The sequence below is a fragment of the Sphingobacterium sp. BN32 genome (genome assembly GCF_030503615.1).
Taxonomy (GTDB): domain Bacteria; phylum Bacteroidota; class Bacteroidia; order Sphingobacteriales; family Sphingobacteriaceae; genus Sphingobacterium.
Genome location: NZ_CP129963.1, coordinates 288,358 through 403,700 on the forward strand (window position 1 = coordinate 288,358; position 115,343 = coordinate 403,700).

Sequence of the window (115,343 nt, forward strand, 5' to 3'; positions counted from 1 at the left end):
GTTGAAATCCGGCAGGTTTTGGCGCTGCTGGCACGTCTTTATTTTCCTCCGCTTCTATAGGCTTTGCTTCTGCCGTAGCGGCGCTTGCCGCTTTAAACTTCGGACGGAATCCTGCAGGCTTCGTTGCTGCCGTCTCGGACTTGCTCGCTGTTTCGCTGGATGCAGGAGCTGCTTTTGCTGCTGAGGGCGTAGGGATAGCTTCCTCCGCAAGAAGATAGCTTTTTCGAAGTCTATTGAACCAGAACTTCTTGCTGTGGTCGAAACTCTTCTCGCCCATCAACTCATAATGTTCCGCAAATTCCTGATACAAAGAGGGCTCTGCTTTCTTTAAAGCTTTGATGTCGATTTTCTTCTTGGCAAAAAAGTCTGCGAATGTCAGCATATACAAATGTACATAATCGGGATTACTTTTCAATTATGCGCAGCGATGTTAATAGGAATGGTAAAAGCATAAAAAAAGAGGGCATAGCCCTCTCAAAATATTTTGTTGTCGGATTAGTCCATATTGTGGTAAACAGCTTGCACATCATCGTCCTCTTCGATCTTATCGATCAATTTAAGAACGTCTGCAGCCTGTTCTTCACTAAGTGTACTATGTGATAGGGAAATGCGTTCTAGCTTCGCAGAGCTTACTTCAATGCCTTTCTCTTCCAATAATCTTTGCATATTACCAAAGTCTTCAAAAGAAGTTTGCACCACGACTACATCGTTTCCTTCTTCATCAGCCTCAACGTATAATTCTTCTAGGCCTCCGTCGATCAGCTCTAATTCTAGTTCTTCTACATCCAATTCCTCTGTAGCAGGGAAACGGAAGATGGATTTACGTTGGAAGATAAAGTCTAATGAACCCGTTTTGCCTAATGAGCCGCCGGACTTGGTAAAGTAGCTGCGGATATTGGCTACTGTTCTGTTGGTATTATCCGTTGCTGTTTCGATCAATACTGGAACGCCATGAGGGCCATAGCCTTCGTATACATATTCTTCATAGCCTTTTGCATCTTTTTCGGAAGCACGCTTGATCGCAGCTTCTACACGGTCCTTCGGCATGTTTACTGCTTTCGCGTTTTGAACAGCAGTACGCAGTCTGGAGTTGTTTTCCGGGTGAGGGCCGCCTTCTTTTACTGCAATAGCAATTTCTTTTCCAAGACGTGTGAACTGGACAGCCATTTTGGCCCAGCGTTTAAATTTTCTTTCTTTTCTAAATTCGAAAGCTCTACCCATTTTATTATAATTTTGATTTCAGATTCGATAACATATCCTCTGTCATCGCTTTCAGATCGAAAGTTGGTTTCCAACCCCAATCTTTTCTGGCTTCGTCATCGTTGATGCTTTTTGGCCATGAGTCTGCAATTGCCTGACGAGGATCATTCTCGGAATACGAGATTTCAAAATTAGGAAGAATTTTTTTAATTTCTTCGGCTATTTGTTTAGGAGTGAAGCTAATTCCTGCTAAATTATAGCTCGAACGGATGGTTAATGCCGATTCAGGTGCGTCCATTAACTCGATTGTTCCTCTTACAGCATCATCCATATAAAGCATAGGGAGTTCGCTGTTTTCGGATAGGAAACTTGCGTACTTTCCTTGACGAATGGCTTCGAAGAAGATATGTACGGCATAGTCTGTTGTGCCGCCTCCCGGTTCTGTACGCCAGGAGATAATGCCAGGGTAGCGAACGCTGCGGATATCTAATCCATAACGGTTATGGTAATACTCGACCAAACGCTCACCAGCAAGCTTACTGATACCATAGATACTGTTAGGATCCATGACACAATACTGCGGTGTATCTATTTTTGGAGAGTGTGGTCCAAACACCGCGATAGAACTTGGCCAGAAGATTTTCTTGATGCCCAACTCAACGGCAAGGTCTAGAACGTTTAATAACCCGTTCATGTTTAAGTCCCAAGCTTTCTGAGGGTATTGTTCGCCGGTGGCTGATAGCATTGCGGCAAGTAAGTAAATCTGTGTAGGTTTGTATTTCTCTAATAAGGAGCGGATTCCTTCTTTATCCAGGACGTTTAATGTTTCAAATATCTCTCCTTCGGCAATTTCTTTGGGAGCTCTAATGTCAGAGGTGATCACATTTTCTTTTCCGAATTTAATTCGTAAAGCTGCTGCTAATTCGGAGCCGATTTGACCGTTGGCTCCAATCATCAATATGCATTCTTTCATTGCTGCAATGATATTTATGTAAGGTATTTTCTGTTATTAACGATGTAAATCGATTACTCCGGCGAAATTAGTAAAATAATGCTGGGTAATCGGCGTCGAGCGCGATTTTACGCAATCGTATGAGTGAGAAAATAAAGGCGTTAAGCCTGTTTTTTCATCATTTTTAAGGATAAAATCCTTTCCTGTACGAAAGTACTAAATCGCGGGATTCTACTACCGCCGCTTGGATTGATATATTGTCAACAAAGTGCTCGCCTTTCTGAATATATTTCAGCGAAATAAGGAATGTCTTGAATATTGTTCCGTGAATGGGCATGTTGCTTATTAATAGCTAAAATTAATTACAAACATTGATGTTTATTTAGTAAGTTTGCTCACTTAGATACAATGAGTTATCATCAATTTTACTAAAAAATTAAAGCAAAAATTTAAACTATGAAAGTTGCAGTAGTAGGCGCGACAGGACTTGTCGGGTCAGAAATGTTGACAGTATTGGCGGAACGTAATTTCCCGGTAACAGAGTTAATTCCCGTAGCTTCGGAGCGTAGCAAGGGTAAGGAAATTGACTTTAAGGGGAAGAAGTATAAGGTTGTGACGCCTACTGAAGCTATTGCACTGAAACCGGATGTTGCTTTATTTTCTGCAGGTGGCAGCACGTCGACTGAGTTTGCGCCCTTGTTCGCCGAAGCTGGAATTACAGTAATCGATAATTCATCCGCATGGCGTATGGACCCGAGCAAGAAGTTGATTGTTCCTGAAGTAAACGGCGATGTGTTGGAAGCGAACGACAAGATCATCGCTAATCCGAATTGCTCAACAATTCAGATGGTGGTTGTTATGAAACCGCTTCATGAGAAATACAAAATCAAACGTGTCGTGGTTTCGACCTATCAGTCGGTGACTGGTACGGGTGTGAAAGCCGTTGATCAGCTGATGAACGAACGCGCAGGTAAGGATGGTGAGAAAGCTTATCCGTATCAGATTGACTTGAACGTTATCCCTCATATCGATGTATTCCAAGATAATGGCTACACGAAAGAGGAAATGAAGATGATTCAGGAAACAAATAAGATTATGGGCGATGATTCGATCAAAGTTACGGCGACTACGGTACGTATTCCGGTAGTTGGTGGACACTCGGAGTCTGTAAATATTGAGTTTGAAAATGATTTCGACCTTGCGGAATTAAGAGCGGCTTTGGAAGCGCAAGAAGGAATTATTGTGGTTGATAATCCGGCGAATCTGGAATACCCAATGCCTAAAGATGCGCACGGTAAAGACGAGGTTTTCGTAGGACGTATCCGTCGTGATGAATCGCAAGCAAATACAGTAAACCTTTGGATCGTGGCAGATAACTTACGTAAAGGTGCTGCAACAAACGCAGTGCAAGTAGCGGAGTTATTGCAGAAGAAGGGATTGATTTAGATTCTAGATTTTAGATATAAGATTTAAGATATAAGATGAATGGCTGCCTAAATAGGGCGGCCATTTTTTTTGCTGATGGGGGTAGAGTTTTGGAAGGGGATGGACCGTATCTCATGGTTTTAATGTTCGGGTTTTATTTGAGGTTTTGCGGCAATGTTACATTACTTTCTCGCCGTTTCATATAGACCATGGTACACATGCTGCACCTGTCACTTCATAAAAATTTAATGCTTGAATCAAGATTCTTTATGCTGGTAAAAGCTTTAGTTTTGAGCCGTTGAATTTGATGAGATGCGGATAAGGTTCAACATCAAGCTGCTGTTTGTCGTTCCGAGAGGAATAGATCTAACTTGCTCTTTGACATTTTGATATGGCATCTCTAGGATGCCTTCGACCTTTAAGAGAAAGCCGTGCATTTTTACACAGATAAAGACCATTGACATGGTCTACATTGTTCAGTCCGAAAGCTGATCTAAAACAGATAAAGCTGTCCTTTTTGGACAGCTTTATTTTAGTTTTCAGAGGTCGTTAAAAGACCTCCACTCTATATTTTGGTTCTGTTAATTATCTAACAGGAACAAATTGCCAGTTATCATCAAGGTAAGTAGAAGCTGAAATACCAGTTGCTACATAACCTTTACCATCGATAGCAAAACCGATTGCTTTTTCACGAGCGATAGATAATGCTTGGTGTTTGCTAGTCCATGAATCGTCTGAAGGCGTATATTTCCAAACGCTAGTTACGACACCTGATGCTGAACGACCGCTCACAACATAACCATTGCTACCAATCGCAAATGCAGAAGCATTAGCACGTCTAACATCGATATCATCCGTTTTTAGGTCGCCTAATTTTTTCCACTCGGTACCATCGAATGAGAAGAACTCTTCAGGGTAAGCGTTGTTTGATGTACCACCACCAACGTATGCAACATTATTGATTACGAATGCAAAAGCATACGCTTTTTTGTACGTAAATTTAGTCGCGATTGCAGTCCAAGTATCGGAAGCAGGGTCATATTTGTAGAAGTCACTGAATGTTTTATCAGTTGGTGTTGCTCCTAATCCTACGTAAGCGTTGTCACCGATAGTGAATGCTACAGCACCAAAGCGAGCCTCACCTGGGAAATCGGCTTTCTTAGTCCAAGTATTTGTGTTTGGGTCGTACTGATAGAAATCTTTCAATGCTTTATCGCCATCATATCCTAAACCAACATATCCTTTTCCACCCACAGCGAAACCTACTGCTGAATGTCTAGCTGAACCTGTAAAATCTGCTTTTTGAGTCCATTCTGTGCCATTGAAAGCATAGTTGTCTTTCAATGTATTACCAGTTTTGATGTAACCACCTACTAAGTAAGCAACTTTATCCAATGTGAAAGTAGCAGCGTTACTACGAGGGTCGCCAGTAAATACAGATGCTCTTGTCCACTCTGTCGGTCCATTGTCTGTTGTATCCGTACTTTCTTCGTCTTTTTTACATGAGTTAAGTGATGTAATAGCAAAAACGCCGACTAAAAGTAATACAAGCCAGTTTCTCTTGTTCATAGATTATTTAAATTTTGTATATACGATGTTTAATTTAATTTTTGGTTTGTTGTTCTCTGTTGCTAAAATACTAGTATTTGCGCTATAGTACAATTCCGATGGAATTGTCAATGGAGGAACTTGTTGTCCTCGGTTTATTGACTCTCCTTGTGGCGAGACAGATAAAAATAAGGATTTATCTTTTGCATTCTCATCATTTGCCGAGCGAATGTATTGGATCATGTTGAAAATATAACGTCCGTTGCGGCCAGTATTGTTTCCTACCTCATAGGTGCCATGCTGTACCGCATTGGCGAAAGGCGTATTTACATAGCCTGTCGGGATATTATCTGTCGCAATCCATAACATAGGTTTTAATGCTGCCGTATAATGTCCGACATCTTTTGAAGCCACTTCGATAATCAATTCAGCTTTGTTGATGGCAATATTCTGTGTTTGCATAAATTCTGCTAAACCAGGGAAAGTAATCTTGGTCACTACGCCTGTTCCACCTTGAATATAGCTTACCCCATTGCTTGCTGAACTAGGAATTTCTTTCGTTGTACTAAGCGTCGCGAAGGCTGTGCCTGATCTATCCGTTTCGAAATTATTGTAATGGAATCGACGATCTCCCATTTGAAGTGTCTTAGCAGTTGACTTTTTAAAGCCATCAGCACCATTATATGAGTAATGTATATTTACAGAAAGGATATTGTGGAAACCGATAATTGCTGTGTTGCTTGCTGCCGGCACTAATACCATACCCTTAAAATACTCTTGAAAGTTCGCGGTCGAATTGAAGACATAGTCTGCGGTGCGGATTTTTTCGAATAACTCCGTACCCCAAGCATCTGCCAATCGAATGCTCACCGAGTCACGTTTGTGCATATGTGGCATAAAGGTCACCGAACCTAAAGGATTCGCGTCGTATGCGAACTTTTGCTGTCCAAAAATGGAAGCTCCTGAAATATATACGGGAATCGGTTGGCCTGTCATCGTGTTATTCAATGTTGTTTGCTCTAACGTTTGAGTTACGCGATGTGCTACAATGGTTTGCAATTTCGTTGTGTCACCATGTGTATATTTGTCAAACGTTGGACGTAGAACCAAAGTGATCGAGTCATAAACTGCATTCTTTGGAATATCATTGCTGACATTTTCTGGCATTAAGCGGAAATAAGCATTTGACGTAACACTTCCAATCGGACCTTGTGAAACTTTTCCCACCAATAAACGCGTTGTTGTATCGCCAGTTCCGGAAGTCGGAATATTTGGCATCAGCACAGTTGAAACGATGGCGCTAAGTGTATCGGATGAAGTTAAGTTTAAGTTATCGATGTTTTCATTTTTCAATGAAATAGACATATCCTTATCGCAACTTACGAAGAATAGGCTCACACAGAAACTTAGGATAATAAGGAAAGTTAATTGTATATTTTTAATCATAAAATCACCAGTCATGCAAAAGTAATTAATGGGAACTGTTAATCAGTGTTATATTTTGTTAAAAGTGGCCCTGAACCTATGCGGTGCAAATCTACTAATTTAAATTTGTTTTAATTATGTTAAAAAAGTATAAAATATTGATACTGGCGATTATCCTGACGGCTGGAGGTATAACGTTGGTGCTCAGCATATGGCTCTACGGCAACTACCAAAACCGCAAAATGTATTTCCTGGGAACCGCCGATCATATACTTTTTGATGTGATTCAGGACTTTTATCAGGAGAACGAACAGGAGCTAGTTAAACAGAATCAATTATTACGTTTTAACCGCGTTGAACGGGTTGTTAAGGCGATCAGCGACCGGTACCCGGATGTGAATAGGGATACAGTGAAGAAACTGGTGGAAGATAATGGCTTCAACAAAGACAATATCCTAGATGAGGTGGCGGTTTCCAAACGTGGTAAGTTTGGTGGCGGTAAGTTTTCCAGACATCTCATTTCTACCATGGCAATCCGCAATATACAATGGGATCAAAGAACCGTTGATACGCTTTCCAAGCGGTTGGAACAGGCTTTGCGCGCCAGAAAGCAATACAGCCCCTTCGAGTTGAAAGTCGTCACGTTGACAGAGGTCGACAGCATGAGTAGAGATGAGATTTACAAGTCGAGGTATAAGCTGTTTAAGACACGCCCCATCTTGATTGATCCCTCGGAAGACAAGTATCTGGAGATTGACTTCCTGGATCCTCGATCTTTCCTATTGTTCTCTATCGGGTGGCAATTGACGATTTCGATATTCTTAGTTTTGGCGCTCGTGGGAACATTTTTCTATTTGCTAGCGACAATCAAAAAGCAGAATCAGCTGGCAATGTTGCGAAAGTCGTTCGTTAATAACATGACGCATGAGTTGAAAACGCCAGTCTCTACGGTGATGGCTGCGGTAGAATCTATACAACGCTTTGGGGCGAAAGACGATAAGGAACGGATGAATCGTTATCTCAATATCTCGAAGCATGAACTTGAGCACCTTTCCAACATGATCGAACGGGTATTGCAGGTGGATATCGCGGAGACGAATGGTGTTTCGCTGAATAAAACATCCTTCGAATTAGCCACTTTGATTGAGGAGTGCGTAGAGAATACACGACTATTTGCAAAAAAACCAATATCCATAACCTTCCAAAACGATAGCCAGAACAGCCTGATACAAGCCGATCATGCACATTTGAAAAATGTATTGACGAATCTTTTCGACAATGCGGTGAAATACTCATCCGATGAGGTGAAAATTGATGTACATTTGAAGGAACAGGACGATCAGTATATTCTTCAAATCCGCGACAACGGCAATGGTATTCCGAAAACTTATCAGAAGTCCGTATTCGATTTGTTCTTCCGCGTGCCTTCTGGAGATATACATGACGTCAAAGGCTTTGGCTTAGGATTGGCCTATGTCAAGCAGATTGTTAATCAACATGGAGGTCATATCGAGCTCGATAGCGAACTCTCGGTTGGCAGCAATTTTGTAATACGCTTACCAAAGTAAGGATTATGACCAATGTGCTTTATGTAGAAGACGAGGAGAGTCTGGCAATGATTGTTTCGGATAGTCTAGAGGCTCATGGCTTTATGGTTCGGCATGTGGCTAATGGTCAACAAGCTCTGTTGTTCCACGGGAAATATAAGCCTGATATCATTGTCCTGGATGTCATGATGCCATTGATGGATGGTTTCACCGTCGCTAAGGAAATTCGCAAAACGGATCTTCATACACCTATTATTTTCCTGACGGCTCTGACGCAAACTGAAGATGTCGTGAAAGGCTTTAAGTTAGGGGCAAACGACTATGTACGCAAGCCTTTCAAGATTGAAGAGCTGATCGTACGCATCGAGGCTGCCTTAAAGAAAACGGGTCAGGGAATGTCGGATACTAAGTTTGTAATCGGCAATTATACGCTGGATACGGTAAAAAATATTTTATCCAATGGCGAAAGCAACGAAAAGCTGTCCTATCGTGAAGCAGAACTGCTGAAGCGCTTGATCGAAAGTAAAGATAAAGTGCTTCCACGCGATGAAATCATTCGTACCTATTGGAGTAATGATACTTATTTTACAGGCCGAAGCCTGGACGTATTCATCAGTAGAATACGCAAATACCTGTCCGCCGATGAGCGAATTAAGATAACGAATATCCGAGGCGTTGGATATATGTTATCTTTGGATTGATTAATTTAAAAATAACCACATGAAAGCACTTATTATCGTCGATGTACAGTACGATTTCCTACCAGAGGGTGCATTAGCCGTTGCCAAGGGAGATGAAATTATCCCAGTTATTAATAGCATCCAAAAAGATTACGACCTGATTGTTGCCACGCAAGATTGGCATCCCCATAACCATAAGAGTTTTGCAAGCCAGCATGTTGATAAACTTACCTTTGATATCATCGAGCTTAATGGCCTGCAGCAGGTCCTGTGGCCTGACCACTGCGTTCAGGGCTCCTATGGTGCTGAATTAGCGGAAGAATTAGAGACCGACCGAGTGGAGGCAATTTTCCGTAAAGGCATGGATCCGGAAATCGACAGCTATAGCGGATTCTATGATAATGGACGCCGTAAGAACACAGGTTTAGCGGGTTATTTGAAGGATCGGCAGGTGAATGAGGTACATGTCTGTGGATTAGCGGCAGACTATTGTGTGTTTTACACCGCCATGGACGCGCTGGATGAAGGTTTCAAAACCAGTATCATCAGCAAAGCGACCAAAGCAATCGATAAGGGAGCTTTTATAGAAAAGAAAAACGAATTTGTACAAAAAGGGGGCTCATTATTGTAGCCCCCTTTTTTTTAATTTCTTCCTCTGCGGTTGCCTCGAGGACGATCTCCTCGACCGCCTTCATCGTCGCCAAAAAACATCTTTCCTCCAAAGTTGCGCAGGTTATACGTGAAACTTAATAAGAAGTAGCGATTCAAGGTATTCGATGTGATGCTGCTAATGGCTGTTTCGGTTGCCGTTCGGCGGATGCTCGATGCATTGTTCAATAGATCGAATGCCTTTAGAGAGAGTTCTGCGTTCTTTTGCTTAAAGACTTTATAACCCAAGGACGCATTTAAAAGCGTGGTCGAAATGCCCTCGGAGCCACCAATACCGGAGTTATATAGATACGCCAAATTATAGGAGAAGGCCATGCGTTTCAAAAATTCTAAGGTCAAAGTATTGCTCACTCGATGGGTTTGAACCGTGTAATGCTGTATGCGTGCTGTAGGGTTGTTCGTGAAATTCACGTTCGCATTATAATTCATGCCAATGATGATGTTTTTGCTGAAGTTCGTGAAGACCCCAATATGTTGACTGAAACCATATCCTTTGCTTGGAATTAGCTTATCGTTCAAGTAAGCAAAGTTCTTATTATAAAATAGGTTGCTGTTGAGGTTGAGGTTAATGCCGAGTTTTTTAATAGGCAAGCCGTAGCTGTTTGTCGCTCGGATCGAGTAGACGCCATCCACATTGACTGGAACAGAGTACTGTCCACCTGCACCAAGGATTACATCGTCAAACAGAACCATCGTCGTATCGGTAATCAAAACCGATCGAACGATCTTATTGTTGGTATAGCTGAAGTTGATATTGCTATTAAAACTTCTGCCGTTCGTTCTGTTGACATCACGATATCGCAACTGTGCGGTATGAATATACTCCTGATTAAGATTCGGATTACCGTTGCGGATATTGAGTTCGTTGGACACATCGACATAGTCCTGCAGATCATTGATGCTGGGCGTATTGGTATTCGTGTTGTAATTGAATTCGATGTTTTTAGTTTTTGTAAAGTAATAAACGGCGGTCATCTCCGGTAATAGGCTAGAGAAGTTGGCTGTCGTTCGAAGGTCTATTGGAAAGGTCCGGTCATTGACCCGCATTCCATGTTCATAATTCAGTCCGACCTGTATACGGAGCGTATCGCGTTTGTTGTAAGCATAAGAGGCCCCAACACTGTGGAAATTAAAGTCGTTTTGGAATTCGTTAGAGAGACGCTCGTTCAGCTCGTCGTACTGTCCGGTCTCCGCAAGAAACTCCATGGTTTTGCGATCAGAATAGTTTCTGGTATTTCGGAAGTTGTAATTTCCCTGCAATCTAGAATACTGCGCGAGGCGATGGGTATAGCTGAGTCGACTGTTGATCCCTGATCCATAGCCATTGGTGATACTCTCCCGGTTGTTGGTATCAATACGGCTTAATAGCGCATCTCTGTAGTATTCGTTAAACGCTAAGGTTTGACCAAAGCCGTCATTGCTGCTCTTGTTTCCATTGATATTTAAGGAGATGGTCTGTCCGGGATGTTTTAGCCTCCGCATATAAGTCATATTCCCCCCAAAGGAGAAATTGCTGTTATTATTCCTGTTAGTACGATCCGATGTGTTTAAAAGCTCGGACGCACCGATTCTGCGAATGCTATTCCCGATGTTGTGGTTATTATTTTTGGTATAGGTAAAGTTTGGCGCGAAGTCCAGCTGATTTAAGCTGTCGATCTTCCATTTTACCCGCGTGCTAAAGTTATGGTTAATGTTGCCCACATTGGACTCTGTCTGCGAATCTTGAAATTGATTTGCTCGCTCCTGCATCAGATATTCCAGCGCAGTAATAGAATTGGTGTAAGCGTCGGAGCGGCGGAAGTTATAGTCGGCATTGAAATCCAACTTATTCTCCAAAAAGGTGTTGCTATAGTTTAAGGCGCCTGCGTAGGTATCTGCAATACCCCGATCTGTATTATTATTGCCGCGGCGCTGTCCTCCATAGCCCTGTTCGGCAAAGTTTGTTTCGTTGATGTTATTGGCCATTAAATTGATCGCAACCTTTTGGTCTCCGTTGAAAGCATTGACATTGCTGCTAAAAGCAAATTTGTCGCTGTCTCCTTTTCCTGCATTTGCTCGGCCGAAATAGCCCTTTCGCTTATCTGGCTTCGTGACGATATTGATGATTTTATTGCGTTTCCCGTCGTCGAAACCTGCAAATCGCGATTGCTCACTGCGCTCATCGATTATCTGAAGTTTATCGATAATGTCTGCTGGAAGGTTTTTTAATGCAATTTTAGGATCGGTACTGAAGAATTCTTTTCCATCGACTAGGATGCGCTTTACTTGTTCGCCATGTGCTGACACATTACCTTCCTCATCGATGGTAACTCCCGGCACTTGGGCAACCATCTCATTTGCTTCTGCATACTCTCTAGTAGCAAAATTACGCGAATTGAATTCTAACGTATCCCCGCGAACAGCAACATTAGGGGCTGCCGTTACGGCAATTTCCTCCAAAACGATTTCGCTGGGTTCCAATTGATAGTTTATGGTTAAATCTTTATCAGCAATCTTCACGGATCGGCTAGCGACCTTATATCCTAATATGGATGTGTTGAGCCGATACTGCCCTGTTGGAACTTTATCTAATGTATACAGCCCTTCAGCATTGGTCCGAGCACGAAGCAGTACGGAGTCTTTATCGTTTAGTAATTGGAGGGTAACATCATTCAGGGGGTTGCTGTTTGTCTTATCAACAACAGTTCCGGTAATCCTTTGCTGCGCAAAAGCGGTCAGGCTTAAGAGGCTCAGAGCGAGGACAACTAGGATGTTTTTCATAAAATAAGTATCCTTGGGGTTTGACGCGTCAATATTAGCTGTTTTTATTCAAAATGTGCATGCAATCACAAAAAAGATACATTTGCGCACTGTGCACGAAAAAGGGTATATTTGTCATGAAGTCTAAATGAAAGAGTCAACAATAAGTAGGAAAGAGAGAATTCTGCAGACAGCCATGCAGTTATTTGCAAACAAGGGGTATCTTGATACCTCTACAAAAGAAATTGCAGCAAATGCTGGCGTGTCGGAAGCATTGATTTTTAAGCATTTTGGAAATAAGGACGCCTTATTATCTCATATTGTAAAGGCAGGATATCGGAAGGTGCTGATGCATCATAAGGGGATGATGAGTTATAAGTCGGCGAAGGATTTCCTAAGAAACATGGTTAAATTGCCCTCGGAACTTGTTGCTGACGATCCACAATTCTGGAAACTGCAAGAAAGACTTTCCCACCACACTTTCTCGAAAACACAGCACGAGCTTTTTATAAAGCCGGTGCAACCTATCGTATTAAAGGCATTCAACGAACTTGGATACAATAATCCGGAGTTGGAAACCCAGTTCCTATTACTCATCATCGACATGCTCTGGAAGAAAGAGGCTTGCGGAGAAATTGCAAATGCAAACGAGCTGGCATCTCTTATCGAAGAGAAATATCAATTGAAATAATTGCGTGTTTATGCGTGTTTCGACGTGAATATGCATAAATATTTCCTAATCTAGCAGAAATTGCCGTATTTCGTAGCAAACTATTTTTATGATGATCAAACGTATATTAAGCTGTGGATTATTGGCTTGTCTTTTTACGACAGCAGTTTTTGCTCAGAAGAAGCCTGACTTTATCCCTTTCATCAATCAAAAACATGCATGGGTAGACTCGGTGTTCAACAGCTTGACGCCAAAACAAAAGATTGGACAGTTATTCCTAGTCCGTGCTCACACTAATTTGGGCGAGAAATATATTGACTCGGTTGCTAAAGTAATCGAGAAAGAACAATTAGGTGGATTGGTGGTGTTTCAAGGCGGACCGGTTCGACATGCTAATATGTTCAACAAATACCAGAAGGCTAGCAAAGTGCCTTTGCTGATTACTTTTGATGGAGAGTGGGGCTTGGGGATGCGTATGCCGGATTCGACTATTTCCTATCCATATCAAATGACATTGGGCGCCATCCAAAACAATAGTTTAATTTATGATATGGGTCGCCAGATTGCTAAAGATTTCCTTCGTATCGGAATGCACTTCAATTTTGCACCGGTCGTGGATATCAATAACAATCCTAAAAACCCGGTAATCAACTTCCGTTCTTTTGGGGATGATAAAAACAATGTGACGCAGAAAGCGAAAGCCTATATGGATGGTATGGTTGCTGGTGGGATTCTAGCATCACTTAAGCATTTCCCTGGTCATGGTGATACGGATGTTGACTCGCATTATGATCTTCCTCAATTAAAATTTGACAAGAAACGTTTAATGGAATTGGAGATATTCCCTTTCAAAGAATTAATCCAAGCAGGAGCTCCATCGGTCATGGTTGCACATATGAATATCCCTGCGTTAGACGCTACACCAAATATCCCATCCTCTATTTCCAAGAAAGTCGTGACAGATCTTCTGCGTAATGAGTTAGGCTTTAAAGGGCTGACCGTAACGGACGCGATGGATATGAAAGGTGTGAAGAAGCATTTTCCAAATGGTGAGGCGGATGTGATGGCGATTGCTGCCGGACATGATCTGTTGGAAGTTTCTGAAAACAGCGGACGCGCAATTGATTTAATTGAGAAGGCAATCAAGAGTGGCAGAATTAGCCAAGCGGATTTGGATGCTCGCGTAAAGAAAGTGTTAGCTGCAAAACTTTGGTTGGGCTTGAACAAATATCAAAAAGTTAATACAAACAACCTGATCAACGATTTGAACAATGCCAGTTCAAAAACATTGGTGCAACGCTTAGCGGATGCCGCTGTAACTGTTGTTAAATCTGACCGCGGACTAAGACGTTTCGATAATAAACGCAAAACCGCTATTGTATCTATTGGTATTGATAAAGCTCAGGATTTCGAAAAGGGTATGGCAAGTCAATTGGCAGACTACACCCAGATCTACGTGAAAGGAAATGAGACAGAAGAGCAATTAGACAGTTTAATGAAACTTGCTCGCGATCATAAGCAAGTTATCCTTGCAATCCATGATAATCGTTCAAGACCGCGTAGCGAATTGGAGTTGAGCAAAGATGTTAAACTGTTTATTGACAAGCTGGCTGGACGCCGTACTATTTCTGTATTGTTCACAAACCCTTATGCGTTAAACTCTGTTGATGTCATGCGTAGTAGTTCAATCGTCTTGACTTATCAAAACGATGATTTTATGCAAAAAGCCGCTATCAAGTTGTTCACAAAACAATTAAAAGCAACAGGAAAATTACCTGTTACAATCAATAAGAATTTAAAATTTGGCGAAGGGATATAGAATCATTTAAATTAATGTGTTTTAGTATATAAAGCACACCGTACGGTGTGCTTTTTTTTTTGCCTTTTCCAGGGGTTAAGTTCGTAGTAAGTATAAGACATGTACCGCTCACTCCCCTTTCATAGCCCTTTCAAACCCAATGTTTAACCCAATCATAGCCAATGCCAATAGGGTATGATTGGGTTGTTAATAGAATTATTTCCGTATTAAATCAGATTAATACCAGAAGAAGATAATTCGGATTTCTTGGAGAAAGGATATTATTCGCATAAACCTTCAAAGGATTATTGAATTTTTTTGCCATTGCTATTTGGAATTTAATGAAATTTTTAAAAACTCGTATATTTTTCGCGGGTCTTTATATTGATAAAAGAAAGGTTATTTTTGCTTTGGATAGATCAATTATATGGCAAAGGAGCAAATTTCAATTTTTGACATGTTTAAAATCGGGATTGGACCGTCCAGTTCCCACACCTTAGGACCTTGGCGTGCTGCTCAGCGGTTTGTGCAAGTGATTAAGGACCAGTCTGTATTGCAAGACGTCGAACAACTTAATATTCTATTGTACGGCTCATTGGCAAAAACAGGCGTAGGGCACGGTACGGACATCGCGGTGTTGTTGGGACTTTCTGGGGATGATCCGGTGACTTTCGATGTGCACGATGTTGTGCCGAAAGTGGACCGTATTAAAGCGAATAAGAAATTGAATGTAGGGGCTGAACAAGAGATTGACTTCTCCTACGAAGATAACCTATTGTTTTTGTTTGATCAAAGCTTACCCTTCCATCCGAATGCAGTAACTTTTCAAGCCTTTTTAAAAGACGGCAAAGCTATCAGCGAAACGTATTACTCGATTGGGGGTGGTTTTGTAGTTCAAGAGAATGACTCGGAAGGAGTGTTGTCCGAAGTGGATCTGCCGTTCCCGGTGGATACGGCGCAGGAGCTGATGGTAGCTTGTATGCGTACGGGCTTGAAAATATCCGAATTGGTTTTGGAGAACGAACTTTCTTGGCGTCCGGAGCAGGAAACAAGAGCGGGGGTTTGGAAGATATTCGAAACGATTCGCGACTGTATCTATAAAGGATGTCATACGGATGGCGTATTGCCAGGAGGTCTACATGTAGAACGTCGAGCATCGAAACTGAACAAGCGTATGTTGAAGGGGCGCAGCTACTCGGACTTTGATACTTGGGTTCAGGCAATTCGGGAAGGTGGGCGTGATTTTGGCTATATCTTAGATTGCGTCAGCTGTTTTGCGCTTGCGGTGAATGAGGAAAATGCTTCCTTTGGACGTGTTGTTACTGCACCAACCAATGGTGCGGCGGGCGTAATTCCAGCAGTGCTGCAATATTATATTGTGTTCCACGATTGTTATAACGAAGATAAAATCATCCAATTTATTGCTACAGCTTCAGAGATTGGGTCTATATTTAAAAAAGGTGCTACCATATCGGCGGCGATGGGTGGTTGCCAGGCTGAAATTGGCGTATCATCGGCAATGGCGGCAGGTGCCTTGACAGAATGTTTGGGTGGTTCTCAACGGCAGGCCTTAATGGCTGCGGAGATCGCTATGGAGCATCACTTAGGATTGACTTGTGACCCGATTGGTGGATTAGTGCAGATACCATGTATCGAGAGAAACACCATGGGTGCTATCAAGGCGATTACTGCGGCTCAGCTGGCATTGCAATCGAATCCAGATAAAGCGAAAGTAAGTTTGGATGCGGTGGTGAGTACGATGTGGGAAACGGCTCAAGATATGAACGTGAAGTATAAGGAGACGGCAGATGGCGGTTTAGCGATCAAGGTACCGTTGAGTTTGCCAGAGTGTTAGTAATCCTTTGATTTTTCTGAAAGTATTTGTCTTAAAGTCCATTAAGAGCTTTTATTTCTGTTGTTTCAATGGAAATATGAAAGGTTTTTTAGGTTTAGGGCTCAAGGATTTTATATCTTTGTAACCATGATTCGGTATTGCGCGCTTGCCTCAGGGAGTAATGGAAATTGTTATTATGTTGCCAAAGACGATACGGCTATCCTAGTCGATGCAGGCATCAATAATAAGCATATACATTTACGAATGAGCAGTTTAGGGATTATGCCGAGCCATATCAAAGCCCTGTTCATCACGCACGAGCACTCGGACCATATCCAAGGTTTGTCGGTTTTTGCCAAGCGCTATCAAATTCCAGTCTATATTACCGCGGGCTCATTAGCCGGCTCTCGTTTAAATCTTCCCGATCATCTGGTGCGAATCATTCTTCCACAGGAAGTGGTGCAGATTGGACCTTTGACAATTTATGGTATTCCCAAATACCACGACGCTAAAGAACCTTGTAGCTTTATGATTTCGGACGGTAGGTTGAATATTGCTGTCCTGACGGATCTAGGGCGCGTTTGTGATAATGTGAAAACAGCGATAAAACATGCGGATGTGTTGTTCTTGGAGTCTAATTATGATGAAGAGATGTTGGATAAAGGGCGTTATTCCTACTACCTCAAAAATAGGATCAGAAGTGGTTGGGGACATATTTCGAATGCTGCCTCTTTGCAAGCTTTTCTAGAGAACAGAAGCTCACGCTTGAAACATTTGATTCTCGGGCATTTGTCGGGAGAAAATAACAGGATTGAGCTCGTTCAAGAAACTTTCGAACCGCATTGCACCGACATTAGGTTATCTATCGCCAATCGATATGAGCACACTGCAATGTTCGAAATCAGTACTGCGGAGATCCATCTTGAGCGTCTTGTTATTGTGGAAGTGACAGCGGAGATGCAGAAGATCGTGGCGAGCGAAAAGATAGAGATAAGGGGGTAGCGAAATAATACCAAGTTCTTCAACTAACCATCAGTAGTTTGATGTCTCGCATAGCTTGTTAAATTTTTATTAATAGTCTATATTTGGGAACTATTTGCCTTAATGACAGTTCCTATTCAGAATACCGATGAAGGATTAGTGGAGTTGATTCACCAAAATCAAACGACTGCTTTTCATGAACTTTATGAAAGATATAAAGCGGCTATGCTAATTTTTGCTTCTCAACGTGTGAGCCGTGATGCTGCGGAAGATTTGGTGCAAGATGTTTTTTTGAGTCTTTGGAAAAACAGGGGACAGTTAGAAATTAAAGAGCGTATAGGAGGTTATCTTTTTAAAGCTTTGAGGACGAAAATTATTGACCACATGTCCAAAGGCGTTCATGCGCAAAAGTATTTAGATTCCATAGACGACTTTGCGAAATCGCATACCGGCACGGATGCAAAAGTCCGCGAAGAAACCTTTCTGAGACGTATCGAGGAATTGCTGCGTCGCTGTGGCCCGCAATATCAAACGATTCTAAAAATGAGACTTGAGGGATATAACAATCAAGAGATTGCTGACTCATTGGGCTTATCTGAAAAAACGGTACGAAATCAATCGTCAAATTTAATGAAGGTGCTGCGATCGAAATTGTCGACCTGGATGCTTTTTATATTTTTTTAGGGACAAATATCCATTTTACTCGTTTTTTTTAAAGACTAAATACATTGGCATAGCAAAGTGGAAACCTTATGAGTTTAGACAAAAACATATTGAAAAGATATAATCAAGGAATCGCGACTGAAGAGGAAAAGTCTACAGTTGAGGCCTGGTTTGATCAATATCATGGCGAAGAAGCGTTGGGCGATCAAGAAGTATTAGCTATGTTGGATTCTCTAGACGAAAAGGTTTATTCAGTTTCAACCAAGAAAGTAATTTCATGGAATTGGATTATTGCTGTTGCTGCAAGCTTGGTATTGGTTGTAGGTATTTCTTTTTATTGGTTGAATTCGAAATCTAACAACGATATAGAAACTCAATTAGCCCAATATGTTGCACCGAAATCCTCCAGTCCTATCATTGTTCTTGACGACAATAAAGAATACAACATAGACAGTCTTCATATTGGCGACACCCTAAATGTAGGCAAGTATTTTATCACGAAATTGGACGATGGCGAAATTAAATATATCATAAACCCTACAACAACAGACATTGTATACAATACGGTGCGTACGAAAGCCGGAAGTACGGCGAGCCTGATGCTGTCTGATGGCAGTAGGGTATGGCTAAATGTGAATTCGGAGATTAAATACCCTATCAATTTTTCTTCCGATATGCGCGAGATACAACTCAAGGGAGAAGGCTATTTTGAAGTTGCACATCAAGAGAATGAATACGGCAAAATCCCTTTTTACGTGAGAGGGAAAACCCATACTATTGCTGTTTTAGGAACAAAGTTCAACGTGGATTTCACGAAATCAAATGTTACGGCATTAATTGACGGTAAGGTTTCTATTGCTAAAGGGGATTTAAATGATCAGGTTAGTAAGTTGGACTTTAACGTCACACTGTTGCCGAAGCAAGTTTATTCAGAGGGTACAGTAAGTTATAGTGATAATATATTTCAGTATCTCGATTGGAAAGATGGTTATTTTAATTTAAGCAACAGGACACTCGATGCGGTTGTACAGAAGATATCGGCTTGGTATGGAATAGAAGTCGTAGTAGATGATTCCATCAAGAATAGTATTTTGTATGGCAGAATTAATAGGAAAAAGAGTCTAAAAGAAGTCTTGAGCCTTATTTCGGACGCTATTCCGTTAACTTATGAACTCGATAAAAATGTACTTTATCTTAAAAAAGCGACGCAGCCCTAAATCCCAGTCTATTAGTTGCTAGTACGCTGAAAATTTCTTTTTTAAAAAACTTAGGGACAAAACTCCAACTGTCTCGTTTTACAATCGAAAGCAAACCAATTCATTGAAGTCGGTCGATAGAAATATCTAATTGAACCTCAAATAGAGATTCTCCATAGATAATCTTTGAGCCGAAATTTTTACGATTGGAATGCGACCTAAAAACAACCATCAATAACTAACAAATTATTATTTATGAAATTCAAAAAGCACCTGAATTTTAAGGAAGGCTTCCGAGAACGAAGTAGCAGATGGCCTTATGTTGCGGCTGCAAAGGGGTTCTGCAGTCTAATCTTTTCATTGACGGTAGGTGTGTTACTTGCACAATCAGTCTCATTAAAAGAAACGAATGCGACGATGGCGACTGTGTTGGACAAATTGAGTAGACAAACCCAAAGCGATTTAGTTGGTGATATTGCATTGCTGAAGCGCACAAACCCGGTAAGTATCGATGTACAGGGCAAGGATATTCAAGTTGTTCTTCAAGAGCTTTCGAAAAATCAGCCAATCAATCTAATCTACCGGAATAATACGATTGTAGTGAGGCCAAAGCAGTCCTCAACCCACTCGAATATTCCATCCAGCTCCTCGGACAACCAAGAAACGTACATTTTAAGGGGACAGGTTAATGACGAACAAGGCCAACCCATATCTGGAGTTAATATACAGGATATGAAATCTGGACGTTCTCTTGGCCGCACCCAAGCACAAGGTCAGTTTAGTGTCGAAGTTTCTGTAAATCAAGAGTTACGGGTTTCCATAGTAGGCTTCGAGTCACAAGTAATCAATGTGGGGAAAAGAAGAGAAATTCTCGTTACGATGAAAGCAACAAATACGGAAATCGAAGAGACGGTTGTAACGGGGTATACGAAAGCGCGTCGAGAGAATTTTACCGGAGCGGCAACAACGGTGACTCGTAAGGAGATTGAAAAGTTTAACACAGGAAACATCTTCAGCATGCTGCAGGCATTGGATCCATCGTTTAAAGTCGATGAGCGCGTAAATGCGGGTTCAAATCCTAATGCACTTCCCGAGATCAATATTCGAGGGATATCTAGCGTCGGTGAATACGCAGTGAATGCGCCATTAGTGATCTTAGATGGCTTCGAGGTGGCACTGTCGACTCTATACGATTTAGATGTCAATCGGGTGGAATCCATATCAATTTTAAAAGATGCAAGTTCTACAAGTTTATACGGATCGCGAGGAGGAAATGGAGTAATTGTAATTGAAACGAGAATGCCGAAGGATGGGAAATTTACTGTTACCTACGACGTAAAACCAACAAGTTCGATTGTTGACCTTTCGGATTACAACGTAATGAATGCTGCGGAGAAGCTTGAGTACGAGCGTTTAGCGGGTATATACATAGCGAACTCAACAGATCCTGTTTGGAATAATATGCAGCAGGAAATGTATAATAACCTTTATAACGCCCGACTACGAAATGTACAATCGGGAGTGGATACCTATTGGCTTAAGCAGCCTGTAAGGAATACATTCTCCTTGGGGCATAGTATACGAATGGAAGGTGGAGGAAATGACGTCCGTTATAGTTTAGAGGGACATTACAACGATTACAAAGGCGTTATGAAGGAATCTGGCCGTACAAGAGGCGGGGCTTCTTTTAATCTAATCTATCGAATTCCTAACGTGATTACCTTTCGAAACGTAGCCTCATATCAATATACTAAGGCTTACAACAGTCCTTATGGGAGCTTTGAGCAATATACTTTATTGAACCCATACGAACGTATGAAGGATGATAACGGCAACTATATCGTTCGTTTTGGGGAACTCGGACAGTTTTATGAATTTGGCGAAAAAATGCTTTTTAATCCGTTATATAATGCTCAGCAAGGACATATTGACGAGAATAAAATTCACTATATCAGTAATAACCTTTCCTTAGAATGGTTTATCAATGCCAACCTTATCCTACGTGGAAAGGCAGCTATTTCTCGGGAAATGCATAATTTTGATGAATATACCTCTCCGTTCAACACAAAATTTTACAACGTAACAGACCCCAAACTTAAAGGAAGCTATGCTTTAGGCGACTCTTCTAAGGTTGCATACGAAGGTCGTTTGGAGCTTCAATACAGTAAGTCATTCGATAAACATCAAATAAATGCTGCAGCGATTTCTGAAATCAGATCATCTGATATAACAGGGAATTCGCATTTGTTGAGTGGATATATTGATGATCGTTTCATGACGCCTCAAATGGCATTAACCTACTCGCCAAATAGTCTTCCGAAATCAAACTCTACTCCTGTAAGAGAATTGGGATTCATAGGCAATTTTTATTATACCTATGATAACAAGTATAATTTTAGTTTGACAGGAAGGTCGGATGGAGCGTCCATTTATGGAAAAGAGAATAGATTTGCTTCGTTCTGGAGTACAGGTCTTTCCTATAACGTTCATAACGAACCTTGGTTTAAAAACGAATATGTGAATCGCCTTCGCTTATTCGCCAATGTCGGAACAAATAGTACAGTAAGCAATTTTAACGCAGGCATGGTGAGCTCAGCATTCAACTTTTTGAGTGGGATGTTTTACAATAACCAATATGCAGCAGTAGCCGTAAGCCAGGGAAACCCTAATGTACGCTGGCCAGAGCAAATGCAATGGAGCTTTGGAACGGATATTTCATTGTTCAATAACCTCGTAACGATGAACCTTTCCTACTATGATCGAATTACCAATAGAATGATTTCAAAGGTTACTGTCGCTCCTTCTTTCGGTTTCCCGGGAGGTACTTACTTTGCGAATTTGGGTAAAGCAAGCAATAAAGGCTTCGAAGCGATGGCAAATATACGGTTGTTAGAACGTTCTGATAACGCTATTCTATGGTATTTGAACGTGGGTGCAGTACAAAATAGAAGCAAACTACTTTCTATCTCCAATGAACTTAGAGAGCTGAATGAGTCCCTAGTGTCAACAGATGCATCGGGTAATGTTATCAAACCTTCAACTTATTATGAGGAAGGACAGTCTTTGACGATTCTGCGCGCTATTCCATCTTTAGGAATTGATCCGGCTAACGGTCGTGAAATGTACAGAGCGCTAAATGGCGATGTGACTTATACCTGGGATGCGAGGAATCAGGTAGTCGTAGGCAATAAAGAAGCGGACCTCTATGGAAATATTGGAACTTCATTCAATTACCGCGGATTATCTGTTCAAGTAATCGGCAATTATTCAATCGGCGGAGATATCTTCAACGAGACCTTGATGAACAAGATTGAAAATAATAAACCTTATGTGAATGGTGATAAAAGAATATTAGAGGAACGCTGGAGAGAGCCTGGAGATATTGCTAAATATAAATCAATCTCAGACCAATCGACCACGCAGATTTCTAATCGTTTTGTTCAGAATGAAAGCTTCCTTCGCTTGTCCGCCATCAATGTAAACTATGACTTTAGATCTGCTGTCTTAGAGCGGTTAAAGCTGCAGCGTTTAAAGCTTAATTTTTCCATGAACGACGCGTTGAGGTTAAGTACAGTCAGAATGGAACGTGGGATTACATATCCCTACGCCAGAGAGTATAATTTAGGTGTAATGATTCAATTCTAAAAAATGAAGAAAATAATACTAAGTGTTATCACGATATTACTTTTTGCCAGTTGTGAAAAGTTTTTAGATGTAAACCCGGTTAACAAAGCATACGAAGATGATCTATTAACTGACCGTTCAGGTTTCGAATCTGTTCTAGCCGGAGCTTACTTGGGCATGACGACCAAAGCGATGTTCGGAAAGGAAATGAAGTACGGCTTCTTAGAAACTCTAGGAGCGACATATAATAATTTAGGAACTACCCACTATTACTATCGGGGTTCGAGACATGAATACGGTTATCCCAACCCTGTTAAGAATATTGAAGATATTTGGGGAGTAACCTATCAGATTATTAATCAGCTGAATACGGTCATGAAGAATATCGATGCAATTAAAGCAGACCCATTTCATGATATCGTAAGAGGAGAGACCATTGGAACACGAGCGTTCTTACATTTTCAATTATTAAAACTTTTTGGGCCTGTAATCAGTCAAGAAGGCCTTAATGCAACAGCGATACCCTACGTTGACAAAACTGGGTATAAAGGCGTGAAATTTTCGACGGCAGGTCAAGTTATCGACAAATTGAATGCGGAACTCGCAGAGGCTAAAAAGCTGCTGGAGGGAGATCCAATTCGTACGACAACACGAAATGCTAACCTTAATCAATATGGTTATGAGAAGTACAATAGTTTAATTGATCACCGGGGCGCTCGAATGAACTATTATGCTATTGTGGCGATGCAAAGTATGGTCGCTCAATGGGCCGGCGACAGTAAGACTGCAGCGACCTACGCTGAAGAATTAATTCAGGAATTGGAGTCTCGAAGTAATTCTATTCATTTAGCGACTTCCGGCGAATTGGCACAGGCGATAGAACGCAGAATGCCAATGGAGTCAATTTTCACACTGATGAATCCTGAATTGTTAAATTTTAATATTGAGGTGAATCCATTGATTGAAAATCCTTCCTCTTCTACGACTTCCCCATTATTGTTTCCCAACTATACGCTACTGTTGAACGGCTTGTATAATGCGGCGGATCACGGTTCGTTGAATGACGTGCGATTGGTCAACTGGTTTGCCCTGTCAAGCAATTCATCAACCGTTCGAAAAGTTGTCAAATACCATTTCCCACAATCTTACTTATATACCGATTTAAACTATCGTAAATACTTCGAAAGTAAGTTGATCGGATTACATCAGATTTATATGATCGCAGCGGAGGAGTATGCTAAATCGAATCCCGCCAAGGCCATGCTTTATTTAAACAAAGTGCGAGCAGCGCGCGGCCTGACGATCAACTTGTCATTCGATGCTTCTAGGACTGAGGGAAATATTAAGAACTTAATTTTTGAAGAGGTGAGGAAAGAGAATATTAGCGAAGGGACGATGTTCGCAGAATATAAAAGATTATTTAGAGCAATCCCTCGATCGACTCCGGTAGCTCCATCACTAGCGATATTTAAGCTTCCGATTCCAGCTGACGAGAATTTATATAACCCGCAAAATTAAGGATATGAAAAAGTTATTTATCATCATCATAGCCAGCATCTTTTTTTGCGGCTGTAAAGAAAATGATTTAGTTGAGTTCTCCGCAGATGACTCCTATATAAGTTTCGCGCTGCCAGATTTGTCAAATCGACCTAAAGAGCGCTTTTTAGACAGTGTTTACTATAGTTTCGCTACTGATACGGCAATAGGTAGGCAGGAAAAGACAATTGCAATTCCAATCGCCATTGGAGGTGTAGCAAAACATGAAGCGCGAAACTATTCCTACGAGATCAATCCCAATTCAGACTATGATAGCGCGTTGATTGAGATTTCTGAACCAACTATTGCTGCCGACCGCTATATCGATACGTTATATATTAAGATCAAAAGAGGCAAACAGTTAGCAGCGAAGGAAATGTTCGTGATTCTTAACCTCAAGGATAACGAAAACTTCCGCGTTGGTCATCAGTATAACAGCGAAATGAAGATCGTTTTTAGCGATATCATGATTCAGCCTACTTGGTGGAATGCTTGGTCGAGAGTAATGGGTCCATTTTATAAGGAAGTGATGCAAAAATGGATGCAAATTTATTATCTGGGGGCCGATATGTCTCCCCACCTTACAACAAATGAACCCGGCCCCATATACTATTGGAATAATATGCCGAGCTCTGCAAACCCGGGGTGGTATCCTATCACCTTTATGTATATACAGGTGCTGAAAAATTACTTTCAAGAGCATGTTGTTTATCCCGATGCTGATACCAGCAAAGAACGTATTCTTTTACCATAAATTAACAAAAATGAAAATTGCTAATATATTTATATACAGCTTATTGTCATCGGTTTTGTTAATCTCTTGCTCCAAGGATTTGGGGAATTATGATTACCATGAAGTCAATAAGATCAGCATTGCCGGAGTGCTCGAAGGCGATCACAACGCTCAGCGAATTTACGATTTGCCTTTCTCGGACACATTGAGGATAACTCCGACGATTACCGGAACTTTAAGTGGAACCGACCTTAGTAATGTCAGTTTCCGTTGGAGGGTAGACGGTGAGGAAATTTCAAATACCAATAAATTTGAATACATAGCTAATAAAGGCTATGGTAAAATGAACGCAGATTTAACCGTCACAGATAATAAAACCGGCATAGAAACTTCCTATAGTTTCTTCGTAAATGTAATTAATCCCTACAAGTTAGGCTATTATGTCTTGTCAAAAAAACCTAACGGAGAATCAATTTTATACTGTAAATCGACTATCCGCGAAAAAAATCAATTTGAAGAAGTTTTGATTCCAAATATATCACTAGGTAGTAATCCTATTAGTATTAGTGGTAATCGTCAATATGGAAATTCATCTAGGGATTACTATAATCGATTAGCATTAGGAATGAAAAATGCGCCCTATCCTGTTATTATGGTCGACTCAAGAGAGTTTTTACCAAACTTGCTTTATAGCAAAGATAGCTATGTCGGTGAAAAGGAAAACTTTGTTTTCGAACCAACAGATGTGGTATTGGATCCCTATAACCCGATTATTTACATGGTAAATCAAGGGAAGCTGCATATTTTGCAAAAGGGCGGTATCAGCCTTCCGGCATTAAATTCGGACAAATTAGATTATTCAATTAGTAAAGGAGGGATGGCAGGAGCTTCTTTCTACACACCTTATTTCTTCAGTTTCTACGATGCAAAAAATAAGATGATTCGACTATTGGATAACGGAGTCAGTTCCGGCGTCTCTTATACCTATATCAATGTGTTCGATGAGATTACGAATACGAGTATTTACAAAGATCAGGAATTCGTAATCAGCCAACTTACATACTTCAATGACGACCCCAAATTCGTCTATCTAATGAAAAAAGATAGCAGATTGTTTGCCTATTGGGTTTCCTATAATGGAGATTTAAAACCGGTTAGTTTTCAAAAGATAGCAGAAGGAAACATTCCTGGAGAGGGAATACTAAGGTTTGCGAGTTACGATTTTGACGCTAATTATTGGTATTTGGCAACCGATAAAACGATCCATAGAGCATCTTACCTGGGTTTAGAATTCCAGCCATTTGTCACACTCCCCGCTAATGCTCCTGGTTACATCACTAAATATAAAATGACTGAAGGGAAATTAATGATTACGACTTATGACCCCAATTATGCAGGCGAGAAGAAGTCTTCCGTATATATTTACGATATCAACAGAATGACATTAGAAGTTGCTATGCCACATTCTGTCGCAGAGGCAGTTGATTTACACATTGGAATTTAATACTATGAGAAAATATATCATTAACCTATTGTTCCTTTCGCCCTTGTTCGCCGTAGGGCAACATAACGCTTCCTTCGAGCTTGAAGGCCGAAATATTAAGGATACTAAGAAAGTCTATATTCTGCATTATTCTTTTGATGATAATACTCAGGTTATCGATTCTGCCATGGTCAGGAATGGTCGCTTTTCACTGAAGAAAGAATTTACAGGTACGGCATATACCGGGATTTTATTTAGAGAGCGTTTTGAAGCTCAACAACGAAATCCGAAAGACTTTTGGTTTTACCTTTCACCAGGGAAGACTGTCGTTGACCTTTCTTCAAAACCAAAAGTAATCGATGGAGGTGAGCAAACACAAACATACATGGAATACGTGAAGGATATGGAAGCGAGCAAAGCGGTATTCAGCTCGACCGCTTATTTATCGGAAAAGGCAAAAGCAGACTCCTTAACGGCCGAGGCGGAGAAAAGACAAATTGAATTACTTACAAAATTTGGAACTCCACAGGAAGGCAGTATAAACACAAAAATTCAGTTCATCAAGGATAATCCCAACAATCAGCTAAGCGTATTATTCCTAGAGTCCCTCGCGGGTGGAAAGCCTGACGTAGCGATGATTAAACCTTTGTTAGCGGGCTTATCCGCAGAGCTAAAGGCAACGAATAGGATGAAGCGTTTGCAGGGTTTGTTGAAGGGGATGGAGCTGGTCGTAGGCGCAAAAGCCGTGGATTTCGAACAACCTGATCTTAACGGCAATCCTGTTAGTTTAAGTGATTTTAGAGGGAAATATCTGTTGGTCGATTTCTGGGCTTCATGGTGCGTGCCATGCCGTCAGGAGAACCCGAACCTCGTTGCAGCTTACCATAAGTATAAATCGAAAAACCTAGAAATATTAGGGGTATCGCTTGATAATAAAAAAGAAAGCTGGGAACGGGCAATCATGGCAGATAACCTGACTTGGATACAGGTCTCAGATTTGAAGGGATGGGCGAATGCTGCAGCTGAAATATATGCTATACGCGCAGTACCTTCCAATATATTGATCGATCCGAACGGTATAATTATCGCCAAAAATCTTCGAGGCGAAGCGCTAGATGCAGCGTTATCGAAATTGATAAAATAATTTCTCCGAGGAAAACGGAAGGTTAACATAAAAAAATCCCCAAGCAATCTGCTTGGGGATTTTTATGTCTACATCACCCTAACTCCATCTCAAAAAGTTTTCCCAAATTCCCTTTCAGTTTCCCTTTCACTTCTTCCATATCGAGCTTTCTACCCAGCTCGCGTTCCATCGACGTGACATCCTTATCATCAATTCCGCAAGGAACGATATTCCCAAAATAATTCAAATCCGCATTCACATTAAATGCAAATCCGTGCATTGTCACCCATCTTGATGCTCTCACGCCCATCGCACAAATCTTTCTCGCCTTCTCATTATCCGGATCCAACCAAACCCCGGTATAGCCAGGATATCTTCCGGCTTCGATTCCATATTCCGCAAGCGTCATAATGATCGCCTCTTCCAGCGTCCTTAAATACAGATGAATATCGGTAAAGAAGTTGTCCAGATCCAAAATAGGGTATCCTACAATCTGTCCTGGCCCATGATAGGTAATATCGCCACCTCTATTGATCTTATAGAAGGTCGCGTTCTTTTCTTTAAGCCCCTCTTCATCCAGCAGTAAGTACTCCATGTGTCCACTTTTCCCAAGCGTATACACATGGGGGTGCTCGGTAAAGATGAGGTAATTTGGAGTCTCCAATGTCGTATTGTTGACCCTGTTATCGTGTTTTATTGCCAGCGTCTTGGCGAAGATCTCCTCTTGTCTGTCCCACGCTTCCTGATAATCTACCAAGCCCCAGTCAATAAACTGCACTTTTTTATTCTGCATGCTACTCTTTTCGAACTCCTGATTCGATTAATATAATAAGTTGTTATATGGATATCGTGCGTTATGCATCTTGACGATAATCTCATATAACTTCTCTTTAAATTCTTCCACGTTGATCTTATCGGTTGCCGAGATAAATATCGCCGGATCCGAATTCTTTGCCATCCATGAATTTCTGAAATCATCTAATGTCACTTTGATCTCTTCGCCTTCTTCATCAACTTCTACTGGCGGCTTGTATGCGTCAATTTTATTGAATACCGTAATAATCGGTTTATCCACCGCGCCGATATCCTTCAAGGTCTCGTTTACCGCGTGAATATGATCTTCAAAGTAAGGGTGCGAAATATCCACCACATGAATCAGTACATCCGCCTCGCGAACCTCATCCAATGTCGACTTAAAACACTCTACCAAATGGTGAGGCAACTTACGAATGAAACCAACCGTGTCCGAAAGCAAGAATGGTAAATTGTCGATTACGACCTTTCTCACTGTCGTATCCAAAGTCGCAAACAACTTATTCTCGATCAATACATCCGACTTTGAAATCATATTCATGATGGTCGACTTACCAACGTTGGTATAACCCACCAATGCCACACGGATCATCTCGCCACGGTTCTTACGCTGTGTCTCGTTTTGTTTATCGATATTGCGCAAGCGCTCTTTCAATAAGGAAATCTTGTTCAAGATCATCCGTCTATCACTCTCAATCTGACTCTCCCCAGGACCACGCATACCAATACCACCGCGCTGACGCTCTAAGTGAGTCCACATACGCGTCAATCGTGGCAATAAATATTGCAGCTGCGCCAACTCCACCTGCGTCTTCGCTTGCGCTGTTTTCGCATGCTTCGCGAAGATGTCTAAAATTAGGTTGGAGCGGTCCAGTACTTTGATCTCAAAGTATTTCTCGATATTTCTTAGCTGCGAAGGCGATAGTTCATCATCAAAAACTACGATATCAATTTCTTCAGCTTTGATAAACTCTTTAATCTCTTCCAACTTTCCGCTACCAACGAATGTTGCGCGGTCCGGAAAGTGAAGCTTCTGCGTGAATATGCCTTTGGTAATCCCGCCGGCAGTCGTCACTAAAAACTCCAATTCCTCTAAATATTCCTTTGCAGTCTGATCTGAAACATCTGGAGTGATCACACTGACCAATACCGCCGTCTCAGGCTTTACTGCTGTATCATATATTTTTATTCTCGCCATGTATTATATTTAATGTTTATTGCATAGGAGTGTTTCAACGCATTCCCTTGTTACTAAGTATAGAACAAGGATACAAAGGTAAGGTTTTTAAGATATTTTGTCCCAAGAAATCGCCGAGCCTCTTTGGTTCAGGATCTGTACTAAAGGCTGGTTCTTCTCCGCCGTAAGGTTAGGGTCTTCTTTGAAGATCTGTATCACCGAATTTCTGGCTTCTGAAAGGATCGCTTGATCTTTCGCTAAATCGGCAATCTTCATCTCCAAAACACCAGACTGCTGGGTACCAGAGATGTCGCCCGGCCCGCGAAGCTGCAAGTCAACCTCTGCAATTTCGAAGCCGTCGTTCGTACGCACCATGGTTTCCAATCGAGTTCTTCCTTCTTTGCTTAGTTTATTGCTCGACATCAAGATACAATAAGATTGTTCGGCACCACGACCTACGCGACCACGTAACTGGTGCAATTGTGAAAGCCCAAAGCGTTCCGAGTTTTCAATAACCATCACTGACGCATTTGGCACATTGACCCCAACCTCAATGACCGTCGTTGCTACCATAATTTGCGTCTGATGTTTTACAAAACGTTGCATCTCAAAGTCTTTATCCTTTACACTCATCTTGCCATGCACTATGCTGATTTGGTATTGCGGCATCGGAAACTCACGCAATAAGCCTTCTAAACCTGCCTCCAAATAAAGCAGATCCATCTTCTCAGACTCCTTGATCAAAGGGTAAACAATGTAGATCTGTCGCCCTTTTGCTATCTCTTCGCGCATAAATCCAAACACGCGCAGTCGTTTATTCTCAAAAAAATGAACCGTTTTAATCGGTTTTCTGCCTGCCGGCAACTCATCGATTACCGAGATATCCAAATCGCCGTACATGGTCATGGCCAGGGTACGCGGTATAGGCGTCGCTGTCATCACCAGCATATGCGGTGGAATGGTATTTTTTCGCCATAGCTTGGCACGCTGTTCCACACCGAAGCGATGTTGCTCATCGATAACAACAAAACCGATGTTCTTAAACCTGACCTTATCCTCGATTAGCGCATGCGTACCGATCAGAATATCCAACGTGCCATCTTCCAGCTCTTGATGAATGATCCTTCGCGCCTTGCTAGGCGTCGAACCGGTAAGCAATTTGATATTACAAATATCATCGCCCAGAAGTTCTTTAAGCCCGTTATAATGCTGTGTCGCCAATATTTCTGTCGGTGCCATCATACAGGCTTGGAAGCCATTGTCAATGGCCAAGAGCATGCTCATCAGAGCCACCACCGTCTTGCCCGAACCAACATCCCCCTGCACCAACCTATTCATCTGTGCACCGGTATTCGTATCAACCCGTATCTCTTTGATTACCCGCTTTTGCGCATTGGTCAATGGGAAAGGAAGTCGCTCGCTAAAGAAGCTGTTGAATTTCTCGCCAACCTCCGTAAAACGATGCCCCCGGTATTTCTGCGTATTCAACTGCTTGTTTCGAAGCAAGCGCAATTGTATGATAAAAAGCTCTTCAAACTTTAAACGCCGGATTGCAGCAGCCATCAACTGTTCATTCTGTGGAAAATGAATGGATAGTAAGGCCTGAGCATAAGGCATCAACTGATGTTGCTCTAGGATATAGGGTGGCAGAGGCTCAACTAAGGTTCGGAACACAGTCGCTAAGGCGGCCTCTTGCAATTTCTGTATTCCTTTGCTATCCAAGTTGAATTTCTTCAGCTTTTCGGTAGAAGAATAAACTGGTTGCATGCTCATATTACCTATGCGCTTCTCTTTTTGCTGATAAAGCTCCATCTCGGGATGGGTAACCGACAATGTCCCATTGAACTCCGTAGGTTTACCATACATCACATAAGCCGCTCCCACCTTTAGACTTTTCTTCAGCCAGGAAAGACTTTGAAACCAAACCAGCTCCATGACACCCGTATCGTCTCTAAATTGAGCAAGCAGGCGCTTCCCTTTCTTTTCGCCAACCTCCTGCAACGAAACTAAGCGCCCCAGAACCTGTGCACCAACCATATCAGGATGCAATTCACGGATTTTATGAAACTTGGTCTTGTCGATATACCGAAAAGGGTAGCATTCAAGCAGATCGCCAATAGTAAATATCTGCAACTCTTTCTTGAGTACATCGGCCTTCTGCGGGCCAACGCCTTTCAAATATTCAATAGGGGTGATTAACGATAATTCTGCCATCTTGGAATCCCACTAAATTAATGAAAAATCTTTGCTATTTCTGTTGAATAGTATTTAGTAGTTAGTATTTAGTAGTTAGACCTTGGGCTGGAATGAGATATTAGACATAAGATTTCAGACATTTGACACGTTTTGTTTTGAAGCAGGAAAGGAAGGATGCTCGGATGGGCAGGATGTAGCGTCATTGGTCTTTATACTAATTACTAACTACTAAATACTTTTTTTCTTGGTTTAAAACCAACCGCCATAAAAAAGTATTCAACCTAGTAGCCGTCATTGGTCTTTATACTAAATACTAACTACTAAATACTAAAAAGCAAAAAAGCTAAACATTGTTCAGGTTGTCTAGCTTTTTTAGGTTGTGTTTCAACAATTATGCTGCGCTGTAGGGCTACATGCAGACTTTTATAGTATAAAAAAAGTGTCCAAATTTAAATAGTAAGCGTTGTGAATTGCTTAATACAAACATCCCGCTTTTTATGCGTTTAAAAAGTGACACCCATTATAAAATAAAAGGATTGTTTGCACTTATGCCTTCCACGCAATTACGGAAATCTCCACATTTACCTCTTTCGGAAGTGTCTTAACAGCAACACATTCTCTTGCGGGCTGAATTTCTTTGAAGTATTCCGAATACACTTCGTTTACTGTAGCAAAGTAATCCATGCTGCTCAAGAATATGCTGGTCTTTACCACATCCTTAAAATCATAACCTGCATTTTTTAAGATGGCACCAACGTTCTTCAAAACCTGATGTGCCTCATCAGCAACGCCTGTGCTGATCAATTCCATCGTTTCCGGAATCAAGGGGATTTGCCCTGAAACGTATAAAGTCTTGTCAGCTTTAATGGCTTGATTGTATGGACCGATAGCTGCAGGGGCTTTGTCGGTATTTAAGATTTCTTTTTGTGACATAATCGTATAGATTTATTCTTTTCTGTTACATGCTAATAAGGACTAAGATACAATTAGAGCGTTGAATATTTAGAAAAAAATGAAAACTGCCTATATTGCAGGATGAATCAAAACCTAGCCTTAAGCAATGGCCGGATCTTTACGGAATATCAGGTCTTAGATAACCATGCTGTACTTGTTAACAGAGATCGAATCCTAGCAATCGTGCCAGTGAGCGAGATTCCCGGTGATTTTGAGGTAATCGATGTGCAAGGAGGCAATATCTGTCCGGGGCTAATCGACCTGCAAATTTATGGTACGGGCAATGACCTGTTTTCTGCCGAGTTGACCGTGGAGTCCCTCTCTAGAATAGATAATAACTTACTGAAGCAGGGCTGTACATCGTATATGCCCACCTTGGCGACAAACACCTTAGCGGTTTTCAAAACGGCCATCAATGTGTTTCGCAAAGCGCAGTCCAAAGTAGCTTTAGGCTTGCATCTGGAAGGTCCTTTCCTAAATCCTGCAAAACGAGGAGCACATCCCGAAGAACTCATTATCAAAGCAACGAAGCCTTTGTTGGAAGATTTATTACAGGGTCAAGATGTGGTTAGAATAATGACCATTGCTGCAGAGTTAATGGATCAGGAATGCATCGACTATCTGCAGGAGCAGGGTATCCGCTTAACGCTTGGACATAGTACTGCCAGCTATCAACAAGCAACGTCTGCCTTTAATAAGGGGATAGGTATGGTAACACACTTGTGGAATGCCATGTCGCCATTCCATCATCGGGAAGTTGGAATACCGGGTGCAGCATTTTCGCATGCTTCCGTGGCAGCCTCTATTATCGTTGATGGTATACATGTGGATTATCAAGCGGTGCGACTCAGCAAAGAATTGATGGGCGAGCGTCTGTTTTTAATAACGGATGCGGTTGCTGCATGCAACAAGGGCGTCTATCAACATGTGTTGAACGGCGATCATTACGTCATGCCGGACGGTACACTTTCCGGTTCTGCGTTGTCTTTATTGCAGGCGGTGAAAAACTGCGTGCAGCAGGTCGGTATAGACCTGTCCGAAGCGCTACGCATGGCCACGCTTTATCCTGCACGCCAAATTGCGCGCGATGACATCGGGAATTTGAGATCCCAAAGTCTGGCGAATATCCTCGTTTTTGATTCGGAATATCGCGTGCAACAAGTTGTTTTTGAGGGGCAATTGATTATTTAACGTATAACTTATAGGTTACAATTTGACATAAACGTGCAAAAAGATGTAGTTTTGTAAGTTAAGAAACTGTATATGATGAGAAGATTTATTAGTCTTTGCGCGTTATCTGCGGTATTGTTTACTGGCGTTTCCTGCGGTTCAAAGAACAAGCAGAGCAAAGCCGCTAAACAAAATCCAACGGAAATAGCGAAGGAATCACAGGTTGCCAATCAGGTTCCTGAAACAAAAGACGCGGAGAAACCTGCAGAAACAAAACCTGTACAACAGGCGTCGAAAGTAGAAAAAAAAGAAAAGGCTAAGCCCGCTTTTACGGCGAAATTGCCGCAGGTTCCACGTGAATTCCGTGCTGCTTGGATCGCAACAGTCGCGAATATCAATTGGCCAAGTAAAAATAACCTATCAACGGAGCAACAAAAAGCAGAAGCGATCCGCTTGTTGGATATGTTGAAAGAAAACAACTTCAACGCGGTGATCTTTCAGGTTCGCCCTTCGGCAGATGCCTTATACAACTCCCCTTATGAACCTTGGTCGTACTTCTTGACCGGACAAATTGGTAAAGCACCTTCACCATACTATGATCCTTTGGAGTTTTGGGTAGAAGAAGCGCATAAAAGAGGGTTGGAGCTTCATGTATGGTTAAATCCTTACCGTGCCCACCATTCAAATGGCGGTTCGGTTACCAGCGAATCCATGGTAAGAAAAGCGGCAGACCATGTCGTGCGCCTTAGAAACGGTATGTATTGGTTTGATCCATCGAGCCAAAAAACGCAAGACCATGCTGCTGCGGTGGTACATGATATCGTCAAACGTTACGATATCGACGGGGTACATTTTGATGATTATTTCTATCCCTATGCGACCTACAACGGAGGCGCTGACTTCCCGGATGATGCGACATGGAACGCTTATAGACAATCTGGAGGAAAATTAAGTCGTGCTGATTTCCGCAGAGATAATGTTAATAAATTTATCAAACGCGTCTATACTGAAATTAAAGCAGAGAAACCGCATGTGAAGTTCGGTCTTAGTCCTTTTGGTATTTGGAAGCCCGGCTATCCTGCAGGCGTGACGGGTTCTTCACAATACGACGAGCTTTATGCCGACGCAAAATTATGGTTGAATGAAGGCTGGATCGATTATTTTACGCCTCAGCTTTACTGGCCGATTGACCCTCCAAGGCAAAGTTTTACAAGCCTGTTGAAGTGGTGGCAATCTGAAAACACCCATAATAGACATTTATGGCCAGGCTTAAATACGGTTGAAGTGAGGTCGCCAAACCGTGTGGAAGAGATCAAAAGACAAATCGAAGTGACGCGTCAAGTCGTTCCTAATTCGGTCGGTGCAGTGCACTGGAGTATCGCAGGATTGACGAAAAATCCTTCCATGCTTAAAGCATTGCACGAAGGACCTTATAGCCAACGTGCTTTAGTGCCCGCATCACCATGGCTTTCTGCAAATCCTATATTGAAACCTACGTTGATGTTGACAAAACAACCAAGTAGCATATTTGCAAAATGGTTACACAAGCAGCCGGAGCAGGTATTTAAATGGGTGGCTTATGCCCGTTATGGCGACACATGGAGCGTGGAGATACTAGATGCACCACAAACAGAAATTAGTTTCCCGAAATCCAAGAACGGACAAAAACTGAACGCAATTGCCGTGAAGCCAATTGACCGCCTCGGGAATGAAGGTGATTATATCGGAGAGAATATCGAAGATTAATAATATTAAGTAAAGAAGAAAGGCTGTCTTATATTTTAAGACAGCCTTTTTTTTTCTGAATATGTCTGTTTTCAATGATCAACAAGAGCACGTATCTTTATTATTAGTTTAATGGAAACGCGACAGATTTTATTTTAGTCATACCCCAACTATACCCCAACTATATCCCAACTATACCCCTATCAAACCCCTTTCGGAGCGGTTATGATTGGGGTTTGTATTGGGTTTGTATTGGGTTTGTATTGGGTTTGAAAGGGCTTTAACCTGAGCGAGGTCAGACCGAAGCATGGAGGAGCATAATCGCATGAGCTATGTTTCCTCATTCTGTATAATTTCCATTAGCTACAATTTCTGCAGTTCAGCTATAACCGTTTCGTAATATTTCCACCCTGCATAGGAGCTGTAAACTGCATAAAAATTGGGTAGGCTACGCTTATCAACAAAGAATGTTTTGTGTTTTTCGCGAGCGTTGCGTTACAAAATGCTCAATTGTCACCTTATTGTTACTTAAACGTGTTAATTGTACACTATGTATTCAGTCAACTATGTGGGGTAAAAGCGCTAAATCTTTCGGAAACTGATGTTTTTGCAGGGTTTTCAGGAAACGCTCGCAAACATGCGTTTTCGTTTTTATGCGTGTTTACTGCGTTATTTTGCTTAAAGTTGTAGGATTTACGCTATCGATTGCTTTTATATGCGGTATTTGTTTTAATTTTACGAGGTAAAGTACAGAATACCTGTTTATTTGGGCCAAATCAATACTTATGAAACTATTTTTGCTGCATACTGCACTACTCGGAGTTCTCTTAACAAACAGCTGTGGAATCACGTCAAAAACAGTGGTGAAACAAGAAGTTGCACAAGAGAAACCGCAAAACAACGCAAATCTTATTGTTCCGGGAGCTGATCAGCTTCAAGCTTACTTGCCTTTGCTTAAAGGTAAAAAAGTGGGCATCATGGGAAATCAAACATCGGTTGTAGGTGAGCAGAAAGAGCATTTATTGGATGTTTTGTTGCGTGAGAAAGTTGATTTGAAGTTCGGATTCGCGCCAGAGCATGGTTTCCGTGGCGACATTGAGCGTGGCGAAAAGGTAGACAATGCTGTGGATTCGAAAACGGGTTTGCCGCTTTTTACGCTTTACGGCGGAAACGAAAAGCAAGATTCTATCGTTAAGTCGATCGATGTTATGATTTTCGATCTGCAAGATGTAGGTGCTCGTTTCTATACTTATATCACCTCTTTACATCGTGTGATGGAATTATGTGCAAAGCATAATAAGGAATTGATCGTTTTGGATCGCCCTAATCCATGTGGCGATCAGGTGGATGGACCTGTTCGTAAAGACGACAAATTTAAATCTAACGTTTCCTTTCATAAGATCGCGATGGTACACGGTTTGACTGTGGGTGAGCTTGCGAAGATGATTAATGGGGAGAAATGGTTAGAAGGTGGAAAACAGTGTAAGGTAACGGTGATTCCTGTAGAAAACTGGGATCACAGCAAAATGTATGAACTTCCTGTTATTCCTTCACCGAGCTTACCGAACCACCTTTCTGTACGCCTATATTCATCCTTATGCTTGTTCGAAGGAACAGAGATCTCTGTAGGTCGCGGGACAGACTGGCCTTTCCAGGTTGTAGGGTATAACAACCCTGTTTATGGCGATTTCACTTATACGCCAGGCGAGAAAGCGGGAATGGTGAAGCATGTAGAAGGTAAAGGCGAAAAATTGTATGGACTTGATCTTCGTAGCTTAAATGCAGATGATCAGAAGTTCACGTTAAAGTATATTTTACATTTTTATAATAAGATGCCAGACAAGTCCAAGTTCTTCAGCCGCGCTGAATTCTTTGATAAACTTGCAGGTACCGACCAATTACGTAAAGATATTATTGCTGGAAAGTCCGAAGATGAAATTCGCAAGAGTTGGGAGCCGGAGTTGAAAGAATATAAAGAAATGCGTAAAAAATATTTAATCTACCCTGATATTAATTGAAAAACATGCGAAAGGCTCAAATAACATTTGGGCCTCTTTGCTTTTCTTTTTGCGCAAACACTTACAAAAACGCATAAAGAATTATAAAATCAGGTAAATATCTGTAAATTAGTTACGGTTTATTCATTATCTACAAATGAAAACGCCGAATTATGATAAAACAAACTTTTTAATTTTAATCGATAAGCAATGCGAAGACTTCTACTCTTTTCTCTCGCTCTAGGCTTAACTATGCCGTCCTACGCTTCATTTGCTGAGGCCTCGACTGCAAGTAACCTTAGAAAAAATGCAAGCTGGACGAATGCTTCTTCAGTTCTACAAAATACGGTGCAAGGAACCGTATCCGGTGCTGAAGGACCAATCGCTGGTGCAACAGTAACAGTTATCGGTACATCAACGACAACTGCTACAGATGGCAACGGTAAATTTACGATCACAGCTCCGGTAGGCTCCAAATTGAGGATCTCTTTCGTGGGTTATGACTCTAAAGAGGTTACAGTTGCTGGAAACACAGTAAACGTGACTTTGGAAGGCGCAGCTGATGTGTTGGATGAAGTTGTGGTAGTAGGTTATGGTACTCAGAAAAAGGAACACCTTACAGGTGCCGTTTCTTCCATCAATGTGGAAGAAGTGATGGGTAGCCGTCCGATTCCAGATGCAGGTCGTGGTATGCAAGGTACGATACCAGGGCTTTCGGTCGTTATCCCCTCTGGTGAGGTTGGTTCTGATCCGGTAATGAAGATTCGTGGTCAGGTAGCTTCCATCAAAGGGTCTTCTAATCCATTGATCTTAGTAGACAACGTAGAGATTCCAAGTATCAATATGGTAAATCCTAATGATATTGAATCGATCTCTGTATTAAAAGATGCGGCATCTTCATCTATTTATGGAGCGAAAGCAGCATTCGGAGTTATTTTGATTACGACGAAGAAAGGCGCAAAAGGCGATTCGCACAATGTGACTTACTCGAATAATCTTTCCTTGCAATCCCCAATGAAACCTATTGAGATTGCAGGTATCGATGGTTTAGAGTACACCTTAGAGGCGCATGAAAATATGAAAGCTGCCGGTCCTGCTGGTGGTTTCTGGCGTGTTAACCGGGAGAGCTTCGAAAAGATTAAAGAATGGCAACAGAAATGGGGCGGAGTTGTGAAGGATCATGATCCTGTTCTTTATGGCCGTGACTGGTATTTCGAAGGTGGTGAGAAGTACGGTTTGCGCTTATATGATCCGGCAAGTGTGATGATTAAAGACAATGCATTTTCGCATTTACATAATCTAGGATTGAACGGAAAAAGCGGAAATACAACTTATAACATGAGTGTGGGTTATCTAGGTCAACAAGGGATGATGAAGCCTGCAAAGGATGATGATTTCACTAGATATAATGCAACTGCAAATATTTCTACAAAAGTAAATAGCATCCTGACACTTCGTGGGGGGGCAATGTATTCTGATGGGACCAAACGTTATCCGAACTCAGCAACGGGTTTTGGTTCTGACCCTTGGTTGTATTTATACCGTTGGTCGAGATTATTCCCTATTGGAGCACAAGAGCATGATACCGATGTTCGCGACCCGTATTTCGATACTAAAAATGCACACACAGCAGAGAAAATCAATCGCTACTTAAACTTAAACTTAGGTACAACCATTGATATCATGGACGGTTGGGATTTGAAGATGGACTATGCTTACAGCACGCAGAATAACGGTGATAGAACTTCTATGCCAACTTTCAGAGGTGCTTGGCACTGGTATGCGCCTGTTGCATGGATTGAAAACGGAAATCCGGTTTATGTAGATGAGAATGGTATTCCTACAGACAATGGTGGAATTCCAGCCTACCGTTTCCCAGTGGAAACATATATTACGAAAGAGCAATCGAATATTTATCGTCGCTCATATTTTTCTAAAAAACATACCTTCAACGCTTTCACCACCTATAACAAAGTTATTGCTGATAAGCATGAAGTTAAATTCATGTTAGGTACCAATATGGTCGCTAACAAGTGGGAGGACTCTTGGGCGAGACGTACGAATTTAATCAATGAAGAAAATCCACAATTCCCATTTGCTACCGGTGTTCAAGAAAGTGGCGGTGATACCGATTGGGATTCTCAAGTTGGTTTCTTCGGACGTGCGAACTACACTTTCGCTAATAAATATTTGTTAGAGGCGAACCTTCGTTATGATGGTACTTCGAAATTCCCTACGCACTTACAGTGGAAATGGTATCCTTCTTTCTCAGCAGGATGGATTTTATCGAACGAGCGTTTTATGGAAAGCCTAAACCCTGTATTAAGTTTTGCGAAATTACGCGGTTCATGGGGTAGTATCGGTGACCAATCGGTGTCAAACAGCCTTTACATCCCTACCATGTCGATTACTCAGAACAACTGGTTGAATGGTGAAGGTCTCAAATATTATCAGTTAGGCACCCCTGCTGCAGTTCAAAGAAGCTTATCATGGCAAAATATTGAGCACTCGAATATTGGTGCTGACTTGCGTTTCTTCAATAAGTTGGGTGTTACTTTCGAATGGTTCCAACGCTATACCAAAGATATGATCATTCCAGGGGAAGTACCTCCGGCAACATTTGGTCAAAGCGCAGCTCCTGAAGGAAACTATGGTAACTTAAGAACTAGAGGATGGGAAATTGCATTAGACTATTCGCACAGATTTGATAATGGTCTAAGACTTTCTGCAAATGCGAATTTAGCAGATGCGATTACCGTAATTACGAAAGGTGCAGACTGGGCAACTCCATGGGAAAACCGCTTGGTGAATAGTGCCTATTCGACCGGAAGACGTTATGGTGATATCTATGGTTATGTAACGGATCGTTTATACCAAAAAGAAGACTTCTTGTACGACGCTGATGGCAATCATCAGAAAGTTACGATTGTTCACGAAGGTGTATCGAAAGTAACGAATCAATTAGCTGGGAATAATCCGGTGTACCAAACATTCTTTGAGGATGGTAATGGTATTATGATCATGAGCCCTGGTGATGTAAAATTTGTCGACGTGAATGGCGATGGTTATATCACAAACGGTGATAATACGAATGGTAATCCTGGTGACCGTGTCGTAATCGGTAACTCAACGCCACGTTACGAATATGGTTTCCGTTTAGGTGCAGACTGGAAAGGATTCGATTTATCCGTATTCCTACAAGGAGTTGGAAAACGTGAGATTTGGGGTTCTGGTCAGTTAGCTATTCCTGGTTATCATGTGAAGGATGGTGCAATGCCACAAGCTATTGCGGAAGATTTCTGGAAAGCGGATCGTACAGATGCTTTCTATCCTCGCGCTTGGAACTTAGGTGGTGTAGACGAAGGCTATGTAATGCGCCCTCAAACTCGTTACCTATTGGATATGTCTTACTTCAAAATCAAGAATATCACCTTTGGTTATGCGGTTTCAGAAAATGTGTTAAATAGAATTCACTTAAAAAATGCGCGTATCTACGTGTCATTAGAGAACTTCTTCACATTTGACAACCTACGTGGTTTACCGATCGATCCGGAAACTATCTCTGGAAATAGTATGCTACGTACAGATGGCAACTATAATTTGGGTAGAACAGGTACTGGTACACCGTCGTTCAAGTCCGCTTCTTTAGGTATTCAGATTGGCTTATAAACTTTAGGAGGAAATTATTATGAAAATTAAATATAGCATATTCGTCGCGGCAGCATTGGCACTAAGCAGTTTGAGCAGTTGTGAAAAATTCTTAGACAGACCGATGCTTACCAAAGCAGACGACGATAACGCATGGACGACAGAAGAAAATGTTCGTTTGTATGCAAATAAATATTACACCGACTTCTTCGTTGGTTATGGAAAAGGATTTGATAATGGTGATGCCCTTTTAGCCGGTTATACGTTTAGCGATGACTTATTGTTTCAAGGTAATCAGTCGCAGTTCACAAGAGCGGTACCTGTAAGTCAAATTTGGAGCTATAGCAACATCCGTTCGATCAACATCATGATTGACCGTGTGCAGAACAGAATGAACTCTGTTCTTAGTGCAGAAGCTTTTAATCACTGGATGGGTATAGGTCGTTTCTTTAGAGCGTTCCGTTATTCTCAATTGGTACAATCGTATGGAGATGTTCCTTACTACGATAGACCGGTAGATATTGATGAAACCGATGAGCTTTACAAAAAACGTACACCACGTGACGAAGTAATGGATCATGTGTATGACGATCTAAGCTTTGCTCTAGAGAATGTACGTTTGAACGATGGTGTTCAAAATGTAAACCGTTATGTGGTGGCTGGTTTCGTGTCTCGTCTTGCCATGAACGAAGGCTCTTGGCAAAAATATTATGATAAAAATAATGAACGCGCGAAGAAGTTTTTCGAATTAGCATTGAGAGCAGGCGAGATGGTTATCGCAAGTGGGAAATATGATATTGTTACTGATTACCGTTCGCAATTTACTTCCGAGAATTTAGCTGGCAACAAAGACATGGTTCTTTATAGACAGTATGACGACGCGGTTGATGTTAAACACACGATCCTTTCTCTACATAACTTAGCAGAGAATATAACGTATGGTCCAACGACCGATCTAATTAAATCATACATCTGTATTGATGGTAAAGTTTGGCAAAATTCGGATTTAGCGCCAGCGAGCGATTTTACACTAGATTCTTTGGTTAAGACAAGGGATTCTCGTTTTGAAGCTACGTTCCACACAGATCCTTCGATCAGAAATAGAGCGTCGTATTTATATATCACGAAATTCTTACCAAGAGATGTTCAAAACCGCGTCGCGTCTGGCGGAGCGCCAGGAGTTCCATATTCAGGAGCAAACAATACCACTGACGCGCCAGTATTGCGTTATGCCGAAGTATTGTTGAACTGGATCGAAACCAAGGCTGAATTAGCGACCCTTGGTGGTGTAGCAGTTTCGCAGGCGGATATTGACCGTTCAATCAACAAAATCAGACAACGTCCGTTGGCGGCAGAGGCTATTGAAAAAGGGGTGAAAAAGACAGCACCGATGAAGTTAGGCGACTTACCTCAGGATTCAGAGCGCGATGTTCAGGTTTCCAGTTTGATTTGGGAGATTCGTAGAGAGCGCCGTATGGAAATGACGTTTGAACATTCTCGCTTAGCAGATCTTAAGCGTTGGTCGAAATTGCAATACATGGATACACAGCAAAATCCAGACTTACTATCTGGCGGTTGGGTAAATTTCTTAAAAGAGCTACCTGGCGATTTGAAAACAGGTGTATCCGTTGTGAAGCTGAATGGACAGATTGAAGTTTTCAACGCTGCGGATCCAAGTAGTCCTGCGAAAATGAATGGTTTCTATCGTTATATACAAAATGCAGATCGATTACCGTTCCTGAATCAGGTGAATATAAACCCATACTTGTCGCCGGTTGGTAGAAACCAAATCGCTGAGTATGAAGCGAAGGGTTATGTCTTGGATCAAACACAAGGATGGCCGCAAAACTAATAATGAATTCATAATAGATTAACCATATGAAAATGAAATTAAACCGCTTTATTGGTGCTGTGATTATCGCGCTAATTGGCCTTGCAGGTTTTAGTTCTTGTTCGGAGGATTTTCCAGGTAATGTGGAATCCGATAAATATACAGATCTAAAAGCTATTCGCATTGTTAATGCGGGTAAAAGTGGAACGGAGGTTTTAGAAGGAAAGATAGATGAGAATAAAAAAACAATCTCCTTTCCGCGCATCGATACCTTATCGGATTTTTCAAACCTAAAATTTGAGGTGGAAACATCGGAGGGAGCGAGCATAGAAAATGCTGTTTATAATATTCCATATAAATCAGGCGATGCTGAAAAAGAGATTATTATCAAAGTGTTGAACGCTCCTCGATTTAAAGAATATAAGGCATTGATCCGTTTCAAAGTGCCTGTATATGGGGCAGACTTCACGAAGCCAACTGTTTTCGACTATTCGAGCAATCCGATTGGAAATCCTACTTATATTGGTTGGGGCGGACAGTTGACGAGAGGATCAGGATTTGATGGTAAATATGTATTAGTGGTTAGTAGAGGTGCTACAGGAATACATTTACTTCCAGTGGAAGATTTGAAAGCGAATCGTCTGAACCCAATAAAACTGAATGTAACAGGTGTTACCGGTGGTACTTACACGCATAATATGGGTGCTCAAATAAATGGACATAGCTATGTAGCCAATTTATCAACCGCTGCATCGTCGCCATTAAAAATCTATCACTGGGCAACCCCTACATCCGCTCCGGAAGTTATTGCCAACATCAATGTAGGTTCTATTGTAGGTGCTGGCGCTCGTCACGGAGATAATTTCTCGTTAGACTTGGATGCAAACGGAAATGGTTATGCGTTCTTCATCTCTGCGGGTGTTCAGGTTATGCGCGTGAAAATTGAGAATTATAATAAGGTTACAGAGACGATCTCTTTCGATACACGTACAACCTACGGACAATGGTCTTCATACAATCATATTGCCGGTACAGAGTCGTACCTAGTTACGGGTCATGATAAACCTATCGCTGTATTAAACAATGCGGGTAGTGTGGCCTATACCATGGGTGTTACTTCGATTCCAGTACACTCTGGGGATCCTCGTATCGTTAACTTCAATGGTCAACGTTATTTATTGGTGGTAACCATTCCAAGAACAGCAAATACAGCGCCTGATGCGGTAATGAGAATTTATAATATCACTGCAGGAGCAAACGTCGTTGATGCATTAACAGCATTTGAGCAAGGTGATAAGAAACCTGTGTATGAGTTCTCTATTTCAGCGGCGACCAATACTGCGCCTGGTACGCAATCAGGATTTTATGTGGTAAAAGATGCTGCTGGGAAAGACCAGAAATTAATGGTTTACGGAGCGACTACGGATGCCGGATTTGCAATCGTTGAGTTTCCTGTAAACGTGGCAACAGATTAATGAGATCTTTTGATTAATATAAGGAGAGAGGACGTCTAGCGCTGATTGTTGATCGGTGTTTGGGCGTCCTTTCTTTCTTTTAAAACCAATTATAGATGAAAAGAATATCAATTTATTTTAGCTTATTTTTTGTGCTTGCGCTATTGCTGAATAGCTGTAGCAAGAGTTCCGATGGACCAGGGACTACGCCAGAGCCTGAGCCTCCTGCAACGACTTTGAAATTTCCTACTAAGGAGATGCGAGGCGCTTGGATTGCGACCGTATGGGAGCTTGACTGGCCAGGAGTGCGTGGCGAAGCTGCGCAGAAACAAAAGTATATACAGATCCTGGATCGATTGAAAGCATTAAAATTTAACGCTGTGTTTTTTCAGGTCAAAGGGATGGGCGATGCGTTCTATAATTCGCCTTACGAACCTTGGTCTGCCGCACTGTCGGGAACACGCGGTGTGGATCCTGGCTACGATGTCATGAACTTCTTAATCGAAGAAACGCATGCTCGCGGCATGGAATTTCACGCTTGGATGAACCCTTACCGTATCTCTACGCGCGCATCAGCAACTGCAGCCTATCCGGCGCTACATCCGTCGGTTAATGCAAGCTGGGTAATCGACTATCCGACGATACGTATTTACAACCCGGCATTGCCAGAAGTGCGCCAGCGTCTAAATGATATTGTCAAAGATTTTATCACGAAATATAATGTCGATGGAATTCATTTTGACGACTATTTCTACCCTTCAGGTGAAACACATCCTGATGATGCCGATTACCAAAAATATGGGGCTGGTTATAGCAACAAAGCGGATTTCAGAAGAGGGAATGTAGACAAGGCGATTGAAGGGGTCTTCAATACAGTCAAAACAACGAAACCCCAAATGGTATTTTCCGTTTCACCGGGCGCCAATAAAGACAATAACTACAATGGGCTTTTTGCTGATGTAGCGAAATGGACTTCATCAGGCTGGGTTGACATTTTGATTCCTCAGCTTTATCAAGAAATCGGCAACTCTTTCAATCCTTTTGAGCGCAACTTAGCAACATGGTCTCAATTCCGTGGAAAAGCAGGTTTGGTGATTGGACATGGTTTTTATAAATTCGGGGCAGCCGATGGAGGTGCAGCGTTTCAAAATACAGCTGAGTTGGTTAAACAGTTTGATTTAGCTCGTAAAAATCAGTATGTAAGAGGGAGCGTGATGTATAGTTCGCGCGATATTTTAGCGAATCGCATTGGTATTACTGATAAATTAGCGGAGCTTTATTCGAAGGATGTCCTTATGCCTTTCTTTGGCCGAGCAGTTGCTCCACCGCCGGTTACACCGACGAATGTGAAGCTTACTGGAAATGAATTAACTTGGTCAACAACGGGCGATGTTAAATCGGCAGTTTATTATTTTGCGAGTTTGACAGCAGAAGGCGAGTTATTGGCTTTTACGAAAGAAACTAAATTAAGCGTTTCTAAATCTGGTTATTACGTGGTTACCACGGTAAATTCGGATCATGTAGAAAGTCAAGAATCAACACCTTTACAAAAATAACAAGAGGCTTCCTTAACCATAGGAAGCCTTATTAACGACCTAAACTTTTATTGTTTTCATGTATTTGCCGAGACTTTTTGTTTTCATCTTTTTGCTATGTGGGCAAATTTCTTTTGCCCAATCCTTTCGTTTCGCTCAGGTTACAGATACGCATGTCGGTGGCTCAACTGGCGCGGATGATCTACGTCGTACCGTTCGGGACATTAATGAGCTTAAGAATATCGACTTTGTGATCTTCTCGGGCGATATTACCGAGTTTGGATCCGATGAAGAGTTACTTTTAGCGAAGCGTATTTTAGATAGTATTCAACGGCCTTGGTTTGTCATCCCGGGAAACCACGACAGCAATTGGTCGGAAAGTGGTGCGAATAGCTTCCGTCGTGTTTTTGGAAGGGAAACATTCTTTTTGAAGCACAAGGGTTATGATATCATTGGCACGGCCTCAGGTCCGAATATGCGGATGAGTCCGGGTCAGATTCCTAGAGAGAATCTCGTCTGGATGGACTCGATTTTTCAGGAATATCCAAATAAGGAAACACCACTGATCGCAATCAATCATTATCCATTAGACGAGTCCTTGAACAACTGGTTTGAATCGATTGATCGATTGAAGACGCGTAATGTACAGTTGGCTTTATGTGGGCATGGCCATCAAAATCGTTTATACGATTGGGAGGGGATTCCGGGAGTTATGTTGCGGTCGAACCTCCGAGCAAAAGAAGCTGTTGGTGGATACAACTTAATCACGATTCGTAACGATTCAGCAATTTTTCAAGTGCGTCGACCGTTAATCAATACGGAGGATCCATGGTTGAAAGTAGCGCTTCGTCCTGTGCAGAAAGGAACAGAAGGGCAATATGCACGTCCGGACTATAATGTCAATAAATCAACGACTGCAAGATTGGTTTGGGCGTATCAAGATCATGGAGATATAGGCGCAGGCATGAGTACAGACGGGAAGCTGTTGTTTACAGCAAATACCGTTGGTGAAGTCTTTGCGTTGGATTTACAAGATGGGAAACGAGCGTGGACATTCAAAACAGGCGGGAAAGTATATGCGACGCCGGCATTTCATGAAGGAACGCTGGTTGTGGGCTCTACGGATCATTTCATTTATGGTCTGGACTCGAAGTCAGGTGCGCTAAAGTGGAAGCTTGAAGCAAAGAAAGCTGTGTTAGGATCAGCAGCCGTAGCAAACGGGAAAGCGTTTATCGGTGCTTCTGACGGTATTTTTAGATGTATTCGGATCGCAGACGGGAAGCTATTATGGCAGTTTGATCAAGTCAAGGGCTATGTTTCCACATTGCCCACTTTGGCAGATGGCAAAGTGATCTTTGGATCTTGGGGAAATGGTTTTTATGCGCTCGATCAAAACAGTGGAGCACTACAGTGGGAGTGGTGGAATGGACATCAGAACAGGATGTTTTCAGCGGCGGCATGTTATCCCGTTGTGCATAAGAACAGGGTCTTTATTGTTGCTCCCGACCGATACATGACGGCTATAGATTTGAAAACCGGCAAAACAATATGGCGCGAGAAAAAGGATACGGAAAAGGTGCGGGAGTCGATGGGACTTTCATCAAATAAAAAGCTGGTTTATGCAAAGACGATGGATGGCGAGCTGATTGGCGTTCCGGTCATGGCGGACAGTATGCAAATCACCTGGAAATCTAATCTGAAATTACCCTATGAATTAGCACCCACCGCTATACAGAGTAAAGGTCGAATGGTGTTTGTGCCTAGTGATAAGGGATTATTTAGTGCGATCGATGCAAAGTCAGGAAAAGTAAAGTGGCAGTATAAGGTATCCAATGCGATGATCAATCCACTGCTTCTATGGAAAAATAAGGTCGTTGTCAGTACAATGGATGGAAAGATAAGCATGTTATCTTATTAGTTCGTTTCATTTCTCACAATAACCCATGAATTCGCGAGGAATTCGTACGGGAATTATTGCTAAGCTTGTTACACGTGCTGCTTATTCGGAGGAAATACTCGGCTTTTTGAAAAAAACAGGAGGTAAAACGCGCATAAAATTGCACGTTTATCATCGTTGGAAATATTAAAACTGAGCTTGTCCCGAATCGGCAGAATAGAAGTTTGCTTAATATTTTAAATTGATGATGTCAACTTAACGTTAGGAAATTGTTGATTTATCAATTATAACCTCGAATACGGGGTAATTTTTTAATCGATAGTGTGAATTATTTGATTTATTAAAATGGAAAAGTGATAAATTCGCCTATCAAAAGTTTATAAAAAACGAGAGTGCATGTTGTTGCGGTTTTTAATAAAAAATCGCATATTTACGAAAAGTTATATATAGGTATTTCAAAATGCTACATAGTATGATCAACACAACGGAAAAGGATTCCCATTATCAGGACTTGGACAAGATGTCTGTTCACGAAATTCTGACAAATATTAATAACGAAGATAAAACCGTTCCGTTGGCGGTGGAGAGGGAGATTGCTCATATTGAATCCTTGGTTAAGGTGATTGTGGAGCGTATGAAAAAAGGCGGTCGTCTTTTTTACATTGGTGCTGGTACAAGCGGACGTCTAGGTATTTTGGATGCTTCGGAATGCCCGCCGACTTATGGTGTTCCTTTTGATTGGGTTATCGGCCTGATCGCTGGTGGCGATACGGCCATCCGTAAAGCTGTTGAATTTGCAGAAGATGACGAGCAACAAGCATGGAAAGACCTTGAGGAGTATGCAATCAATACTAACGATGTTGTAATCGGTATTGCTGCTTCAGGGACGACTCCTTACGTTATCGGCGGATTGGAGAAAGCGAATGAGATGGGCATTGCTACAGGATGTATTGTATGTAATGGCAACTCGCCAATTGCTGCCATCGCACAGTACCCGGTAGAACTGATCGTAGGCCCTGAGTTTGTGACAGGTTCTACTCGTATGAAAGCTGGAACAGCGCAAAAACTAGCTTTAAACATGATCAGTACGGCTGTTATGATTCAGTTAGGACGTGTTAAGGGAAATAAAATGGTGGACATGCAGCTATCGAACCATAAATTGGTGGGGAGAGGTGTTCGTATGGTGATGGCAGAGACCGGAACCGACGAGCAAACAGCTACCGCTTTGATCGAGAAATTCGGTAATGTGCGCAAGGCGATCGATAACTTCAACCTAGAAAAGAATAGCTAAACAAACATATGTCACCTATTATATTATTATCCTTTCTTGTTGTTTATTTTGGAGTCTTGCTGGCGGTTTCTTATTTCACGTCAAAGGATTCTTCAGATAACTCAACATTCTTCGTTGCCAACCGTAATGCCAAATGGTACATGGTTGCCTTCGGAATGATTGGTACGGCATTATCCGGTGTTACGTTCATTTCCGTTCCTGGAGACGTCGGTAATACGCCCGGTGGGATGTCGGATCCCAATAACTTCAGTTATTTCCAATTTGTAATCGGGAATGCGATTGGCTTTGTCATCATCGCCTACGTGTTATTGCCGCTTTACTATCGCATGAACCTAACCTCTATTTATACGTATTTGGAAGAACGGTTAGGTCATAAGAGCTATAAATCCGGAGCGATGATATTCTTGATTTCCAGAACGATCGGTTCTGCATTTCGCTTATATCTTGTCGCCATCGTATTACAACGCTATATCTTCGATGCCTGGAATGTACCTTTTATCTTAACGGTAGCAGTCTGCTTATTATTGATCTGGTTGTATACCAATAAAGGTGGGCTCAAGACGATTATCATTACGGATACCCTACAGACAACCTTCCTGTTATTAGCAGTTATATTGTCGATCTATTTTATGGCGGACGGGCTTGGGTTAACCGTGTTCGAAGCTTTTGAAAAGGTTAAAGAGAGTTCTTATTCGAAGATCTTTATTTGGGAAAATCTGCTTGGCGATACGAGACACTTTTTGAAGCATATTATCGGTGGTGCCTTTGTCACGATTGCAATGACGGGCTTAGACCAAGATTTGATGCAAAAGAACCTGAGTATGAAAACAATTGGTGAAGCGCAAAAGAACATGATGACCTTTACTAGTATTTTTATCGTCATCAACTTATTTTTCTTAGCGGTAGGTGCATTATTGTATTTCTATGCAGATGCGAACGGCATTAAATTAGCTGATTTAGGGAAGTCAGATTATTTGTATCCGGAGATTGCTTTACGTCATTTGACGCTATTGCCGGGTATTATTTTCATGATGGGTCTAACAGCTGCGACCTTCGCAACAACGGATTCTGCACTAACAGCATTGACGACATCTTACTGTGTCGACTTTTTGAACTTCAATAAGAAAGAGAATCCGAACGATCCTAAATTGGTCAAGCAACGTAACTTCGTTCATTTAGGATTTTCTATTGTTATGCTATTAGTGATTCTTCTTTTCCATTGGATAAATGATGAATCTGTCGTATCCGCGATTTTTAAAATTGCCGGATATACTTATGGACCATTATTGGGCTTGTTCTCTTTCGGAATTTTAACCAAGCGAAGAGTCAATGATAATTTAGTGCCTTTTGTATGTGTGATTTCTCCATTATTGATATTCTTACTGAATCAATATGTGTTGCCTCATACGGCCTATAAAATTGGATTCGAACTGATTGTTTATAATGGTTTGATTACTTACTTGTTGTTATTAATTACTTCTCCTGGCAAGGTTGAAGGTAAAATTGCGGGCAGTAAATAATGCCTGCTTGAATGATTTGTGTGTGCAAAAAAAATCCAGTAGTTTTGACTACTAAGTATATTTTGCACACATGTATCATTTAATCGACGAATCTATCCACTCTATACGCCGCAAGATCGGCGACTTCGCTCCAGAATTTGGAATTATATTAGGCACCGGACTTGGCAAACTTGTCAATGAGATCGAGGTTGAACATCAGATGATGTATGCTAATATTCCCAACTTCCCCATATCAACAGTTGAATTTCATACCGGCAAGCTAATCTTTGGTAAGCTCAATGGACGTCGCGTTGTAGCGATGCAGGGTCGCTTGCATTATTATGAAGGTTACAACATGCAGGAGATCACTTTTCCGGTACGTGTTATGAAGGCTTTGGGCATCAGCAAGTTGTTTGTGTCGAATGCTTCAGGCTCGTTGAATCCAGCGATTAAGAAGGGCGATATTGGTATTATCGAAGATCATATCAACCTATTGCCGGATAATCCGTTACGAGGGTCGAACGATGATGATTTGGGACCTCGTTTTCCGGATATGAGTCAGCCTTACGACAAAGGGATGATCAAGCAAGGTATGGAAATCGCCAATAAACTCGGTGTGACTGCGCATGAGGTTGTTTATGTTTCTGCACCGGGTCCAAACTTGGAAACCAGGGCAGAATATCGTTACATGCGTATCATAGGTGGTGATATTGTAGGGATGAGTACTGTTCCGGAGGTTATTGTTGCTAATCATATGAGCCTGCCAGTCTTTGCTATTTCGGTGATAACAGACGAGGGCTTTCATAGCGATTTGAAACCAGTTTCGCTAAAAGAGATTGTTGAAGTCGCGACGGAGGCCGAGCCGAAGATGACAAGTATTTTAAAAGAATTGATTGCATTGCAATAATCTTGGATTTTTGCCCTATTTTTGAGGGCGTTTATTTAGAGATCGTTACATGAGTGTACTGAGTAGGTTGTTATTAATATTGGTCTTGTTTGCACTTTCCCCAAAGCTATATGCGCAGGTGGAAGATGAATTCAGTTCGGCGCTCGATTCAGCGCGAGCCAAAGAAGATAACAAGAAAGATTCCGTGGTTTTTACCGCAAAATACGTCCGCTATACAAATCTGGCGACGATGAAGCGTTTCACGAAAACCTATCAGTTAGATACATCACACGTTAATTTTCAATATTATAATAAGCAAAACTTGCCCTGGAACCCGAGTATCAACTTGGGCTCTTATGGTTTAGCGACACGGGATCTATTGTTCAATGCGAATAAGAATATAGGTTTCCAGTCTGGATATCGTGCGTTAGAACGCTATATCCTACACCCTGATTCTGTGGAGTATTTTCGCGCGAGAGCGCGGTTTTCCGAACTCTATGCAGTAGGTTTTTTCTTTGACGATCAGGTCTTCAAGGCCCGCATTGCGCAGAATATTAATCCAAACCTCAATATCGGTGCGGAATACCATGCGAGCAATACGGATGGCTATTACAAAAATCAGGAATATAGCGATCGTAAAGGGGCTATCTTTTCTTGGTACGAGTCGCCAAACAAACGTTATAACTTATTGACAAACTTTACGTTCAATACCGTTGATGCGACGGAGAACGGCTCGGTATTGAACGATACTTTGTTTCGGGATGATACGGAAAGCTCGGGAAATCCGGCTCGGTACCCCGTCCGGTTGAATGGTCAGCAGAAAAACCGTCCATATAATAAATGGAAAGATTTTGGATTATTCTTGCGACAGTCCTACTATATGGGACGCTTGGACACGGTGAACAAGGGTGCTCCGGATGCGGAAATTCACCCGACAAATGTCATCGCGCATAACTCGAGTATCAGGCAACAAAAATTCTTATTCTTCAAGAATGAGGCGGACGCAAATAATGCTTTTCCGCTAGCTAGTTTTGTAGAGGTACATGATACAACAAAAATTACGACAATCTCTAATGATTTTACCTATAGCTTCTTTCTGCGCGGCAAAACGTTGAAAAACGAAGCCCGGGTGGAGTTGGGCTTCCAGAACGATTTGATCTGGTATACTGATAGTGTGCTGAGTCAGATGTATCAAAACAGCATGGTGAAAGGTAACATTGGCTATAAGTTTAGCGACAAGGTGGATGTCAATTTCTCGGCAAAACAGATTCTTCTGGGTCGAAATTTTGGCGACTTCCTATACGAGGCCTATGCGGATGTACACTTGAATGATGTAATCGGAAATTTGCGAATTGGCGCTTATACGCAAAATCAGTCGCCAGCAATGATTTATGAAACGGCTAACCTGACCTACCACAGCTGGGCAGATCTTGGCTTAGATAAGATAAAAACACAGAACCTAAATTTCTCCTACGCGAATAAGAAGATTGGCTTCAGCGGTAAATTAGAGTACTTCCTAATTAATAACTACACCTACTTCACGGAAAGTATGGATCCAGCAACCAATCAAGTGATCTCGCGTGCGATTACACCTACGCAGGCTGGTAATTTAAACTTACTGAAATTGACAGTGGGGCAGAATTTTAAATTCCGCAGATTCCACCTAGACAATATGGTGGTTTATCAGAAGTCGGATGCAATGGATATCTTGGCAACGCCAGAATTGTATACCTTCCATAGCCTCTATTACGCAAATATTCTGTACAAGGTGATGGACTTCCGGATCGGTGCGGATGTTCGCTTTAATACGCCTTTCCGTACGCCATCTTACGCGATCAACGCCGGACAGTTTTACAATGATCAAGTAGGGATCAATTTCTCGACTTATCCTATTGTCGATTTTTGGCTTACCGCCAATATCGATCGGGTAAACTTATTCTTGAGTTATAATTTCGCGAATCAGCATGTGTATCCGAAGGGATATTATACGGTTCGCCGCTATCCAATGAATCCGGCATTCCTTCGTTTCGGAGTTTCCTGGAAGTTTTATGATTAGATAATTAGTTTCTTGTTCTTTGTTCGAATGCATGATAGCCCTTCGGAATGCTATCGCATGTACATTAAATATTAGTGGCAGATTCAAGCTATTTTTTTCTTAGCCAATTTTGCTGGTTATAGATGAGTGTAACGTAAGTGGAATTTGTGAAGATCTAGTTTATCATCGATATAAGGGGTGCTGTATAGGGCTCAATTTTGTGGAGATGGCCTCTCGTCGAGTTCTTAGATGCAGAATCATGTAATTTTATCTATTTGGGTTTGAATAAATTGCTGTTTTTTTAATAAAAATCTTCTCAAATAATTTTGCAAATCAATTTTTAGACCTATATTTGCACACCGCAAGACGGAAAAGGAGAATTAGCTCAGCTGGTTCAGAGCATCTGCCTTACAAGCAGAGGGTCACTGGTTCGAATCCAGTATTCTCCACCAAAAATAAAAGGAGGCTTAGCTCAGCTGGTTCAGAGCATCTGCCTTACAAGCAGAGGGTCACTGGTTCGAATCCAGTAGCCTCCACAAAAAAGCATCAAGAAATTGATGCTTTTTTTGTATGTGGAAATTTGGTATTAATCGTTCATGTAGGAGTAAATCATCCGCATGTAGTATGCTTCATCCAGCGTGCTGGCGAGTTGGTTCAGCTCTACGTGGTTAAACGAGAAATTTAACCCCTCGTAGGGTGTGTTCAACAGTACCCGCATGGTTCCGTCGGGGAATGGAATTCGACAATCTTCCTGAAGCAAATCTTTTACAATCCTTCGGAATGCAATAAATTCATCGGCGGAGAAGTTTATGTGAAGATTATTAAAGCAGAGGTGGATTAAATTGGAGCCATCAGGCATGCTAATAAATCCTAGTTCGTTTCGGGCAAGTATAGTTGGTCTGTTGCAGGCCATAGAGTTTTCGAATTTATATCTACAGGATTCTACTTGTGCCTGGTTTACCCGCATACCTATCTTATGCGGGTAAACAGGACTTTGTATGAAAATGAAGTTTTCGTCCTTCGTGGATATAAATATACAGCTTATTTAGAATCGTTATAAATAAATATGACAAGGATTCTATTTATGACATTTCGATTATAATCTACTAAACATGCCGTAATTTCTTAACCTAACTGTAGAACGTTACGAATGTGCTTGTAGTATGTGCTTTTAAAATTTGTCTACAATACTCCATGAAGTGGAGAGGTCAGATAATGGTTTAAAGCCGCTTCATTCGGATATTTCTGAAGCCTACAGAGTCGGTATGATTCTGAAACGCAATTTTCCCGCTTTTGAAGGTGTTAAATGCTGGATAATTTTTCATGTTGCTTTTTGCAACCTTTTCTATAAAGGAGGTGCTATTGATATCATCCTGAAAAGTAAGTTTTTCATTAAGCCAGAAGCTCACTATGCCTTTGTTCTGAATGATCTTTGCTGTATTCCATTGGCCATAAGGTTTCGGTTTGGAGTTTTGAGCATTGCATGCAACGCTGTACAAACATCCTGCCCAGTGTGTGGAGTCGATTTGATGTCGATGTTCAGCATTGGCGTTATCAAGAAGTTGCATCTCCAGTCCTGTCGCAAATGTGGCAGCAAATGCGGTATCTTCCTTTACATTGATGAAGACCCCGCTGTTTCCGCTCTTTTTTACCCACCATTCAAAGCTGAGTTCGAAGTCTTCAAATTCCTGGTCAGTCACGAGGTCTCCGAAGATTCCGTCGGATTTAGGGTCGCAAAGTAATGTTCCATCGCTGACCTTCCATTTGGAGTTTGTTTTTGTTTGATTATAAATATGGAAGCCATCGAGATTTTTGCCGTTAAAAATGCGCTCATCGGTATTGTGAGTTGAGCAAGCGGAAATAATCAATAGAAGCGCGGGTATGCTTAATAGTTTGTACATAGGAATTGTTGATGTGACTGCGAATTCTAAAATAGGCAATTACATCAACAATAGAAAAACGTAATCGAATAGATTTAGAATTTTGCTATTTCGTCCATCTGTTCGTCGATGAACTTTAACGTAAGGGGATCATTGATGTTACCCTCTTCGTTTAATTCGTTTTGTACTAATGGAATATGAATTTTTAAAGGAAGCACATGCATTCTTAAATAATTGCAGACGCCGGTAAAATGGTCGACGCCGCGAATGTTTCCGTATTTGCCGGTAGAGAGTCCGACCAGTACTGCTTTCTTGTGGTAGAAAGAACTTGGAAAGGAACAGGCATCAACGAATAGTTTCAGTATTCCCGGATAGCTGCCGTTATATTCAGGGATAATAAAAATGAATTTTCGTGCCGTCGACACTTTCTCTTGAATCGATGCGAATTCATCGCTACGCTGGCCATAAAGATCTGTTACAGAAAGGTTGTCAGGCAAGTCCTCTAAGGACAAAATTTCGAACTGCTCACCGCGTCTCATAAGCTCTTGTTGATAGAATTTTGCGACTCTTAAGGAGTTAGAACGTTTGCGGTTTGTGCCTGAGATAATTAAATTCATTGTTTATATGTTACTTATAAAAAGCATGTTAGATGGTTGTCGATACCTAATTCAATTTTTTGTATCTTAGCATCCTGAGTATACTGTGCTTTAGAATAGCTTCAAAATTAAGAAATTTAACATCATTTAAGTGTCTTATATCACAAAGGTATGTTAATTTGCAGATTGAAACTTATATAGGCACAGTAGACGAAGTTTCAAAATCTGAGGAATCATCATGGGAAAAATTATTGCCATAGCCAATCAAAAAGGAGGAGTTGGGAAAACCACTACCTCAATCAATCTTGCAGCGAGCTTATCCGTTTTAGAATATAAAACACTTTTAGTTGATGCAGATCCACAAGCGAATTCTACTTCTGGTATTGGTTTCGATCCTCGTGCAATTAAAGCTAGTATTTACGAATGTTTGGTTAACGATTTAGACCCTAGAGAGGCTATTCAACATACAGATACTCCAAATTTAGATTTATTACCAGCTCATATAGACTTGGTAGGTGCCGAGATTGAAATGATCAATTTAGAGGAGCGTGAATTTAAAATGAAGCGTATTTTGGATGAAGTGAAAGACGATTATGACTTCATCATCATCGATTGTTCACCATCCTTGGGACTTATCACCATCAATGCATTAACAGCGTCAAATTCAGTAATCATCCCTGTTCAATGTGAATATTTCGCGTTAGAGGGATTGGGTAAATTATTAAATACGATCAAAATTGTACAAAATAGATTGAATACAGCGTTAGAAATCGAAGGTATCTTATTGACGATGTATGACGTTCGCTTAAGATTGTCAAATCAAGTTGTAGAAGAAGTAAGAACGCATTTCCATGACTTGGTATTTGATACCATTATCCAACGTAATACGCGTCTTAGCGAAGCACCAAGCTTCGGTATATCAGTGATTATGCACGATGCTTCATGTAAAGGAGCTATCAACTACCTGAATTTAGCGCGTGAGATATTAGAGAAGAACGGATTGTTAAAAGAAAATACGCAAACAGTAACAGTATAGTATGGCAGCACAACAGCGTAAAACGGGCTTGGGTAAGGGATTAGGTGCTTTATTACAGCAAGAAAATATTGGAGTTAGCAATACTTCAGGCAATAATACACCTGCTCCTAAAACACCAAACCCTCCTGCGGGCAGCATCAATTTTATTCAAATTGCCCAAATTGCTATAAATCCTTTTCAACCACGGACTGATTTTGATGAGCAAGCATTGCGCGAACTTTCAGAGTCGATCGAAGTTCAAGGCTTAATTCAGCCGATCACGGTTCGCCAGGTAGGTAAAAACGAATACCAACTTATTTCCGGTGAGCGTCGATTAAGAGCATCGAAAATGGCGGGTATCACAGAGATTCCTGCATATGTCCGTACAGCCAATGACCAACAGATGTTGGAAATGGCGTTGATTGAGAATATTCAACGTGAAAATTTAAATGCGATCGAAATTGCATTGAGTTTCCAACGGATGATTGAAGAGTGTAGTTTGAAACAGGAAGAACTCGGAGATCGCGTTTCTAAGAACAGATCTACAGTAACCAACTACCTTCGTTTATTAAAATTACCTCCCGTAATTCAAGCTTCTATTCGTGATGGCGATTTATCCATGGGACATGCGCGCGCTTTAATCAATGTCGGGGAAGTTGACAAACAATTGTTTGTCTTCCAAGAGATATTGGAAAAAGGACTCTCAGTTCGTAAAACAGAACAATTAGTTCGTGAAATTCAGCAAGCTGATGAGAAAAGACGTCGCAAACCGAAGAAGACAGATCAACTAGACTTTCAATACCAAAAAATTGAAGATGATTTAGCTTCTAAATTCGCTACTCGTGTTAAACTAGATCTAAAAGCTACTAAAGGAAAAGGATCCATTGTTATCCCTTTCTCTTCTGAAGATGATTTAAGCCGAATTTTAGAACTACTAGATTGGTAATGAGATTTACATTGCTACTTGCTTTTCTATTTTCCTTTTCGCTCAGCATCGCGCAAGTTAAGGACAGCATTCCGGAGACTAAGAAAACGGTGAAACTCCAGGATTCGGTGGATATGAAAGCCATCCAGGATTCCACAAAACTTAAGGAAGCACAAGATTCCACTAAAAAAGAGACACGTGCGGAACGGAAAGCTCGGGAAAAAGCAGAGAAGGAAAGAGCAAAATATTACTATAAGAATATCAAGAAAGACTCTGCTAGGTTAGAGATTGAGCACTTATCCCGCGTTGCGTGGAAGCGTTCATTGATCCTACCTGGGTGGGGCCAATATACCAATAAAGGATTGTGGTGGATTAAAGTCCCAATAATCTATGGGGGCTTTGTAACCTCTTATGTCGTATTCGATTATTGGCAATGGTACTATAAGGAGTTCCTTGCAGAGTTGAGATACAGACAGGAGTTCGGAACAGGTACGGACTCTGCGCTTGGTCAATGGGATGAAGCAGGGTTAATCAAGCAGAAAGATTACACGCGCAGAAATCGTGATTTGACCATCTTGGTAACAGTTGGATGGTATGGGCTCAATATTGTTGAAGCCTACGTGGATTCGATGTTGAAGAATCGGTGGAATGTAAGCAACGACTTGAGTCTAAAAATATCTCCCACGTTCTTGCCAACTTACGCTTCTATGCCTGGCATGGGTATGGGGCCAATTAACGGTAGAAGCTTGCTGACACCGGGAATGAAAATGACATTTACCATCAAATAATAAATTAACCAATTAACCACATATGAAAATTGTTTTATTGGGATACGGCAAAATGGGACAGTTGATTGAGCGCTTTGCTATGAAACGCGGTCATGAAGTTGTTCTTATCGTCGATGAAAGCAATAGGGATAGCATAGAAATCGAAGACTTGCAGGATGCAGATCTAGCAATCGATTTCAGCACTCCGCATGCAGCATTAGAAAATATCAGTCTTTGTTTTGAGGCAAACTTACCCTTGGTGGTGGGAACTACCGGTTGGTATGACCATTTAGACGAAGTTCGTGAAACTTGTATTGAAGCAGATCAGGCTTTATTGTATGGCTCCAACTTTAGTATAGGTGTCAATATATTCTTTCATATCAACAAGATGCTTGCGAAAGCGATAAATCCCTATAAACAATATGACGTACAGGTCGAGGAGATTCATCATATCCATAAATTGGACGCTCCAAGTGGTACTGCGATTACGATTGCAGAGGGAATTCTAGATAATAATGACGCGAAGAAGACTTGGGTAAATTCTGTAGAAGGATCAGGAGAAGAGGTTATTCCGAAACCTGATGAACTATTAATTGAGAGCTTACGCATCGAGGAAGTTCCTGGTACACATACGGTATTGTACAGCTCAGAGGTTGATCAGATAGAATTTAAGCATACAGCACACAGCCGCGAAGGCTTTGCATTGGGCGCGGTTATTGCAGCCGAATGGCTTTTAGGTAAGAAGGGGTTCTTTCAGGTAACTGAAATGTTTGATTTTAATAATTAGAAATATATGTGGTATATCATTTTTGCCATAGCAACAATCGGCGCACTTTATGGGCTATGGTTGTTATATAGAAAAGCTGGAAAGCAGGGTTGGGAAGCTGTAGTTCCTATTTACGGACAATATGTGATGGCGCAGCTAGTTGGTCGTCCAACATGGTGGATCATTTGGCTGTTTGTGCCTATTGTCAATATTTTCATCTTTTACGATCTATACTTGAACTTCATCAAGGCATTTGGAAAGCGTCGCTTTTGGGAAAATGCCGCAGCGGTGTTAGTTCCGTTTATCGTATTGCCGATGTGGGGAAAGGATCCTAATGTCAAGTACTTAGGGCTTTCTACTACCGACGAGTTCAAGCAAAAATATCCCTATAAGAAATCTACTGCGCGTGAGTGGGCTGATGCCATCATATTCGCTACTGTAGCAGCTTCCTTGATTCGCGGCTTTTTAATTGAGGCCTATATGATTCCGACTGGCTCCATGGAGCGTAGTTTACTCGTTGGGGATTTCCTGTTCGTAAGTAAATTAAACTATGGACCTCGTGTTCCGATGACGCCATTGGCATTTCCATTTGCACACCATACCATGCCGATTACTGGCGGTAAAGCCTATTCAGAACTCATTAAGGTGCCGTATAAGCGACTCCCAGGATTCCAGGATATCAAACGCTATGACGTGGTGGTATTCAACTTTCCAGAGGAGATTGAAAGACCGATCGACAAGCGCGAGAATTACATCAAACGCTGTGTGGGATTACCGGGCGATGTTGTATCAATGGAGCGTGCTAGACTTTTCGTCAATGGCGAACCTGCATTTACGGATCCGGACTTCCAAACAAACTATATCGTAGAAACTGAACCAAATGGCTTAAATATGCAGCGTCTTTTAGATATGCGTATCGAAGTAGATCAAGTGAACACAGAGCCCGGAATTGGATTTTATGTACTCCACATGACGAAAGAAGAAGCTGATCAAGTGAAGTCTTGGGAAAGTGTTAAAAGCTTTCGAGAGCAAATCTTCGAGCCGCAAGATGCAAGCCCTGGTGCTTCTGCATTCCCGCATTATAAAGGCGGTGTAGTTTGGAATTATGACAACTTCGGACCTATCCATGTTCCTGCAAAGGGATGGACCGTTAAATTAGATAGCCTGACTGTGCCGTTATACGAAAGAGCGATTCAGATTTACGAAGGCAATACCTTTGAAAAACGTGGCGACGGTTATTATATTAACAATGTCAAAGCAGATTCGTATACCTTCAAGATGAACTACTATTGGATGATGGGTGATAACAGACATAACTCATTAGACTCTAGAGGATGGGGCTTCGTGCCGGAAGATCACATCGTAGGTAAAGCATTATTTACCTGGATGAGCTGGGATAAAGATGGAACCTTCCTGTCCAAGATCAGATGGAATAGAATATTTAAAGGTATTGAATAATAATACCAAAGTATTATAAAAAAGAGCGGGCTATTGAATCAATAGCCCGCTCTTTTTTTATGATATTATTTCTATTTCAACGCTGCCAGATAGCGTTTGATAGTTTCCTCCAAACCTAAGTATAGCGCATCTGCAATTAATGCATGCCCGATGCTCACCTCTAATAATTCTGGAATATGCTGATTGAAATATTGCAAGTTATTTAAATCCAAATCATGACCGGCGTTCAAACCTAGTCCTACTTCGCGCGCTTTCAGTGCCGCTTTAAAATAAGGTGCGATAGCCTCTTCCTTGTTAAAGCCATATTCCGCAGCAAAAGCTTCGGTATATAGCTCGATACGGTCGGTGCCGGTTTCTGCTGCCGCCTCCACCATATCCTCAATCGGATCGACAAAAATAGATACGCGAATACCCTTGTCTTTAAATAGCTTCACCATATCCGAAAGATAATCTTTGTATTTAATGGTATCCCATCCATGATTTGATGTAATCTGACCTAATGCGTCCGGTACTAAGGTTACTTGCGTCGGCGTATTGGCCAACACCAAGTCAATAAACTTTTGCTCCTGACAGTTCCCTTCGATATTGAACTCGGTCTGAATATTTGCCTTCAGATCATACACATCCTGATAACGGATATGGCGCTCGTCGGGTCTAGGATGAACGGTAATTCCTTCGGCTCCGAAGCGTTCGCACGCAAGTGCAGCTGCTAATACATTCGGGACATTGCCACCTCTCGAATTACGTAATGTCGCTATTTTGTTAATATTTACGGATAGTTTAGTCATGCTGATCGTCTTTTTACAAATTTACACTTTTAAGCAGGGATGTTCGGTCAATTTATGAATTATTATACCTGCTTCAATGGATAAAATTTTTTAAATTGCATGCTATATGGATGGACTGGATTTCAATCTCTTAAGTGGCTTTCGTCTGCTTGACTTTATCGATATCATTCTCGTAGCTATCATTATTTACTATGTGTATAGCCTGATCAAAGGAACTATTGCCGTTAATATTTTAATCGGGGTGGGGCTTTTCTATGGTATCTATCTTGTTGTGAAGCAGATGGAAATGCGCTTACTGACGGAAATATTCGGAGGATTCATATCCGTAGGGTCCATTGCACTGATCGTTGTATTCCAGCAGGAGATACGACGCTTCTTGCTGCACATCGGAAAGAACATCTCGTTGCGCCGTAAGAAGTTCTTTTGGTCGGTATTTGGAACGAAAAAGACAACGCACGCAGATAATACGGAATTCATAAAGCCTATTGTCGAAGCCTGCCAGAACATGTCAAAATCGAAAACTGGTGCTTTGCTAGTCTTCTCGCGTTATTTTGATGAAGAATACTACCAAACCAGCGGTACGATCATCGATGCTCCCGTGTCGAAGCGTCTTCTGGAGAGTATATTCTTTAAGAACTCCCCTTTGCACGATGGGGCTGTGATCATCGTTGATAACCGAATTATGACGGCGAGCTCGGTATTGCCGCTTTCAGATTCTGATGATCTGCCGCCACAGTTCGGACTTCGACATCGTGCTGCAATCGGCGTAACGGAAGTTTCTGAAGCCTTCGCGGTCATCGTCTCAGAAGAAACAGGGGAGATCTCCTTTGCCAAAGATGGTAATATAAATATGAACCTAACAGCACAAGAGTTAGAGAAGATTCTTGCGGAAGAACTCTAGTTTGCTGAATAAAATTTATCAACAAGCATTATTTATTGAATAATTGTTGTTATTTATCGATTTTTCGATAACTTTATTCATTATGTAAATCTAAATTTTATTGCTATGCATTTCGAGGAAAAAAAGCCTGTCGACGTGGTGTTAAACGATCTATTCGAACACTACCGTAAAAATGTCGCTGATGTAGATAAAATTACCCAAGCTTTGTTGGAACGCGGAGTTGTACAATCGCAAGATGATATTGTGAATGACCATATCGCATTCCGCACTTTGGGCGTCCCTAATCTAGGGATTAAATCCTTCGAGAAAATCTTCCTTTCCTTTGGTTATCAAAAGAAAGATTACTTCTATTTCGAAGGCAAGAAATTAGATGCTTATTGGTTTGCTCCACCTTCACCGGAATATCCTAGAATATTTGTCTCTGAACTACGTGTTTCAGAATTGAGTAAACCGGTTCAGGACATCATTTATAAATACACCAAAGATATTACCTCCGATCCTGTTGATCGTTTAGATCTTAACAACGGTGAAGAAGCGGCTGCATTCTTGCAGAAGCCATTATGGGATCTGCCAACTTCCGAAGAGTATCAGACATTGCTTGCTGAAAGCGAATATGCGGCATGGGTAATCTACAACCGATACTACCTTAATCATTATACCATCAGTATACACGAATTGAAAGATGGTTATAATACATTGGAAGAATTCAATGCTTTTTTAGAAAGCATAGGTGTGAAGCTGAATACCTCAGGTGGAAAGATAAAGACCAGCGAAGACGGCTTACTTCGTCAAAGCAGTACAGTTTCCGCACTTTATGATGCAACTTTTGCCGACGGGAAGACTATACAAATTGCAGGCAGCTACGTTGAATTTGCTGAACGCTCCGTACTGCCGGAATTTAAAGATGTTCCAAAAGAACAGCTTGAAGCAAAACATCGTCGCGATGGTTTTGAGACCAACAACGCCGATAAGATTTTCGAAAGTACATATACAACGCAAATAAAAGGTTAGAAGATGATAGAAGAGGAGTTGGCTCTGCTTGCACCTCAGTTAGGCGGTGAACTTTATTGGGATGAGAAAATGCGTCTGTTGTATGCAACAGATGCCTCAGCTTATCGCGAGATTCCATTGGCAGTCGCTTATCCGAAAGATAAGCAGGACATTGCTTTGCTTATCCAATTTGCAAATCAGCATCAGGTTTCTTTGATTCCACGTACTGCCGGGACCTCCCTTGCAGGGCAGGTCGTAGGAGCTGGGATTGTAGTCGATGTATCGAAATATTTTACCTCCATTATCGAGGTAAATGCAGAAGAACATTGGGTAAGCGTACAACCCGGGGTCATTCGGGATGAGTTGAATATGTTCCTCAGACCTTATCAATTGTACTTCGGGCCCGAAACGTCGACCGCAAACCGCGCGATGATCGGTGGGATGGTGGGCAACAATTCATGCGGATCCAATTCCCTGATCTATGGTAGTGCCCGCGAGCATACCTTAGCAATAAAAGCCTTGCTAAGCGACGGTTCAGAAGTCGAATTCAAAGCCTTGTCTTTCGAAGAATTTAGTGAAAAATGTAATTTGGATAGTCTGGAGGGTAAAATCTACAAGCATATCCGAAGCATGTTGAGCAATTATCAGAATCAACAGGAAATACGCGCAAACTTTCCAAAAGCATCGATCATGCGCCGAAATACCGGCTATGCCGTCGATATGTTATTGGAAACCGATCCATTCACGGCAGGAAAAGAGCCTTTTAGCTTCTGTAAGCTGATATGTGGCTCCGAGGGTACACTTGCATTCATCACGGAGATTAAACTCCATGTAGATCCTTTAAATACAAACCCCACCGGACTGCTTTGTGTGCACTTTGCGAGCCTGCAGGATGCCCTGCATGCTAATCTCATCGCACTGAAGCACAAGCCGCTCGTGAGTGAACTGATGGACAGCTATATCCTCGAGCGAACGAAAGATAATTTAGAACAGTCAAACAACCGCTTCTTTGTGGATGGGAACCCTGCGGCCGTCTTGATCGTCGAGTACGATGGCAAAGATCAGGACGAAATATTCCGCAAGGTCGAAGCCGTCGAAGCCGATATGAGAGCGCATGGGCTAGGCTATCATTTTCCCTTAGTTCTCGGAGCCGATAAAAAACGGGTTTGGGATTTGCGAAAGGCTGGTCTAGGCTTGTTGAGCAATGTTCCGGGCGATGATAAACCTGTGGCGGTGATCGAAGATACGGCCGTCGCTGTCGAGGATTTGCCGGCCTATATTGCAGATTTCAACGACATACTAGAAAAGTATAAGCTTTATGCAGTGCATTACGCGCATGCGGCGACGGGCGAACTACACCTACGTCCCATTATCAACCTAAAGACAGCAGCGGGCAACCAGCTCTTTAGAGAAATTGCGTTAGAGATTGCACACCTCGTCAAGAAATATAAGGGTTCCCTTAGCGGAGAGCATGGCGACGGCCGATTAAGAGGCGAGTTTATCCCTTTAATGATTGGTGATCATAACTACCAGTTATTAAAAGATATCAAACATACCTGGGACCCAAAAGGAATTTTTAACCCTGGAAAAATAGTCAATACGCCATCCATGAATAGCTTCCTGCGCTATGAGCCAGGGCAACAAAATCGTGAAATAAAAACCGTATTTCGCTATCCTAATCAAACCTACATACAGCATGTAGAGCAGTGTAACGGATCTGGAGACTGTCGAAAATCGCATTTGTCGGGCGGAACGATGTGCCCATCTTACATGGCGAGCAAGAACGAGAAAGATACAACCAGAGCCCGGGCAAATATCCTGCGCGAAATGATTACGCATTCGAGTAAGGAAAATCCCTTTGACCATGAAGAAATCAAAGAGATCATGGATCTTTGTCTAAGCTGCAAGGCCTGCAAATCCGAATGCCCTTCAAGCGTCGATATGGCTAAACTCAAGGCCGAATTCCTACAGGGCTATTATGATGCCAATGGTATTCCGATGCGCTCCAGGATGATTGGCCATGTAGACAGCCTTACACAGTTCATGCAGCCCGTAGCGGGCTTATACAATGCTGTTGTCGGGAATAAACTGACCGGCGGAATCGTAAAGAATATTCTGGGGTTTGCACCGCAGCGTCATATCCCGAAGATTGCTGCCAAAACCTTAAGAAAATGGTATGCCGAACGAGATAAAAAGTATATCGCCGGCAGGCAACCCCTTAAATCCGTCTACTTTTTCTGCGACGAGTTTACCAACTTCAACGACGTTGATTTAGGAAAGAAAGCCATTATACTTCTGGAAAAATTAGGATATCAGGTGCTGATGGTGCCGCACGCATTTTCCGGACGCGCACTACTGTCTAAAGGACTCCTTCGGGAAGCGAAGAAGCTGGCGAATAAAAACGTCGCTATTTTTGCCGACCGACTAAATTCCAACAGTAAGATGGTGGCGGTAGAGCCATCAACTATTTTGACCTTCCGGGATGAATACGTAGATCTTGTCGATGATCATCTTATAGAAGCTGCAGAAAGAATTGCGCCCTTTGCATTGACCATTGAGGAATTTATATGGGAGGAATTTCAAGCCGGCAATATTTCTTCCTCCCAGTTTACAGGGCAAGAGAAGGAAATCTTATTGCATGGCCATTGTCAGCAGAAAGCCTGGGGATTGTTAGCCACAGTAAACCAGATATTAGCTATTCCGGCGAATTATAAAGTGAAAAATATCCCCTCGGGCTGCTGTGGTATGGCGGGTTCCTTTGGATATGAGAAAGAACATTATGAGATGTCTATGCAGATCGGGGAACTGGTGTTATTTCCAGCCGTTCGCGCAAAGGCTAAAGAAACAATCATTGCCGCACCGGGCGCCAGTTGCCGTCATCAAATAAAAGATGGAACATCCGAAACTGCCTTGCATCCCGTCGAAATATTGTTGGAAGCATTAAAGAATTAACATAAAGACTTTCCTGTTTCCATGGAACAACAACCGGAATGAAAGTGCTTGATGGCCATGGAAAGTGGACAGGATCAGAAAAATAAAGAGCGCCCTTGAAATTCTAAGGGCGCTCTTTATTTTATATTCAATCGCTACTCTATTTCTTAGCAGCTTCTAATGCTTGCGTATTCAACTTCACGTATTCGCCGTTGTTCTGCGATTTCGCCATTTTCAAGCCTTCTTCAGCAGCTTTTATCGCGCCTTTCTTGTCACCAGCTTTCGCTAAGATCAAGGATTTCCAGTATTTGATATGTGGAGCCTTGCTGTTGCCTTTATCTGCTTCTACCATCCATTCTGCAGCTTTTTTGATGTCTAAGCCATGCGTATAGTAATATTGAGCCGCTTGAAAATAAGGTTTTTTCTCGCCTCGCATCGCTTCATCAATACTTGCTAGGATCTCTGCTTTCTGATCCACTTCGATTAGAAACGAAACCTTCGTTTTTTCCCATAAAAGGCAAGCTTTTAAGTTCTGATCGTTGACCTCTTCAAAAGCAATCGTAAATGTTTCGATGGGATTAGTTAATGCGCGAGGTTTTACTTTTACGCGCAGAACGTCATCTGCTTTATCGTAGGTATATGCACCCCATTGCTTTGCGTTTTTATTGAAAATAATAGTCCATTCCTCTTTTCCTGGAAGTGTGAACAATGCATATGTGCCCGCTTCTAGCGCCTGTCCTTCGATTTTTACATCACTTTGGAAGGTAATGTTGGTTGCGTTGTTTGCACCGGTACGCCAAATTTGATCGTAGGGAACGAGATCGCCAAAAATTTTTCTGCCCTTCATGTTCGGACGCTGGTAGACTACGCTAACCTGGCTGATCCCTAAATCTTGAAGTATAAATTGGGTACTACTCGCAGGAGGCAATTTAATCTGCGCATCAGCTTGTTGTGCGCTGAAGATCAGTCCTGATGCTAGCAGGAGTGTTAATGCAATTTTTTTCATATTTTCAAAACTAGAATTCTCGAAGATACGAAGCCTAGCGCAAAAAACAAACGGAGATAGTCACCTATCTCCGTTTGCAATATGTTTAAACGTCTTATTTTCGAACTTTGTGTCCCGCTACTGCATAATAAAGAATATACAGGTAACAAGGCAATGCAATCCAATATGCTTGGTGTGAACCAACCGAGTGCGCAAGCTGTCCATATAATAATGGAATAACGGCACCACCGGCGATACCCATAACTAAGATGCCGGAAGCCGCGCTCGTAAATTTACCAACTCCTTTTAGTGCCAATGGCCAAATCGCAGGCCACACTAAAGAGTTTGCTAAACCTAATAAACCTACTAAAGTCAAGGAAACCATACCATCAGTGAAGACAATACCTACGGTTAAAATTGCACCTAGAATAGCACATAATTTTAAAGCCGTTTCTTGAGAAAGGTATTTTGGGATCGCAACAATACCGATGATATAACCAATAACCATGGAAACCATCGTGAATGAGGTAAAGAATTTAGCCGTATCTAACGGAATTCCTAAGTAAGTACCGTAGGCAATGATCGTATCACCTGCCAACACTTCAACACCAACGTATAAGAATAAACAGATGAATCCTAAGATTACATGTGGGAAATCAAAAATACTTTGTTTGCTCTCAGATGCGAGGTGATGTGTTGCATCTTCCTCTTCGTCACCTTTTACTTCAGGAAGGTTAGCACGGGAAATCCATACGGCCAAAATAATCAATACGACAACAATTCCGATATATGGATTAACCACTTGTAATGCAATTTTATCCAAAGCCTGCGCAGACTCTTCAGGACTCATCGTCGCTAATGATTGTTGTACCTTATCTGCCTCACTTAAGTTTAAGAAGTAACCTAGGATAATCGGAGCAAGCGCACCAGCAAACTTATTACAGATACCCATGATACTGATACGCTTCGCAGCAGTCTTTACAGGACCTAAGATCGTGATGTAGGGATTGGAAGCGGTCTGTAAGATGGCTAATCCACCACCCATCACGAATAATCCAGTCAGGAATAATAAATAAGTACGAGAGTAGGCTGCAGGTATAAATAATAGTGCACCAACCGCCATGATACCGAGTGATATCGCCATACCATTCTTAAAACCGAATCTGTTCAACACCCATGTCGAAACCGGCGCCATTACTAAATATGCAATGTAAAATGCGAAAGTAACAAAGTAAGATTGTACTTCTGTCAATTCACAAGCAATTCTTAAGTAAGGAATTAATAAGGAGTTGAGCCAAGTGGCGAATCCAAAAATAAAGAACAGGGCACCAATTATAATCATTGGTCCGACGGTTGATTGATTATTCTGAGTGGTCATAAAATTGATTTAATCGATTATGAATTTTTTGATAGTCACAAGGCTAATAAAATAAATCCATATTTAAAAACACTATTTGTTAGACAATCGATTGCATTTGTAACAAATTGTTGATGATTCTCTATTTATATTAGGGAATGTTTTTTGCCTTAAGTGCTGTAAATCTTGCCTATAAACCTGTCATATTTACACGGAAACACTAAAAGGAATGAAAGTTCCTGCGTGCCTTTGTCAGACAGGCAGCTCCGAAAAAAGGTAGAGAGACATCGAATGGGCGACGTCTCTCTAAAAACCTAAACCGTATCATAAAACCAAAAAATGGTAGTATATATGGTTGAACAAGCATTCAAGATGATTGTTTTATGAATTTTATATTTTTTTTAAAATTTTTAAGGCTTTTTAATAATAGCCATTGTCAAGCGGGAAATACAAACAGGTTTTCCGCGTTCGTCGGCAATGCGAATATCCCATACATGGGTCGTTTTTCCAATATGAAGGGGCTTACAAGTTGCGAAAACCTTGCCTTTTGTCACGGGGCGAAGATGGTTTGCATTAATATCTAAACCTACCGCCGCATATTTGTCCATATCGATGATTAATGCAGACGCAATACTACCAACGGATTCGGCAAGAACAACGGATGCTCCGCCATGTAGAATGCCGAAGGGTTGTTTTACCTTTTCTGTAACAGGCATCTCAGCAACTAAGGAATCATCTGTAATCGATGTTGCTTTGATATCGAGAAAACCAGTCATATTAATGGCGAAGTAGGAGTTGATTTCCTCCAATGAATATGCTCTAAACCACATCGTTGCTTAAGTTTTGATTCTTCAAATAGCGAGCCTTCAAGATGATTACATGATGGTTAAGGTGACCAGCAATCACATATAATAAAGCCCTGACACTGATTAAGCGATCGGAAGCCATGCCCTTTCTAATCAGTTCGTTTTCATCAAACGAGTTGAACAAATAAAGGTTTGCCTTTCTGAGGTGAATAAACTCCTGCGCGATATCAGCCAATTCGCGTTCGTTATGGCGTCCATTGGATACAAACTCGTCTTGCTCAAAAGACGCTAATGCAGTCATGTCGTTTCTCCCGAAGCGTAGCGCCCGATAGGCCATCACCCGTTCGCAATCTAGGATATGGCATAAAACCTCCTTAATTGTCCACTTATCCTCGGCATATGCATAGGACCCCATACGCTCTGGAATGCTCGCAATAAATTCGGGAAATGTCTCGACTTGACTCGTCAGTTCCTCCATCACGTCCCCAGTTACGGTTTCAATATAGTCACTGAATATCGCCGGGTATTCGTCAGATTTGAGTTGGTTCATAGCGTAAATTACTTTTTAAGATAATTCTAAATGTGGTTCCTTTTCCTATTTCGGATTCTTTAACAAAAATTTGTCCCTGATGGTAGTAGACCATACGTTTCGTCAAACTTAGCCCTAAGCCCCAGCCACGTTTGCGCGTCGTATATCCTGGTTGAAAAATAGTCTCCCAATTTGCCCTAGGGATCCCTTTTCCGGTGTCGCTAATGTCAATAAAAATTTCTTCTTTTGCAATGTTTTCCGAAATGTTAATGCTAATCTTACCTTCAGCTTCGATAGCATTCACCGCATTTTTTAGCAGGTTTTCGATGATCCAATCGAAGACTTGCACATTCAATTTTGCTGCGACCTGCTGGTCGCCCTCGAGCTCAAATGTAATACGTTGACTCGTTCTAACTTTAAAATAATTCACATACTCTTCCACCACCGGGTACACCGCATGATTGGATAGGGAAGGTGTCGAGCCGATTTTAGAAAAACGATCGGCAACAATTTCCAATCGTTTGATGTCTCGCTCCATCTCATTGAATACGCTGTCATCTTCCGCATCATACGTAACACGGGCGAGCTCAAGCCAGCCCATCATCGACGAAATAGGCGTCCCTAATTGGTGGGCAGCCTCTTTGGCCATCCCCACCCAAACCAGGTTCTGTTCCGAATCACGAATGGAATTAAATACCGTATAAGCGATTACTAGAAAGATTGCAATCAATGATAATTGAAGGTATGGAAATATGCGCAGTTGCGCCAGCGCATCTGAGTCGCGGTAATAAACGCGCCATTCCTGCCCGCTATCCAATGAAATATGAATAGGCGGATGAGCCTTCTTCATCTTATTCAATTGCTTTTGGAAATAATCCGGGTCATACTGCTTATTTGAGTCAGGGTCTGCACGATTGTCCGTCTTGGTGCTGTCTAGATCGCGCCAGGCAACGATTGCTTCATTCTCATCAGTAATGATGGCAGGCAAGCTCAAACTATCGCGTACTGCAGAAATAAAACTGATGAACTCGTCGTTCACATCCGGCATCGTCACGATACTCTTGGTCGACATCGCCCAGACTTCCGCCTTTGTACGCTCGGATTTAGAAAGGTTTTTAACAAGATAATTGCTGTATAACAGTGAGGCCGTAGCAATCAAGGCAGCAAATAAAAACAATAAAAACTTCCATTGTTGCTTATTATATCGATACGGATGTTGCTTCATAGACCCAATTATTATCAGCAAATTAATGATTTTCCAATAGCTTCAACAAACAAAATAAAGAAATGCTTAATTTTGCGGTTATGAGTTCACAAAACAAAGTAAGGGTTCGTTTCGCGCCAAGTCCTACAGGCGGGTTACATTTAGGCGGCGTAAGAACCGCATTGTTCAACTACCTTTTTGCAAAACATCATAACGGTGATTTTATCCTTCGTATCGAGGATACCGATCAAACGCGTTTTGTACCTGGTGCTGAAGAATATATCAAAGAATGTTTAACATGGTGCGGATTAACACCAGATGAAAGCCCCTGGAATGAAGGTGCTTTCGGTCCTTACCGTCAAAGTGAGCGCAAGCCCTCTTACCGCCAATTTGCGGAAGAATTAGTAAAGAATGGAAATGCCTACTACGCATTTGACACCGCAGAGGAATTAGATGAGCAGCGTAAATTGCAACCAAACTTCCGCTATGCACACGACAACCGCATGGATCTTCGTAACTCCCTGAGCTTAGGTGAAGAGGAAACACAACGTTTATTGGCTGCAGGAACGCCGCATACAATCCGCATCAAGATGCCGGAAGACGAAGTTGTTTCTTTTGATGATATGATACGTGGACGCGTAAGTTTTGAAACAAAATTAGTAGATGATAAAGTGCTTTTGAAAGCCGACGGTATGCCAACCTACCATTTGGCAGTAGTTGTGGATGATAAAGCAATGGAAATATCCCATGTCTTCCGTGGCGAAGAATGGCTGCCTTCCGCACCGGTACACCTACTCTTATGGGAGTATTTGGGCTGGAAGAACGAGATGCCGCAATGGGCACATATGCCGCTTATCCTTAAACCTGACGGGAAAGGAAAGTTGAGCAAGCGCGATGGCGATCGCTTAGGCTTCCCTGTTTACGCAATGAACTGGACCGATCCGAAGACCGGTGAACTGACTGTCGGTTACCGCGAGCGTGGATTCTTACCGGAGTCTTTTATCAACTTACTAGCAATGTTAGGCTGGAACGATGGAACGGAGCAGGAGATCTTCACGATGGAGGAGCTTATTGCTAAATTCTCCGTTGAGCGCATCAGTAAAGCCGGAGCGAAATTCGACTTCGAGAAAGCAAAGTGGTTCAATCAAGAATGGATAAAAATCACCGACAACAGCGAACTTCTGCCACAGGTGAAAGCCATCATGACTAAACATGAACTAAATACGGACGGAATAGCGGATAATTTTATCAATTCTATCTTGGATTTAGTGAAAGAAAGACTAACTTACGTTGAAGATTTTTGGGAGCAAGCCTCTTTCTTCTTCCAAAAGCCTGCACAATATGATGTTGATGCCGTTAAACCGAAATGGAACACTGACAAAACAGCCTTCTTCAAACAAATCGCAACAGACTTTGCAACGCAGCCCCTTTGGGAAGCAGCGAGTTTAGAATCCTTCTTTAAAGGAAAGATTGCAGATTCAGGCATGAAGATCGGCGAGTTAATGATGCCTTTCCGTATTATGTTAGTTGGCGGTAAGTTTGGACCAGACGTATTTAAGATTGCAGAGCTTTTAGGAAAAGAGGAAGTGATTGCGCGCATCGCGTCGGCATTGCCTCATTTTGAAGCATAATCAATCAACTAAACGAATACGAATGAATTTATTTAAGAAGTTACTCTTCGGATGTGCTGCTTCGGCTATGTTGCTGGCAACATCCTGCGCAACCAACGGGAAAGCGCAACAAGTGAACACACAGCAGTCTTTTCCGGAAGAAAAATTGGGCTGGAAATTAGGCGCACAAGCTTATACCTTCCGCTTGTTCTCCTTTGCTGACGCATTGAACAAAATTGATAGCGCTGGCTTACGCTATGTGGAGGCCTTCCCTGGCCAAACAATTGGTGCAGGAAGCGCGGAGAAGATGACCTATGAACTTTCTAAGGAAGGAAGAGAGCTGGTGAAGAAGCTTCTTAAAGATAAAAAGATCACATTGCATGCTTACGGCGTAGTAGGAGCCAAAGATGCAGATGAATGGGAGAAGGTATTTGCCTTTGCCAAAGATATGGGCGTCAAAGTTATCAACTGCGAACCAAAAGAAGATATGCTTGACGTGGTCTCCAATCTCGCAGACAAATACGATATCCTTGTCGGTATCCATAATCACCCAACCCCATCCATATATTGGAATCCTGACGTTGTCTTAAAAGCCTTAAACGGCCGCAGCAAGCGAATGGGCGCAACAGCAGATGTGGGCCACTGGATGCGCTCGGGCTTGAACCCGATCGACTGCCTAAAGAAATTAGAAGGCAGAATCATTCACCTTCACTTCAAGGACTTGAACGAATTCGGCAACAAAAAGGCGCATGATGTGCCTTGGGGAACCGGAAAATTAGGACTGAAGGAAGTACAAGCGGAATTAAAACGCCAAAACTTTAAAGGCATGTTCTCCGCAGAATACGAATACAACTGGGAGAATAATATGCCGGAAGTAAAAGAAAGTGCTCAAAACTTTAGAAATGCCCTGTAAAGGCTACGTTTAAAATAATAGAAGAAGCGCTAGGAGAAATTCTAGCGCTTTTTTTATCCCGCTACACTGATTCTATACTGCAATAAGTCGCTTCCCTTCTCCACCCAATGCATAACCCTTTAATACCCGTTCCGAATCGGGTTTGAAAGGGTTATACATTGGGTTTGAAAGGGCTTTATAATGGATCTATCTAGTACTTGGTATTTAGATATGAGATTTTAGATGTCAGACATTAGAGTGTTGCGGTCTTTTAGGTATTTGTCTTGAACCAAGAAAAAAAGGATTTTAGGATATACAGGATCCTGCCAATCCTTCCATCCTTCCTTTCCTGGTTCAGAAATAGTATTTAGTACTTAGTAGTTAGTAGTTAGACTCGATCCTGCCAATCCTTCCACCCTCCTTTCGTTTATTCGCAAAAAGAAAGGCACCTAAACGGCGCCCTGCTTTAAAATCTAAAATCTAATGTCTGAAATCTAAAGTCTAATATCTCACCTCTTATCTACCCGCCATAGGTCTAAATACTAACTACTAAATACTAACTACTAACTAAACAACTCACTAATATCTGCTTTGCTTAGTGATTTTACGAAGCTTTCTTCGGTGGTAATGAGGGAGCTTGCAAGGGATTTTTTCATGCCTTGCAAGGCGAGGATTTTTTCTTCGATGCTGTCTTTGCTGATGAATTTATAGATAAATACATTTTTTACTTGGCCGATGCGGTGGCTACGGTCGATGGCTTGCTGTTCGACGGCAGGGTTCCACCAAGGGTCGAGGATAAAAACATAGTCAGCTTCGGTGAGGTTGAGTCCTACACCGCCGGCTTTGATCGATATGAGGAAGACCTGTATGTCATCGGCTTCTTTAAATGCTTTGACGGCCGCATTGCGGTCGGATGTTGATCCGTCGAGGTAGGCATAGCGAATCTTCTCCTTCTCGAAGTGGTCGCGGAATAGTTGCAGGTGTTTTACGAACTGGGAGAAGATCAAGACCTTGTTTCCTTCTTTGATGATGGACTCCATCAGTTCGATCGCGGCATCAAATTTACCGGATCCGCCGTCGTAACCTTGGTCGATCATAGCAGGGTGGTTGGCGAGCTGTCGAAGCTTCGTCAACCCTTGTAGCAGGGCGATCTGCGTTGCCTTGCCTGAGAAGGCGCCATCCAGCAAAGCGTTTCTGTATTCGGATTTGACACGTTCGTAATATTCGAGTTGCTCGTCAGACATGCTGCAATAGAATATCTGTTCCGATTTCGGGGGCAGTTCTGTTGCTACCTGCGATTTCGTACGTCGGAGCACGAAAGGCTTGATAATCGCCTGCAATCGGCGGGCTTTCTCCTCATCCTTTTTCTTTTCGATCGCTTGAACAAACTCTTTTTGGAAATAGGTGAAAGAGCCCAATAAACCTGGATTGGCAAAATGCATTTGCGACCAGATGTCTAGCACGCTATTTTCAATAGGCGTACCACTAAGAGCAAGCTTATGTTTGCTCTTGAGCTGTTTTATCGAACTGAAGGACTTAGAACGCGGATTTTTGATGTTCTGACTTTCGTCCAGAATAATATAATTGAAGAAGAATCCGGAAAGAAGATCCTCATCGATTCGGGCAATCCCATAGGTGGTGATGATCAGATCGAAATGGCTGAATGCAAAGTTGTCCTTGCTGCGGTTGCCACCAGTATGTAGATGGACACGAAGATCCGGGACAAAGCGCTCGGCTTCCTTTTGCCAGTTGAAAATCAGCGAGGTAGGAACTATCAATAGCGATGTCCTGGCATCATTGGCGCCAAGGAGTTCTTTTTGGTGCTGTAAAAGTGCCAGGGTCTGTACAGTCTTTCCCAATCCCATATCGTCGGCAAGCAGCCCGCCGAAGCGATATTCCTGAAGGAAATGGAACCAGTTGTAACCAGCCTTCTGATAGGGGCGCAATGAGCCCTTAAACTTCTTTGGAGCTTCAATATCGGCTATCTCATCAAATTCGCCCAGCTTGTTCAGCTTGCGTTGCATCGTGACCTCGGTATGTTCGCTGACATCATTTAGCAGACCGATATGAACACGGTTAAGGCGAATTTCATCTTTCTTGGATGAGAACTGGAAGAGATGCTCATATTGTGAGAACCACTCTTGGGGAATAATTGCTATTTCGCCATTGGGCAGTTCGAACTCTTGTTGTTTATTGATGATATGTTGGCGCAGCGAGGTAAAAGGAATCTCGTAGGGGCCGAAGCGGACGATGGCTTTGACATCAAACCAGTCATTCTCCTCGGCGATCTCTATACTGATACTGGTCTTGCCGATCAGGAAGCGTTTTTCCTTATGGCTTTGCGTGATGTGAAAGCCCTCTTTTTCCAGTTCTGCCAAATGCTCATTGACCCATTCGATTGCTGATGGATTAAAGCCTAGCCCGATATCTTTTGGCTTAAAGGTGCTAAAGAGCGCATCAGCCTTCTGTAGTCCCATCTGCGCAAGCAGCGCTTCTCTTTTTTCTTCCCATGCTGTCGATCGTTTTATTCGGTAAAACTTATGCTGATCGGCTTCCGATTCATGGACATATTTAACGGTAATGGCGTGGTTTCCTCCCGCCGGGAAGGTATAGTTGCCGTATTGAAAATATAGCTGCAGTTGTGCTTCGCCCTCCGGGCTATAGATAATCCGCAATTCGGGGCTTGCATTTTCCTTATAGCTGATGATATCCAAGCCTTCTGCATAAACATGATGCTTTTCAATAAGCCCGGTCACGAAGGTTTCAAAATACTTCTTCTCGGTATTGCGTGGAATGGATATAAATCGCTTGTTCAGGAATGGAGTTAGTTTTTTGCCTTCCAATTCTTCGTCGAAGTGATACAAGGTATTATCCAAAAGTAGCCAGGCCTGCTGGTTCACGATGACTTCGGCATCCTTATACATAAACTCCATGCGATGCCCGTCGTATTTCAAGGTTGGGAAATATCGCGTTTCTATGTCGTTTCGGCGGAAATGGAACAGAATGGAGGTTGTCTTTGGCGCGATCTGTAATTCTTGTTCCGCCGGATATCCGTCTTTGCTCATCAGGAATAAGGGTTTATCGCCTACCTGATTTAAGAAGCTGAGCATGCGTTGCTCTATTTTGGGCCGGATATAATCGTAAATGTTTTGATCGAATATTTTGCTGAAGTAATCTGCCGGTCGGATGGGTTTTTTATGAAATTGCTTGATGATATGGGTTTGTTCAATTTCATCAAGCAGCTTGATCAATTTATAATCCAGGTCATCCAGCGCAGCGGCAAATTCATCGACCGTATTGCTGAATACCCGTTTATACGACAAGGAATAAGAACCATTTTGATTTAAGTGAACAATGTGCGGTTCTATTAGAAATCCTAGGTAAGGATGTCTTCCCAATGAATACACTAATCGATAAGGCAATGAAGTAGATCGTTGCTGCATGCTGGATATTGTTCGCTAGAAAAAGCTACTAATATACATCAAATATTAGGTTGGGTAAAAATGTATGCGGTTAATTTAATGTTATATCACAGAATGCGGTATATAATTTTAACAAACGTACTGTTAGTTGATATCAAAATTTAATAAGGATAAAGAACTTTGTTACAAATTTGAAAAAATTGAGCAATCGATTGCTTTGATTAAAATAATATTTCGCAAACGTTTGCGAACTGCGTAGCGATATTCTGACAGCGATTCGCAAGTTGTAAGTGTTATTCTACTGATTAATTTTATCCTCATAATTATTAACAAAACCTTAACATTTAACAAGCCTTTTTATGATTCAAGATTTACGCAGATCTTTTCTGGAGTTTAAGGGGATTTTTGTAGCCTTTTTGCTCATCTTATGTTGCAGTTTCGCTGCAACAGGTCAAATTAAAGTTACGGGTGTTGTATCAGATCAGAATGGAGCCTTAACAGGTGTTTCTGTTCGTCTGAAAAAAGGTAACAAAGCTTTGGTCGCTACCGATAATAACGGTGCCTATGAAGTAAATGTTGCTGGCAACGACGTTCTTATTTTTGATCTTGTGGGTTATCAACGCAGGGAAGTTCCTGTGGAGAACCGTAGCAGAATTAACGTCACAATGGAGGAAGCTTCGAATGCCCTGGAAGAAACAATCGTTACGGGGTATACGACGATTGATCGTAGAAAAACTACGGGATCTATTTCCAGTGTAACCGCAAAGGATATTGAAAACCTTCCTGCAGCGAGTATTGACGTTTTACTTCAGGGTAAATTACCGGGGGTGAACGTTCAGAACTTTACGGGTATGCCTGGGGTAAAGACCTCTTTAGTTATCCGCGGTAACTCAACGATTCCGCGTTCGAGTAGCCAATTTGATTCGGAGAACATTACGAGCAATCCGCTTTACGTCATTGATGGGGTGCCGATTGCCGATGATGAGGTTCGTGCTTACAACGTAACGGGAACCAACTTCTTGTCGAGCTTGAACCCGAACGATATCGAATCGGTCGACGTATTAAAAGATGCCTCGGCGGCAGCGCTATACGGTGCGCGCGCAAATAACGGGGTTATCCTTGTTAAAACTAAGCGTGGTCGTATCGGAACACCAAGAATTAGCTTAAACGTTTACCAAGGTTACATTACGAAGCCTGAGAAATTAAATACGCTGCTAGGTGTTGCTGAGCGCGATCAAAAGCTTGCTCTTTTATACCGTTATGGCACCTATGCACAACAAGGGAACTTACCGATCATGTTGACGGATAGTTTGAATCCAGCTTTTAACGGCAATACCGATTATCAAGAGTTATTCTTCCGTCCGGGAGGAATCCAAAACTACGACCTGTCGGTATCTGGTGGTACAGAAAATATCAATTACCGTGTTTCAGGTGGTTTATACAACGAAAAAGGGGTCGTAATCAATACCGGATTTAAACGATACTCGTTTACCAGTAACGTGAATTTCAACTTCACGAAGAATTTAGAGTTGTTGACTAACTTCAAGGTGTCGACCATGAATAGAAAAGAGGGTAGAGGCACGACGGAATACATTCGCGAGGGATCTTACAGAAATGTCTACGGCATTAATCCTATCGATATGTATTCATCGCTATACCAACTGTCAGATGAAACATTAGATGGAATCCTGAACCCTTACGAACATCAACGCAATGAAAATATCAACGTAGATTTAACAGGGGTTGGAGAATTGCGTTACACTTTTTTGAAGGATTTCCGCATCAGTACACGTAGCATCATCAACTATTCGACGGCTAAGAATGATTTCTTCTCGCCATCTTACATGAACGGCGATGGCTTAGCGGCTGGTAAGGCGACTTCCACACAATACAGAAAATATTTATTGACGAACAACTTGTTGTGGACAAAAACTTTAGGAGAGGTTCACAACTTTACAGCCAATTTAATTCAAGAGTTTGAAACCCGCACGAACAATGGTATGTACCTTTTAGGTTCGGGTATTCCTAATGATAATATTCAAGTTATCAAGGGGATTAAAACAGGTGGTTTAGCAGGTTATACCGACCTTTCCACTTATTCTAAGCTATCTTTCTTAGGAGCCATTCACTACGATTATGATAATCGCTATCTATTAGATGCGGTTTGGAGAAGGGACGCTTCCTCTCGTTTCGGAAAGAACAATAAATGGGGTGATTTCCCTTCATTAGCTTTGGGTTGGATCATCTCTAACGAGGAGTTTGCTTCGGAATTGGGTTGGATCAACGAGCTGAAGTTGAGAGGTAGTTGGGGTAAAACGGGGGATGAGTCCAGTATCACGGATTATGACCGTTACAATGCTTACCTAGCGGGTGAGGCATCTTATCCGGGTTCAGGTACTGTGCCAACCTATGGTGGTCAAACGGCGGTTATTCCAAACTACGCGGGTATCACGAATGATAACATCACTTGGCAGGAAACGGCTACTTGGAACTTAGGTTTGGATGGTAGCTTATTCAACAATCGTTTATTCTTCAACATCGATGCCTATACACGTGAAACATCAGGTCAGATGTTGAGCATCAGTATTCCGGAATATACGGGGTACTTAAGTACGTTCACCAATGCAGCATCCGTACGTAATAGTGGGGTCGAATTGAATGTAGGCGGTCGAGTATTCAATAAAGAAGACGGATTCCAATGGACGCCATCGATCAACTTAGCATTCAACAAGAATATGGTAACGGCATTGCCAAATGGCAACCGTGATATCTACTACGGCGAGGCTGTTTATGTGGTTGGAAAACCCTTGAACATGTTCTATGGTTTCTTGGTGGACGGCGCAATCAGCTCAGAAAGCAGCTTGATCAGCAATCCTTACACAGGAGCAGTTGGAAGTACAAAATGGGGAACATTGAAGCCAGGTTATGCAAACTGGGTGGACGTGAATGGCGATTACAAAATCTCTGATGGCGTGGGCGAGGATGACCGTACCTTCTTTGGTGATCCAAATCCGAAAGTTGTAGGAGGTTTTACCAACTTATTCAGCTACAAAGATTTCTCGGTACAAATCCTGACCACATTCACCTTTGGTAGAGACATCATGAACCAATCTTTCGCTCGACGCATGTCTAACAGTTTCTTCTATGGTAATCCTTTTGACTTAGCGAGACGTTCGATCGGCGATATGGAGCAATACAGCTACTGGAAGCAAAATGGCGATGTGGCACAATATCCTGCATTTAACCCTTATTTGGGTCTTTATACCTGGAGAACAGGGCAATCTATGTTTATGGAGCCGGGATGGTATATCCGCATTAAAAACGTGAACCTGACTTACCGTTTCAACCCTTCAAAACATGAATGGATGCAAAGAGCGAAACTAAATACGCTTCGTTTATACGGTTCGATGGACAATGTGTTGATGATTCAGAAATTCTCAGGAATCGATGCAGAGCGTGTAGACGGTCGCGGATATGATATGGCCGATGGTTATCCATTGCCTTCGAAATTCACATTAGGTATTCAGTTTGATTTTTAACGGAGAAATAATGAAAACAAGAAATATAATACGATCAATTGCAGGTATCTGTTTGTTAACAACGAGCAGCATGTTCGTTTCCTGTGAGAAAGAGCTCGACAACGTTTTAAAGAACGATACATACGGTAATGTGTACTGGAAAAGTGCGAGTGATGTTGAAGGAGCGTTAAATGGTGCCTATGGACTTTTCCGTAATGCGATTAATACCAATCAAGCGTTCTTCATTTGGGGCGATGCACCAATAGGTAAATTCGTAACAAATGATGGGACTAACCACTCGGAGATATTCAATAGCGGAAGTTTTGTGACACCATATCGTGAGACGGGCATTCATAATTGGACCAACTGGTATCGAATTATTGACGTTGCCAATTTGGTGATTACTAAGACACCGGAAATTCCGGATGCAAGTTTTGCGGAAGGACAGAAAAACACTTTACTAGGGCAAGCCTATTACATGCGTGCGCTGGCCTATTTTTACATGACGCGTGTTTGGGGCGATGTGCCTTTGCAAACAAAGCCTACGCAAACGGCTGATGATGCGGAACGTAAAGGAGCGACGTCAAGCGACGAGATTTTAAAATTAGTTGTTTCGGATGCACAGAAAGCATCCTCATTGATGAGCTGGAAGTCCGTGGAGGAGTCGGGAAGAAGAAGAGGAAACAAAGGCGCGGCATTAGCATTATTAGCGCATGCAACGGCTTTCCAAAACGACTATGCAAAGAGCTTGGTTTATGCGGATTCGGTAATCAATCAAACAGCAGACTATGCACTGTTGGCGGGAGGAAATGTTCGTGATGTGTTTAAAAATGCGACAGCTAGAGAGAATATATTTGTCATAACGCAGAAGGATAGCGAATCGGAGTCCTCAGGTTACAATGCAAACATAGGCGTATTCGGATCCAATTTGACGTTTACAACAACAAGCAATATCACGTTTCCAGGATTTCCTTTTATGGTTCCGAACTATTACGTGGATCAATCACGCTTAAACCGCCTGTATAGCAATGCCGCGGATTTACGTCGTGATGATTTCTTTGTGAAATTTGATGATGGTCCTGTTACAGTGGATAACAATGCAATTACTGCTCGCTACGCCATGCGTAAATACAGCAATTTCGTATTCAAAAATACATCGGGTTCAGGAAATCTGCGTGCTGAAAGTAATATTGTTATTTTTCGTCTAGCAGACCTTATCTTGCTCAAATCTGAAGCACTGATGAATTTAAAGCGCTCTGCTGAAGCACGTAACGCTTTAAACCTGATTAGAACTCGTGCAGGTATCGGTCCGCTTACAACCGCAATGGATGATCGTAGTTTATATACGGAGATTCTTATGGAAAGACAACGTGAGTTGATCGGAGAAGGGCATAGCTATTTTGACCTTGTTCGCAATATTTGGAAAAAGAAGAGCGAAGCAGAATTCCCTTTCAGTTCTAGCACTTTAATCTCTTGGAGCTTAGCGCGTGGAGCAAACGGTTCTGATCGTTTAGCCTTGAAAGGTTTTTACTTCCCTATTCACAACAGTAACTTGAATTCTAATAAAGATCTAACGCAGATTCCTTATTGGATGGGTAAATATTAATCTAAAAAAGAAAGAAATGAAAAATATAAATATGTTGTTTATTATCCCGTTTGTAGCGATACTTTTCTTCTCTTGTAAGAAAGATAGCGTTATTGACGGTGGAGTAAGTAATCCTAAGGTTAACATGACGACCTATGATTATTTGAAATCACATCCTCGTGGGCTGTTTGATACTGTGCTGATGATTATCGATAAAGGCGAGATGAAAGATTTAATCAATAGCAAGGGGACTATGTTTGCTCCCACGAATTACAGCATCAAGAACTTTCTGAGCTTACGCCAAGCGCAGGTAAGAGCGGTCGATGAGCGTCGTAACTACACCTTGGACACCTTGTTCAAATACTTTACGCCAAAGATGTTGCGCGATTCGATGTCGGTTTACTTATTTCCTGAAACGATCGTAAGAGATGGTTTGGATGCGAATGGGAAGGAATTTGCGAGTAAATTAGACAATTATAAATTCTGGATTTCATTAGAACCGCATTCAAATGATGATTATAGTGCGGGAGGGTTGATTCCTGAGCGTCCAAAGTTCATGTATTATACGCGAATCATCGGCGCTCGTGATGTGCTTGTCGCTGGTCAGATTAAAGATCCTTCGGGGAATGCGAACTTGTTAGACCAGAAGTTTATTTGTCAAACGAGCGGTATAGAAACGACAACGGGTGTGCTTCATGTACTGACAAACAACCACACTTGGCTTAGAGGTTTAAAGTTGAATATTAAATAAGAAGACGATGAAAAGAATATATAAAGCGGCCTTATCCTGCGTTCTGCTGGCTATGCTGGTTTTTGCCGGCTGTAAGAAGGTGGATGTAGGCTATTTGAGCGACAATATCCGTTATGGGTCCAACCCGGTTGTAGCGGAGCGAGGAGTTTTTAAAATAGTAACGGGTATTATTCCGGACAACTCGACTCCTCCCTTTAAGATTACCATACTGGATGTTCGAAATAAGGCAACCGGACAGCGTGAAGAATCCTTCTTCAAACCATCGGAAATTACCGTATGGAAAGAGAAGTATGATCCGAAAACCGATACGACCTTAGCATTGATTGACGCGAAGCGCACAAAAGAGATGCGCCTTCCTTTGCAAGTAATCGAGAAGAGTGGTCAATTGATGTTTACTCAAGCGACAGAGGGTGTCCCTGTTGGTGAATATTTATTGGATTTGAAGATTGAGAATCCGAATGGTACGAAAGAATATAAAGGTATCACGACGATAAAAGTCAATGATCCTTTATTGTATGAACATACAACAGCGCCATATTTCATTCTTGTAGATCCTAAGGATGGTTCAAGCAAACGTTATAATCATGATGTGGATTGGTTCGATATTTCGAAACAACAGAGTGCGAACATGACGTTTAAGGTTACTAGAGATGCAAATGGCCCTAACCAGGTTATTCTGAAAGTGTATGATAAGAATGGTGCAGTATTCCCTGGAAAAGCTTTAGAGCGTAGACCTAACGGTGATTCGTTCTTAAATACCATGGCAACTTTTGCGTATAAGACAACTGTAACGGAGAATTCTGTTATCCACGACTATGCACAGGCGCGTTTCCCTGATGTATACTGGGATTCTCAAACGAATAATATTTTGTGTTACTACCGTATCTATGATAAGTACATTGAGTCTGTTGATTATGTAGATACCTGGGATCCTCCGTATAAGATTACTTATAAGACTGATCCTAAATCATACATCCTACAGATGAGATTTGGAATGAAGTTTAATTTGCCGGGAACTTATTTGGTAGAGATGCATTTGACAGCGACCAAGAAAGCTGGAGTAAACTAAAAGAACGTGTTTAAATAAAGTAGACCTTTTGGTCTAGCAAAATGGGGGAGAGATCCCCCATTTGTATTTTTAGATGCTGATACTGCCTTGGAAAACCTGAACGGCAGGTCCTGTTAAGAACACCTTGCTGAATGAAGTATCCTCCTTATGAAAGGAGACATACAGCTGTCCGCCGAGCACACGAATAGGGATATTGAAATCGCCGTCCTTTCCCTCCTTCAATGCTACGCTCATCGCTGAAGCTACGGCTCCCGTACCGCAGGCATAGGTCTCGTCTTCTACACCACGTTCGAACGTACGCACGAAATATCCTTCGCCCTCTTTTTCGATAAAATTGACATTAATACCCTTTTCTGCATAGGTTGCATTGTTGCGGATAGCATAGCCTTCTTTGAACATATTGATTTGGCTTAAGTCTTCTACAAACTGAACGTAATGCGGTGAGCCTGTATTAAGCACATAAGCCTCGCCATCCATTTGGTATTCCGTCACGGGAATCATTCCCAGATTGACCTGGTTGTCATGTATTTCTGCTTCGTGCGGCCCGTCTACTGCCAAAAAGGCAGTTTTGCTTTGGATGATATGAAGGTCCCTTGCGAAAGCCACTAAACAACGTCCTCCGTTGCCACACATCGTGCCTTCTCTCCCGTCTGCATTGTAATAAAGCATTTCGAAGTCGAAATTTTTTGTATCTTGAAGCAGCATTAGCCCGTCGCCTCCAATTCCGAACCGACGATCACATAAGCGTTTTATTAAATCGTTGTCAGCGGCATCAAAAGCGAGATTTCGGTTATCAATTAAGACAAAGTCATTCCCTGCACCTTGATATTTATAAAATTTGATTTCTTTGTTCATTAGGGTTGAAAATATGCGGTAATTTTAATATTCTTGTTACAATTCGAGTTCTTTTTGTTAAAAGCTGTTAAAACTCGGATTTTGAACCTTTTTGTTAACATTTTTTAACTGACAAAAGCTATTTGTTAAAATCTAATGGTATTACATTTGAACTAAGCAATACGAAACATGATTTTTTTAGATTATTCAGTAAATATATGAAAAAGATAGGAGCAACATTATTAACGGCCATCGTCGGAGGAGCTATTGCGGTAGGAGGGTATAAGCTCTTTGAAAATAAACAGATGGACAACATGACGTTTGAAGAGCGTCAGAAAGTGTATTATGCAAACAATCCTGGCGAGGAGGCTTTAATGTCTTCAACAGGAAACCCGGACTTTACGCAGGCTGCGGCAGCAGTTACTCCTGGCGTTGTCCATATTAATGTCACGATGAGTGGTCGTGGTTCACGTGGCGGTGGCGAAGGGATGCCTTTTGATCTTTTTGAAGAATTCTTTGGTGTACCACAGCAACGTCGCGGACAAGCTCGCCCACAAACGGCTTCCGGTTCTGGTGTGATTATTTCCCCAGATGGATATATTGTAACGAATAACCACGTGGTAGAAGATGCGGATAAGATTGAAGTGGTTTTAACGGATAAGAGAACTTATGAAGCAAAAGTAATTGGTCGGGATGCGAACTTTGACTTGGCTTTGATTAAAGTAAATGCGAATAACTTACCTATTGTTAAGTTAGGTAACTCTGATAATGTACAGATTGGCGAGTGGGTATTGGCTGTAGGTTATCCTCTAGGATTGCAATCGACAGTTACTGCGGGTATTATCTCTGCGAAAGGACGTCAGATTGGTATTTTAGGTGAGTCGCAACAGCAACAACAGCGCGGTTATGGTTATGGCCCGCAAGAGCAGGTAATCAATACCGCTGTGGAATCATTTTTGCAAACTGATGCGGTTATTAACAAAGGAAATAGCGGTGGTGCATTAGTAAATGCTCGTGGTGAGTTAATTGGTATTAACTCGGCAATCGCATCGCCAACAGGTACCTACGCTGGTTACGGGTTTGCTATTCCGATCAACCTTGCGAAAAAGATTTTAGATGATTTCAAAGAGTTCGGAAGTGTGAAACGTGGCTATGTGGGAGTAACATTTGCGGAGATCAATGACGCCTTGCGTAAAGAAGTTGGTATTACTGATGTGAATGGTCTGTATGTTCGCGATGTGGTGAAAGGTGGAGCAGCGGAAGCAGCGGGAATTAAACCAGGCGACGTGTTGACGAAGATTGAAGGCAGAACAATTTATGGTTCGCCTGATTTGCAAGAGCATGTAGCAAGATTGCGTCCGGGTGATAAAGTGAAGTTAACTTATAAACGCGATGGTAAAGAGAAGGATGTGACGATTACATTGAAAGGTGAAGAAACCAAAGCGAAGTCAGAAAGCGGAGATGAGTCCAGCGCATCGGCAACAGAGATCTTCAATAAATTAGGTGCTAGTTTTGTTCCTGCAACAGATGCGCGTAAGAAAGAATTAGGTATTAGTTCCGGTGTTGTGGTTTCACAAGTTCACCGAGGTGGTGTTTTTGATTACTTCGGCGTAGAAAGAGGATTGGTGATCACGAAGATTAACGGTAAGCCAGTGAATTCTGTTGATGAAGTAGAGTCGGCTCTATCGGGTACTAAGAGAAATATCGTACGTGTAACCGGTGTTCCGGAAAGAGGAAGCACGGTGGAATTTAATGTACCATTGAAATACTAAGAATAGCATAGTATACCGTATAATTGAAAGGGATGGTTCTCACGAAAGCCATCCCTTTCTTGTTGAAACTGTCTTTTTTTCAGGGCCATGAAGAACTAGCGTATATTAGTTGAAGCTAAATAGAATCATTAAAGTTTTTACAAAGCTTTGATGGGTTGCGACCTCGTTGAATGCGTCAAATAATGTTATATTTGGAACCATGAAAATATTGATGGTGTGTTTAGGGAATATATGTCGTTCGCCATTGGCGCATGGCATCATGGCGCATATGGTTCGTGAGGCGGGCTTGGATTGGGAGATTGACTCTGCAGGTACCGGTGATTGGCATGTAGGACACGCGCCAGACCATAGATCAATAGCAGTAGCGAAAAACAACGGCATAGATATATCGGGACAGAGAGCACAATTCTTTATACCTGACTTGTTTGATAAATACGATCGCATCTTTGTGATGGATCGTAATAATTATCAGGATGTTTTAGCCTTATCTACTTCGGAAGAACATAGCGGAAAAGTAAGCTTGTTTTTGGATGATGATATCGTTCCGGATCCATATTACGATTCAGATCAGTTCGAGCCGGTATTTCTTATGATTGAAGCGCGCTGTAAAATATTGATCGACGAATTGAATCGATAAATATTAAAAAGAGAAATCATGCAAGCAGCAGAGATAAATAAGAAGTGGTCGCATTTGCAAGAGGTAATTGCGAAGACATTTGACACCGATATTCCCGACATCAAGGTGATGTTGTTTTTGATCGGCGTTCAAGAGTTGGGGAAAGGAGCGAGAGAGTTTTCAAAGCGTGAGAAGGAAGAGCTGATGCATATCGCAACTTGTCGACTGTTCAGCAGTCTGGGTTTTTATGAACTCTCCGGATTAGATGAGCAGGGCTGGCCCCATTGGAAGTTAATAAACCCTATTCCAAACTACACTTTGATGGAGCAGGAAATGATTATCAAATCTTTGATAATCGATTATTTTGAAGACGTAAATGTAATTTAATATGAAAAGACTTAGTTTAATGTTTGCTTTTATGCTGGCATTCGTGATGTTGCATGCGCAAACTCCTAAGCATTATTATGTAAAAATATCTACTCCAAAGGGGGAGAGCACTTTGAAGCTTTATAATGAGACGAGAAAGCATAGGGACAACTTTGTGAAGTTGGTTAAAGAGGGTTATTACGACTCGTTAATGTTCCATCGTGTTATTCATCATTTTATGATTCAAGGTGGCGATCCTGATTCCCGTTATGCGGCAAGCAGACAGGAGTTGGGCAACGGTGGGCCAAGCTATCGTATTCCTGCGGAAATCCACCCGGCTATCATTCATAAAAAAGGGGCGATCGGTGCGGCACGCGATAATAACCCAGCGAAGGAGTCGTCAGGCTCGCAGTTTTACCTAGTTCAAGGTCGAGTGTTCAGTCAGGCAGCGTTGGATTCTTTGGAGCAATTTCGTTTGAAAGGTGTGAAGCTGAGTCCGCTTCAACGAGAGACTTACTCAACCATTGGAGGTACGCCTCACCTGGATGGCAACTATACGGTATTTGGCGAGTTGGTGAAAGGTCTGGAGATGGTCGACGCTATTGCTGCGGTGAAAACTGATGATAATGACCGCCCATATAATGACGAGCGCTTTAGCATGCGTGTTTTAACGAGAGCGGAAGCTAGAGATCTGGAGCGCGAGCTGCAGGGGTTGGGCCCAAAAAAGGGGCTTTCAAAATTGTTTGATTCGATGAAATCGAGAGAATATAAATTACCATAAGATGAAGATCATCACCTATAACGTTAATGGAATCCGTGCAGCTTTAAAAAAGGGATGGATTGATTGGTTGAAGATTGCAAATCCTGATGTTATCTGTTTACAGGAAATCAAAGCTAATCTAGACCAGGTTCCTGAAATTCTTCTTATTGAAGATTTAGGCTATGAGCACTATTGGTATCCGGCGCAGAAGAAAGGCTATAGCGGGACTGCGATTTTTACCAAGAAGACACCTAAACATGTAGAATACGGTTGCGGTTTTGAAGATTACGATTTTGAAGGTAGAGCGATTCGATTAGATTTTGATGAAGCCTCAATCATGAGCGTGTATTTCCCTTCAGGAACGACGGGGGATATTCGTCAGGATTTTAAATACAAGTTTCTTGACGATTTCCAGAACTATAGCAACGAGTTATTAAAGGAGAAAGATAAGCTGGTTATCTGTGGTGATTATAACATCTGTCATCGTCCGATCGATATTCATAATCCGAAGTCCAATGCAAACAGTTCTGGCTTCTTACCTGCTGAGCGTGAATGGATGGAGCAGTTTATCAACTCAGGCTATGTAGATTCGTTTAGACATTTGAATGCGGACCCACACCATTATACCTGGTGGAGTTATAGAGCCGGCGCACGCGCAAGAAACTTGGGTTGGCGCATTGACTACAATATGGTGTCCAATGCTTTGAAAGATAATATTAAAGGTGCGAAGATATGGTCAGATGCTGTGCATTCGGACCATTGTCCAGTTGAGTTAATTCTGGATTAATCGTTCCTATTAAATTTTTAGCAAGCGAGCTGCCCAATCCGGTAGCTCGCTTTTTTTGTTCAGTTTCACCTGATATGTGCTTTTTACCCTGTTTTGTTTAAAATATTATAAGTAGATTTGGATTTTGTTGATAAAATCTAACCTATTATCACTATTTATTATTATTGTTTAAAATGAAAAAGCCGGTACTTGTGGTAAAGTTTGGTTCTGCATCGATTACCCGTGATGGGGAAATTGATGAGCAGATCGTGTTGGAAATTGCGAGACAATGTGCCCAGTTGCAACCCAAGTACAACATTGTTTTGGTGTCTTCGGGAGCTGTCGCAGCTGGCAAGCGCTTTATTCCCAAATATACAGGTACGCTAGCGCAGCGTAAGGCTGCTGCAGCAATCGGGAATCCTTTATTGGTTAGAACCTATGGTACCTACTTTAGGCCGTTTAAGATTGCGCTGGCGCAAAGTTTATGCGAGCGGCAACACTTTGCTAACCGAAGTCAGTTTCTTCAATTGAAGAGCACCTATGAGACGTTGTGGAAGAATAATATCATCCCGATTGCAAATGAGAACGACGTGGTTAGCAATAAGGAGCTCAAGTTTTCCGATAATGATGAATTGGCAACATTGATTGCTGTTGGATTTGGCGCGGAACAGGTGCTATTTGGTACTTCGGTACCAGGGGTATTGGATAGTCAGGGCCATGTGATTCCTGAAATAAAGATCATTGATAAAGAGGCTTTATCGCTGGCGCGCAAGGAGAAGTCGTCGGTAGGCTTGGGCGGTATGACCTCCAAGTTGAATTTCGCACGACTTGCTAATCAGTTGGGGATCAAGGCTGTGATCTTTAGCATGCAGACTGAAAATGCCATTTTAAAAGCTGTGAAAGGGGAGACGGGCACCGTATGCCATCCTCAGAAGACCCGCGTTTCTTCGAGAAATAAGTGGCTGGCAAGCGGAAGCTTAATTGCAGGGATGGTGCAGGTAGATAAGGGGGCAATTGAAGCCTTGTTGAACAGAAAGAGTTTGCTGGCGGTAGGAATTAAGCAAGTTGTGCAAGATTTCGAAGCTGGGGAAGTTTTTCAAATCGCTGATGAAGAAGGGGTTGTCCAGGCGGTTGCAAAGTCGAAGATTGACTCGGTTAGTTTAACATCGGGGAGCAAAAAGAACTTGGAAATCGCGCATGCGAATGATATAGTACTGTTATGATCGAAGATATGAAAGGGACGATTCAGCCGCAGCTACAGGCTGCGAGAAAAGCGAAACAAGTGATGTTGAAACTTGGAATAGCACAGAAGAAGGCAGTTCTCCATGGAATTGCTGCTACGCTGAGAAGCCATATGCAAGAGATCATTGTTGAGAACAAGCGCGACTTGGATCGCATGGATCCTTTGGATTCAAAGTATGATCGTTTATTGCTGGATGAAGCTAGGATCGAGGGCTTGGCGAAGAGCGTTCTTGATGTTGCTGAATTGGCGGATCCTACGGGTCAAGTACTTAGTGCGCGGAAAGTTTCGAATGGTTTGTATATCGAAAAGAAGTCGGTTCCGTTAGGTGTTGTCGGGGTGATTTATGAGTCAAGACCGAACGTGACTATTGATGTGGCATGTCTATGTATTCAGTCGGGAAATGTTTGTTTGTTACGGGGTGGATCTGACGCCTGGTATACCAACTCATACCTTGTTCGTTTGATCCAAGAAGTATTGTTTCAACAGCAATTGGATAAGCATATCGTGCAGCTGTTGCCTACGGAACGTGAATTGGTGACCGAACTCTTGGAAGCTACCGCGTTCGTTGATATTATTATCCCGAGAGGATCACAATCTTTAATTGATTTTGTAAGACAAAATGCGAAGGTTCCAGTTATCGAAACGGGGGCTGGTGTTTGCCATACATTTGTAGACAATACTGCTGATCTGGATATGGCGGCAAAGATTGTTGCAAACGCAAAGATTTCTAGACCCTCGGTTTGTAATTCACTAGATACTGTTTTGCTGCATAGGGCGGTTGTTTCGGAGTTTTTAGGGAAGTTGGTACCTTATTTTGTGGAAAGTAAGGTTACTGTTTTTGCCGACTCGGAGAGCTATGACCTATTGAAATCACTGAATTTTTCTTATTTGGAGCTGGCGGAAGAATCTGACTTTGGCAGGGAGTTCTTAGATTTGATGTGCTCTTTGAAAGTTGTGGCGGGTCTTGAAGAAGCGCTGGAGCATATTGCGAATTATTCGTCCAAACATTCAGAATGTATTGTGTCGGAAAATCAACAAAATATTACGACATTTATGGAGTTGGTGGATGCGGCAGCAGTTTATGCGAATGCTTCGACGCGTTTTACCGATGGTGCTGAATTTGGACTCGGTGCAGAGATCGGAATCTCCACGCAAAAGCTGCATGCTCGAGGTCCATTCGCATTGGAAAAATTAGTTACGGAGAAATGGTTCGTAACTGGACAAGGACAAATAAGATAATATGGGTATTCGATACGAAAAAGATACGATTCTGAACTGGATTAACGAAATGGGGAAATTTTTACGCCTCCTAGTTGATAAATATGATGCTTTTGAGAAAGTTGATGAAGCAGATTTGGACCAAGATGGCTATCATTCTTTTTTCGGAAAATCCCGACAATATTTTTCCGAGCTCTCGGAAAATGAACTTAAAGACTTTGTTTCCACCATACAAATGGAGCAAATCAGACCATTAGCCCAACTAATGATGTATGATGGCCTGCTATTGAAAGATAAAGTCATGCTTCAAAAAGCTAAATTCCTTTTTAATCATCACATGTCGGCGAGCAGCTCATTTTCTTTCGAGGATTATGCTTATTTAGATAAGATTGAAAAGGGATTGGTTGACTAAATAAACAATCCGTATTTCCCCTTCTTGGCAAATAGCCGTAGAACTTGCGAAGCTGTTTATAGCTATTCGATGAGTAAATAATTGTGTTTTCTTTATGATCCGCTAATTTTAAGCGACTTGCATGCGTGTGGGGAAAAACGTATCTGATATTTTCCCTTGATTCGCTGTTTCTTTAGTTCTCTTTATGCAAACGGTTGCATGTTACAATTGAATTGTCCTATATGGACTGAATGCATGTTTATTAAGAAATTTATAATTTATAGAGTTAATTAATTATTCTTTCTGTTCTAAATCGGGTTAAATATTTAAAATCTAAGAGAAGTTGTGTTAATGATTTAAATTTTTTCTAAAATTTAATTATGTTTGGCGGCTGATTATTCCTAAAAAAGGGATTGACGAGTTCTCGAATATCCTTGAATTGAGGCAATTATTACAAACAACAAACAACACTTATGAAACACAAATTACTTAGCTTTTTTCTGCTATGTCTACTAACGATTGGGGTAGCATATGCGCAGAATCATCAAGTGAGCGGAAAAGTAACATCAGTAACGGATGGTAGCCCCATTAGTGGCGTATCGGTTCGTTTAGTTGATGGTTCGATTTCCACTCAGACCGATCAAAACGGGAATTACTCCCTTTCAAACTTACCTTCAAACGGATCTTTGTCATTCACTTTCATTGGTTACACAAGCCAAGTGAGATCCATTGGCGGAAACTCAACCATTAATGTGCAGTTATCTGCTGATGGCGAAACTTTAGATGAAGTTGTTGTCGTTGCATACGGAACAGCTAAGAAATCGGAGGTAACTGGTTCCATGGCGACAATGAGCGCTGAGGACCTGGATAAACGTGTGGTTACCAACGTAACGAATGCGTTAGCAGGTATGGCGCCTGGTATTTCGGTTAGTTCAGGAAATGGACAGCCAGGATCTGGAGCAAGCGTTCGCTTAAGAGGTATTGGATCGATGAGTGCATCTAGCGCGCCATTATATGTGGTAGACGGTGCTGTATTCGATGGCAATATCGGGGATCTTAATGCAGATGATATCGAAAGTATTTCGGTATTGAAGGATGCGACATCCGCAGCATTATACGGTTCGCGTGCGGGTAATGGTGTAATCATCATTACAACGAAAAAAGGACGCGGAGCGACTAAATTAAATGCTAGTATTTCACAAGGTATCACACAACGCGGTATTCAAGAATACGAAACGGTGGGTACTTTTGATTACTATCCAACAGCTTTTCAAGCAATCAAGAACTCTTTGATGTTCCCTACGGATCCAAAAAAAGCATTAACTGAAGAAGCTGCAACGCAATCTGCATTGAAATCAATCTTCAATAGCTTAAAGTACAATCCTTTCAATGTTGCTAATGATCAGATTTTAGGAGCTGACGGAAAAATGAATCCGAATGCAGGTTTAAAATACGATGATTTCAACTGGTATGATGCAATGCAACGCGTTGGAAAGCGCACAGATGCGAATGTAAACATGAGCGGAAGTGATGAGAAAACAGATTACTACGTATCATTAGGATACTTGAATGATGAAGGTTATATCTTAAACTCTGATTTCGAGCGTTTCAATGGACGTATCAATGTGAACTCTCAAATCAAAGATTGGTTGAAAGCTGGGGTGAACATCTCAGGAGCTACATCTCAAGGATCTTTGGCAACGGATGCTTCTACTGGAAATAGTTCATCTTATGTAAACCCGTTCCTATTTATTCGTGGAATTGGTTCTATTTACCCTGTACATGCTTACGATGCATCTACTGGTGCTCCTGTTCTTGATCCAATTACTGGAGAACACCTTTATGATTACGGGTTGCAACCGGGTGTTGTGGCAAGACCTAGTGGAGCAAGCCCAGGTAGACACGTAATTTATGAGACAATCTTAAACAATCGTGTAAATAAAAGAACGCTTCTTGGTGGTAGAGCTTATTTGGAAATCAAATTCTTAAAAGACTTTACATTTACGCCTTCGGTGAGTATTGACCAGTCAAATAGAAACTTTGACTACACTTGGAATAATACGGTTGGTGACGGTGTTTCATACGCTGGTTTAGGAAATGCTACGAATGACGTAGTGAAATCTTACACTTTCAACCAAGTATTACAATATAGAAAATCGTTCAACCTACATAATGTTTCAGCATTACTAGGTCACGAGAATTACGATTATAAGTTTAGCTACAGATCGTCTACCAAAACAGGTCAGATTGTTTCCGGTAATTCTGAATTGGATAACTACGTAACGCCACTATCTTCTGGTGGATATACGAACGTAAATCGTTTAGAGTCTTATTTCGCAAAAGCATCTTACAACTACGATGAGAAGTATTATTTTGATGCCTCAGTAAGACGTGATGGATCTTCAATTTTCGCTAAAGATAAACGTTGGGGAACATTCTTCTCGATTGGTGGTGCATGGGCATTAAACAAAGAAGCGTTTATGCAAGATGTAGAATGGGTTAATGACCTTCGTCTGAAAGCATCATACGGTCAAGTAGGTAATAATAGTCTTTTAGATGTTAATGGAAATAGAATCTATTACGGATACCAAGCATTATACAATTTAGGATATAACAATGGTTCTGCACCAGGTGTATTATTGAGCACATTGCCTAACCCTAATTTAACTTGGGAATCATCAAATACATTCAATGCCGGAGTTAACTTTAGCTTATTCTCTAACAGATTACGTGGTGAGGTTGAATTCTACAAACGTGGTTCTGATCGTTTATTGTTAGACCTTCCTCGTCCACTATCATCGGCTGTTCCTTCGCAGTTTATCAACGTAGGTGCAATGTATAACACAGGTTTGGAGGTATCCATCTCAGGTGATGTCGTACGTAACGATGATTTCAGATGGACGATTACAAAGAACATCTCTACCTTCAAGAACAAGATCACGAAGATGCCTGTTGATAACCCAGTTATCACATCAGGAACAAAAAGACGTGAAGTGGGTAAAGACTACTATGCGTTTTGGTTGAGAGAATACCGTGGTGTTGATGCATCAGATGGTTCTTCTTTATACACACCGGCAGAGAATGCGAAACCTGATCAAATCCGTACCGTGAATGGCGAACAGTTTGTCGTAGATCAGAGTGTTGCAAAATTCGTATATGCAGGTTCAGCGATTCCTGATATGATCGGATCTATCCAAAACACTTTTGACTATAAAAACTTCACTTTATCGTTCTTGTTCAATTACCAAATTGGCGGTAAGATTTATGATAGTCAATATGCTGGTTTGATGGGAACAGCGGCTTTCGGAAAATCGTATCACATAGATGCATTAGACGCTTGGAGTACAACTAACAAAACTAGCAGTATCCCTAGATTAGATCAGTCAAACAGTGCGAACATCAACGCAGCATCTACGAGATGGTTGACAAGTGCTTCTTACTTTAGTATTCAGAACGTGAACCTTCAGTACCGCCTTCCAACGAGTTTAGTAGAAAAAATTGACTTGTCTTCAGCAAGAGTATTCTTCTCAGCAGAGAACTTAGGAATATATGCTAAGCGCTTAGGTCTTAACCCGACTGAAGGTTTCGATGGAACGAACGGTACTACTTACTTGCCGACGCGTGTATTTAGCTTAGGTGTTAATGTTGGCTTTTAATCTTAAACGATTAGTAAAATGAAAAAAAGAAATTTAACAATATATGGTACTGCATTGCTTTTATTATTGAGCGGATGTAGTAAAGATTATCTAGAGACAACTCCAACGGATAAGGTTTCTCAAGAGGTGGTGTTCAGCTCCATTGCGAATGCGAATACAGCATTGAACGGTATCTACAGGTTTATGTTTGAACGTACGAATGTTGTAGACTGGAATGTGCAGAATAAACCGGGCGTTGGTGGTATCATGCTTGGATTGGATTTTATGGGTGAAGATTTGGGAATCAGTGCTGCGAACTGGTATACTTCTACTGGAGAAGGAAACTGGGTTGGTGGAAGAACGGATAACCACAAATTGACAGAATACTATTACCGCACGTTCTATAAGATTATTGGTGATGCCAATGGTATCTTAGATCAAGTTGACGGCTTAACAGGTTCTGATGAGGATAAAAATAAATTAAAGGCACAAGCCTTGACTTTACGAGCTTATGCGTATTCTAATTTAGTACAACTTTATGGAAAGCGCTATGACAAAAACACAGATAATAGTCAATTAGGCGTTCCTCTTGTTTTAAAATTCTCAGATAACGCTCTTCCTCGCGCAACAGTGAAAGAAGTTTATGACGCAATCATTAAGGATTTAGATGATGTGTTTGCTCTAAATATCGCATCACGTTCGAATAAATCGCAAATTAACGTACAGGTTGCTTGGGGTATTCGCGCAAGAGTTGCTCTAACAATGCAGGATTACGCAAATGCAATCACCTATGCAAAGAAAGTAGTGGATGCGAAAGCTTTCCCTTTGATGAACAAAGACGATTATGCTAAAGGATTTAATGACGCGACTTTATCGGAATTCATGTGGGCATCAATGCCTTCGACCGATCAAATGGACGCTTTCGGATCTTACTTCGCGCAGATAGCATACAATGCAAATACATCGTTCATGCGTGCGAATCCAAAACGTATCAATTCAGCTCTATATAATAAGATTTCTGCTACGGATGTACGTAAGAAAATGTGGGAGCCTGCGCCTACTGCAGCGAACTTCCCATTACCGCTTGCTTCATTTGTGCGTGAGCCTTATATGTCTAGAAAATTCTCTGTAAAAGCTGCTGGTGGTGCATTGGGAGATGTTCCATTGATGCGTTCTTCGGAAATGTATTTGATCCTAGCTGAAGCTTATGCAAGCAGCAATCAGACCGCCTTAGCACAAGATATTCTATTCGAATATGCAAAAGTGAGAGATGCTGAAGCTGTAAAATCTACGAATACAGGAAATGCATTGCTGGAGGAGATTTGGGTGCACAGAAGAACAGAGCTTTGGGGCGAAGGATTTAGATTTTACGATCTAAAAAGATTGAACAAAGGCTTAGATAGGACCGTAGTTCCAAACTATGTTCAATCATCTGTTGGTCTAAGTGCAATGGAAATTCCTGCCGGAGATAATAGATGGCAGTTCTTAATCCCACTTGCAGAGATAAATGCAAACAAGGAAGTCATTCAAAATGACTAAGAAATAGTTTAAAGTAAATAAAAAGCGGTCTCCATTTTGGAGGCCGCTTTTATTTTATTTTAAGTTCGTAATTAATCACGCAAGATCTCACGAGCAATCACCAGTCGCTGGATTTCAGAAGTCCCTTCATAAATTTGGGTAATCTTCGCATCCCGCATAAGACGTTCGACGTGGTATTCTTTAACATAGCCGTATCCACCGTGAATCTGTACGGCTTCTACGGTGTGCTGCATAGCAACCTCTGAAGTCTTCAACTTAGCCATTGCTGCAATCTTTCCATAGGGTAGCCCTTGATCTTTCGTCCATGCCGCCTTGTAGGTTAGCAATCGTGCGCCCTCAATATCGACTTCCATATCCGCTAGTTTAAACTGGATAGCTTGATGATTGTTGATCGGTTTGCCGAAGGTCTTTCGTTCTTTGGAATAAACTAGAGCAAGGTCATATGCGCCGGAAGCAATACCAAGTGCTTGGGCTGCTATACCGATACGGCCTCCGTCTAAGGTTTTCATCGCAAATTTAAATCCGAAACCATCTTCGCCAATTCTATTTTCTTTCGGAATTTTGACGTCGGAGAACATCAGAGAATGAGTGTCTGAACTCCGGATACCCAATTTGTTCTCTTTAGGTCCTATTGTAAATCCTGGCGTACCTTTTTCAACAATCAATACGTTGATTCCGCGATGCCCTAATTCCGGATGGGTTTGTGCTATGACGAGGTAGATATCAGCATTTCCGCCGTTTGTAATCCAATTCTTTGTGCCATTTAATAAATAGTGGTCGCCCATATCTTCCGCCGTTGTATGTTGAGATGAAGCATCAGAGCCCGCCTCCGGCTCAGACAATGCGAAAGCACCAAGTTTTTCGCCCTTAGCTAATGGAATCAAATATTTCTGCTTTTGCTCTTCAGTGCCATATTCGTTGAGGCCGTACAATACAAGGGAATTGTGTGCAGACATGATGACTGCTGCCGATGCGTCAATCTTTGCGATTTCTTCAAGCGCCAAAACATACGCCAGTGTATCCATTCCAGCACCTCCATATTGCTCCGGCACCATAATGCCCATGAAACCAAGTTCCCCCATTTTCTTAACAAAATCCGTTGGAAACTTCGCATGTTCATCTCGTTCTATCACTCCTGGTTTTAATTCTTGAGCAAACTCTCGTGCTGCTTCCTGAATCATTTTATGTTCTTCTGATAATTCGAATTGCATGATATGTTTATATGGTATATATCAAATATAATTAAAAATACTATGCAAGCATAATAAATAAAACAAAATATCCGGAGATACTCAGGCTAATTTACATTTGTCAAAACCATACCTCATGTTCAGTGGTTTTTATTTTAGTTTGAATATCAGGGGAGTATCAGTTTTTTATATTACTAATTGTATATTCTAATAAAATCTACTATATTGGTAGAGTATTTTAAATCGTTCATTATAAACAACAGCAATATGAGTTTAAGACTAGGTGATTTGGCACCAAATTTTCAAGCGAAAACAACAGTAGGAGATATTGATTTCTACGAATATATCGATGGTTCATGGGCAGTTTTATACTCTCACCCGTCAGATTACACCCCTGTTTGCACAACAGAATTAGGGCGGACAGCTAAATTAAAATCCGAATTCGATAAAAGAAATGTGAAGGTTTTAGCATTGAGTGTAGATTCAGTAGAAGACCACCATGGCTGGATTAAGGATATCAACGATACGCAACAGACAGAGGTTAATTTCCCTATTATCGCAGATGAGGATAAGCATATCGCAGAATTGTATGATATGATTCATCCAAACGCATCAGCTACGGCTACCGTTCGTTCTGTATTTGTCATCGGCCCGGACAAGAAAGTGAAACTAACTTTAACATATCCTGCATCTACAGGACGTAATTTCCAGGAGATCCTAAGAGTAATCGACTCCCTGCAATTAACTGATCAATATCAGGTGGCCACGCCAGCTGATTGGAATGATGGGGAGGATGTTATTGTTGTTCCAGCAATTAAAACGGAAGAAATCCCTGCTAAGTTTCCAAAAGGCTATACCGAGATACGTCCGTATTTAAGAACGACACCTCAACCAAACAAGTAAATCGTGTAACAATAAAATAGAAAGCCAGCTCTTAGCTGGCTTTTTCATTATATACCTTTTTCTTCTTTCTGCGGTCCAGAAACGACGTAATGGTCGCAATCAAGAATACGATAATGATTTGCTTGAAGAATGTTAGGAAATCAAATTCATCATGCACGTCGGCACTGAAATAGCCGAAAGCTTGTATTGCTGCCACAATGATAGAAAAGATAATGAAGTAGGTCCAGAAGGTCCGCATATGCGTTTGTTTGTTCCTTAAATATACGCATCAAAGTGATTAGTTCGCTATTACTTATTCCGAAAAGTGCTCGATGGGTCTCCAGTTAACATTAGTGCAAAGAAAAAGGTGCTACTTTTGTAACACCTCATTTCATACAAGTCCGATTTATGACTAATATACCTTCACCATATAGATAAAATCTTGCAGCTTCTTAATCTGCTCGGTTCTCGGTAAATTTGATAGGCTATTTTTATTGCTAAGCACGATGTTCCCGCGCAATGATTCTTCTGGAATTCTATTCAATGTTTCTACTAATGCCTTAGTTTTGATGGCAAATGCTGCGCCATCGATACCCTTTTGCTTACCTGAAATAATACCGATGATATTACCGAATTTGTCTAGAACCGGTCCACCACTGTTTCCCGGGTTAACAGGTACAGAGATTTGGTAGGCGGTCGTATCTCCGCTATAGCCAGTTTCCGAACTTAAATATCCCTCGCCATACACAGCTTCATCTCTTGGATAACCAATCGTATAAATTCCCTCACCTAGATCTAAATTCTGACGCTTAAAGGTATACGGGATATAGGAAGGCTTCGTAAAACTCGTATCTGAAATATGTAGGATTGCGATATCCTTCTCTGGATCTGTATGAATGATGGAAGCTCTAAACGACTCTCCCTTATTATTTTGAAGATGTATCGAATCCGCACCATTGACAACGTGATAATTGGTTACAACATATCCATCCTTGGTCAGCATAAAGCCCGTCGCTCCGTATTGAAGAGCCGCTTGATTGACAGTTTCCTTGTTGATATTACGGATCGCATTGTGATGCGCATTGACATTGCGTTTCACATTGTTCACCTCTCTACGTAGTGCGCTGTATTCTGAAGTCGTCTTCCTGATCGTCGAGAAATAGCCCGTCAAGTAAAGCGTCGCTAAGGAGGAAATCACAGCTACAACTGCAGCAGCGACAGCATTAATCTTCAATTTCTTCCACATGCGGTAAATCACAGCCTCTTTAGGCTGAGCAACCACTTGTGTTGCTAATTTATTTTTGAACTCGGCACGCGCAGCTTGGCGTTTCATGATGTCGACGAAGTCCTGATGAGACTGGAAGACCTCATTCAACGCAGGATCCTCATTTAGAAGCGCGTCAAATGCCATGCGTTCTTGCGCATTCATTTCACCGTTTAAATAACGATCAGCTTGTTCTATAAATTCTTGTTGTCTCATTAAAATATCATCCTTCTACTTTTGATCAAAGAACAGTTTCTTCAATCGTTGTAAGCATTTATACTTTTGATTTTTTGCGTTGTCAGCGTTCGTATAACCGAGTTTATCGCAGATATACTGCATTGACTTGTTCTTGATGTAAAACTCTCTTAGAATCGTGCTACAGGGCTCGCCGAGTGATTCCAGCGCGTATTCCATCTTGTCAAATTTGGTTTCCAACTCCATATGCTGTTGTAAATCATCCTCAACATCGGGAATCTCAAAATTCTCATGATCCGTAATACTAAACGAATTCCCTTTTTTGCTCAAACTCTTTAGCCAGAGTCGTCTACAAATCGCATATAAGAACGTACTTAGTTTGCTGCTTAAGGCAAAATCATCATGAGTAACTTTGTCGTATAATACCATCACCCCTTCCTGAAAGATGTCCTGTGCCTCTTCTTCCGTCCCATTGTTGTTCACAATCAAATGGGAAATTGATGGGTAAAATGACTTGTAGATATACGATATCGCATCATTATCGCCATTTCGCATCCCCTCGACTATCTCTGCATCTTCCCGCGATTTTGGTAATATCTTTCTTATTTTACTCACTTATTAATACGCTAATTCTCAAATAGTAACCCAAGGTAGATGAAATAATTTTTTTCTCTATTCAATCTCTCAAACGTAATAGAAATTTTTGAAAAATCAATAAAATTTCACGCATCCAAATGTATGCGCGAAAAAAAAGGACTTTCGTTTTCAAAAGTCCCTCATGCTTAATATTTTATGAAACTGTTAAATTCCAGCGAACAGACTATTATATTGTTCGCCTAGGATCGGAACAACTTTCTGCTTGCCATTTGCTGCATTCATGATCCCAATTATCCACATGATGACGCCGACAAGGACCCCAACAATGGAAATAATCCAGCCAATATAGGGGATGTAGGAAAGTATGCTTACAGCGAATAACGTAATAATGATTCCTAACGATTGGCGGATGTGAAATCTCGCAAACTCATTTTTCTTCTCATTATTCAAGACGAATGCAATAATTAACCCAATTAATGTTAGATAAGCAATGATAGCGATGTTCTTGCCATCATCAATGCTGTTTTGGGGCTGATTGTCCATGGGATTTAGGGGTGTCTCCATAAGTTATAGTGTTATAGTTTCTATTAAATGTAAGATAAATATTTGATAATGATGGACATAAAAACCTTATATTTTAGCGATCTTTACGCATATAAAGAACGGAAACAAACTCTACAAGTTACTTGTTGATAAAGCAAGATGAACAAACTATGGAAGAAAAAACAATACAATACCCGCATCCGAATGGAGAGATCACGGTATTATGGAAGCCGGAGCGATGCGAACATGCGGCAATCTGTGTGAAGATGTTGCCTCAAGTTTATAACCCCAAAGATCGTCCCTGGTTGAAGCCCGAAAATGCTCAAACCGAAGACTTGATCGAACAGATTAATCAATGTCCTTCGGGGGCTCTGTCGTATATTGATAACCGCAGTTAGCATTTAAAGAAAAGTCTACAAAATAAAAAAGGTGTTAAACATTACGTTTAACACCTTTTTACTTTAGCGGTCTGGACGGGACTCGAACCCGCGACCCCATGCGTGACAGGCATGTATTCTAACCAGCTGAACTACCAGACCTAACGTTTAAAAAGATTTTAATGACCCAATCGTGATTGGGTATTTTGGCGGTCTGGACGGGACTCGAACCCGCGACCCCATGCGTGACAGGCATGTATTCTAACCAGCTGAACTACCAGACCTTAAATCTTTTTAATTGTTGTTAAAGAACGTTGTCGAAGGTTGCCCTTCATTAAAAAAGAGTATCGCACTCTCTTTATTTTTAGCGGTCTGGACGGGACTCGAACCCGCGACCCCATGCGTGACAGGCATGTATTCTAACCAGCTGAACTACCAGACCATTGCCCTTCTTTTGAGAAGGTGTGCAAATATAGTGTTTATTTCTATATTCGCTAATAAAATTTTGAAAAATCTTACTCTACAGCGCCTTCTTTCATCTTTTCTGCATTCTCAGCAAACTGTAGCGCATCGATAATATCCTGAATATCACCATCCATAATGCTCGGAAGATTATACATCGTCAAACCAATACGATGTTCTGTAACACGGCCTTGTGGATAGTTATAAGTTCTGATTTTTGCAGATCTGTCACCGGTAGAAACCATTGTCTTACGTTTCGCCGCAACATCCCCATGCTTTTTCTGAACCTCAAGCTCGTAAAGCTTATTACGTAACATCTCCATCGCCAATTCCCGGTTGGCTAATTGCGAACGCTCAACCTGGCAAACAACAACAATACCACTTGGTTTGTGGGTCAATTGTACTTTCGTCTCTACTTTATTGACGTTCTGACCACCAGCACCCCCTGAACGTGAAGTCTGCATCTCAATATCGCCAGGGTTGATTTCCACATCCACCTCTTCAGCCTCCGGTAAAACCGCTACTGATGCTGCTGATGTATGCACGCGACCTTGCGTCTCAGTATCCGGAACACGTTGAACGCGGTGAACGCCAGACTCATATTTAAGCTGACCATATACATCATCGCCGATTACTTTCAGAATCACCTCTTTGTAACCACCAGAAGTACCTTCAGTAACATCCATCACCTCGTTTCTCCAGCCTTTCGTCTCAAAATAACGAGTGTACATACGGTAAAGATCGCCCGCAAATAAAGCAGCCTCATCACCACCCGTACCACCACGGATCTCGATAATCGCATTCTTAGCATCCTCAGGATCTTTCGGAATCAACATCAAGCGGATTTCCTCCTCCTTCTCTTCCTTATCCGTCCAAAGAATATCCAATTCCTCTTTTGCCATCTCACGCAGCTCCTGATCTTTCTCGTTCGCTAAAATATCCTTGTTCGTGTCGATGTTGCTAACTATATTTTTATAGATATGGTATTGCTCTACGATCTTAGACAAGTCCTTATATTCCTTGTTTAGTTTCGCAAAACGTTTCATATCGCTAATGGTATCCGGATTGCTTAATTCAGCTTCAACCTCTTCCCATCTTTCTTTTATCGCTTGTAATTTCTCTAACATATCTGTGTAATTCGTTTCCCATAGTGCCCTAATCCATTGATTAGGCGAACTAATCGACAAAAATAACTAAATTTTATCTTTTTTTTCTTCTTTTCTAGTGTGAAGAAACTGCTTTAAGTCCGACAATCGATGCAATCAAGGTCACGATAAAGAATATGCGCCAAAACTCAGCAGGCTCCTTGAAGATGAAAATACCCATCAAAACCGTCCCTACAGCGCCAATTCCGGTCCAAACCGCATAGGCAGTACCCAGAGGCAGTGTGCTGGTCGCTTTGATCAATAGCCCCATACTGATAGAAACAGAAACTAGAAAACCTAAATACCATAACCATTTTTCCGATCCAACGGCGTCATTTGCTTTACCGATACAAAAGGTAAACATGACCTCAAACAGGCCACCGATGATAAGTAATATCCAATTCATTCTTAAACTATTATGTGTTGTATGTTATTCCCAGGTTTTCAGCTGTAATTCTTTTCCATCCCAAACTGCATAGCTGTGGAAATTGATCCACTCACCCAAATTGATGATCCTACTCTTGTCTGATAAGCTGATGTCATACGGAAGATGTCGATGGCCAAAGATGAGATAGTCGTACGATTTGCTTTTCAGCAGCTCCTTAGCATAAATAATAAGCCATTCACGATCCTCTCCTAAAAATTGCTCATCCTCGTTATTCGAGATACGGCTATGTTTCGACCAACGCTGGGCAATACCAATCCCAAGATTCGGATGTAGACGAGCGAAAAGCCACTGACAAAAGGGACTACGGAAAAACTTCTTCAGGAATTTATATTTTTTGTCGCCTGGACCTAAGCCATCCCCATGATGTATATAGAATTTCTTACCATCTAAGGTAACTTCCAATTCATCCGAAATAATTTTCGCCCCGAGTTCATTCTTAAAATAATCAAACATCCACATGTCGTGGTTGCCCTTGAAAAGCGTAATCTTAACGCCCAAGTCGGCTAGTTCTGCCAGTTTGCCTAAAAAACGAATGTAGCCTCGAGGGACCACCGTACTGTATTCAAACCAAAAATCGAAAATATCGCCTACCAGGTAAAGTTCTTTCGCATCCTGCTTGATAGCATCTAACCAACGGATGATTGTTTTTTCTCGCGTAATATTCGCTTCTTTGGGATAGGAACCCAAATGAAAATCCGAAGCAAAATATATTTTATCGCGAGCGCTCATGAACGCCAAAACTACCATAATTAATATTTATTATCAAATAATGCTTTTTTGAACCGTCGATTATTTCATTAGTTTTGTTTTTGAACTAATGCAAATAATTATGAAGAAAATCTTAGGTTATGGTGCCCTTGTTCTCAGCATTACCGCCTGCCAACAGGAAAAAACCATTGATTCAAAAACTGATATTAGCGTGAAACCCTATCCAACAAGCCAAAAAGGAACCCAACAAGACAATTATTTCGGAACACTGGTCGACGACCCTTATCGTTGGTTGGAAGACGATCTCTCTGCAGATACCAAGAACTGGATCAAAGCCCAAAATGAAGTTACCGACGACTATCTCTCGCAGATTCCCTATCGCGAACAGATTCGGAAGCGCCTCGAAAACCTTTGGAACTATGAAAAGGAGGGAGCTCCATTTAAAGAAGGCGAATACATTTACTACTATAAAAACAATGGGTTGCAAAACCAACATGTGCTTTATAGAAAGAAAGGAGAGAAAGGAACCGAGGAAGTATTCTTAGATCCAAATAAATTTTCTGATGATGGCACAACTTCCTTAGCCGGTGTAGACTTCAGTAAAGATGGTTCGCTTGTCGCATATCAGATTTCCGAAGGGGGCTCTGACTGGCGCAAGGTTATCATCATGAAGGCTGAAGATAAATCCGTAGTCGGTGATACCTTGGTCGATGTGAAATTTAGTGGCCTTGCATGGAAAGGAAATGAAGGAATTTATTATAGTTCTTATGATAAACCTAAAGAAGGCTCTGCGTTATCCGCAATGACCGATCAGCATAAGTTATATTTCCACAAGTTGAATACGCCTCAGAATACCGATGAGCTTATATTTGGCGGCCCCACTAAACCCAGACGTTATGTGGGTGGATATTTAACAGAGGATGAACGCTTTTTAGTCGTTACAGCGGCGAATACCACTTCAGGCAATGAGCTTTATGTAAAAGATTTAACAAATCCTACGTCTGCTTTTATCACGGTTGTAGATAATATGGAGAAAAACCACGCAATCTTAGATAACGAGGGTTCCAAACTCCTGATTTATACCGAACTCAATGCGCCGAATGGTCGCGTCGTACAAACTGAAATAACAAACCCTAGCCCTGCGTCCTGGAAAGATCTGATACCCGAAACTGAAAATGTACTCAGCGCTTCGCTTGCTGGCGATAAAATCTTCGCTACTTATCTTAAGGATGCGATTTCACAGGTTAAACAATTTGACAAATCCGGTAAATTAGAGCGAGAAATTGAACTTCCAGGAATTGGAACGGCTTCAGGTTTCGGCGGGAAAAAAACTGACAAGGAATTATATTATTCTTTCACGAATTATGTAAACCCGGGAACAATCTATAAGTACGATATTGCTTCTGGCAAATCAGAAGTGTACAAAACGCCGGCCATCAAATTCGACTTAGCCAATTATGAATCGAAGCAAGTGTTTTACACATCGAAAGATGGCACTAAAGTTCCGATGATCATCACCTATAAAAAAGGAATTAAGCTGGACGGAACAAATCCAACCATGCTTTACGCCTATGGTGGATTCAATATCAGCCTGACCCCATCCTTCAGCACTAGCACGCTCATCTTATTAGAACAAGGCGGTGTTTATGCAGTGGCAAACTTACGTGGTGGTGGTGAATATGGTGAAACCTGGCATGTGGCAGGGACGAAGCTGAATAAACAAAACGTATTCGATGACTTTATAGCCGCTGCCGAATATTTGATTGCTGAAAAATATACTTCTTCAGATCATCTTGCTATTTCCGGAGCATCCAACGGCGGTTTATTAGTCGGTGCATGTATGACACAGCGCCCGGAACTCTATAAAGTAGCTTTCCCGGCAGTAGGCGTACTGGATATGCTACGCTATCATAAATTTACCGCTGGAGCCGGTTGGGCATTTGACTACGGTACAGCCGATGATAGCGCTGAAATGTTTAATTACCTTCAAAAATACTCGCCTTATCACGCGCTGAAACCGAATACGGCATATCCGGCGACCATGGTAACAACTGCAGATCATGATGACCGTGTCGTACCGGCACACTCCTTCAAATTTGCCGCACGACTGCAAGAATACAATACCGGTAAGAATCCAACCTTGATTCGTATCGACACAAAAGCAGGTCACGGAGCAGGTAAATCAACCGAAATGGTTATTGCTGAGCAAACTGATAAGTGGGCTTTCATGTTCCAAAACATGAATCTCAAATACAGGGATATTAAATAAACAAATCTGTTTAAAGAGCCAATTAAATGAGAAGAGGTGAACGCTATGTTCACCTCTTCTCATTTAATTGGATAATTTATTTTTTACTTTTTTAGTTAATCAGAAGTTCCTCTTCTTTAACCCAAGTAGGCTCTCCCTTTTTCATTTTCTCCAAAGTTGCCTGGTAGTCTACCTTTGAATCAGCGTCAGCTTTTGCGATAGCCTTTTCTTGCCACTCAATCGCTTCTTTTGTTTTACCAGCCTTATGCAATAGATTCGCATAAGTGTCTAATAATGCCGGATCCTCATTGTTCTCAATAGATTTCTTGCTCCAGCTTAATGCAGCTTCTACGCAAGCAGGATCATCGCAGTTCTCAAAAATCGACCAAGCAAAACTATTCAGAACAGAAGGGTCTACTTTCCCGTTTTCAGACGCAATATAACTTTCTACCGCCTCTTTGAAAGCAGGGTAGTTTTTCTTCTTCAAATAATACTGAGTCTTAAAACCTGCGATATTTTCTTTAATATTGATATCGCTGTATTTTTTTTCAACCTCTGCTAAAACACTTGCTAAGTTGTCTTCTTCCGCATTCCAAACAACAGGCGCAATCTCTGTATTGATGATGGCATTCGCTAAAATGGTATTTGCCTTTCCAGCACCTAAAGCGGCATCAACCTTCTCTTTATGTTCACGGATAATGCTGAATGCTTTTGATTGTGTGTTTGAAGCACTTTTTAATAGAAATGCCGCATTTTCCTTCGACAACAACTCTTCTGTGCTCGAGTTAGCAATCACAGCGTCCTGCGCTCTCTTTTGAAGATTCTTGTCATAAGCTTTCTCTGCTGCCGCTGCAGTTGCTTTTGCAAGCGCGACATCATTAGGATTCGCTTCGAATTTTTTTACAACAGTCACAAATTGCGTTTCCGGATTTAAGCCTTCACCCGCCTTAGCGATAAAGTCGTCAGCTTCTGCACCCCCTACAATGCGGTGAACTAATTCACCATTAGGATCGAAAATTAAAAACGTCGGATAAGCGTTAATTGAATAATCTTTAGAGAAACGCTTCGCCTCCTCGTACCAGGATTTAACATCTGCATTGTCCTCTTTGGTTTGATCCATCTGGATTTTTAGGTTGACAAACTTCTCGTTAAAGAATGTCCCCACTTTTTCTTGCGGGAAAACCTCACTCGCCATCCACTTACATGGTCCACACCAAGTTGTGAAGGCATCGACGAAAATATACTTATTCTCAGCCTTAGCCTTTTCCTTAACTTTGGCCCAAGTCGTATTGTGCTCAAAGTGAATCCCTTTGTCTTGTCCTATCGCCAGAAAGGGAATCGTAAATAACAATAATAGTAGCTTTTTCATAATCAACGTTTATACTAAAAATTTATAGTTTGGGTAAAGATAACAATTAGAAATAAAAAAAGCCCTTGAGAAATCAAGGACTTTTATGTACTTATTGTTAAATTTGGTTAAATACCAAGTTGTTTTTGCATATTCTTAGTTAAAGCTTTCTTGTGAAGCAATAAAGAGATTGTTTTATAACGAACAAATTCTTTTGTTGCATACATATAACCTTTATAATCGTTTGATACACCCCATGAGTTCTTAACGATATAATATTCCTTACCTGTTTGATCTTTAACTAGACCCACGATGTGCATGCCATGGTCATCTGTGGTCGTATAATTGTCAAATGCTTCCTGGCGTTGAGCCGCTGTAATTGACGCTTCTGGTTTCGGACCGTTGAACATGTTGTCAACCTCCTCTTTGCTCATTTGCTCGATTGGTTTCTCAGGAACAAACGCAACACCATTTTTCCAGCTAAAGCTCTTCTCAGATACGTCGGTCGCCCAAGCAACAGTGTATCCATTTTCCAATGCATTGTCAATGATATCCGTTAGGTCATTGATCTTTACATTATAGAAGCTCTCAAAAGACCAGTTGTCAGGAATCAATAGTACAAATGGCTTGTAATAAGCATGCTCTTCAAAGGAAGAGATACCTACATAGTCATCCGGGTTGATGCCGATAACCTGATCAGCGAAAGTTCTTGGAGTGTAGGTTTTACCATTATATTGGAATGATTCAGGAACTTCACCTAAGTAAGAATCCATAGCCGCAGTGAATGCTTTTAACCAATCCTTACTTGGTTTTTTGCTCTTTGCTACATTCTCTGTGATACCTTGCAATAATGGACTCATCTCACCGAAGTTATTACGAGTCTGTCCATCAGGCAATCCCGTATAGACTTCACGGGGAACAGCACCATATTTTCTGAAGATTGTTAGAACATCATGTAATTGACCACCATCACCTTGTGCCTGTTCGCCATGTAGGCGCACGAAGTTCTTCGCTTTTTCAATATAGGTGTTGCGGGCAGTATAGATTTGAGAAATCTCAACAGGTTGTTTGCCCATACGAATCATCTCCGACTCCAAAAAAGAGTTCCCTGAGTATGACCAACAAGTACCCGATGAGCCTTGATCTTTAATCGATGTATTGCCAAGGTTGATGACTTCAGTAAACTTGAAACCCTCTTTGCTATTGTCGCTAGCATTCCCTTTTAGCGCATTGATGAGGTTATCTTGAGCTTGCGTTTGTGTTACGGCAAATAAGGCTGCCGCAAATAATATAGATTTGCTCCAATTCATTTGTATGTAATTTTTATTAAAGTTCACGAATATATAAAATAGTAAAGATTGTGCTTAATCAAATGTGTAAAATTATTAGCACAATGCTGGGGTACTTTTATTAGAAAGCAAATGCCATTCGACGTACAAAGAAAAACGCCCTCTATCTAGAGGGCGTTGATATTATGAGTTTTCAAACTCCTTTTTCTTAGGGAACATCAGCGAGGCGATGACGCTTAATGCTAAAATTCCGACGATGACGATCAAGGAGTGCGTCGTTGTAAAGCCCCAATCTTTCAACCAGCCATGAAGCAACATCTTCAATCCAATGAAGATTAGCAAGAAGGCTAAACCGACTTTCAAGTAGTGGAACTTGTGGATAATATTGATCAATAAGAAGAACATTGAACGTAATCCAAGAATCGCGAAGATGTTTGAGAAGAACACAATGTATGGATCTTTAGTTACCGAGAAGATCGCAGGGATAGAATCCACAGCAAAGATTAAGTCGGTAAATTCGATTACCAATAAAACCAAGAACAATGGTGTCATGTATTTTACTCCATTCTCCACATGGAAGAAGTTGCCTTGATCTAGCTTGTGCGTAACTTTGAAGTGCTTCGACGCAAATTTGACTACCGGGTGGTTTTCCGGATCGACTTCTTCTTCTTTGTTTCTATTGATGTACATGTTGAAACCAGTGTACACTAAGAATGCGCCGAATACATATAAAATCCAACCAAACTTAGTAATCAATGCTGCACCCACGAAGATAAAAATACAACGCATGATAATCGCGCCTAAGATACCCCATACTAAAACCTTATGGTAATACTTCTCCGGAATACCGAAAGAGCTGAATAACAATACCATCACGAAGATATTATCAACGGATAACGCGTACTCAACAACATAACCCGTTAAATACTCTAAGGTTAAGTTCTTATTGTAGAGCTGCAGACTGGCAGCTAAGTCATTCTCGTTGATCCTAATGTTATGGAAGTGCTTGGCGACGATCTCCTTGAGCCTAACCATATCATGAACATTATGTAGCTCATTACCCCATTTATAAAGCAATAAGCCAAAAAGCAAAGCAAAGGCAACCCAAATAGCACTCATAATGGCTGCCACTTTCAAGGATACTGGTTTGTCGCTCTTGGAAAACAGTCCTAAATCTATTGCTAACATCAGAATTATAAAAACTATAAATCCGATCATAAATAATGCTTCGTGGCTCATCTTATTTCTTTCTTTCTGTCGTAAATCTTACTAATTGTTCCAATCCTGTTTTATATTCGCCCCCATTAGGGATTGTTGCTAATATGTCGAAGGCTTCTTGCTGATATTGCATCATACGCTCCGTCGCGTATTCCATTCCTCCGTTTGTTTTTACGAATTCAATGACTTCCGCAACTTTCTCTGAATCCTCATTATGGTTCTTTACCAGGTTGATGATCTTTCTTCTTTCCGATTTCGCAACAGTATTTAGCGCGTAAATTAAAGGAAGTGTCATTTTTTTCTCTTTGATGTCATTCCCAACCGGTTTACCCACATCATCCAATCCAAAGTCAAATAAATCATCCTTGATCTGGAAAGCAATACCTACCTTCTCGCCAAACAAACGCAATTTCTCAACCGTCTCTTCATCTGCTCCAGCGGAAGATGCACCACAGGCACAGCATGAAGCAATCAATGAGGCGGTCTTCTTGCGGATAATTTCATAGTAAATCGATTCCTCAATGTCCAGGTGCCTCGCTTTCTCGATCTGTAACAATTCTCCCTCGCTCATATGCTCAACGGCTTCCGAAACGATACGCAACAGTTCAAATTCTTTATGTTTCACCGAAAGGAGCAAACCCTTCGATAATAAGAAGTCTCCTACTAAAACAGCGACTTTATTCTTCCATAAGGCATTGATTGAAAAGAAACCCCGGCGTTCATTCGAATTATCCACCACATCGTCATGAACTAAAGACGCGGTATGCAATAATTCCACTAATGAAGCGCCATGATAGGTAGATTCGGTTATCCCTCCGCAAACACCTGCTGAAAAGAAAACAAACATCGGACGCATCTGTTTTCCCTTTTGTTTAATCAGGTAGCCCGTAATACGGTCTAATAAGGGTGCTGAACTTTGCATCGACGCTTTGAATGTTTTTTCAAAGCGTTTCAGGTGTTCTTTTATAGGAAGTTGTATTTCGTCTAATGTTAACATGAAAATGGTTTAATACCATCAGTAATCACTGAAATTGACCATAAAAATAATAAAATTATGGTTGAGAAGCTAACGTATTTTCAAGCTCTTTATACCATTCTTCGCCGTATTCTCGAATCAAAGGGTCTTTCAAGAATTTATAGACTGGAATTTTAAGTTCCTGACCAAAAGTACAGGCATCTTTGCAGATGTACCAACGGTCATAATGCAATACATCAAATTCAGGGTAATGGGTCGCGCGGATAGGGTAGAGGTGACAAGAAATTGGTTTCTTCCAACTAACCTCGCCCATTTCATAAGCTTTCTCAATGGCACATTTCGTAATACCATTCTCCCAGGTTACATAAGCACACTCTTTATTGCCATCGACGCAGGTGGTCGTTAAATCGCCGTCCGCATCAATAACATGCGTGCCTTGTTCCTCGATCGCTTGAATTCCTTTTTCAGTAAGGTATGGCTTGACAATAGGGTAGATCTCTGCTAATATATGCGTCTCCGCCTCCGTTAATGGTGCGCCCGCATCACCTTCAATACAACAAACCCCTTTACATTTGCTTAGGTTGCAAACAAAATCATTGTTCACGATATCCTCGTGAACAAGCACATTACCTACTTCTATCATTTCTACTTTGAATAACTTACTCGTTTTCCCAACGGATATTTTAAGCCATCGGCACTGACCAATTCCATCGTCACAGAGCCGATAAGGATATCGACCTGAGCCTTCACAGGAATCCGGTTGCCATCGTTGGTGACCCAAAGATACAAACGACTATTCTTTTTAAAAATTCTTCCTGGACTTATTTCCGGACTCAGCTTGATACACTCCAATTCCCCAAGTACAGATTTTACTTTCTCGATTCCTACATATTCTACGCCAAGCTGAGCAATTTCATCGTTTAAGAAATACGTAATCTTAAACTTGTCGCCTTTGCTCAAACTCGAAAAATCGAGGTTGCGCGAGAAATAATACGCAGATACTAAGTCAAATGTCTGCATAGTCGGACTGCTGAATGTCCCTTTCTTCCCACTAACCTTACGCGTCGTATGATCAAATGTAGCATACTCTACCCGGCGGTAATTGTTCTCGCGAATATTCTCGGTATACAGAATAGGTAAGTAGTTATCCTTGTTGATATAAGAGTCATATTGATTCTTTACCGTGTAAAATGCAGAGAACGCGCCAGAAGTCTGGCCAAATGCATGTAAATGTATAGGATCCTGCACACCAAAGCTATGCTTTGATTTCTGAACAGACAACGTTCCTGTCGCTGCCGACATAATCCCATATTTTAGTTTATATTTCAAGACCTCGCCAGCTTGAAAAGTAGGGCTGGAGAGATAGGGTAAAGTTTGCGCAAAAGAAGCGGTTCCTAAACAAATAAACAGGGCTAGTAGCGTAAAAATTCTTTTCATACAAATATGACGACGTAAAATATCAATAGTTTAAGATTTCCGCTTAAACACCGGTACGGTCGAGCAGGGCTCACCATACATAATGCTTTTTGCGCGCGTACTCAAGGCAGCAGTAAAAGTAACAAAGGCGCTTTCCGGAATAGCAATATCCCCGCAGCCTTTAACAACAATCCGTTGATCTTGATATTGCTCGAAGTCAATACCCGCCAAGGACTTCTCAAATAAGGCGCCCCGTACAGATTCTTCATCTCCAAAATGCACCGAGATGGCATGTTCCATCATCTTCGTGGTCAGCAACATATAAGCCCAGGTCGGCACAATCGCATCGGTAGAGCAAATAATGCCCACATGTTGTCCAGCATATTGCGACCAGTCATGTCCTTTGATAAATTCTCTAAAATCCTTCTCCTTCAAAATCAATCCATGGAAAAGGTTATCCTTGATGTCATAGATAACAATAGGTTCCTTCGGCGCGTAATTCGCCAAATCAACTGTAATCAAACCACTCTGTGCTACCTTATTGACAATGTTCTCTTGAATATCCATTTCTTAAAAATAAAAAAAGCTGGATAACATATTGCTATCCAGCTACAAATTTAACTATTCTATGTTAATAGAATTTAATACGATTGTCAACAATCTTAGCATTGTCTTGTAGAGCTTTGAAAATTACGCTCCATGAACGTTGTGCTTTCGCTGCTGTGATTTGCTTTTGCTGTGCCGCTAATTCTTCCGCTGCAATAGCTTTCGGATTAACAAAGCCATTTACCTGAACAGCATAAACCCCTTGTTTACCTTCGATAGCTTTAGATGGCTTGTTAGGCTGCAATCCGAAAACTGTACCTACAACCGCATTTTCCACCGCTACCCCAGGAATTACTGGATTCGCTAATACAATATTTTCTACTGTTAATGCATTCTTGCCTAATTTCTGTGCAACCTGATCAATAGAGCTCGCTCCATTTAATGCGTTGTTCACTTTTTCTTTCAGCATTCTTGCCTTAACTAAGTTTTTCACTACAGGCTCAATTAATGTCTTAACAGCTTCTAACGACTGTTGCCCTTTGGACTGTACGCCAGTAACGCGAGCGACGATAAAGTCAGTCTCTGTTTCATAGATTTTGTCTGTTACATCGCCAACTTTCGCTTCGTATGCCCAACGTACTAATTCACGTGGAACCTCTACAGCACCTAACA

91 protein-coding genes, 5 tRNA genes and 1 pseudogene (2 of these 97 only partly in view) are annotated in these 115,343 nt (G+C 41.6%); 57 read left to right on the forward strand and 40 right to left on the reverse strand.

All coding sequences use genetic code 11. The annotated features are described in order from the left end of the window. The 3 genes from QYC40_RS01260 to QYC40_RS01270 all read right to left on the reverse strand — a co-directional run. On the reverse strand, positions 1-382 hold the 5' portion of the coding sequence (locus QYC40_RS01260) for a hypothetical protein (RefSeq protein WP_301991953.1). It extends 602 nt beyond the left edge of the window; 382 of the gene's 984 nt are visible here — the first part of the coding sequence; it begins with the start codon at positions 380-382; the stop codon falls past the left edge of the window. Between the two features lie 113 nt (positions 383-495). Further along, positions 496-1,221: a YebC/PmpR family DNA-binding transcriptional regulator gene (locus QYC40_RS01265; protein ID WP_149527320.1), complete on the reverse strand. Its 726-nt coding sequence runs from the start codon at positions 1,219-1,221 to the stop codon at positions 496-498. 4 nt (positions 1,222-1,225) lie between these two features. Next, positions 1,226-2,173 carry an NAD-dependent epimerase/dehydratase family protein gene (locus QYC40_RS01270; protein WP_301991955.1) on the reverse strand — a complete coding sequence of 316 codons (948 nt, stop codon included), beginning with the start codon at positions 2,171-2,173 and terminating at the stop codon, positions 1,226-1,228. A 435-nt stretch (positions 2,174-2,608) separates the two neighbouring features. On the opposite strand from QYC40_RS01270, the gene QYC40_RS01275 reads away from it, so the two are divergent. Continuing rightward, a complete protein-coding gene (locus QYC40_RS01275; RefSeq protein WP_301991956.1) occupies positions 2,609-3,598 on the forward strand; it encodes an aspartate-semialdehyde dehydrogenase in 990 nt (329 codons plus the stop codon). Positions 3,599-4,162: 564 nt separating this feature from the next. Here the strand turns inward: QYC40_RS01275 and QYC40_RS01280 are convergent. Together QYC40_RS01280 and QYC40_RS01285 are read right to left on the reverse strand one after the other, a co-directional pair. Then, positions 4,163-5,146 (reverse strand): kelch repeat-containing protein, encoded by a 984-nt coding sequence (locus QYC40_RS01280; RefSeq protein ID WP_301991957.1) that lies wholly within the window; start codon positions 5,144-5,146, stop codon positions 4,163-4,165. A 3-nt stretch (positions 5,147-5,149) separates the two neighbouring features. Continuing rightward, the gene (locus QYC40_RS01285) at positions 5,150-6,571 is read right to left on the reverse strand and encodes a DUF4270 family protein (RefSeq protein WP_301991958.1); all 1,422 of its coding nucleotides are present in this window, start codon (positions 6,569-6,571) and stop codon (positions 5,150-5,152) included. 116 nt (positions 6,572-6,687) lie between these two features. Here QYC40_RS01285 and QYC40_RS01290 point away from each other — a divergent pair, with 116 nt between their 5' ends. From QYC40_RS01290 to pncA, 3 genes are read left to right on the forward strand one after another with little or no spacing between them, the layout of a single operon-like run. Further along, positions 6,688-8,118 (forward strand): sensor histidine kinase KdpD, encoded by a 1,431-nt coding sequence (locus QYC40_RS01290; protein WP_301991959.1) that lies wholly within the window; start codon positions 6,688-6,690, stop codon positions 8,116-8,118. Between the two features lie 5 nt (positions 8,119-8,123). After that, on the forward strand, positions 8,124-8,798 hold the full coding sequence (locus tag QYC40_RS01295; protein ID WP_301991960.1) for a response regulator transcription factor: 675 nt from the start codon (positions 8,124-8,126) through the stop codon (positions 8,796-8,798). A 19-nt stretch (positions 8,799-8,817) separates the two neighbouring features. After that, positions 8,818-9,408, forward strand: coding sequence for a bifunctional nicotinamidase/pyrazinamidase (gene pncA / locus QYC40_RS01300; RefSeq protein WP_301991961.1), 591 nt, complete (start codon positions 8,818-8,820; stop codon positions 9,406-9,408). An 11-nt stretch (positions 9,409-9,419) separates the two neighbouring features. Here the strand turns inward: pncA and QYC40_RS01305 are convergent, their stop codons facing one another. After that, a complete protein-coding gene (locus tag QYC40_RS01305) occupies positions 9,420-12,206 on the reverse strand; it encodes an outer membrane beta-barrel protein (RefSeq protein ID WP_301991962.1) in 2,787 nt (928 codons plus the stop codon). 127 nt (positions 12,207-12,333) lie between these two features. Here QYC40_RS01305 and QYC40_RS01310 point away from each other — a divergent pair, with 127 nt between their 5' ends. From QYC40_RS01310 to QYC40_RS01360, 11 genes are all read left to right on the forward strand, one after another. After that, positions 12,334-12,876 carry a TetR/AcrR family transcriptional regulator gene (locus QYC40_RS01310; RefSeq protein WP_301991964.1) on the forward strand — a complete coding sequence of 181 codons (543 nt, stop codon included), beginning with the start codon at positions 12,334-12,336 and terminating at the stop codon, positions 12,874-12,876. A gap of 91 nt (positions 12,877-12,967) precedes the next feature. Then, positions 12,968-14,674, forward strand: a complete 1,707-nt coding sequence (locus tag QYC40_RS01315; RefSeq protein ID WP_301993724.1) for a glycoside hydrolase family 3 protein — start codon at positions 12,968-12,970, stop codon at positions 14,672-14,674. Between the two features lie 406 nt (positions 14,675-15,080). Further along, positions 15,081-16,508 (forward strand): L-serine ammonia-lyase, encoded by a 1,428-nt coding sequence (locus tag QYC40_RS01320; RefSeq protein ID WP_301991965.1) that lies wholly within the window; start codon positions 15,081-15,083, stop codon positions 16,506-16,508. Positions 16,509-16,634: 126 nt separating this feature from the next. Next, positions 16,635-17,489 carry an MBL fold metallo-hydrolase gene (locus QYC40_RS01325; protein ID WP_301991967.1) on the forward strand — a complete coding sequence of 285 codons (855 nt, stop codon included), beginning with the start codon at positions 16,635-16,637 and terminating at the stop codon, positions 17,487-17,489. A gap of 102 nt (positions 17,490-17,591) precedes the next feature. Continuing rightward, complete coding sequence (locus tag QYC40_RS01330) at positions 17,592-18,152, forward strand: RNA polymerase sigma factor (protein WP_301991968.1); 561 nt, start codon at positions 17,592-17,594, stop codon at positions 18,150-18,152. A 68-nt stretch (positions 18,153-18,220) separates the two neighbouring features. Continuing rightward, on the forward strand, positions 18,221-19,348 hold the full coding sequence (locus tag QYC40_RS01335) for a FecR family protein (protein WP_301991969.1): 1,128 nt from the start codon (positions 18,221-18,223) through the stop codon (positions 19,346-19,348). Positions 19,349-19,582: 234 nt separating this feature from the next. After that, complete coding sequence (locus tag QYC40_RS01340) at positions 19,583-22,972, forward strand: SusC/RagA family TonB-linked outer membrane protein (protein WP_301991970.1); 3,390 nt, start codon at positions 19,583-19,585, stop codon at positions 22,970-22,972. 3 nt (positions 22,973-22,975) lie between these two features. Beyond that, positions 22,976-24,469 (forward strand): RagB/SusD family nutrient uptake outer membrane protein, encoded by a 1,494-nt coding sequence (locus QYC40_RS01345; protein ID WP_301991971.1) that lies wholly within the window; start codon positions 22,976-22,978, stop codon positions 24,467-24,469. Between the two features lie 4 nt (positions 24,470-24,473). Then, positions 24,474-25,241, forward strand: a complete 768-nt coding sequence (locus QYC40_RS01350) for a DUF4843 domain-containing protein (protein WP_301991972.1) — start codon at positions 24,474-24,476, stop codon at positions 25,239-25,241. A gap of 10 nt (positions 25,242-25,251) precedes the next feature. Further along, positions 25,252-26,724, forward strand: a complete 1,473-nt coding sequence (locus QYC40_RS01355; RefSeq protein ID WP_301991973.1) for a PKD-like family lipoprotein — start codon at positions 25,252-25,254, stop codon at positions 26,722-26,724. A 4-nt stretch (positions 26,725-26,728) separates the two neighbouring features. Beyond that, positions 26,729-27,847, forward strand: coding sequence for a TlpA disulfide reductase family protein (locus tag QYC40_RS01360; protein ID WP_301991974.1), 1,119 nt, complete (start codon positions 26,729-26,731; stop codon positions 27,845-27,847). A gap of 73 nt (positions 27,848-27,920) precedes the next feature. Here the strand turns inward: QYC40_RS01360 and lipB are convergent, their stop codons facing one another. From lipB to QYC40_RS01380, 4 genes are all read right to left on the reverse strand, one after another. Further along, a complete protein-coding gene (gene lipB / locus QYC40_RS01365) occupies positions 27,921-28,619 on the reverse strand; it encodes a lipoyl(octanoyl) transferase LipB (RefSeq protein WP_301991975.1) in 699 nt (232 codons plus the stop codon). A gap of 27 nt (positions 28,620-28,646) precedes the next feature. Next, positions 28,647-29,837, reverse strand: coding sequence for a GTPase HflX (hflX, locus tag QYC40_RS01370; protein ID WP_301991976.1), 1,191 nt, complete (start codon positions 29,835-29,837; stop codon positions 28,647-28,649). A gap of 87 nt (positions 29,838-29,924) precedes the next feature. After that, entirely contained in the window at positions 29,925-32,030 is a 2,106-nt protein-coding gene (gene recG / locus QYC40_RS01375; protein WP_301991977.1) for an ATP-dependent DNA helicase RecG, read from the reverse strand. Between the two features lie 528 nt (positions 32,031-32,558). Beyond that, on the reverse strand, positions 32,559-32,945 hold the full coding sequence (locus tag QYC40_RS01380; RefSeq protein WP_301991978.1) for a RidA family protein: 387 nt from the start codon (positions 32,943-32,945) through the stop codon (positions 32,559-32,561). A gap of 102 nt (positions 32,946-33,047) precedes the next feature. Here QYC40_RS01380 and nagA point away from each other — a divergent pair, with 102 nt between their 5' ends. The 15 genes from nagA (at position 33,048) to QYC40_RS01455 (ending at position 54,470) form a co-directional block, all read left to right on the forward strand. Next, positions 33,048-34,157 (forward strand): N-acetylglucosamine-6-phosphate deacetylase, encoded by a 1,110-nt coding sequence (nagA, locus tag QYC40_RS01385; protein WP_301991979.1) that lies wholly within the window; start codon positions 33,048-33,050, stop codon positions 34,155-34,157. 72 nt (positions 34,158-34,229) lie between these two features. Further along, entirely contained in the window at positions 34,230-35,882 is a 1,653-nt protein-coding gene (locus QYC40_RS01390) for a glycoside hydrolase family 10 protein (protein WP_301991980.1), read from the forward strand. A gap of 764 nt (positions 35,883-36,646) precedes the next feature. Next, positions 36,647-37,879 carry a DUF1343 domain-containing protein gene (locus QYC40_RS01395; protein ID WP_301991982.1) on the forward strand — a complete coding sequence of 411 codons (1,233 nt, stop codon included), beginning with the start codon at positions 36,647-36,649 and terminating at the stop codon, positions 37,877-37,879. A 189-nt stretch (positions 37,880-38,068) separates the two neighbouring features. Then, on the forward strand, positions 38,069-41,527 hold the full coding sequence (locus QYC40_RS01400; protein ID WP_301991983.1) for a TonB-dependent receptor: 3,459 nt from the start codon (positions 38,069-38,071) through the stop codon (positions 41,525-41,527). A gap of 19 nt (positions 41,528-41,546) precedes the next feature. Continuing rightward, a complete protein-coding gene (locus QYC40_RS01405) occupies positions 41,547-43,358 on the forward strand; it encodes a RagB/SusD family nutrient uptake outer membrane protein (protein WP_301991984.1) in 1,812 nt (603 codons plus the stop codon). 26 nt (positions 43,359-43,384) lie between these two features. Beyond that, entirely contained in the window at positions 43,385-44,812 is a 1,428-nt protein-coding gene (locus QYC40_RS01410) for a DUF4623 domain-containing protein (RefSeq protein WP_301991985.1), read from the forward strand. Positions 44,813-44,907: 95 nt separating this feature from the next. After that, the gene (locus QYC40_RS01415; RefSeq protein WP_301991986.1) at positions 44,908-46,347 is read left to right on the forward strand and encodes a glycoside hydrolase family 10 protein; all 1,440 of its coding nucleotides are present in this window, start codon (positions 44,908-44,910) and stop codon (positions 46,345-46,347) included. A 58-nt stretch (positions 46,348-46,405) separates the two neighbouring features. Continuing rightward, positions 46,406-48,244, forward strand: a complete 1,839-nt coding sequence (locus tag QYC40_RS01420; RefSeq protein ID WP_301991987.1) for a PQQ-binding-like beta-propeller repeat protein — start codon at positions 46,406-46,408, stop codon at positions 48,242-48,244. Positions 48,245-48,269: 25 nt separating this feature from the next. Beyond that, positions 48,270-48,413, forward strand: coding sequence for a hypothetical protein (locus QYC40_RS01425; protein WP_301991988.1), 144 nt, complete (start codon positions 48,270-48,272; stop codon positions 48,411-48,413). Between the two features lie 282 nt (positions 48,414-48,695). Next, positions 48,696-49,514 carry an N-acetylmuramic acid 6-phosphate etherase gene (gene murQ, locus QYC40_RS01430; RefSeq protein ID WP_301991989.1) on the forward strand — a complete coding sequence of 273 codons (819 nt, stop codon included), beginning with the start codon at positions 48,696-48,698 and terminating at the stop codon, positions 49,512-49,514. A gap of 8 nt (positions 49,515-49,522) precedes the next feature. Then, positions 49,523-51,034, forward strand: coding sequence for a sodium:solute symporter (locus QYC40_RS01435; RefSeq protein WP_301991990.1), 1,512 nt, complete (start codon positions 49,523-49,525; stop codon positions 51,032-51,034). Between the two features lie 70 nt (positions 51,035-51,104). Beyond that, complete coding sequence (locus tag QYC40_RS01440) at positions 51,105-51,920, forward strand: purine-nucleoside phosphorylase (protein ID WP_301991992.1); 816 nt, start codon at positions 51,105-51,107, stop codon at positions 51,918-51,920. Between the two features lie 49 nt (positions 51,921-51,969). Further along, positions 51,970-53,955, forward strand: coding sequence for a putative porin (locus tag QYC40_RS01445; RefSeq protein ID WP_301991993.1), 1,986 nt, complete (start codon positions 51,970-51,972; stop codon positions 53,953-53,955). A gap of 353 nt (positions 53,956-54,308) precedes the next feature. Next, positions 54,309-54,386 (forward strand) — tRNA-Val (locus tag QYC40_RS01450). Between the two features lie 9 nt (positions 54,387-54,395). Next, positions 54,396-54,470, forward strand: a tRNA-Val gene (locus QYC40_RS01455). A 50-nt stretch (positions 54,471-54,520) separates the two neighbouring features. Here QYC40_RS01455 and QYC40_RS01460 read toward each other — a convergent pair. From QYC40_RS01460 to QYC40_RS01470, 3 genes are all read right to left on the reverse strand, one after another. Beyond that, positions 54,521-54,901, reverse strand: a complete 381-nt coding sequence (locus QYC40_RS01460) for a DUF6686 family protein (RefSeq protein ID WP_301991995.1) — start codon at positions 54,899-54,901, stop codon at positions 54,521-54,523. 253 nt (positions 54,902-55,154) lie between these two features. Further along, complete coding sequence (locus tag QYC40_RS01465; RefSeq protein WP_301991996.1) at positions 55,155-55,835, reverse strand: DUF1080 domain-containing protein; 681 nt, start codon at positions 55,833-55,835, stop codon at positions 55,155-55,157. A gap of 74 nt (positions 55,836-55,909) precedes the next feature. Beyond that, positions 55,910-56,431, reverse strand: a complete 522-nt coding sequence (locus tag QYC40_RS01470; RefSeq protein ID WP_301991998.1) for an NADPH-dependent FMN reductase — start codon at positions 56,429-56,431, stop codon at positions 55,910-55,912. Positions 56,432-56,648: 217 nt separating this feature from the next. Between QYC40_RS01470 and QYC40_RS01475 the strand changes: the two genes are divergently transcribed. From QYC40_RS01475 to lepB, 5 genes are read left to right on the forward strand one after another with little or no spacing between them, the layout of a single operon-like run. Then, the gene (locus tag QYC40_RS01475) at positions 56,649-57,446 is read left to right on the forward strand and encodes a ParA family protein (protein ID WP_149527284.1); all 798 of its coding nucleotides are present in this window, start codon (positions 56,649-56,651) and stop codon (positions 57,444-57,446) included. A 1-nt stretch (position 57,447) separates the two neighbouring features. Beyond that, positions 57,448-58,371, forward strand: coding sequence for a ParB/RepB/Spo0J family partition protein (locus QYC40_RS01480; RefSeq protein WP_301991999.1), 924 nt, complete (start codon positions 57,448-57,450; stop codon positions 58,369-58,371). Further along, the gene (locus QYC40_RS01485) at positions 58,371-59,138 is read left to right on the forward strand and encodes a DUF5683 domain-containing protein (RefSeq protein WP_301992000.1); all 768 of its coding nucleotides are present in this window, start codon (positions 58,371-58,373) and stop codon (positions 59,136-59,138) included. Before QYC40_RS01480 ends, QYC40_RS01485 begins: the two co-directional genes overlap by 1 nt. A 22-nt stretch (positions 59,139-59,160) precedes the next feature. Beyond that, on the forward strand, positions 59,161-59,904 hold the full coding sequence (dapB, locus tag QYC40_RS01490; RefSeq protein ID WP_301992001.1) for a 4-hydroxy-tetrahydrodipicolinate reductase: 744 nt from the start codon (positions 59,161-59,163) through the stop codon (positions 59,902-59,904). A gap of 6 nt (positions 59,905-59,910) precedes the next feature. Continuing rightward, complete coding sequence (gene lepB, locus QYC40_RS01495; RefSeq protein WP_301992002.1) at positions 59,911-61,341, forward strand: signal peptidase I; 1,431 nt, start codon at positions 59,911-59,913, stop codon at positions 61,339-61,341. Between the two features lie 71 nt (positions 61,342-61,412). On the opposite strand, the gene QYC40_RS01500 is transcribed toward lepB, so the two are convergent. Continuing rightward, entirely contained in the window at positions 61,413-62,129 is a 717-nt protein-coding gene (locus tag QYC40_RS01500) for a pyridoxine 5'-phosphate synthase (RefSeq protein WP_260043281.1), read from the reverse strand. 106 nt (positions 62,130-62,235) lie between these two features. Between QYC40_RS01500 and cdaA the strand changes: the two genes are divergently transcribed. The 3 genes from cdaA to QYC40_RS01515 all read left to right on the forward strand — a co-directional run bounded on the left by cdaA (position 62,236) and on the right by QYC40_RS01515 (position 66,972). Continuing rightward, positions 62,236-63,030, forward strand: a complete 795-nt coding sequence (gene cdaA / locus QYC40_RS01505) for a diadenylate cyclase CdaA (protein WP_301992003.1) — start codon at positions 62,236-62,238, stop codon at positions 63,028-63,030. A 105-nt stretch (positions 63,031-63,135) separates the two neighbouring features. After that, entirely contained in the window at positions 63,136-64,041 is a 906-nt protein-coding gene (locus tag QYC40_RS01510) for a DUF1338 domain-containing protein (protein WP_301992004.1), read from the forward strand. Between the two features lie 3 nt (positions 64,042-64,044). After that, the gene (locus QYC40_RS01515; RefSeq protein WP_301992005.1) at positions 64,045-66,972 is read left to right on the forward strand and encodes an FAD-binding and (Fe-S)-binding domain-containing protein; all 2,928 of its coding nucleotides are present in this window, start codon (positions 64,045-64,047) and stop codon (positions 66,970-66,972) included. 139 nt (positions 66,973-67,111) lie between these two features. Here QYC40_RS01515 and QYC40_RS01520 read toward each other — a convergent pair whose 3' ends face one another. The 5 genes from QYC40_RS01520 to QYC40_RS01540 form a co-directional block, all read right to left on the reverse strand. Then, positions 67,112-67,957, reverse strand: a complete 846-nt coding sequence (locus QYC40_RS01520; protein ID WP_301992007.1) for a DUF2911 domain-containing protein — start codon at positions 67,955-67,957, stop codon at positions 67,112-67,114. 94 nt (positions 67,958-68,051) lie between these two features. After that, positions 68,052-69,314 (reverse strand): sugar MFS transporter, encoded by a 1,263-nt coding sequence (locus QYC40_RS01525; RefSeq protein ID WP_301992008.1) that lies wholly within the window; start codon positions 69,312-69,314, stop codon positions 68,052-68,054. 389 nt (positions 69,315-69,703) lie between these two features. Next, positions 69,704-70,123, reverse strand: a complete 420-nt coding sequence (locus tag QYC40_RS01530; RefSeq protein WP_301992009.1) for a hotdog fold thioesterase — start codon at positions 70,121-70,123, stop codon at positions 69,704-69,706. After that, entirely contained in the window at positions 70,113-70,649 is a 537-nt protein-coding gene (locus QYC40_RS01535; RefSeq protein WP_301992010.1) for a DinB family protein, read from the reverse strand. Before QYC40_RS01535 ends, QYC40_RS01530 begins: the two co-directional genes overlap by 11 nt. Further along, the gene (locus tag QYC40_RS01540; RefSeq protein WP_301992011.1) at positions 70,630-71,853 is read right to left on the reverse strand and encodes a HAMP domain-containing sensor histidine kinase; all 1,224 of its coding nucleotides are present in this window, start codon (positions 71,851-71,853) and stop codon (positions 70,630-70,632) included. The genes QYC40_RS01535 and QYC40_RS01540 overlap by 20 nt, the downstream gene beginning before the upstream one ends. Before the next feature lie 80 nt (positions 71,854-71,933). On the opposite strand from QYC40_RS01540, the gene gltX reads away from it, so the two are divergent. Continuing rightward, complete coding sequence (gltX, locus tag QYC40_RS01545) at positions 71,934-73,463, forward strand: glutamate--tRNA ligase (RefSeq protein WP_301992012.1); 1,530 nt, start codon at positions 71,934-71,936, stop codon at positions 73,461-73,463. A 22-nt stretch (positions 73,464-73,485) separates the two neighbouring features. Continuing rightward, complete coding sequence (locus QYC40_RS01550) at positions 73,486-74,355, forward strand: sugar phosphate isomerase/epimerase (RefSeq protein ID WP_301992014.1); 870 nt, start codon at positions 73,486-73,488, stop codon at positions 74,353-74,355. Positions 74,356-74,897: 542 nt separating this feature from the next. Here the strand turns inward: QYC40_RS01550 and QYC40_RS01555 are convergent. Beyond that, entirely contained in the window at positions 74,898-77,777 is a 2,880-nt protein-coding gene (locus tag QYC40_RS01555; protein ID WP_301992015.1) for a DEAD/DEAH box helicase, read from the reverse strand. A gap of 338 nt (positions 77,778-78,115) precedes the next feature. Between QYC40_RS01555 and QYC40_RS01560 the strand changes: the two genes are divergently transcribed. The 4 genes from QYC40_RS01560 to QYC40_RS01575 are packed head-to-tail and all read left to right on the forward strand — an operon-like array spanning position 78,116 to position 84,679. Then, entirely contained in the window at positions 78,116-81,295 is a 3,180-nt protein-coding gene (locus QYC40_RS01560) for a SusC/RagA family TonB-linked outer membrane protein (RefSeq protein ID WP_301992017.1), read from the forward strand. Between the two features lie 10 nt (positions 81,296-81,305). After that, a complete protein-coding gene (locus QYC40_RS01565; RefSeq protein ID WP_301992018.1) occupies positions 81,306-82,880 on the forward strand; it encodes a RagB/SusD family nutrient uptake outer membrane protein in 1,575 nt (524 codons plus the stop codon). A 16-nt stretch (positions 82,881-82,896) separates the two neighbouring features. Next, positions 82,897-83,610 (forward strand): hypothetical protein, encoded by a 714-nt coding sequence (locus QYC40_RS01570; RefSeq protein WP_301992019.1) that lies wholly within the window; start codon positions 82,897-82,899, stop codon positions 83,608-83,610. 7 nt (positions 83,611-83,617) lie between these two features. Continuing rightward, a complete protein-coding gene (locus QYC40_RS01575) occupies positions 83,618-84,679 on the forward strand; it encodes a DUF5007 domain-containing protein (protein ID WP_301992020.1) in 1,062 nt (353 codons plus the stop codon). A gap of 69 nt (positions 84,680-84,748) precedes the next feature. On the opposite strand, the gene dapF is transcribed toward QYC40_RS01575, so the two are convergent. Then, on the reverse strand, positions 84,749-85,534 hold the full coding sequence (gene dapF, locus QYC40_RS01580) for a diaminopimelate epimerase (protein WP_301992021.1): 786 nt from the start codon (positions 85,532-85,534) through the stop codon (positions 84,749-84,751). A gap of 197 nt (positions 85,535-85,731) precedes the next feature. On the opposite strand from dapF, the gene QYC40_RS01585 reads away from it, so the two are divergent. From QYC40_RS01585 to QYC40_RS01630, 10 genes are all read left to right on the forward strand, one after another. After that, positions 85,732-87,285 carry a Do family serine endopeptidase gene (locus tag QYC40_RS01585; protein WP_301992023.1) on the forward strand — a complete coding sequence of 518 codons (1,554 nt, stop codon included), beginning with the start codon at positions 85,732-85,734 and terminating at the stop codon, positions 87,283-87,285. A 199-nt stretch (positions 87,286-87,484) separates the two neighbouring features. Next, a complete protein-coding gene (locus tag QYC40_RS01590) occupies positions 87,485-87,922 on the forward strand; it encodes a low molecular weight protein-tyrosine-phosphatase (protein WP_301992024.1) in 438 nt (145 codons plus the stop codon). Between the two features lie 18 nt (positions 87,923-87,940). Then, positions 87,941-88,288 carry a hypothetical protein gene (locus tag QYC40_RS01595; protein WP_301992025.1) on the forward strand — a complete coding sequence of 116 codons (348 nt, stop codon included), beginning with the start codon at positions 87,941-87,943 and terminating at the stop codon, positions 88,286-88,288. A 1-nt stretch (position 88,289) separates the two neighbouring features. Next, positions 88,290-89,048, forward strand: coding sequence for a peptidylprolyl isomerase (locus QYC40_RS01600; protein ID WP_301992028.1), 759 nt, complete (start codon positions 88,290-88,292; stop codon positions 89,046-89,048). Position 89,049: 1 nt separating this feature from the next. Then, positions 89,050-89,814, forward strand: coding sequence for an exodeoxyribonuclease III (locus QYC40_RS01605; protein WP_301992029.1), 765 nt, complete (start codon positions 89,050-89,052; stop codon positions 89,812-89,814). A 173-nt stretch (positions 89,815-89,987) separates the two neighbouring features. Further along, positions 89,988-91,016, forward strand: coding sequence for a glutamate 5-kinase (proB, locus tag QYC40_RS01610; RefSeq protein ID WP_301992030.1), 1,029 nt, complete (start codon positions 89,988-89,990; stop codon positions 91,014-91,016). Beyond that, positions 91,013-92,275 (forward strand): glutamate-5-semialdehyde dehydrogenase, encoded by a 1,263-nt coding sequence (locus QYC40_RS01615; protein WP_301992031.1) that lies wholly within the window; start codon positions 91,013-91,015, stop codon positions 92,273-92,275. The genes proB and QYC40_RS01615 overlap by 4 nt, the downstream gene beginning before the upstream one ends. A gap of 1 nt (position 92,276) precedes the next feature. Further along, on the forward strand, positions 92,277-92,666 hold the full coding sequence (locus tag QYC40_RS01620; protein WP_054571793.1) for a hypothetical protein: 390 nt from the start codon (positions 92,277-92,279) through the stop codon (positions 92,664-92,666). A gap of 452 nt (positions 92,667-93,118) precedes the next feature. Next, entirely contained in the window at positions 93,119-96,301 is a 3,183-nt protein-coding gene (locus QYC40_RS01625; protein WP_301992033.1) for a SusC/RagA family TonB-linked outer membrane protein, read from the forward strand. An 18-nt stretch (positions 96,302-96,319) separates the two neighbouring features. Further along, a complete protein-coding gene (locus QYC40_RS01630) occupies positions 96,320-97,819 on the forward strand; it encodes a RagB/SusD family nutrient uptake outer membrane protein (RefSeq protein WP_301992035.1) in 1,500 nt (499 codons plus the stop codon). A 71-nt stretch (positions 97,820-97,890) separates the two neighbouring features. Here QYC40_RS01630 and QYC40_RS01635 read toward each other — a convergent pair whose 3' ends face one another. Beyond that, entirely contained in the window at positions 97,891-99,030 is a 1,140-nt protein-coding gene (locus QYC40_RS01635; protein ID WP_301992036.1) for an acyl-CoA dehydrogenase, read from the reverse strand. Between the two features lie 246 nt (positions 99,031-99,276). Between QYC40_RS01635 and QYC40_RS01640 the strand changes: the two genes are divergently transcribed. Continuing rightward, entirely contained in the window at positions 99,277-99,912 is a 636-nt protein-coding gene (locus QYC40_RS01640) for a peroxiredoxin (RefSeq protein WP_301992037.1), read from the forward strand. A gap of 31 nt (positions 99,913-99,943) precedes the next feature. Here QYC40_RS01640 and QYC40_RS01645 read toward each other — a convergent pair whose 3' ends face one another. The 4 genes from QYC40_RS01645 to QYC40_RS01660 form a co-directional block, all read right to left on the reverse strand. Further along, a complete protein-coding gene (locus QYC40_RS01645) occupies positions 99,944-100,150 on the reverse strand; it encodes a hypothetical protein (RefSeq protein ID WP_301992038.1) in 207 nt (68 codons plus the stop codon). Positions 100,151-100,303: 153 nt separating this feature from the next. Continuing rightward, complete coding sequence (locus QYC40_RS01650; RefSeq protein WP_301992039.1) at positions 100,304-101,371, reverse strand: serine protease; 1,068 nt, start codon at positions 101,369-101,371, stop codon at positions 100,304-100,306. Between the two features lie 15 nt (positions 101,372-101,386). Next, positions 101,387-101,965, reverse strand: coding sequence for an RNA polymerase sigma factor (locus QYC40_RS01655; RefSeq protein ID WP_301992040.1), 579 nt, complete (start codon positions 101,963-101,965; stop codon positions 101,387-101,389). Between the two features lie 186 nt (positions 101,966-102,151). Further along, entirely contained in the window at positions 102,152-102,511 is a 360-nt protein-coding gene (locus QYC40_RS01660) for a DUF4870 domain-containing protein (protein WP_301992041.1), read from the reverse strand. Positions 102,512-102,660: 149 nt separating this feature from the next. Here QYC40_RS01660 and QYC40_RS01665 point away from each other — a divergent pair, with 149 nt between their 5' ends. Next, positions 102,661-102,888, forward strand: coding sequence for a (4Fe-4S)-binding protein (locus QYC40_RS01665; RefSeq protein WP_301992042.1), 228 nt, complete (start codon positions 102,661-102,663; stop codon positions 102,886-102,888). Positions 102,889-102,955: 67 nt separating this feature from the next. On the opposite strand, the gene QYC40_RS01670 is transcribed toward QYC40_RS01665, so the two are convergent. The 6 genes and pseudogenes from QYC40_RS01670 to QYC40_RS01695 all read right to left on the reverse strand — a co-directional run bounded on the left by QYC40_RS01670 (position 102,956) and on the right by QYC40_RS01695 (position 105,651). Beyond that, positions 102,956-103,029 (reverse strand) — tRNA-Asp (locus QYC40_RS01670). Between the two features lie 45 nt (positions 103,030-103,074). Next, positions 103,075-103,151, reverse strand: a tRNA-Asp gene (locus QYC40_RS01675). 84 nt (positions 103,152-103,235) lie between these two features. Then, a tRNA-Asp gene (locus tag QYC40_RS01680) sits at positions 103,236-103,309 on the reverse strand. Between the two features lie 73 nt (positions 103,310-103,382). Continuing rightward, positions 103,383-104,456: a peptide chain release factor 1 gene (prfA, locus tag QYC40_RS01685; RefSeq protein ID WP_149527248.1), complete on the reverse strand. Its 1,074-nt coding sequence runs from the start codon at positions 104,454-104,456 to the stop codon at positions 103,383-103,385. Positions 104,457-104,550: 94 nt separating this feature from the next. After that, positions 104,551-104,886, reverse strand: a pseudogene (locus tag QYC40_RS01690) (multidrug efflux SMR transporter); the annotation flags it as partial. A gap of 18 nt (positions 104,887-104,904) precedes the next feature. Further along, positions 104,905-105,651: a UDP-2,3-diacylglucosamine diphosphatase gene (locus tag QYC40_RS01695; protein ID WP_301993725.1), complete on the reverse strand. Its 747-nt coding sequence runs from the start codon at positions 105,649-105,651 to the stop codon at positions 104,905-104,907. Between the two features lie 100 nt (positions 105,652-105,751). On the opposite strand from QYC40_RS01695, the gene QYC40_RS01700 reads away from it, so the two are divergent. Next, positions 105,752-107,899, forward strand: a complete 2,148-nt coding sequence (locus tag QYC40_RS01700; RefSeq protein WP_301992043.1) for a prolyl oligopeptidase family protein — start codon at positions 105,752-105,754, stop codon at positions 107,897-107,899. Between the two features lie 91 nt (positions 107,900-107,990). On the opposite strand, the gene QYC40_RS01705 is transcribed toward QYC40_RS01700, so the two are convergent. From QYC40_RS01705 to QYC40_RS01740, 8 genes are all read right to left on the reverse strand, one after another. Beyond that, positions 107,991-109,247 (reverse strand): thioredoxin fold domain-containing protein, encoded by a 1,257-nt coding sequence (locus QYC40_RS01705; RefSeq protein ID WP_301992045.1) that lies wholly within the window; start codon positions 109,245-109,247, stop codon positions 107,991-107,993. A gap of 107 nt (positions 109,248-109,354) precedes the next feature. After that, on the reverse strand, positions 109,355-110,536 hold the full coding sequence (locus QYC40_RS01710; RefSeq protein ID WP_301992046.1) for an aminopeptidase C: 1,182 nt from the start codon (positions 110,534-110,536) through the stop codon (positions 109,355-109,357). 162 nt (positions 110,537-110,698) lie between these two features. Further along, complete coding sequence (locus QYC40_RS01715; protein ID WP_301992047.1) at positions 110,699-111,754, reverse strand: TerC family protein; 1,056 nt, start codon at positions 111,752-111,754, stop codon at positions 110,699-110,701. Between the two features lies 1 nt (position 111,755). Continuing rightward, a complete protein-coding gene (locus QYC40_RS01720; RefSeq protein ID WP_301992048.1) occupies positions 111,756-112,730 on the reverse strand; it encodes a polyprenyl synthetase family protein in 975 nt (324 codons plus the stop codon). Between the two features lie 55 nt (positions 112,731-112,785). Next, a complete protein-coding gene (locus QYC40_RS01725) occupies positions 112,786-113,352 on the reverse strand; it encodes a DUF3109 family protein (protein WP_301992049.1) in 567 nt (188 codons plus the stop codon). Positions 113,353-113,354: 2 nt separating this feature from the next. Then, positions 113,355-114,146 (reverse strand): DUF3108 domain-containing protein, encoded by a 792-nt coding sequence (locus tag QYC40_RS01730; RefSeq protein WP_301992050.1) that lies wholly within the window; start codon positions 114,144-114,146, stop codon positions 113,355-113,357. 30 nt (positions 114,147-114,176) lie between these two features. Then, on the reverse strand, positions 114,177-114,692 hold the full coding sequence (locus QYC40_RS01735; RefSeq protein WP_301992051.1) for a DUF2480 family protein: 516 nt from the start codon (positions 114,690-114,692) through the stop codon (positions 114,177-114,179). Positions 114,693-114,756: 64 nt separating this feature from the next. Beyond that, positions 114,757-115,343, reverse strand: partial view of a peptidylprolyl isomerase gene (locus QYC40_RS01740; RefSeq protein WP_301992053.1) — the end only. It continues 1,507 nt past the right edge of the window; the window shows 587 of its 2,094 coding nt (coding positions 1,508-2,094); its start codon lies off the right edge, out of view; its stop codon occupies positions 114,757-114,759.

What these genes read in the sequence shown, in the direction of transcription:
- QYC40_RS01635 (WP_301992036.1), bottom strand. Translation starts at nt 99,030, where the DNA reads ATGCAATTCGAATTATCAGAAGAACATAAAATGATTCAGGAAGCAGCA.
- QYC40_RS01650 (WP_301992039.1), bottom strand. Translation starts at nt 101,371, where the DNA reads ATGAGACAACAAGAATTTATAGAACAAGCTGATCGTTATTTAAACGGT.
- cdaA (WP_301992003.1), top strand. Translation starts at nt 62,236, where the DNA reads ATGGATGGACTGGATTTCAATCTCTTAAGTGGCTTTCGTCTGCTTGAC.
- dapB (WP_301992001.1), top strand. Translation starts at nt 59,161, where the DNA reads ATGAAAATTGTTTTATTGGGATACGGCAAAATGGGACAGTTGATTGAG.
- QYC40_RS01445 (WP_301991993.1), top strand. Translation starts at nt 51,970, where the DNA reads ATGAGTGTACTGAGTAGGTTGTTATTAATATTGGTCTTGTTTGCACTT.
- QYC40_RS01510 (WP_301992004.1), top strand. Translation starts at nt 63,136, where the DNA reads ATGCATTTCGAGGAAAAAAAGCCTGTCGACGTGGTGTTAAACGATCTA.
- lepB (WP_301992002.1), top strand. Translation starts at nt 59,911, where the DNA reads ATGTGGTATATCATTTTTGCCATAGCAACAATCGGCGCACTTTATGGG.
- QYC40_RS01725 (WP_301992049.1), bottom strand. Translation starts at nt 113,352, where the DNA reads ATGATAGAAGTAGGTAATGTGCTTGTTCACGAGGATATCGTGAACAAT.
- QYC40_RS01460 (WP_301991995.1), bottom strand. Translation starts at nt 54,901, where the DNA reads ATGCGGGTAAACCAGGCACAAGTAGAATCCTGTAGATATAAATTCGAA.
- QYC40_RS01520 (WP_301992007.1), bottom strand. Translation starts at nt 67,957, where the DNA reads ATGAAAAAAATTGCATTAACACTCCTGCTAGCATCAGGACTGATCTTC.
- dapF (WP_301992021.1), bottom strand. Translation starts at nt 85,534, where the DNA reads ATGAACAAAGAAATCAAATTTTATAAATATCAAGGTGCAGGGAATGAC.
- QYC40_RS01500 (WP_260043281.1), bottom strand. Translation starts at nt 62,129, where the DNA reads ATGACTAAACTATCCGTAAATATTAACAAAATAGCGACATTACGTAAT.
- QYC40_RS01645 (WP_301992038.1), bottom strand. Translation starts at nt 100,150, where the DNA reads ATGCGGACCTTCTGGACCTACTTCATTATCTTTTCTATCATTGTGGCA.
- murQ (WP_301991989.1), top strand. Translation starts at nt 48,696, where the DNA reads ATGATCAACACAACGGAAAAGGATTCCCATTATCAGGACTTGGACAAG.
- QYC40_RS01735 (WP_301992051.1), bottom strand. Translation starts at nt 114,692, where the DNA reads ATGGATATTCAAGAGAACATTGTCAATAAGGTAGCACAGAGTGGTTTG.
- QYC40_RS01600 (WP_301992028.1), top strand. Translation starts at nt 88,290, where the DNA reads ATGAAAAGACTTAGTTTAATGTTTGCTTTTATGCTGGCATTCGTGATG.
- QYC40_RS01335 (WP_301991969.1), top strand. Translation starts at nt 18,221, where the DNA reads ATGAGTTTAGACAAAAACATATTGAAAAGATATAATCAAGGAATCGCG.
- QYC40_RS01585 (WP_301992023.1), top strand. Translation starts at nt 85,732, where the DNA reads ATGAAAAAGATAGGAGCAACATTATTAACGGCCATCGTCGGAGGAGCT.
- QYC40_RS01540 (WP_301992011.1), bottom strand. Translation starts at nt 71,853, where the DNA reads ATGAAGCAACATCCGTATCGATATAATAAGCAACAATGGAAGTTTTTA.
- QYC40_RS01330 (WP_301991968.1), top strand. Translation starts at nt 17,592, where the DNA reads ATGACAGTTCCTATTCAGAATACCGATGAAGGATTAGTGGAGTTGATT.
- lipB (WP_301991975.1), bottom strand. Translation starts at nt 28,619, where the DNA reads ATGCAGAATAAAAAAGTGCAGTTTATTGACTGGGGCTTGGTAGATTAT.
- pncA (WP_301991961.1), top strand. Translation starts at nt 8,818, where the DNA reads ATGAAAGCACTTATTATCGTCGATGTACAGTACGATTTCCTACCAGAG.
- QYC40_RS01395 (WP_301991982.1), top strand. Translation starts at nt 36,647, where the DNA reads ATGAAACTATTTTTGCTGCATACTGCACTACTCGGAGTTCTCTTAACA.
- prfA (WP_149527248.1), bottom strand. Translation starts at nt 104,456, where the DNA reads ATGTTAGAGAAATTACAAGCGATAAAAGAAAGATGGGAAGAGGTTGAA.
- QYC40_RS01565 (WP_301992018.1), top strand. Translation starts at nt 81,306, where the DNA reads ATGAAAACAAGAAATATAATACGATCAATTGCAGGTATCTGTTTGTTA.
- QYC40_RS01475 (WP_149527284.1), top strand. Translation starts at nt 56,649, where the DNA reads ATGGGAAAAATTATTGCCATAGCCAATCAAAAAGGAGGAGTTGGGAAA.
- QYC40_RS01700 (WP_301992043.1), top strand. Translation starts at nt 105,752, where the DNA reads ATGAAGAAAATCTTAGGTTATGGTGCCCTTGTTCTCAGCATTACCGCC.
- QYC40_RS01570 (WP_301992019.1), top strand. Translation starts at nt 82,897, where the DNA reads ATGAAAAATATAAATATGTTGTTTATTATCCCGTTTGTAGCGATACTT.
- QYC40_RS01630 (WP_301992035.1), top strand. Translation starts at nt 96,320, where the DNA reads ATGAAAAAAAGAAATTTAACAATATATGGTACTGCATTGCTTTTATTA.
- QYC40_RS01405 (WP_301991984.1), top strand. Translation starts at nt 41,547, where the DNA reads ATGAAAATTAAATATAGCATATTCGTCGCGGCAGCATTGGCACTAAGC.
- QYC40_RS01525 (WP_301992008.1), bottom strand. Translation starts at nt 69,314, where the DNA reads ATGACCACTCAGAATAATCAATCAACCGTCGGACCAATGATTATAATT.
- QYC40_RS01695 (WP_301993725.1), bottom strand. Translation starts at nt 105,651, where the DNA reads ATGAGCGCTCGCGATAAAATATATTTTGCTTCGGATTTTCATTTGGGT.
- gltX (WP_301992012.1), top strand. Translation starts at nt 71,934, where the DNA reads ATGAGTTCACAAAACAAAGTAAGGGTTCGTTTCGCGCCAAGTCCTACA.
- QYC40_RS01730 (WP_301992050.1), bottom strand. Translation starts at nt 114,146, where the DNA reads ATGAAAAGAATTTTTACGCTACTAGCCCTGTTTATTTGTTTAGGAACC.
- QYC40_RS01340 (WP_301991970.1), top strand. Translation starts at nt 19,583, where the DNA reads ATGAAATTCAAAAAGCACCTGAATTTTAAGGAAGGCTTCCGAGAACGA.
- QYC40_RS01640 (WP_301992037.1), top strand. Translation starts at nt 99,277, where the DNA reads ATGAGTTTAAGACTAGGTGATTTGGCACCAAATTTTCAAGCGAAAACA.
- QYC40_RS01425 (WP_301991988.1), top strand. Translation starts at nt 48,270, where the DNA reads ATGAATTCGCGAGGAATTCGTACGGGAATTATTGCTAAGCTTGTTACA.
- QYC40_RS01550 (WP_301992014.1), top strand. Translation starts at nt 73,486, where the DNA reads ATGAATTTATTTAAGAAGTTACTCTTCGGATGTGCTGCTTCGGCTATG.
- QYC40_RS01275 (WP_301991956.1), top strand. Translation starts at nt 2,609, where the DNA reads ATGAAAGTTGCAGTAGTAGGCGCGACAGGACTTGTCGGGTCAGAAATG.
- recG (WP_301991977.1), bottom strand. Translation starts at nt 32,030, where the DNA reads ATGGCAGAATTATCGTTAATCACCCCTATTGAATATTTGAAAGGCGTT.
- QYC40_RS01620 (WP_054571793.1), top strand. Translation starts at nt 92,277, where the DNA reads ATGGGTATTCGATACGAAAAAGATACGATTCTGAACTGGATTAACGAA.
- nagA (WP_301991979.1), top strand. Translation starts at nt 33,048, where the DNA reads ATGAATCAAAACCTAGCCTTAAGCAATGGCCGGATCTTTACGGAATAT.
- QYC40_RS01280 (WP_301991957.1), bottom strand. Translation starts at nt 5,146, where the DNA reads ATGAACAAGAGAAACTGGCTTGTATTACTTTTAGTCGGCGTTTTTGCT.
- QYC40_RS01380 (WP_301991978.1), bottom strand. Translation starts at nt 32,945, where the DNA reads ATGTCACAAAAAGAAATCTTAAATACCGACAAAGCCCCTGCAGCTATC.
- QYC40_RS01440 (WP_301991992.1), top strand. Translation starts at nt 51,105, where the DNA reads ATGTATCATTTAATCGACGAATCTATCCACTCTATACGCCGCAAGATC.
- QYC40_RS01665 (WP_301992042.1), top strand. Translation starts at nt 102,661, where the DNA reads ATGGAAGAAAAAACAATACAATACCCGCATCCGAATGGAGAGATCACG.
- QYC40_RS01435 (WP_301991990.1), top strand. Translation starts at nt 49,523, where the DNA reads ATGTCACCTATTATATTATTATCCTTTCTTGTTGTTTATTTTGGAGTC.
- QYC40_RS01485 (WP_301992000.1), top strand. Translation starts at nt 58,371, where the DNA reads ATGAGATTTACATTGCTACTTGCTTTTCTATTTTCCTTTTCGCTCAGC.
- QYC40_RS01530 (WP_301992009.1), bottom strand. Translation starts at nt 70,123, where the DNA reads ATGTGGTTTAGAGCATATTCATTGGAGGAAATCAACTCCTACTTCGCC.
- QYC40_RS01720 (WP_301992048.1), bottom strand. Translation starts at nt 112,730, where the DNA reads ATGTTAACATTAGACGAAATACAACTTCCTATAAAAGAACACCTGAAA.
- QYC40_RS01615 (WP_301992031.1), top strand. Translation starts at nt 91,013, where the DNA reads ATGATCGAAGATATGAAAGGGACGATTCAGCCGCAGCTACAGGCTGCG.
- QYC40_RS01350 (WP_301991972.1), top strand. Translation starts at nt 24,474, where the DNA reads ATGAAAAAGTTATTTATCATCATCATAGCCAGCATCTTTTTTTGCGGC.
- QYC40_RS01355 (WP_301991973.1), top strand. Translation starts at nt 25,252, where the DNA reads ATGAAAATTGCTAATATATTTATATACAGCTTATTGTCATCGGTTTTG.
- QYC40_RS01345 (WP_301991971.1), top strand. Translation starts at nt 22,976, where the DNA reads ATGAAGAAAATAATACTAAGTGTTATCACGATATTACTTTTTGCCAGT.
- QYC40_RS01320 (WP_301991965.1), top strand. Translation starts at nt 15,081, where the DNA reads ATGGCAAAGGAGCAAATTTCAATTTTTGACATGTTTAAAATCGGGATT.
- QYC40_RS01715 (WP_301992047.1), bottom strand. Translation starts at nt 111,754, where the DNA reads ATGAGCCACGAAGCATTATTTATGATCGGATTTATAGTTTTTATAATT.
- QYC40_RS01420 (WP_301991987.1), top strand. Translation starts at nt 46,406, where the DNA reads ATGTATTTGCCGAGACTTTTTGTTTTCATCTTTTTGCTATGTGGGCAA.
- QYC40_RS01575 (WP_301992020.1), top strand. Translation starts at nt 83,618, where the DNA reads ATGAAAAGAATATATAAAGCGGCCTTATCCTGCGTTCTGCTGGCTATG.
- QYC40_RS01285 (WP_301991958.1), bottom strand. Translation starts at nt 6,571, where the DNA reads ATGATTAAAAATATACAATTAACTTTCCTTATTATCCTAAGTTTCTGT.
- QYC40_RS01625 (WP_301992033.1), top strand. Translation starts at nt 93,119, where the DNA reads ATGAAACACAAATTACTTAGCTTTTTTCTGCTATGTCTACTAACGATT.
- QYC40_RS01310 (WP_301991964.1), top strand. Translation starts at nt 12,334, where the DNA reads ATGAAAGAGTCAACAATAAGTAGGAAAGAGAGAATTCTGCAGACAGCC.
- QYC40_RS01390 (WP_301991980.1), top strand. Translation starts at nt 34,230, where the DNA reads ATGATGAGAAGATTTATTAGTCTTTGCGCGTTATCTGCGGTATTGTTT.
- QYC40_RS01465 (WP_301991996.1), bottom strand. Translation starts at nt 55,835, where the DNA reads ATGTACAAACTATTAAGCATACCCGCGCTTCTATTGATTATTTCCGCT.
- hflX (WP_301991976.1), bottom strand. Translation starts at nt 29,837, where the DNA reads ATGGCGAGAATAAAAATATATGATACAGCAGTAAAGCCTGAGACGGCG.
- QYC40_RS01595 (WP_301992025.1), top strand. Translation starts at nt 87,941, where the DNA reads ATGCAAGCAGCAGAGATAAATAAGAAGTGGTCGCATTTGCAAGAGGTA.
- QYC40_RS01660 (WP_301992041.1), bottom strand. Translation starts at nt 102,511, where the DNA reads ATGGAGACACCCCTAAATCCCATGGACAATCAGCCCCAAAACAGCATT.
- QYC40_RS01400 (WP_301991983.1), top strand. Translation starts at nt 38,069, where the DNA reads ATGCGAAGACTTCTACTCTTTTCTCTCGCTCTAGGCTTAACTATGCCG.
- QYC40_RS01290 (WP_301991959.1), top strand. Translation starts at nt 6,688, where the DNA reads ATGTTAAAAAAGTATAAAATATTGATACTGGCGATTATCCTGACGGCT.
- QYC40_RS01470 (WP_301991998.1), bottom strand. Translation starts at nt 56,431, where the DNA reads ATGAATTTAATTATCTCAGGCACAAACCGCAAACGTTCTAACTCCTTA.
- QYC40_RS01410 (WP_301991985.1), top strand. Translation starts at nt 43,385, where the DNA reads ATGAAAATGAAATTAAACCGCTTTATTGGTGCTGTGATTATCGCGCTA.
- proB (WP_301992030.1), top strand. Translation starts at nt 89,988, where the DNA reads ATGAAAAAGCCGGTACTTGTGGTAAAGTTTGGTTCTGCATCGATTACC.
- QYC40_RS01315 (WP_301993724.1), top strand. Translation starts at nt 12,968, where the DNA reads ATGATCAAACGTATATTAAGCTGTGGATTATTGGCTTGTCTTTTTACG.
- QYC40_RS01560 (WP_301992017.1), top strand. Translation starts at nt 78,116, where the DNA reads ATGATTCAAGATTTACGCAGATCTTTTCTGGAGTTTAAGGGGATTTTT.
- QYC40_RS01605 (WP_301992029.1), top strand. Translation starts at nt 89,050, where the DNA reads ATGAAGATCATCACCTATAACGTTAATGGAATCCGTGCAGCTTTAAAA.
- QYC40_RS01590 (WP_301992024.1), top strand. Translation starts at nt 87,485, where the DNA reads ATGAAAATATTGATGGTGTGTTTAGGGAATATATGTCGTTCGCCATTG.
- QYC40_RS01705 (WP_301992045.1), bottom strand. Translation starts at nt 109,247, where the DNA reads ATGAAAAAGCTACTATTATTGTTATTTACGATTCCCTTTCTGGCGATA.
- QYC40_RS01710 (WP_301992046.1), bottom strand. Translation starts at nt 110,536, where the DNA reads ATGAATTGGAGCAAATCTATATTATTTGCGGCAGCCTTATTTGCCGTA.
- QYC40_RS01555 (WP_301992015.1), bottom strand. Translation starts at nt 77,777, where the DNA reads ATGCAGCAACGATCTACTTCATTGCCTTATCGATTAGTGTATTCATTG.
- QYC40_RS01270 (WP_301991955.1), bottom strand. Translation starts at nt 2,173, where the DNA reads ATGAAAGAATGCATATTGATGATTGGAGCCAACGGTCAAATCGGCTCC.
- QYC40_RS01305 (WP_301991962.1), bottom strand. Translation starts at nt 12,206, where the DNA reads ATGAAAAACATCCTAGTTGTCCTCGCTCTGAGCCTCTTAAGCCTGACC.
- QYC40_RS01480 (WP_301991999.1), top strand. Translation starts at nt 57,448, where the DNA reads ATGGCAGCACAACAGCGTAAAACGGGCTTGGGTAAGGGATTAGGTGCT.
- QYC40_RS01415 (WP_301991986.1), top strand. Translation starts at nt 44,908, where the DNA reads ATGAAAAGAATATCAATTTATTTTAGCTTATTTTTTGTGCTTGCGCTA.
- QYC40_RS01535 (WP_301992010.1), bottom strand. Translation starts at nt 70,649, where the DNA reads ATGAACCAACTCAAATCTGACGAATACCCGGCGATATTCAGTGACTAT.
- QYC40_RS01515 (WP_301992005.1), top strand. Translation starts at nt 64,045, where the DNA reads ATGATAGAAGAGGAGTTGGCTCTGCTTGCACCTCAGTTAGGCGGTGAA.
- QYC40_RS01265 (WP_149527320.1), bottom strand. Translation starts at nt 1,221, where the DNA reads ATGGGTAGAGCTTTCGAATTTAGAAAAGAAAGAAAATTTAAACGCTGG.
- QYC40_RS01295 (WP_301991960.1), top strand. Translation starts at nt 8,124, where the DNA reads ATGACCAATGTGCTTTATGTAGAAGACGAGGAGAGTCTGGCAATGATT.
- QYC40_RS01325 (WP_301991967.1), top strand. Translation starts at nt 16,635, where the DNA reads ATGATTCGGTATTGCGCGCTTGCCTCAGGGAGTAATGGAAATTGTTAT.
- QYC40_RS01360 (WP_301991974.1), top strand. Translation starts at nt 26,729, where the DNA reads ATGAGAAAATATATCATTAACCTATTGTTCCTTTCGCCCTTGTTCGCC.